The sequence below is a fragment of the Labrys miyagiensis genome (assembly GCF_030160835.1).
GTDB classification, from domain to species: domain Bacteria; phylum Pseudomonadota; class Alphaproteobacteria; order Rhizobiales; family Labraceae; genus Labrys; species Labrys miyagiensis.
The window spans coordinates 114,184-229,526 of sequence record NZ_BSPC01000024.1 but is presented as its reverse complement, the minus strand read 5'-3'; the positions used below and the strand labels follow the sequence as shown (position 1 = coordinate 229,526).

94 protein-coding genes (2 of these 94 only partly in view) are annotated in these 115,343 nt (G+C 64.8%); 41 read left to right on the top strand and 53 right to left on the bottom strand.

The window, feature by feature from the left end:
* The 5 genes from QQL24_RS14255 to QQL24_RS14235 form a co-directional block, all read left to right on the top strand.
* Positions 1–640, top strand: partial view of a LacI family DNA-binding transcriptional regulator gene (locus QQL24_RS14255; protein ID WP_284312850.1) — the 3' portion only. 455 nt of this gene lie to the left of the window's left edge; only the last 640 of its 1,095 coding nucleotides appear in the window; the start codon falls outside the window, past its left edge; its stop codon occupies positions 638–640.
* Between the two features lie 96 nt (positions 641–736).
* On the top strand, positions 737–1,696 hold the full coding sequence (locus QQL24_RS14250; protein ID WP_284312849.1) for an ABC transporter substrate-binding protein: 960 nt from the start codon (positions 737–739) through the stop codon (positions 1,694–1,696).
* A gap of 198 nt (positions 1,697–1,894) precedes the next feature.
* Positions 1,895–3,370: a mannitol dehydrogenase family protein gene (locus QQL24_RS14245; protein ID WP_284312848.1), complete on the top strand. Its 1,476-nt coding sequence runs from the start codon at positions 1,895–1,897 to the stop codon at positions 3,368–3,370.
* A gap of 44 nt (positions 3,371–3,414) precedes the next feature.
* A complete protein-coding gene (locus tag QQL24_RS14240; RefSeq protein WP_284312847.1) occupies positions 3,415–4,956 on the top strand; it encodes a sugar ABC transporter ATP-binding protein in 1,542 nt (513 codons plus the stop codon).
* Between the two features lie 48 nt (positions 4,957–5,004).
* The gene (locus QQL24_RS14235; protein ID WP_284312846.1) at positions 5,005–6,033 is read left to right on the top strand and encodes an ABC transporter permease subunit; all 1,029 of its coding nucleotides are present in this window, start codon (positions 5,005–5,007) and stop codon (positions 6,031–6,033) included.
* Positions 6,034–6,111: 78 nt separating this feature from the next.
* Here the strand turns inward: QQL24_RS14235 and QQL24_RS14230 are convergent, their stop codons facing one another.
* On the bottom strand, positions 6,112–7,134 hold the full coding sequence (locus QQL24_RS14230) for a sterol desaturase family protein (RefSeq protein WP_284312845.1): 1,023 nt from the start codon (positions 7,132–7,134) through the stop codon (positions 6,112–6,114).
* Between the two features lie 183 nt (positions 7,135–7,317).
* Here QQL24_RS14230 and QQL24_RS14225 point away from each other — a divergent pair, with 183 nt between their 5' ends.
* Positions 7,318–8,154, top strand: a complete 837-nt coding sequence (locus tag QQL24_RS14225; RefSeq protein WP_284312844.1) for a glucose 1-dehydrogenase — start codon at positions 7,318–7,320, stop codon at positions 8,152–8,154.
* Here the strand turns inward: QQL24_RS14225 and QQL24_RS14220 are convergent.
* Entirely contained in the window at positions 8,151–9,596 is a 1,446-nt protein-coding gene (locus QQL24_RS14220) for an MDR family MFS transporter (protein ID WP_284312843.1), read from the bottom strand. The genes QQL24_RS14225 and QQL24_RS14220 overlap by 4 nt on opposite strands.
* A 407-nt stretch (positions 9,597–10,003) precedes the next feature.
* Between QQL24_RS14220 and QQL24_RS14215 the strand changes: the two genes are divergently transcribed.
* From QQL24_RS14215 to QQL24_RS14205, 3 genes are all read left to right on the top strand, one after another.
* Positions 10,004–11,125 (top strand): trypsin-like serine peptidase, encoded by a 1,122-nt coding sequence (locus tag QQL24_RS14215; RefSeq protein WP_284312842.1) that lies wholly within the window; start codon positions 10,004–10,006, stop codon positions 11,123–11,125.
* 2 nt (positions 11,126–11,127) lie between these two features.
* Positions 11,128–12,477, top strand: coding sequence for a hypothetical protein (locus QQL24_RS14210; RefSeq protein ID WP_284312841.1), 1,350 nt, complete (start codon positions 11,128–11,130; stop codon positions 12,475–12,477).
* A gap of 72 nt (positions 12,478–12,549) precedes the next feature.
* Positions 12,550–14,559 carry a hypothetical protein gene (locus tag QQL24_RS14205; protein WP_284312840.1) on the top strand — a complete coding sequence of 670 codons (2,010 nt, stop codon included), beginning with the start codon at positions 12,550–12,552 and terminating at the stop codon, positions 14,557–14,559.
* 82 nt (positions 14,560–14,641) lie between these two features.
* Here QQL24_RS14205 and QQL24_RS14200 read toward each other — a convergent pair whose 3' ends face one another.
* Together QQL24_RS14200 and mutS are read right to left on the bottom strand one after the other, a co-directional pair.
* A complete protein-coding gene (locus tag QQL24_RS14200) occupies positions 14,642–17,413 on the bottom strand; it encodes a [protein-PII] uridylyltransferase (protein ID WP_284312839.1) in 2,772 nt (923 codons plus the stop codon).
* 144 nt (positions 17,414–17,557) lie between these two features.
* Positions 17,558–20,266 carry a DNA mismatch repair protein MutS gene (gene mutS, locus QQL24_RS14195; RefSeq protein WP_284312838.1) on the bottom strand — a complete coding sequence of 903 codons (2,709 nt, stop codon included), beginning with the start codon at positions 20,264–20,266 and terminating at the stop codon, positions 17,558–17,560.
* Between the two features lie 255 nt (positions 20,267–20,521).
* Here mutS and yghX point away from each other — a divergent pair, with 255 nt between their 5' ends.
* The 4 genes from yghX (at position 20,522) to aidB (ending at position 24,725) form a co-directional block, all read left to right on the top strand.
* Positions 20,522–21,412, top strand: a complete 891-nt coding sequence (yghX, locus tag QQL24_RS14190) for a YghX family hydrolase (RefSeq protein WP_284312837.1) — start codon at positions 20,522–20,524, stop codon at positions 21,410–21,412.
* 329 nt (positions 21,413–21,741) lie between these two features.
* Positions 21,742–22,563: an NAD(+) synthase gene (gene nadE / locus QQL24_RS14185; RefSeq protein ID WP_284312836.1), complete on the top strand. Its 822-nt coding sequence runs from the start codon at positions 21,742–21,744 to the stop codon at positions 22,561–22,563.
* A gap of 129 nt (positions 22,564–22,692) precedes the next feature.
* Positions 22,693–23,853 carry a radical SAM family heme chaperone HemW gene (gene hemW / locus QQL24_RS14180; protein ID WP_284312835.1) on the top strand — a complete coding sequence of 387 codons (1,161 nt, stop codon included), beginning with the start codon at positions 22,693–22,695 and terminating at the stop codon, positions 23,851–23,853.
* A gap of 44 nt (positions 23,854–23,897) precedes the next feature.
* Positions 23,898–24,725, top strand: a complete 828-nt coding sequence (gene aidB / locus QQL24_RS14175) for an AidB family quorum-quenching N-acyl homoserine lactonase (protein ID WP_284312834.1) — start codon at positions 23,898–23,900, stop codon at positions 24,723–24,725.
* Between the two features lie 103 nt (positions 24,726–24,828).
* Here the strand turns inward: aidB and QQL24_RS14170 are convergent, their stop codons facing one another.
* Positions 24,829–25,578 (bottom strand): AcvB/VirJ family lysyl-phosphatidylglycerol hydrolase, encoded by a 750-nt coding sequence (locus QQL24_RS14170; RefSeq protein WP_284312833.1) that lies wholly within the window; start codon positions 25,576–25,578, stop codon positions 24,829–24,831.
* A 71-nt stretch (positions 25,579–25,649) separates the two neighbouring features.
* On the bottom strand, positions 25,650–26,066 hold the full coding sequence (locus QQL24_RS14165; protein ID WP_284312832.1) for a hypothetical protein: 417 nt from the start codon (positions 26,064–26,066) through the stop codon (positions 25,650–25,652).
* A gap of 195 nt (positions 26,067–26,261) precedes the next feature.
* Between QQL24_RS14165 and QQL24_RS14160 the strand changes: the two genes are divergently transcribed.
* Positions 26,262–26,630 (top strand): GFA family protein, encoded by a 369-nt coding sequence (locus QQL24_RS14160; RefSeq protein WP_284312831.1) that lies wholly within the window; start codon positions 26,262–26,264, stop codon positions 26,628–26,630.
* Positions 26,631–26,966: 336 nt separating this feature from the next.
* Here the strand turns inward: QQL24_RS14160 and QQL24_RS14155 are convergent, their stop codons facing one another.
* On the bottom strand, positions 26,967–27,290 hold the full coding sequence (locus QQL24_RS14155) for a putative quinol monooxygenase (RefSeq protein WP_284312830.1): 324 nt from the start codon (positions 27,288–27,290) through the stop codon (positions 26,967–26,969).
* 130 nt (positions 27,291–27,420) lie between these two features.
* On the opposite strand from QQL24_RS14155, the gene QQL24_RS14150 reads away from it, so the two are divergent.
* Complete coding sequence (locus QQL24_RS14150; protein WP_284312829.1) at positions 27,421–28,245, top strand: alpha/beta fold hydrolase; 825 nt, start codon at positions 27,421–27,423, stop codon at positions 28,243–28,245.
* Positions 28,246–28,376: 131 nt separating this feature from the next.
* Here the strand turns inward: QQL24_RS14150 and QQL24_RS14145 are convergent, their stop codons facing one another.
* On the bottom strand, positions 28,377–29,078 hold the full coding sequence (locus QQL24_RS14145; protein WP_284312828.1) for a hypothetical protein: 702 nt from the start codon (positions 29,076–29,078) through the stop codon (positions 28,377–28,379).
* Between the two features lie 97 nt (positions 29,079–29,175).
* The gene (locus tag QQL24_RS14140) at positions 29,176–29,604 is read right to left on the bottom strand and encodes an organic hydroperoxide resistance protein (protein ID WP_284312826.1); all 429 of its coding nucleotides are present in this window, start codon (positions 29,602–29,604) and stop codon (positions 29,176–29,178) included.
* Positions 29,605–29,892: 288 nt separating this feature from the next.
* Between QQL24_RS14140 and QQL24_RS14135 the strand changes: the two genes are divergently transcribed.
* Positions 29,893–30,351, top strand: a complete 459-nt coding sequence (locus QQL24_RS14135; protein ID WP_284312824.1) for a MarR family winged helix-turn-helix transcriptional regulator — start codon at positions 29,893–29,895, stop codon at positions 30,349–30,351.
* 124 nt (positions 30,352–30,475) lie between these two features.
* On the opposite strand, the gene lhpI is transcribed toward QQL24_RS14135, so the two are convergent.
* From lhpI to QQL24_RS14110, 5 genes are all read right to left on the bottom strand, one after another.
* Positions 30,476–31,423 (bottom strand): bifunctional Delta(1)-pyrroline-2-carboxylate/Delta(1)-piperideine-2-carboxylate reductase, encoded by a 948-nt coding sequence (gene lhpI, locus QQL24_RS14130; RefSeq protein ID WP_284312822.1) that lies wholly within the window; start codon positions 31,421–31,423, stop codon positions 30,476–30,478.
* A gap of 227 nt (positions 31,424–31,650) precedes the next feature.
* Positions 31,651–32,016, bottom strand: a complete 366-nt coding sequence (locus QQL24_RS14125) for a LapA family protein (protein ID WP_284312821.1) — start codon at positions 32,014–32,016, stop codon at positions 31,651–31,653.
* Between the two features lie 47 nt (positions 32,017–32,063).
* A complete protein-coding gene (gene ihfB / locus QQL24_RS14120) occupies positions 32,064–32,357 on the bottom strand; it encodes an integration host factor subunit beta (protein ID WP_284312820.1) in 294 nt (97 codons plus the stop codon).
* A 141-nt stretch (positions 32,358–32,498) separates the two neighbouring features.
* Positions 32,499–33,455: a signal peptide peptidase SppA gene (gene sppA, locus QQL24_RS14115; RefSeq protein ID WP_284312819.1), complete on the bottom strand. Its 957-nt coding sequence runs from the start codon at positions 33,453–33,455 to the stop codon at positions 32,499–32,501.
* A gap of 191 nt (positions 33,456–33,646) precedes the next feature.
* A complete protein-coding gene (locus tag QQL24_RS14110) occupies positions 33,647–34,429 on the bottom strand; it encodes a helix-turn-helix transcriptional regulator (RefSeq protein WP_284312817.1) in 783 nt (260 codons plus the stop codon).
* Between the two features lie 159 nt (positions 34,430–34,588).
* Here QQL24_RS14110 and QQL24_RS14105 point away from each other — a divergent pair, with 159 nt between their 5' ends.
* The gene (locus QQL24_RS14105; RefSeq protein ID WP_284312816.1) at positions 34,589–35,356 is read left to right on the top strand and encodes a class I SAM-dependent methyltransferase; all 768 of its coding nucleotides are present in this window, start codon (positions 34,589–34,591) and stop codon (positions 35,354–35,356) included.
* 521 nt (positions 35,357–35,877) lie between these two features.
* The gene (gene typA, locus QQL24_RS14100) at positions 35,878–37,701 is read left to right on the top strand and encodes a translational GTPase TypA (RefSeq protein ID WP_284312815.1); all 1,824 of its coding nucleotides are present in this window, start codon (positions 35,878–35,880) and stop codon (positions 37,699–37,701) included.
* A 111-nt stretch (positions 37,702–37,812) separates the two neighbouring features.
* On the opposite strand, the gene QQL24_RS14095 is transcribed toward typA, so the two are convergent.
* The 5 genes from QQL24_RS14095 to epmA form a co-directional block, all read right to left on the bottom strand.
* Positions 37,813–38,583 (bottom strand): molybdopterin-dependent oxidoreductase, encoded by a 771-nt coding sequence (locus QQL24_RS14095; protein ID WP_284312814.1) that lies wholly within the window; start codon positions 38,581–38,583, stop codon positions 37,813–37,815.
* Positions 38,584–38,735: 152 nt separating this feature from the next.
* Entirely contained in the window at positions 38,736–39,326 is a 591-nt protein-coding gene (locus tag QQL24_RS14090; protein WP_284312813.1) for a cytochrome b/b6 domain-containing protein, read from the bottom strand.
* Between the two features lie 143 nt (positions 39,327–39,469).
* Positions 39,470–40,021, bottom strand: a complete 552-nt coding sequence (locus tag QQL24_RS14085) for a fasciclin domain-containing protein (RefSeq protein WP_284312812.1) — start codon at positions 40,019–40,021, stop codon at positions 39,470–39,472.
* Between the two features lie 340 nt (positions 40,022–40,361).
* Positions 40,362–40,619, bottom strand: a complete 258-nt coding sequence (locus QQL24_RS14080; protein ID WP_284312811.1) for a GCG_CRPN prefix-to-repeats domain-containing protein — start codon at positions 40,617–40,619, stop codon at positions 40,362–40,364.
* Between the two features lie 211 nt (positions 40,620–40,830).
* On the bottom strand, positions 40,831–41,874 hold the full coding sequence (gene epmA, locus QQL24_RS14075) for an EF-P lysine aminoacylase EpmA (protein ID WP_284312810.1): 1,044 nt from the start codon (positions 41,872–41,874) through the stop codon (positions 40,831–40,833).
* Positions 41,875–42,111: 237 nt separating this feature from the next.
* Between epmA and QQL24_RS14070 the strand changes: the two genes are divergently transcribed.
* Positions 42,112–42,849, top strand: a complete 738-nt coding sequence (locus QQL24_RS14070; RefSeq protein ID WP_284312809.1) for a M48 family metallopeptidase — start codon at positions 42,112–42,114, stop codon at positions 42,847–42,849.
* A 300-nt stretch (positions 42,850–43,149) separates the two neighbouring features.
* Here the strand turns inward: QQL24_RS14070 and QQL24_RS14065 are convergent, their stop codons facing one another.
* Positions 43,150–44,037 carry a dihydrodipicolinate synthase family protein gene (locus QQL24_RS14065; protein ID WP_284312808.1) on the bottom strand — a complete coding sequence of 296 codons (888 nt, stop codon included), beginning with the start codon at positions 44,035–44,037 and terminating at the stop codon, positions 43,150–43,152.
* A 228-nt stretch (positions 44,038–44,265) separates the two neighbouring features.
* Here QQL24_RS14065 and QQL24_RS14060 point away from each other — a divergent pair, with 228 nt between their 5' ends.
* Positions 44,266–45,285, top strand: a complete 1,020-nt coding sequence (locus QQL24_RS14060) for an aldo/keto reductase (protein WP_284312807.1) — start codon at positions 44,266–44,268, stop codon at positions 45,283–45,285.
* A 73-nt stretch (positions 45,286–45,358) separates the two neighbouring features.
* Here the strand turns inward: QQL24_RS14060 and QQL24_RS14055 are convergent, their stop codons facing one another.
* The 6 genes from QQL24_RS14055 to treY form a co-directional block, all read right to left on the bottom strand.
* Entirely contained in the window at positions 45,359–46,300 is a 942-nt protein-coding gene (locus QQL24_RS14055; protein WP_284312805.1) for a Gfo/Idh/MocA family protein, read from the bottom strand.
* A gap of 114 nt (positions 46,301–46,414) precedes the next feature.
* The gene (gene argS, locus QQL24_RS14050; protein WP_284312804.1) at positions 46,415–48,136 is read right to left on the bottom strand and encodes an arginine--tRNA ligase; all 1,722 of its coding nucleotides are present in this window, start codon (positions 48,134–48,136) and stop codon (positions 46,415–46,417) included.
* Positions 48,137–48,308: 172 nt separating this feature from the next.
* On the bottom strand, positions 48,309–48,614 hold the full coding sequence (locus QQL24_RS14045; protein ID WP_284312802.1) for a DUF2934 domain-containing protein: 306 nt from the start codon (positions 48,612–48,614) through the stop codon (positions 48,309–48,311).
* A gap of 192 nt (positions 48,615–48,806) precedes the next feature.
* On the bottom strand, positions 48,807–49,046 hold the full coding sequence (locus QQL24_RS14040; RefSeq protein WP_284312801.1) for a hypothetical protein: 240 nt from the start codon (positions 49,044–49,046) through the stop codon (positions 48,807–48,809).
* Between the two features lie 120 nt (positions 49,047–49,166).
* The gene (treZ, locus tag QQL24_RS14035) at positions 49,167–50,957 is read right to left on the bottom strand and encodes a malto-oligosyltrehalose trehalohydrolase (RefSeq protein WP_284312800.1); all 1,791 of its coding nucleotides are present in this window, start codon (positions 50,955–50,957) and stop codon (positions 49,167–49,169) included.
* Positions 50,954–53,653 carry a malto-oligosyltrehalose synthase gene (treY, locus tag QQL24_RS14030; RefSeq protein ID WP_284312799.1) on the bottom strand — a complete coding sequence of 900 codons (2,700 nt, stop codon included), beginning with the start codon at positions 53,651–53,653 and terminating at the stop codon, positions 50,954–50,956. The genes treZ and treY overlap by 4 nt, the downstream gene beginning before the upstream one ends.
* 363 nt (positions 53,654–54,016) lie before the next feature.
* On the opposite strand from treY, the gene QQL24_RS14025 reads away from it, so the two are divergent.
* From QQL24_RS14025 to QQL24_RS14015, 3 genes are all read left to right on the top strand, one after another.
* Complete coding sequence (locus QQL24_RS14025) at positions 54,017–54,223, top strand: CsbD family protein (protein ID WP_284312798.1); 207 nt, start codon at positions 54,017–54,019, stop codon at positions 54,221–54,223.
* Between the two features lie 250 nt (positions 54,224–54,473).
* Positions 54,474–56,459 (top strand): response regulator, encoded by a 1,986-nt coding sequence (locus QQL24_RS14020; protein ID WP_284312797.1) that lies wholly within the window; start codon positions 54,474–54,476, stop codon positions 56,457–56,459.
* Between the two features lie 481 nt (positions 56,460–56,940).
* On the top strand, positions 56,941–57,066 hold the full coding sequence (locus QQL24_RS14015; RefSeq protein WP_284312796.1) for a hypothetical protein: 126 nt from the start codon (positions 56,941–56,943) through the stop codon (positions 57,064–57,066).
* 497 nt (positions 57,067–57,563) lie between these two features.
* On the opposite strand, the gene QQL24_RS14010 is transcribed toward QQL24_RS14015, so the two are convergent.
* The 8 genes from QQL24_RS14010 to QQL24_RS13975 all read right to left on the bottom strand — a co-directional run bounded on the left by QQL24_RS14010 (position 57,564) and on the right by QQL24_RS13975 (position 62,230).
* Positions 57,564–57,701 carry a hypothetical protein gene (locus QQL24_RS14010; protein ID WP_284312795.1) on the bottom strand — a complete coding sequence of 46 codons (138 nt, stop codon included), beginning with the start codon at positions 57,699–57,701 and terminating at the stop codon, positions 57,564–57,566.
* A gap of 225 nt (positions 57,702–57,926) precedes the next feature.
* Positions 57,927–58,205: a hypothetical protein gene (locus tag QQL24_RS14005; protein ID WP_284312794.1), complete on the bottom strand. Its 279-nt coding sequence runs from the start codon at positions 58,203–58,205 to the stop codon at positions 57,927–57,929.
* Between the two features lie 35 nt (positions 58,206–58,240).
* Positions 58,241–58,441: a hypothetical protein gene (locus tag QQL24_RS14000; protein ID WP_284312792.1), complete on the bottom strand. Its 201-nt coding sequence runs from the start codon at positions 58,439–58,441 to the stop codon at positions 58,241–58,243.
* Between the two features lie 11 nt (positions 58,442–58,452).
* Positions 58,453–58,662, bottom strand: a complete 210-nt coding sequence (locus QQL24_RS13995) for a hypothetical protein (RefSeq protein ID WP_284312791.1) — start codon at positions 58,660–58,662, stop codon at positions 58,453–58,455.
* Positions 58,663–58,688: 26 nt separating this feature from the next.
* Entirely contained in the window at positions 58,689–59,522 is an 834-nt protein-coding gene (locus QQL24_RS13990; protein ID WP_284312790.1) for a transglutaminase-like domain-containing protein, read from the bottom strand.
* Positions 59,523–59,710: 188 nt separating this feature from the next.
* Complete coding sequence (locus QQL24_RS13985) at positions 59,711–61,471, bottom strand: sensor histidine kinase (RefSeq protein ID WP_284312789.1); 1,761 nt, start codon at positions 61,469–61,471, stop codon at positions 59,711–59,713.
* Positions 61,468–62,028: a sigma-70 family RNA polymerase sigma factor gene (locus QQL24_RS13980; protein WP_284312787.1), complete on the bottom strand. Its 561-nt coding sequence runs from the start codon at positions 62,026–62,028 to the stop codon at positions 61,468–61,470. The genes QQL24_RS13985 and QQL24_RS13980 overlap by 4 nt, the downstream gene beginning before the upstream one ends.
* A complete protein-coding gene (locus tag QQL24_RS13975; protein ID WP_284312786.1) occupies positions 62,015–62,230 on the bottom strand; it encodes a NepR family anti-sigma factor in 216 nt (71 codons plus the stop codon). The genes QQL24_RS13980 and QQL24_RS13975 overlap by 14 nt, the downstream gene beginning before the upstream one ends.
* Positions 62,231–62,425: 195 nt before the next feature.
* Between QQL24_RS13975 and QQL24_RS13970 the strand changes: the two genes are divergently transcribed.
* Positions 62,426–63,220 (top strand): response regulator, encoded by a 795-nt coding sequence (locus tag QQL24_RS13970; RefSeq protein ID WP_284312785.1) that lies wholly within the window; start codon positions 62,426–62,428, stop codon positions 63,218–63,220.
* Between the two features lie 181 nt (positions 63,221–63,401).
* Here QQL24_RS13970 and QQL24_RS13965 read toward each other — a convergent pair whose 3' ends face one another.
* The 3 genes from QQL24_RS13965 to glgX form a co-directional block, all read right to left on the bottom strand.
* On the bottom strand, positions 63,402–63,779 hold the full coding sequence (locus QQL24_RS13965; RefSeq protein WP_284312783.1) for a response regulator: 378 nt from the start codon (positions 63,777–63,779) through the stop codon (positions 63,402–63,404).
* A gap of 290 nt (positions 63,780–64,069) precedes the next feature.
* A complete protein-coding gene (locus QQL24_RS13960) occupies positions 64,070–64,465 on the bottom strand; it encodes a response regulator (protein WP_284312782.1) in 396 nt (131 codons plus the stop codon).
* Between the two features lie 222 nt (positions 64,466–64,687).
* Positions 64,688–66,805, bottom strand: a complete 2,118-nt coding sequence (gene glgX, locus QQL24_RS13955; protein WP_284312781.1) for a glycogen debranching protein GlgX — start codon at positions 66,803–66,805, stop codon at positions 64,688–64,690.
* Between the two features lie 433 nt (positions 66,806–67,238).
* On the opposite strand from glgX, the gene QQL24_RS13950 reads away from it, so the two are divergent.
* The gene (locus QQL24_RS13950) at positions 67,239–69,134 is read left to right on the top strand and encodes a glycoside hydrolase family 15 protein (protein ID WP_284312779.1); all 1,896 of its coding nucleotides are present in this window, start codon (positions 67,239–67,241) and stop codon (positions 69,132–69,134) included.
* A 72-nt stretch (positions 69,135–69,206) separates the two neighbouring features.
* Here the strand turns inward: QQL24_RS13950 and QQL24_RS13945 are convergent, their stop codons facing one another.
* Complete coding sequence (locus tag QQL24_RS13945) at positions 69,207–69,677, bottom strand: DUF992 domain-containing protein (protein ID WP_348536453.1); 471 nt, start codon at positions 69,675–69,677, stop codon at positions 69,207–69,209.
* A 181-nt stretch (positions 69,678–69,858) separates the two neighbouring features.
* Between QQL24_RS13945 and QQL24_RS13940 the strand changes: the two genes are divergently transcribed.
* Positions 69,859–70,953, top strand: coding sequence for an AI-2E family transporter (locus QQL24_RS13940; RefSeq protein WP_284312778.1), 1,095 nt, complete (start codon positions 69,859–69,861; stop codon positions 70,951–70,953).
* Positions 70,954–71,091: 138 nt separating this feature from the next.
* Here QQL24_RS13940 and puuE read toward each other — a convergent pair whose 3' ends face one another.
* The 3 genes from puuE to QQL24_RS13925 all read right to left on the bottom strand — a co-directional run bounded on the left by puuE (position 71,092) and on the right by QQL24_RS13925 (position 74,036).
* Positions 71,092–72,534 (bottom strand): allantoinase PuuE, encoded by a 1,443-nt coding sequence (gene puuE / locus QQL24_RS13935; protein ID WP_284312777.1) that lies wholly within the window; start codon positions 72,532–72,534, stop codon positions 71,092–71,094.
* A 3-nt stretch (positions 72,535–72,537) separates the two neighbouring features.
* The gene (uraH, locus tag QQL24_RS13930; RefSeq protein ID WP_284312776.1) at positions 72,538–72,891 is read right to left on the bottom strand and encodes a hydroxyisourate hydrolase; all 354 of its coding nucleotides are present in this window, start codon (positions 72,889–72,891) and stop codon (positions 72,538–72,540) included.
* Between the two features lie 191 nt (positions 72,892–73,082).
* Complete coding sequence (locus QQL24_RS13925; protein WP_284312775.1) at positions 73,083–74,036, bottom strand: LysR family transcriptional regulator; 954 nt, start codon at positions 74,034–74,036, stop codon at positions 73,083–73,085.
* Between the two features lie 217 nt (positions 74,037–74,253).
* Here QQL24_RS13925 and QQL24_RS13920 point away from each other — a divergent pair, with 217 nt between their 5' ends.
* Positions 74,254–75,525, top strand: coding sequence for a urate hydroxylase PuuD (locus QQL24_RS13920; protein WP_284312774.1), 1,272 nt, complete (start codon positions 74,254–74,256; stop codon positions 75,523–75,525).
* Positions 75,526–75,831: 306 nt separating this feature from the next.
* Here the strand turns inward: QQL24_RS13920 and QQL24_RS13915 are convergent, their stop codons facing one another.
* The 6 genes from QQL24_RS13915 to gcl form a co-directional block, all read right to left on the bottom strand.
* A complete protein-coding gene (locus QQL24_RS13915; RefSeq protein WP_284312773.1) occupies positions 75,832–77,055 on the bottom strand; it encodes a M20/M25/M40 family metallo-hydrolase in 1,224 nt (407 codons plus the stop codon).
* Between the two features lie 11 nt (positions 77,056–77,066).
* Positions 77,067–78,335, bottom strand: a complete 1,269-nt coding sequence (locus tag QQL24_RS13910) for an allantoate amidohydrolase (protein WP_284312772.1) — start codon at positions 78,333–78,335, stop codon at positions 77,067–77,069.
* Complete coding sequence (locus QQL24_RS13905; protein ID WP_284312770.1) at positions 78,332–79,609, bottom strand: glycerate kinase type-2 family protein; 1,278 nt, start codon at positions 79,607–79,609, stop codon at positions 78,332–78,334. The genes QQL24_RS13910 and QQL24_RS13905 overlap by 4 nt, the downstream gene beginning before the upstream one ends.
* A 79-nt stretch (positions 79,610–79,688) precedes the next feature.
* A complete protein-coding gene (gene glxR / locus QQL24_RS13900) occupies positions 79,689–80,585 on the bottom strand; it encodes a 2-hydroxy-3-oxopropionate reductase (protein WP_284312900.1) in 897 nt (298 codons plus the stop codon).
* Positions 80,586–80,611: 26 nt separating this feature from the next.
* Positions 80,612–81,394: a hydroxypyruvate isomerase gene (hyi, locus tag QQL24_RS13895; RefSeq protein WP_284312769.1), complete on the bottom strand. Its 783-nt coding sequence runs from the start codon at positions 81,392–81,394 to the stop codon at positions 80,612–80,614.
* A gap of 222 nt (positions 81,395–81,616) precedes the next feature.
* Positions 81,617–83,392 (bottom strand): glyoxylate carboligase, encoded by a 1,776-nt coding sequence (gene gcl / locus QQL24_RS13890; protein ID WP_284312767.1) that lies wholly within the window; start codon positions 83,390–83,392, stop codon positions 81,617–81,619.
* Between the two features lie 138 nt (positions 83,393–83,530).
* Between gcl and QQL24_RS13885 the strand changes: the two genes are divergently transcribed.
* Entirely contained in the window at positions 83,531–84,424 is an 894-nt protein-coding gene (locus QQL24_RS13885; RefSeq protein WP_284312765.1) for a LysR substrate-binding domain-containing protein, read from the top strand.
* 78 nt (positions 84,425–84,502) lie between these two features.
* Here the strand turns inward: QQL24_RS13885 and guaD are convergent, their stop codons facing one another.
* Complete coding sequence (guaD, locus tag QQL24_RS13880; RefSeq protein WP_284312764.1) at positions 84,503–85,837, bottom strand: guanine deaminase; 1,335 nt, start codon at positions 85,835–85,837, stop codon at positions 84,503–84,505.
* 462 nt (positions 85,838–86,299) lie between these two features.
* Between guaD and xdhA the strand changes: the two genes are divergently transcribed.
* From xdhA to QQL24_RS13855, 5 genes are all read left to right on the top strand, one after another.
* Entirely contained in the window at positions 86,300–87,784 is a 1,485-nt protein-coding gene (xdhA, locus tag QQL24_RS13875; protein ID WP_431310684.1) for a xanthine dehydrogenase small subunit, read from the top strand.
* Positions 87,777–90,146, top strand: coding sequence for a xanthine dehydrogenase molybdopterin binding subunit (xdhB, locus tag QQL24_RS13870; protein WP_284312762.1), 2,370 nt, complete (start codon positions 87,777–87,779; stop codon positions 90,144–90,146). The genes xdhA and xdhB overlap by 8 nt, the downstream gene beginning before the upstream one ends.
* Positions 90,139–91,032, top strand: a complete 894-nt coding sequence (gene xdhC, locus QQL24_RS13865; protein WP_284312760.1) for a xanthine dehydrogenase accessory protein XdhC — start codon at positions 90,139–90,141, stop codon at positions 91,030–91,032. Before xdhB ends, xdhC begins: the two co-directional genes overlap by 8 nt.
* 134 nt (positions 91,033–91,166) lie before the next feature.
* Complete coding sequence (locus QQL24_RS13860) at positions 91,167–93,122, top strand: solute carrier family 23 protein (protein ID WP_284312758.1); 1,956 nt, start codon at positions 91,167–91,169, stop codon at positions 93,120–93,122.
* A gap of 180 nt (positions 93,123–93,302) precedes the next feature.
* Positions 93,303–93,635 (top strand): hypothetical protein, encoded by a 333-nt coding sequence (locus QQL24_RS13855; RefSeq protein WP_284312757.1) that lies wholly within the window; start codon positions 93,303–93,305, stop codon positions 93,633–93,635.
* A 47-nt stretch (positions 93,636–93,682) separates the two neighbouring features.
* Here QQL24_RS13855 and QQL24_RS13850 read toward each other — a convergent pair whose 3' ends face one another.
* Positions 93,683–98,335 (bottom strand): GMC oxidoreductase, encoded by a 4,653-nt coding sequence (locus QQL24_RS13850; protein WP_284312756.1) that lies wholly within the window; start codon positions 98,333–98,335, stop codon positions 93,683–93,685.
* 23 nt (positions 98,336–98,358) lie between these two features.
* Positions 98,359–101,388 carry a hypothetical protein gene (locus QQL24_RS13845; protein WP_284312755.1) on the bottom strand — a complete coding sequence of 1,010 codons (3,030 nt, stop codon included), beginning with the start codon at positions 101,386–101,388 and terminating at the stop codon, positions 98,359–98,361.
* Positions 101,389–102,136: 748 nt separating this feature from the next.
* On the opposite strand from QQL24_RS13845, the gene ligD reads away from it, so the two are divergent.
* Together ligD and ku are read left to right on the top strand one after the other, a co-directional pair.
* Positions 102,137–104,770, top strand: a complete 2,634-nt coding sequence (gene ligD, locus QQL24_RS13840; RefSeq protein WP_284312752.1) for a DNA ligase D — start codon at positions 102,137–102,139, stop codon at positions 104,768–104,770.
* A gap of 171 nt (positions 104,771–104,941) precedes the next feature.
* A complete protein-coding gene (ku, locus tag QQL24_RS13835; protein WP_284312751.1) occupies positions 104,942–105,727 on the top strand; it encodes a non-homologous end joining protein Ku in 786 nt (261 codons plus the stop codon).
* A gap of 89 nt (positions 105,728–105,816) precedes the next feature.
* Here ku and QQL24_RS13830 read toward each other — a convergent pair whose 3' ends face one another.
* A complete protein-coding gene (locus tag QQL24_RS13830; RefSeq protein ID WP_284312750.1) occupies positions 105,817–107,517 on the bottom strand; it encodes an amidohydrolase in 1,701 nt (566 codons plus the stop codon).
* A 41-nt stretch (positions 107,518–107,558) separates the two neighbouring features.
* Complete coding sequence (locus tag QQL24_RS13825) at positions 107,559–108,461, bottom strand: LysR family transcriptional regulator (protein ID WP_284312749.1); 903 nt, start codon at positions 108,459–108,461, stop codon at positions 107,559–107,561.
* 132 nt (positions 108,462–108,593) lie between these two features.
* Between QQL24_RS13825 and QQL24_RS13820 the strand changes: the two genes are divergently transcribed.
* From QQL24_RS13820 to QQL24_RS13805, 4 genes are all read left to right on the top strand, one after another.
* Positions 108,594–109,319: an SDR family NAD(P)-dependent oxidoreductase gene (locus QQL24_RS13820; protein WP_284312748.1), complete on the top strand. Its 726-nt coding sequence runs from the start codon at positions 108,594–108,596 to the stop codon at positions 109,317–109,319.
* The gene (locus QQL24_RS13815; RefSeq protein WP_284312747.1) at positions 109,313–109,801 is read left to right on the top strand and encodes a RidA family protein; all 489 of its coding nucleotides are present in this window, start codon (positions 109,313–109,315) and stop codon (positions 109,799–109,801) included. The genes QQL24_RS13820 and QQL24_RS13815 overlap by 7 nt, the downstream gene beginning before the upstream one ends.
* 176 nt (positions 109,802–109,977) lie before the next feature.
* Positions 109,978–110,859, top strand: coding sequence for an alpha/beta fold hydrolase (locus tag QQL24_RS13810; RefSeq protein WP_284312746.1), 882 nt, complete (start codon positions 109,978–109,980; stop codon positions 110,857–110,859).
* A 109-nt stretch (positions 110,860–110,968) separates the two neighbouring features.
* Complete coding sequence (locus tag QQL24_RS13805) at positions 110,969–111,832, top strand: alpha/beta fold hydrolase (RefSeq protein ID WP_284312745.1); 864 nt, start codon at positions 110,969–110,971, stop codon at positions 111,830–111,832.
* Positions 111,833–111,849: 17 nt separating this feature from the next.
* On the opposite strand, the gene QQL24_RS13800 is transcribed toward QQL24_RS13805, so the two are convergent.
* A complete protein-coding gene (locus QQL24_RS13800) occupies positions 111,850–113,025 on the bottom strand; it encodes a LysR family transcriptional regulator (RefSeq protein WP_284312744.1) in 1,176 nt (391 codons plus the stop codon).
* A 319-nt stretch (positions 113,026–113,344) separates the two neighbouring features.
* Here QQL24_RS13800 and ertD point away from each other — a divergent pair, with 319 nt between their 5' ends.
* Positions 113,345–114,715 (top strand): hydantoin-5-propionate amidohydrolase, encoded by a 1,371-nt coding sequence (gene ertD, locus QQL24_RS13795; RefSeq protein WP_284312743.1) that lies wholly within the window; start codon positions 113,345–113,347, stop codon positions 114,713–114,715.
* A 2-nt stretch (positions 114,716–114,717) separates the two neighbouring features.
* Positions 114,718–115,343: the start of an aromatic amino acid lyase gene (locus QQL24_RS13790; protein ID WP_284312742.1), read on the top strand. Its footprint extends 874 nt past the window's final position; only the first 626 of its 1,500 coding nucleotides appear in the window; it begins with the start codon at positions 114,718–114,720; the stop codon falls past the right edge of the window.

Here is a 115,343-nt window from a genome sequence, read left to right as displayed (position 1 = left end):
CGTCGGCGAACTCTCGAGCCGCCTCGTCCTGCTCGACCGCCGCATCACCGACATGCCGGCGAGCACGGTGACCACCGATGACCGCAGCGGCGCGCGCGATGCCGTTGAACTCTTCATCGCCCGCGGCCACACCCGCATAGGCCTCCTGGTTTCCACCGTCGCCGTCCGTTCCCACGGCACGACCCTGCCCCGCCGGGCTGTCTCCACCGTGCGCGACCGTGTCGCCGGGGCAAGAGAGGCGCTGCGCGAAGCCGGTCTGGAACTGCCCAACGCCTGGGTGCGCTACACCCGCAATGACCTGCCAACCGTCACGCAGGCGGCGCTCTCCATCCTCGGCATGGAGCCACGCCCGACCGCGATCCTGGCGACCTGCGAGGAAATGGCGGTCGGCGCCATGGCCGCCTGCCGCGAGCTCGGCCTCACGATCGGCAAGGATATCGCCCTGATCAGCTTCGATGAATCGCCCTGGTCACGGGTCCTGACCCCGGCCATCTCCGTGGTGCAGCGCCCGATCTACGAGATGGGCAGGGCAGCCGTCACCACGCTGGTCCGGCAGATCCGGGGCGGGGTCGCGCCGCAGGCGATCGAATTGCCGACCGTGCTGGTGGACCGCGAGTCGGTTTTCGATCTCACCGGATAGGCCTTTGCCGTTGACAACCCCGCGACAATCGGGGACAAAGTTTAAAGTGGGACGTGTAAAAAAACATGAGATCGATCTCACAAAAGGGAGGTTACCATGAAGACCATCAAGCATCTTGCTGCCGTGGCTCTGACGGGCACGGCCATTGCCCTGGCCGCTGGCGGCGCGGGCCTCGCCAAGGACGTGAAATCGGTCGGGATTTCCGTGGGTTCGATGGGCAATCCCGGCTTCGTGATCATCGCCAACACGGCGACGCAGCTGATCAAGAAGGCCAATCCCAACGCCCAGGTCACCGCTGTCGGCTATGACTACGACCTCGGCAAGCAGTTCAACCAGATCGACAATTTCATCGCCGCCGGCGTCGACTTCATCCTCCTGAACCCCGGCGATCCCAAGGCGATCACGCCTGCCATCAAGAAGGCACAGGCCGCCGGCATCCCGGTCATCGCCTTCGACACCGTGGCCGACGGAGCGGACGCCGCCATCACCACCGACAATGTCATGGCCGGTCGCATCTCCTGCCAGTACATCGCCGACAAGCTGAGCGGCAAAGGCAACGTCATCATCGAGAACGGCCCGCAGGTCTCGGCCGTCGTCGACCGCGTGGTCGGCTGCAAGGAAGTTTTCGCCAAATATCCCGACCTCAAGGTCCTCTCGGACGATCAGGACGGCAAGGGCTCGCGTGACGGGGGCCTCGCGGCGGCCCAGGGCTACCTGACCCGCTTCCCGAAGATCGGCGCCATCTTCACCATCAACGATCCGCAGGCCATCGGCACGGCGCTCGCCGCCAAGCAGGCGGGCCGCGGCGAATTCTTCATCACGTCCGTGGACGGTTCGCCCGATATCGAGGCGGCGCTGAAGGATCCCGGCCTCGACATGATCAAGGCCTCGGCCAGCCAGGACTTCTACGCCATTCCCAAGACAGCCGTTGAGATCGGTCTCAATCTCATCAACGGCAAGAAGCCCGAGAAGGCGCTGATCCTGATCCCCTCCGCCCTCGTGACGCGCGAAAACGTCAACGAATACAAGGGCTGGAACTCCAAGCACGACGACTGAGCCAAAGCGTTTTGCGATTTGCCGGACTCGCTTTCTCCCGCACGGGAGAAGGCGCTCCCAAAGAGGGGTGGGGGCCTGGATATGGCAGCGTGACACATCGATCGGTGGGCGACCTTCCGGATGTGACAGCCGCACGTTCCCAGCTAGGCCCTCATCCCTCTGCCGGGGAGGACCGGCCCCTAAAGGAAAGCCCAACCCGTGACCGCGCTTCGCAGCGAGACCCTGGCCTTCTTCGGGCCCAACGTCACCAAACCGACCTATGACCGCAGCCGCCTGCAACCGGGTATCGTGCATCTCGGCGTCGGCAATTTTCATCGCGTCCACCAGGCGCTAGTGGTCGAGACCTGCCTGCACCATCCCGGCCATGAGACTTGGGCGATCTCGGGCGTCGGCCTGCTCGACAGCGCATCGTCACGGGCGAAAGCCGAAGCCTATCGTCGCCAGGACAATCTCTACACCGTCACCGAGCTGACCTCGCCGACGCCCAGGCAGACGCAGATCGTCGGCGCCATGGTCGAATATCTCCACGCTCCGGCCGATCCCGAAGCTGTGCTCCGGCGCCTTGCCGATCCCCTCACACGCATCGTCTCGCTCACCATCACCGAGGGTGGCTACAATATCGACGAGGTCACCGGCGAGTTCCGCCTCGACACGCCGGATGTCGCCAGCGACCTTGCCGGCCAACCACCGAGGACTGCCTTCGGCTATATCGTTGCCGGCCTCGCGCGCCGCCGCGCCGCCGGCCTGCCGCCCTTCACGGTGATGTCCTGCGACAATCTCCAGCGCAATGGCGATACCAGCCGCAAGGCGGTGCTGGGCTTTGCCCGCGCCTATGATCCCGGCCTCGCCGCCTGGATCGAGGTGAATGGCGCCTTCCCCAACTCGATGGTCGACCGCATCGCCCCCCACGTGTCGGAGGAAGACCGCAAGCGCATCGTTGCCGCCACCGGTGTCGATGATCTCCTCGCCGCCACTTGCGAGACCTATACCAAATGGGTGGTCGAGGACCGTTTCAGCGCCGGCCGTCCACAATTGGAGCTTGGCGACGTGGTGTTCAGCGACCAGGTCGGCGCCTATGTCGCGGTGAAGGGCCGGCTCTCCAACGCCGCCCATATGCTGATGTGCTATCCCTCGCTGCTGATGGGCGCGCGCTTCGTCGACGAAGGCATGCGCGATGCACGCATTCCCCGCCTCCTCCGGAATTTCTGGGACCTCGATTCCCGCCGTCTCGTCGAGCCGCCCGCGGGATATGACGTCGAAGGTTTCACCGACAAGGTGATCGAGCGCTTCGCCAACCCCGCCATCAAGGACACGCTCTTGCGCGTGGCGGGCGACGGCGCTTCCAAGATCAATGTCTTCCACGGCAGGACCATCGGCGAGCTCATCGCCCGCAAGGCCGATCTGACGCGCGAGGCCTTCCTGATCGCCTGCTTCGCGCGCTATCTCGGCGGCGTCGACGACAAGGGCGTGTCCTATGAGATCTTCGAGCCGCAGATCGGCGCGGAGGACTGGCAGAAGCTGCGCGCCGGCGGCCCGATGGCGGTGCTCGACATCACCGCTTTCCGCGGCCTCGGCCTGAGGGAGAGCCCGGCCTTCGCCGAGATTTACCAGTCCCTGTCGAAACTATTGGCAGAACGGGGAACTGCTGCGACACTGGACGCAATTATGGTCTGACCAATCGAACTCGCCGGCAAGAGCGGATGGGAAGGGAGAGGTGGATGAACGCTGCGGACACGCACCCTTTTCTAGAAATGCGCAATGTTTCCAAGACGTTCGGCCGGGTGCAGGCTCTCAGGAACGTCTCCCTTGACGTTCGGCTGGGCGAGATCCATGCCCTGATGGGGGAGAACGGCGCCGGCAAGTCGACCCTGATGAAGATCCTCTCGGGCGCCTATGTGCCGGACGAGGGCTCGGAGATCCTGATCGATGGGCAGAAAGTGGCGATCAATGGCCCAATGGCCGCCAAGCAGCTCGGCATCGCCATCATCTACCAGGAGCTGGCGCTCTCGCCGAACCTCACCGTCGCCGAGAATATCTATCTCGGCCGAGAGCGAAGCAAGGCCGGCTTCGTCGACCGCGGCGCCATGAATGCCGGTATCGAGGGCTTGCTGCAGCGGCTCGGAGCCACCTTCACGGCCCGCGACAGGGTCCAGGATCTGTCGATCGCCGAGCGGCAGCTGGTCGAGATTGCCCGCGCCGTGCATGCCCACTCGCGCGTGCTGATCATGGACGAGCCCACCACCACCCTGTCCGAGCGCGAAACCGAGCGCCTGTTCGCTCTGGTGCGGCAGTTGCGCGGCGAGGGGCTCGCCATCGTCTATATCAGCCACCGCATGAAGGAGGTCTACGAGCTTTCCGACCGTGTCTCCGTGCTGCGCGACGGCACCTATGTCGGCACGCTCGACCATGCCGACATCACCCCCGCCGCCGTCGTGCGCATGATGGTCGGGCGCGACCTCTCCTCCTTCTACAAGAAGGAGCATGACGCCCATCAATGCCGCGGCCGTACCATCCTCTCCGTCAAGGACATCCGCGATGGCGGGCGCATCCAGCCCTGCTCCTTCGAGATCCACGAGGGCGAAGTGCTCGGCATTGCCGGCCTGGTCGGCGCCGGCCGCACCGAGCTCGCCCGCCTCGTCTACGGCGCCGATCCCAAGGTGTCGGGTACCGTGAGCGTCGATGGCAAGGAGGTTCACATCAAGACCCCGCTCGATGCCCTCGACGCGGGCATCGCCTATCTCACCGAGGACCGCAAGCTGCTCGGCCTGATGCTCGACATGACGGTCTCCGAGAACATCAATCTGGGTGTGATCGCCCGGGACTCCCTGCCCGGCGGCCTGCTCAATCTCGGCAGGGCGAAGAAGCGCGCTCTGGCGGCGATCCAGGCCACCGGCATCCGCACGCCGACCCCCGATGCAACGGTCGGGGGCCTCTCCGGCGGCAACCAGCAGAAGGTGCTGCTCTCCCGCCTGCTCGAGACCAAGCCGCGCGTGCTGATCCTCGACGAGCCGACGCGCGGCGTCGATATCGGCGCCAAGTCGGAAATCTACCGCCTGATCGACAAGCTCGCGCGCGAAGGCGTCGGCGTCGCCGTGATCTCCTCCGAACTGCCGGAGATCGTCGGCATCTGCGACCGCGTGGTGGTGATGCGCGAAGGCCATATCGCCGGCGAACTCGGCGGCACCCCCGGGGCGCAGCCGATCAGCCAGGAGAACATCATGGCCATCGCCACCTCGGCGGCGAGCAGGGAAGCAGCTTGAGGCCGGCTCGATAGCCGGGCGACAACCAGTACCAGACAGGACAGTGCGATGACCTCAACCAACACGTCCGCCACGGACGCCCAGCGCCGCAAGGTCGTTCTTGCCGGTACCCTCCGGGCGCTCGGCATGCTGCCGGCCCTCCTCCTGATCGCGATCCTCTTCCAACTGCTCTCGGCCTATGTCGAAACGGGCGGCCTGTCATGGAGCGCGGGCCGCTTCATGTCCTGGAACAACCTGTCGATCGTGGCCCAGCAGGCCTCGATCAACACGGTGCTCGCCGCCGGCATGACCTTCGTGATCCTCACGGGCGGCATCGACCTCTCGGTCGGCGCGGTGCTGGCCGCCGCGGCCATGGTGGCGCTGATCGTCTCGCTCATCCCCAATTGGGGCATGATGGGCCTGGTCGCCGCTCTGGTGACAGGTGGCATCCTCGGCCTGATCAATGGTGCGCTGATCGCCTTCCTGCGCCTGCCGCCCTTCATCGTCACGCTCGGCTCGATGACCGCGGTGCGCGGCCTCGCCCGCCTGCTCGGCGAGGACAAGACGATCTTCAACGCCAGCCTGCCCTTCGACTTCATCGGCAACGGCTCGCTGTTCGGCATCCCCTGGCTGATGGTGATTGCTTGCGCCACCGTGATCATCTCCTGGCTGATCCTGCGGCGCACCGTGCTGGGCGTGCGCATCTATGCCGTCGGCGGCAATGCCGAGGCGGCGCGCCTGTCGGGCATCAAGGTCTGGTTCATCCTGCTGTTCGTCTATGGCATGTCGGGCCTGTGCGCCGGCCTCGGCGGTGCGATGTCGGCGGCCCGCCTCTACGCCGCCAACGGCCTGCAGCTCGGCCTCACCTATGAGCTCGACGCCATCACCGCCGTCATTCTCGGCGGCACCTCCTTCGTGGGCGGCGTCGGCTCGATCTGGGGCACGCTGATCGGCGCCCTCATCATCGCCGTGCTCTCCAACGGCCTGGTGCTGATCGGCATTTCCGACATCTGGCAATATATCATCAAGGGCCTGGTGATCATCGGCGCCGTGGCGCTGGATCGGATCAGGATGTCGAGCGGCGCAACGCGGACGTAAGGGTGTGCCGACCTGCAGGTCGGCAATTCTTTCTCAAAGGGTACCGTTTCCGTGCCGATCTGGAGATCGGCACACCAATCACCCCTTCTTCGCCCTCTTCGCAGCCTGCTTTGCCGCCCGCTCCATGAAGCGCTTGTCCATGCGCTCCTGCGCCTCGGGCGAACCGTCGTGGAAGGTGCCCAGCCATTTGTCGATCGGGATGGCGCCGTCCGTGTAATTGCACTCGAAATATTTGTGGTGGAGGTAGTGCTCATAGGCGTGGGTATCGATGGCCGAGCGCTCGCCCACCACGATCTTGTCGAAGCCGACATGGCCCTGCGCCGGCACCAGGCCGAGATGCTGGAGATGGAAGATGGCGTGGAAGGGGTGCGAAGGCACGATCCAATGGATGAACACGCCCGAGAAATAGAGCAGGTGCTCGACCGGATGCATGGCGAGCCCCGACCAGGGCCCCGGATTGACATTGTTGTGGTGCAGCTTGTGCACTGAATGATAGAGCGGCGGCCAGTGGATCATCCGGTGCACGAGATAGAAATGCACCTCCCGGAAGAAGGGGATCAGCAGCAGGATCACCGTGCAATAGACCGGATGCTCGGCAAAGCTGACATAGGGGATATAGCCATTGGCGAAGGCCCAGAGTGTCAGCACCTCATAGGCCGTCCAGATTGGCACGCCGCTACCCAGCGTCCAGATCATGTTGTCTACCGTCTGGTTGCCGAACAGGAAGACGGGATTGCCGGTCGAGGGCCATTTGGTATTGTATTTGAAGGCGGTGCCTTGCCTGCGCAGCCAATAGAGCCTGAGATGGAAGGCGCCAAACACTGCCAGCACGATCAGGGCGTTGCGAATGAGAAGGAAGAGGATCCAGCCCGGCGCAAAGCTCTTCATCTCGGCCATCGGCGGCGTCAGATAGAGCCAGAAAACCAGGCTCAGCGCGGCGTAGCCGAGATTCCAGGGCAGGATGTAGCCGGGATAGCCGAAGAACCAGCGCAGGAAGCGCCTGGGCTGGGCGGGCCAGACGAAGACGGGCGGATATTCCAGGAATTTGAGAGGCTTCCAGTCCCCGCGCTTGTCGCGCTTGCCATAGAGCGTGTCATCCATCCCTGTGATCCCGGAGTCTGTCGCCAACGTCCTTGCAAGGCAGGTTATCGCGCAAGGAGTGGAGAATACAGGGTGTTGTCGCACCCTCTCCGGAGGAGCGCGCCCCACAGCCCATTTCTGGTAAGCTCGAAGCCGCGCCGTCTGCATTTCCGATGGCTGGCATGGAGCACAGGGGAGGCAGCCATGGGCCGATTGAGCGGGAAAGTTGCCGTCATCACGGGCGCCGCGAGCGGTATCGGACTCGCCACGGCGGAGCTGTTCGTCGAGGAGGGCGCCCGCCTCGTCATCGCCGACCTGCAGGACGGCAAGGGCGAGAAGCTGGCCGAGCGGCTCGGGCCCGCGGTGGACTATCGCCATGCCGACGTTACCCGCGAGGACGACATCGCCGCCCTCATCGCGCATGCCATCCATCGGCACGGCCAGCTCGACGTGCTGTTCAACAATGCCGGCGCGGCCACCCCCGGTGGCTCGATCGCCGACATCTCAGCCGCCGATTTCGACACCGGCCTGGCCGTCTTGCTGCGAAGCGTCTTCCTGGGCATGAAACATGCCGCCCCGGTGATGCGGGCGCGCAAGAGCGGCTCCATCCTCTCTACCGCCTCGATCGCGGGCGTCGGCGCCGGGCACGCCTCCCATATCTACAGTACGGCAAAGGCAGCGGTGATCCACCTCACCAGGGTGGTGGCCAACGAGCTTGGCGAGGACAATATCCGCGTCAATTGCCTCTGCCCGGGCGGGACGGCAACGCCGCTCTTCGGCCGGGCGGTCGGCCTGGATATCGAAGCGGCCGACCGCAGCGTCGAGCTGATGAAGACGGTGCTCGCCCCCAACCAGCCGATCCCACGGGCGGGCCTGCCGGAGGACGTCGCCCAGGCCGCGCTCTGGCTTGCCAGTGACGAGGCGAGTTTCGTCACTGGCCAGGCCATCGCCATCGATGGCGGGCTGACCCTCGGCCGTCGCTGGTCGGCCGCCATGGCAGGCTGGACCCAGCTGGGGTCTGCGCTCGACGCCCTGCGCTAGAGGCGCGACTTGCGCTTGTGCTGGCTGACCTCGGCACCATCCTCCGGGTGCAGGAAGAAGAAGCCCGGCAATGAGAGGAGGGGGATGATCGCCATCAGGAGGAAGACCTCGTGGAAATGCTCGGGTGTCAGCGCCGAGCCGTCCCAGGTGACGATGCCGAGGAACATGGCGCCGAGCGACACGCCGAAGCTGACGCTGAGCTGCTGCAGCACACCGCCGAGGCTGGTGGCGCTGCTGAGCTGGGCCGAGGGCATGTCGGCATAGGACAAGGTGTTCGAGGTCATGAACTGCGAGGCGCGCGCCAGGCCGAACAGGAAGACATAACCGGTGATCAGGAGGCGCGGCGTATCGGCCTGCATCAGCGCAAAGCCAGCAACCAGGGCCGAGCCGACGACGGCGCTCCAGAACAGCACGGGACCGAAACCAAACAGGCGCAGCATGTGCTTGGAGACCGGCCTCACCAGGAGCGAACTCAGGGCGCTGACGAAGGTGATCGAGCCCGATTCGATAGCGCTCATGCCGAAACCCACTTGCAGCATCAGCGGCAGCACGAAGGGCACGCCGTTCAAGCCCACACGGCAGATGCCGCCGGCCAGCGTGCCGACGCTGAAGGATCGCAGGCGAAAGAGCGTGAGATCGACGGCGGGATCGGGCACACGCCGCGCATACCAGCCGAAGGCGAAGAGCAGCAGCACGGAGGCCACGAGCACCGCGACAACCCAGGGAATGGCAATCATCGGCCGGCCAACATTCTCGATGCCGAACTGAAGGAGGGCACACGCGGCGCCGACGATCAGGAAGCCGAGAAAGTCGAATTTGACGTCGCGGCTGCCATGGATGTCGCCGACATAGCGCAGCGCCAGGATGATGCCGAGCACGCCGAAGGGCAGGTTGACATAGAAGATCCAGCGCCAGGACAGATAATGGGTGAGGAGACCACCAAGCAGCGGCCCGATCACCGGGCCGATGATGGCGGGCAGCGTCATATAGGTCATGGCGGTGACGAGTTCCTTGCGCGGGAAGCTGCGCAACAGGATCAGCCGGCCGACCGGCGTCATCATCGCCCCGCCCAGGCCCTGCAGGACGCGCATCGCCAGCAGCATCTCGAAATTCTGGGCGATGCCGCAGAAGGCGGAGCTCACCGTGAAGATGGAGAGCGCCAGCACGAAGATCTGCCGTGCGCCGAAGCGGTCGGCGAACCAGCCGCTGACCGGGATGAAAACGGCCAGCGCCAGCACATAGGCGGTGATGGCGAGGTTGAGCCGCACGGGTGTGGTGTCGAGGCCGCCGGCCATCTGGGGAATGGCGGTGGCGATGATGGTGGAATCGAGCTGTTCCATCAGGAAAGCGATGCCGACCACCAGCGGAATCAGCAATCTCAGACGGGAATCGCGCTGGACGGCGAATTCCTCTTCCCCGGGCATGGCGTCGACGGATGGCATGCCCGGGATTTAGACGAACGACCTGAAGCCAACAACCTACCAATGCGTGAAATTGCTCCTCATGCAGCCAGCCGTCGGGTCCATGGCATGCCACGCTGCCGGCCAGAAGGAAATCCTCCCAGATTCACGCTGTTTTCACGCAGAAATTCTATGATATAATTGAAATCTATATTTGCTATCTTGGTAATGCTGTAAGGAACGGTCTGCGGCACAATCATATTTGACGCTCATTGGCGGACTGCACGACATGGCGCGCGAGCCCGAAAGCGCGGCGTGGCGGAAACTGGTAGAGATTTCTGCTGCGAAGACACTGCGAATTCATCCGATTCCGCCGCGGATCAGTTGCCCGAGGCTTTGAGCTGGTTGCCGTCGCAGCCGTCTGACGTTGGGAAATGGAGGGGACCGGCGTGCAGGAACTCACGGGGGAGCAGATATCCCAGCTTTCGAGGGCGTTGACGAGGACGGTCAATCTCAACGACCTCAAGGACTTCGTCTATATAGCGACAGGCGATCAGCTGGATGTCTATTGGGCCAATATCGCCAATCCGCTGATGGTTGTCCTGCGCGACCTCCTGACCCGCCTCGAGCAGGAAGGGCAGACCGTTCCCTTCCTGAAAACCGTCTATGCCAAGCGCCCGCACCGGCAGGATATCCGCGACTTCATTGCCGCCCTGGCCCCGGAAGCTGCTGTCGACACCCTGGCGAGCCCCGTGGATTTCGTCGTGCAGGACGGCGCTAACCGCAGCACGCAGCCTGTGGCCGAAAGACTGGCCCCGGGCCTGCAGCGCAACATCAAGCCTCATTTGCACCTGCTTGACCTGCGCCTCTGGTCTGCCGGCCTTACGGAGGCGAGCCGGCGGGTCTGCCGCATCGATATTGCCGGCAGCCCGGCCGGCACCGGCTTCCTGGTCGGCCCCGCAGCCGTGCTGACGAACTGGCACGTTATCGAAAAACCCATTGCCGAGGGCAAGCAGGCATCCATCTCCTGCCGGTTCGACTATGCTCGCCAGACCGACGGCTCGTTCGATCCTGGGGTGGAGATCGCGCTTGGGGAAGGCGGCCTCCTGCACCACCGCCCCTATGCGCCGGCGGAAGTCTCGAGCACGCCCGACCAACCGCCGCCGCTTGCCACCGAGCTCGACTTCGCCCTGCTGCGCCTCGCCAAATCCGCCGGCAGCGAGCGTGGCTGGTTCGCCCTGCCCGAGCGCGACGAAGCCTTGCCGGAAAAGGCGCCCCTGATGATCGTGCAGCACCCGCATGGCGGCCCGATCAAGCTGGCGATCGACACGGAGGCCGTGTTGCCGACGCCCGGCGCACCGGAGCGACCGCGCCTGCGCTACGCCACCAACACCGATCCCGGCTCGTCCGGTTCGCCTTGCCTCGACATGGACTGGCAGCTTCTCGCCCTGCACCACTTCGGCGACCCGGCCTGGAGCGAGCCGAAGTTCAACCAGGGCATCCCTGCCGGCCGCATCAGGGCGGATCTCGTCGCCAACGGCCATAGCGACAGCCTCTCCGCCGGAGGCTGAACATGCCCGACCCCGCCCTGCCCTCCGAAAGCATCATCGCCCTGGCCAATGGCGTCGGCGATCTGTGCACCTTCCGGGAGCTCGGCGACCTCACGCTGGTGTGCAACGACGAGCCGATCACCGGCATTTCCTTCGAGCAGCAACCTCAGCGCGACATTGCTCGCGACTGCATCGATTGGGCGGTGAAGACCGGCATCCTCACCAATTTCATCGCCTGCGTGCTGTATTCCAAAAGCAAGGATCCCGGCTTTCCTCCCTTCCAGGCTTTGGTGAAGACCGTGCTTCCCGGCGCGCTCGATGCCGCGCCCAGCGTCCAGCCCCAGGTCTACGCCGTGGTCTCCGGCATCAGCCACCTGGAGGAACTGATGAAGAGGGACGAGGTGCGCGGCCAGCTCGCGGCCTCGCGCGACAAGCTGACGTCGATTACCCAGAGCATCAACCTTCTGGTGATCTACAAGACCCTCCACGACACGCTGCATCGCCTGCAGACCACGCAGACCCGCACGTTGCTGCAGGCGGCGCTCACCTCCGTCGATGACCAGATCAGTTCGGAAATGATCGCCGCCTATATTGGCGCCACCAACCGCGCCGTCACGGACATACGCGGCCTGATCACCGTTCCCGAGAAAGCCATGCTCCTGAACGGCTTCGACCAATCCTGGATCGATATCCTCAAGCAGTCGGCCAGCAAGTGCCAGGACGGCCTGGACAACGGTCTGCCGGCCCGCATCCGCATTGCCTTGCGCAGCATCGCCATCATTCTCAGCGAGCAGTCGCCACTCCTCAACAAATACATCTTCAATTCGGCCAACCGCCTGCCGTTCGCCGATCTCGCGGCCGCCCTTGGCAGCGTCAGTGGGCTCGACAAGCTCTATGCGGGCGCACTCGACCCGGCAATCGCCGCCATCACAGAACTGCGCAAGAACCTCATCGACCGGGTGACGGCCCATGACCGCCTGCAGACGGTCGAGCAGAACCTTTCCATCCTTGCCGAATGTCTCGACGATTCCGCCGATCTCATCCTCGGCCAGATGGCGGAGTTGTGGCCGGAAACCCGCAGCTCAGCGCTCAGCACCAACGGCCTCGATCTCGGCCCGGCCACCTATGTCATTGACCGCAAGGACAGCGACCGTGTCGACGGATGCCTTCTCGACATCGAGCGCATGCAATCCGACCCCGCACTCGCCGCCAAGGTGCCGGACCAGGTCAAGGCACTGAAGAGGGCGTTCTTCATCTTCCAGAGCAAGGTTGGCTCGCATTTCTTCGAGGTAGACAGCAAGTTGAAATCGGATTTCGACAGCACCGCGCAAATCAGCAACCGTCTCCAGGCCGTTGTGGGGGCCTTGCCATGAAGAAGCTATGGGGGCGGATCCGCTCCTTTGACGCATTTGCCCCTGCCAGCCACGAAGCGGAGGCTCGCCGCCATGGATGACCCGGCCCTCCCCTATACCGGCCTCACTGCCCTGCGCGCGGAGCATCTCGCCCTGCTGCGCGAATGGCGTGCAAGCGAGGGGCGGAACAGGGACACTGTTTCCTCCTTCCGGCGAAGGGTCGTCGCGACGGGCGCTGTACTGGAACAGGAGGACGACCGCAGAGCGGTGCAGGACATCCTCGAATATTGGAGCGCCCAGCTCCTCGCCTCTTCAGAGAGCGAAGCTTTTCCGGATCTCGATCTCGAGCTCGCGCCCTTCGCACCCGGGGCCAGCCTGCCAGAGCAGGCAGCACCCAGCCCTCCCGCTCCGCTCCCGCCGCGCTCATCGCCAGCCCCGGCACAACAGCCGCCCTCCCCCGCCAGGGCCAGCAGGCGCCGGAGGACGCGCCTTAGGCGGTGGCTGTTCTGGATCCTGGTATTGGCCGCCTGTTTTGTCATGACCGCCCTCTGGCTGGGTTCACGATATCGCGCTCCCCTGCCCGGATCCGATGTCGGGGGCGATAAAGGCTACGACAGCCTCCAGAGCATGATCGCCAGCAACGGGCTGATCGTGGCCGCTCTGTTTGGCCTGGTTGTGCTCGCGGCCCTCGCCTTCCCCTGGCGCGCCTCGGTGTCCAAGCGCGCCTTGAAGAGCGCCGGCGGCCCCGAGACCATCAACCCGCGCGAACAGATCCGTCTCAGCGCCCTTGCCCGGCAGTGGCGCGAATCGGATTATCTTTCAGGCTATCTGCTCACGGGCGTCGCGCTGGAGGAGGCCTCCGGTTATCGCCGCAAAGATCCCGAAATCGAGGAACTCGTCGCCGCCAGCGAAGCATCCCAGCGCCGTACGCTGTTCATCCAGCGCGGCTTCTTCGCGGTCTCCTTCCTGCTGATCCTGCTGGCCGCCGCGGCGAGCTACCTCATCAAGGAAACCGAAGCCAGCCGTCGGGCGGCCGTTGTGGCAATGCGCGCCCGCCAGCATGCCGAGAGCCAGACGGCCGATGCCCGCATCCGGGCCAGAAAGCTCAGCGATCTCCTGAACCTGGCAGTCCAGGACCAGGTGGACAGCAGCCGCCGCATGAAGGACCTTCAGGCTGAGCTCGACCGTATGAAAGCTTTGCTGGCCGATGCCCGGAATACACTCGATGCCGTCAGTGCCACCCCTCCCCAGGCGGATCACCAAAAGACCGCCGTCGAGCTGGCGGCGACGCTGACGCAAGCGCTCAACCGCTACGACAGTTACGCCCCCCCTCCTGCGCCGGCCACCCTGACGGCGGGACAGCAATTGTTGGTGAGTACCGTCCTGATCGACTCACCGGACGAGACGCAGCGCGACAACGCGGTGCGGCAGCTCAAGGATGGCTTCCAGGGCACGGCTCTACCGACTACCGACCAGGTCCGAATCTGCGACACCATGGTGGGCATGCTCATGCATCCCTCGGTCGACGGACTGACGCAGACCGGTCTCGCCAATCTGCTCGAAGTGCTGGCCGCGGTCCCGCCTGGCAAATGGGCTCGGCCCGAATGGATCGATGCGCGCGCCGGCGCCCGCCGCGCCTCAGCCTGGCTGCTGAATCCGCCGGCTGAACCCGTCCCGCCGGCCAAGGCAGGGAAGGAAGCGTCCCCCGTGATCGTGAAGAACGCCGTCGATGGCGGGGCGCGCCTGACCCTGGCCGCGCAGAAGCTGTTCGCCGAACTCAAGCACAATATCGGACTCGAACCCCCGCCCGGCCAGTCCGTCTTCCTGCAATTCGCCACCATGTCGCCCGACGAGGCGGCGGCCGTTGGAAAGGCCATGACGGTGCTGGGTTGGCGCGTTCAGGGCACGGAAAGCGCCGACAGCGCAAAGGGCATTGACGAGGTGCGCTACGGCTCGCCGGAAGACGCCGGCACGGCTGCCCTGCTGGTCGGCGACCTCAGGAAATACGGCCTCTCCCGGATGAAGCTTGCGCCGATGAACCTCACCATCAAGGCGGGCACCCTGGAGATCTGGCTCGACGGCGGAACGGGCAAGGACCAATGAACAGCGTTTGCCCGGCAGGCTGCGGGCGTCGCGCCCGTCCTCATGAAGTCGGTGTCCATGGGAGGGCGGACACCCTCGTTCCCTACTTCCCCTCCGGCCTGAACGCCTCCAGCAGGCTGCTGCGGATGCTGTCCTGGCGCTCGGAGGAGATGATCTTCGCGCCGGTCAGGTCGGTGACGTAGAACACGTCCACCGCCTTTTCGCCAAAGGTCGCGATATGGGCCGAGGCGATGTTGAGGTTGAGCTGCGAGAGCGCGGTTGTGAGGTCGTAGAGGAGGCCCGGACGGTCGAGGCCGGAGACCTCCACCACCGTGTGACGGTTCGACCATTCATTGTCCACCACCACGTCGGGCGCCACCTGGAAGGCCTTGTGGCGCGGCTTGACCGAGATGGCGCTGCGCTTGGCCACGGCATCCGGCAGGCGGATGGTACCCTGCAGGGCCTGTTCCATCGCCTTGGCGATGCGCCCGGCGCGGCGCAGTTCGTCCTCGTCGCGGGGGAATTCGCGGGAGACGAAGATGGTGTCGAGCGCCAGGCCGTCCGTGGTGGTGTTGATCTGGGCGTCGACGATATTGGCGCCCGAGGCGGCGCAGGCCCCCGTGATGATCGAGAGGAGGCGCGGGTGGTCGGGCGCCAGGATCGTCAGCTCGGTCACGCCCCGGAAGGCATCGGTATCGACCTCCGTGCCCAGGCTCTCGCCGCGCTCCAGCACGGAGCGCACGAAGCGGGCATGGCGCAGGCGCCGCGGCAGGTCCACCCTCAGCCAATAGGGCGCGTAATGCTTGGCGATATAGGCCTCGATCTCCTCGCCGGTCCAGTCCGTCATGCCGGCGCGCAGCTCCTCCTGCGACAGGCGCACGCTGGCGCGGCGATCGGCATTGGAATGGCCGCCGGCGAGCACCAGTTCGGTCTCCCAGAACAGCGAGCGCAGCAACTGGCCCTTCCAGCCGTTCCACACGCCGGGGCCGACCGCGCGGATATCGGCGACTGTCAGGATGAGCAGCAGCTTCAAGCGCTCCAGCGTCTGCACGGCGCCGGCGAAGGTCTCGATGGTCTTGCGGTCAGACAGGTCGCGGGACTGCGCCGTCATCGACATTACCAGATGCTGCTCGATCAGCCAGGAAACCGTATCGGTCTGCGCCGGCGACAGGCCGAAGCGCGGCCCGAGCTTCTTGGCGATCCTGGCGCCGGCGATCGAGTGGTCCTCCGGCCGCCCCTTGGCGATGTCGTGCAGGAAGGTCGCGACATAGAGTGCCGTGCGGTTCTGGATCGTCGGCATGATCTCGTTGGAGAGCGGGTGCTCGTCAGCCCCGTCGCCACGGTCGATGTCGGCAAGCTCGCCCACCGAGCGCAGGAGATGCTCATCCACCGTGTAGCGGTGATACATGTTGAACTGCATCATCGCCACGACCTTGCCGAAATCCGGGATGAAGCGGCCGAGCACGCCGGTTTCGTTCATGCGGCGGAGCACGGTTTCCGGTGCGTTGCGCGAGGTGAGGATCTCGAGGAAGAGGCGGTTGGCCTCCTTGTTCTCGCGCAAACCCGCGTTGACCAGCTTGAGCGAGCGGGTGACGAGACGCATCGCGTCCGGATGGAAGGCGAGGCTGTGCAGGTCGGCGAGATGGAACAGGCGGATCAGGTTGACAGGGTCGTGGGCGAACACCTCGTCATTGGCGACGTTGAGCCGACCGGTCTCGATGACGAAATCCTTGGTGCCGGTGAGCGCCTGGCGCTGCGAGCGGCGAAAGGGCGCGATGAAGCGGTCCAGCATCGCCTTGGGCTTGGCCTGGCGCTCCTCCAGCGCGGCGCAGACGATGGCGGTGAGATCGCCGACATCCTTGGCCACCAGGAAGTAGTGCTTCATGAAGCGCTCGACGCCGCGCAGGCCCCCGCGATCGGCATAACCCAGGAAGCTTGCGATCTCGCGCTGCAAGTCGAAGGTCAGCCGATCGTCCGGGCGCCTGGTGAGGAAATGGATGGCGCAGCGCGTCGCCCAGAGGAAATCCTCGGCCAGGACGAACTGGCGATATTCCCGCCGCGTGAACAGGCCGGCCTCGACCAGAGCGGCAGAATCATGCACGCGATAGACATATTTGGCGATCCAGTAGAGCGTGTTGAGATCGCGCAGGCCCCCCTTGCCTTCCTTGACATTGGGCTCGACGCGGTAGCGCGAATTGCCGGCCTTGACCACGCGGTCGTCGCGCTCGGCGAGCTTGGCGGCGACGAATTCGGCGGCCGTCGACTGCACCAGTTCCTTGTCGAAGCGCGTGGCGAGGACCTGGGCGAGCGCCATGTCGCCGAGGATCGGCCGCGCCTCCAGGATGGTGGTGCGAATGGTCATGTCGGTGCGCGCGAGGCGTAGGCACTCGTCGATCGAGCGCGTGGCGTGGCCGACTTTCTGGCCGAGGTCCCAGAGCACGTAGAGAATCGCCTCGGTGACGCTCTCGCCCCAGGCCGTCTGCTTGGCCGGCAGCAGGAACAGCAGGTCGATATCCGAACCGGGCGCCAGCGTGCCGCGGCCATAGCCGCCGACTGCGACGATGGCCATGCGCTCGCTGGCGCTGGGGTTGTGCGAGGTATAGACGTAGCGCGTCACATAGGCATAGGTGGCGCGGATGATCTCGTCTTCCAGCCAGGACAGGCGCTGGGCGCAGGCCGTGCCGAGCCGGTCCTCCTGGAACCATTGACAGACCTTCTCGCGCCCATCCTTCAGCACCAATTTGAGCAGGCTGACCACGGCCTGGCGCAGGGCATCGGCATGGCCCTCATGCTCAAGGGCCAGCGCATCGATCTCGGCTTCGAGCGCCATGCGGTCGATGACGAGATTGAATTCGCGGTCGGGCTTGTCGAGCATGGGGGGTCCTGGGAACACTCCTGGGAGCGCGGACGTCTCGTCCGCTCTTGAACCTCGCCGCTACAGAACCAGGCGCGACGGCGGCGGCGCACGAGGTCCTGCTTGGTGGAGGTTCAAGAGTGGACGAGACGTCCGCGCTCCCAGTCACCTCTTCTTGTCCGTATCTCGTTTGGCTTTCAAGGAAAACAAGGCGTCGAGCGCCTGGCGCGGCGTCATATCATTGGGATCGAGTGCATCGAGTGCCTCGCCGAGTTCGTCCTTCTGCTTCACCGCCGCTTGCGGCGCCGGGCGCGGTGCGGCGGCGAAGAGCGGCAGGTCGTCGACGAGCTTGGCGGTGGGTGCCTGGCGGTCGGTGGCCTCGAGCTGCGCCAGCACGGTGCGGGCGCGCTCCACCACCGCCGCCGGCATGCCGGCGAGCTTGGCGACCTGGATGCCGTAGGAGCGGTCGGCGGCGCCCGGCACCACCTCATGCAGGAAGACGACGTCGCCATGCCATTCGGTGACGCGCATGGTGGCGTTGGCAAGGCGCGGCAGCTTCTTCGTCAGCTGGGTGAGCTCGTGATAATGCGTGGCGAACAGCGCCCGGCAGCGATTGACGGCGGAGAGGTTCTCGATTGCCGCCCAGGCGATGGAGAGGCCGTCGAAGGTGGCGGTGCCGCGGCCAATCTCGTCGAGGATGACGAGGGCATGCGGGCCGGCCTGGTTGAGGATCGCCGCCGTCTCCACCATCTCGACCATGAAGGTCGAGCGGCCGCGGGCAAGATCGTCCGCCGCGCCGACGCGCGAGAACAAGGCGTCCACGGCGCCTATATGGGCTTTCCTCGCCGGCACGAAGGAGCCGATCTGCGCGAGCACGGCGATGAGAGCGTTCTGGCGCAGGAAGGTCGACTTACCGGCCATGTTCGGACCGGTCAGCAGCCAGATCGCACCCGACTTCTCGCCCGTCAGATCGCAATCATTGGCGACGAAGGGCTTGCCCTCGCGCTTGAGCGCCTGTTCCACCACCGGGTGGCGGCCGCCCTCGATGGCGAAGGCGAGCGAGGCGTCGACCAGCGGGCGGGCATAGTTCTCCTCGTCCGCCAGCACGGCGAGCGCCACGATGACATCGAGCAGCGCCAGCGCCTCGGTGGCGGCGCGGATGGCGGCTCCGTCGGCGAGCAGGGCCTGCGCAAGATCGGCGAACACCTGCAGCTCCACCGCCAGCGCGCGGTCGGCCGCCGAAGCGATGCGCGATTCCAGGGTCGAGAGCTCGGCGGTGGAAAAACGCATGGCGCCAGCCATGGTCTGGCGGTGCACATAGGTCTCGCGCAGCCCCGGCTGCAGGAAGGCCTCGCCCGCCTGCTGCGGCACCTCGACGAAATAGCCGATCATGTTGTTGTGCTTGATCTTGAGCTGGCGGACCTCGCTCTCTTCGGCATAGCGCGCCTGCAGCCCGGCGATGACGCGCCGGCTCTCGTCGCGCAGGGCTCGGGTCTCGTCGAGCTCGGCGCTGAAGCCTGTTCGCACGAAGCCACCGTCGCGCTTGAGCAGCGGCAGGTCTTCCTGCAAGGCGGCCGTAAGGCGCGGTGCCAGGCTCTGGTCGGGCCGCGCAAGCGCCGTGAGGATCGCGGCGACGACGGGCGGCAGATCGGTCTGGCGCTGCAGCAGGCCCTCCAGCAAGGCGATTCCGGCAAGCCCCTCGCGCAGGGCGGCGAGATCGCGCGGGCCGGCGCGGTCGAGAGCGAGGCGCGCCATGGAGCGGGCGATGTCGGGCGCCGATTTCAGCCGCGTGCGGATCTGGCCGCGCAGCAGGGCCTGCTCGGCGAAGAAGGCCACCGCATCCTGCCGGGGCATGATCGCCTCAGGCCTCACCAGCGGACTCGCCAGCCATTGCGCCAGCAGGCGCCCGCCGCCGGCCGTCACCGTGCGGTCGATAGCGTCGAACAGCGAGCCCGAGCGCTCGCCGCTGGTGGTGCGCAGCAATTCGAGATTGGTGCGCGTCGCCGCATCGATGGCCATATGGGCGCTGGCGCCATCGCGCCGGAGCGGATCGAGCGCCGGCTTCTGGCCGACCTGCGTGCGCAGGATATAGGTGACGAGCCCGGAAGCGGCGACCAGCTCGGCGCGCGAGAAGGTGCCGAAACCGTCGATGGTGCCGACGTTGTAGAAGGCGGCAAGGCGCCGCTCGGCCTGCGCCCCGTCGAAGACGTCGCGGCCGACCGGCGTCACCGCCGCGCGCGTCTCGCGCCAGAGGGAGCCAAGCTCGCCGTCCTCATATACGCTCTCGGCCAGCACGATCTCGGAGGGGTCGAGCCGGGCGATTTCGGCGGCCAGGCCCGGCGCATCGGCTTCCGACACGCCGAACTCGCCGGTGGAGATGTCGGTGAAGGCAAGGCCGAAACGCGCCTCGTGGTCGGAGATGCGCAGCCGCGCCACTGCCAGCAGGAGGTTGGCGCGCGTCGGCTCGAGCAGCGTCTCCTCGGTGATGGTGCCTGGCGTGACCAGGCGCACCACGCCGCGCTTCACCACCGATTTCGAGCCGCGCTTCTTGGCCTCGGCCGGATCCTCCATCTGCTCGCAGACGGCGACGCGATGGCCATAGGCGATCAGACGCTGCAGATATTCATCCGCCCGCACCACCGGCACGCCGCACATGGCGATGTCCTCGCCCTGGTGCTTGCCGCGCTTGGTGAGCACGATGCCGAGCGTCTTGGAGGCGACCTCGGCATCCTCGAAGAACAATTCATAGAAATCGCCCATGCGATAGAACAGCAGGGCATTGGGATGGCCTGCCTTGATCTCGAGATATTGCGCCATCATCGGCGTGACGTTCTGGGCGTCCGCCGGTTCGAGCTTCTGGGGCGAAGTGGTCATGGCGGGACGGTAGCAGAAGGCGGGAGGCGAGGCACGATTCGCGGGGGATGGGGCTGTGGATAGCGATAGCAAAAAGGGCGCGACCTGAGCCTCCCCCACGAAGCTGGGGGTATCGCGTCGCACCTCGTCCTTGTTGGTCGCGCCCTGCCAACTTCGCCCTCCAACCTCTCTAATTTGTCATCTTCCCCTTCCTAGACCCCTCCGCCTTCTCGCGCCTATGATCCTCCCAGGGAGAACGCAGAAGGACGCCGAGCCATGAACCGTCTCACCGCGAAGGATTTTCCTCAGGAACTGCTCGAACTCTATGATTTCTATGCCCATGGCCGCATCACCAAGCGCGAGTTCCTCGACCGTGCGGCCAAATACGCCGTCGGCGGCCTGACGGCGGCGGCGATCCTCGCCTCGATGAGCCCCAACTACGCGCTGGCCCAGCAGGTCGAGTTCACCGATCCCGACATCGTGCCCGAATACATCACCTACCCCTCGCCCAACGGCAACGGCACGGTGCGCGCCTATCGGGTCAAGCCCGCCAAGGCGACCGGCAAGGTCGGCGGCGTGGTGGTCGTGCACGAGAACCGTGGCCTCAACCCCTATATCGAGGATGTCGCCCGCCGCCTGGCCAAGGCGGGTTTCGTGGCGCTGGCGCCCGACGGCCTCACCTCCGTCGGCGGCTATCCCGGCAATGACGAGAAGGGAATGGCGCTGCAGAAGAGCGTCGATCCCGTCAAGCTGATGAACGATTTCTTCGCCGCGGTGGAGTTCCAGATGGCGTCAAGCGATGTCAATGGCAAGGTCGGCATCGTCGGCTTCTGCTATGGCGGCGGCGTCTGCAACGCCGCGGCCGTCGCCTATCCCGAACTCGCCGCGGCGGTGCCCTTCTATGGCCGGCAGCCGAAAGCCGAGGATGTGCCACGCATCAACGCCCCGCTCCTCCTTCATTATGCCGGCCTCGACAAGGGCATCACCGATGGCTGGCCGGCCTATGAGGCGGCCCTGAAGGCCAACAACAAGGTCTATGAGGCCTATATCTATCCAAACGTCAATCACGGCTTCCACAATGATTCGACGCCGCGCTACGACGAGGCGGCGGCCAAGCTCGCCTGGGAGCGCACGATCACCTGGTTCAACCGCTATCTGGCTGGGTAGACGTTGGGGGGCGGGTCTTCAGAGCCTGACCGGAAAGTCGACGGAACCTCGACTTTTTGTCATTGCCGGGCTTGTCCCGGCAATCCAGGGAAGCGCAAACGTCGGAAAGGCGGAGTCTGGATACCCGGGACAAGCCCGGGTATGACAAAATCTACGCCTCCCTCGGCTTCTTAACAACTTTTGAGTCAGACTCTGAAGACCCGCCCCCCGGGTGCGCCATGCCGGCATCTACCGTTGCGCGCCACGCAGGTCCATTGACATCATCCGTTTCCACTGCTCCCTAACGCCACGATCGGCTCGCGTAGGCACCTGGAAAGGCGGGAACAGGCATGGATCAGCACATCACCTCGGACATGAGCGTTTCCGCCGTTTTCGACGCAGCTTCGGAAGCCGAGCGGCGAATCGCCTTTCTTGCCGGCTACCTGAAGGCTTCGGGCTGTCGCGCTTATGTGCTCGGCATCAGCGGCGGCGTCGATTCGATGACCGCCGGTCTGCTGGCCCAGGCCGCCGTCGAGCGGCTGCGCGGCGAGAGCTACGAAGCGCGGTTCATCGCCATGCGCCTGCCCTATGGCGTGCAGGCCGATGAAAGCGATGCGCAGGCCTCCATTGCCACCATCCGCCCGGACCGCGTGGCGACCGTCAACATCAAGCCGGCGACCGATGCGATGATGGCCGAGCTCATGCGCGATGCCGGCGACCTCTTCGAACTGGACCGCGCGGATTTCCATCTCGGCAACATCAAGGCGCGCCAACGCATGATCGCCCAATACGGCCTCGCGGGCGCCGTTCGCGGCCTCGTCATCGGCACCGACCATGCCGCCGAGGCGGTGATGGGCTTCTTCACCAAATTCGGCGACGGCGCGGCCGACATCCTGCCGCTTTCAGGTCTCAACAAGCGCCGGGTGCGGGCGGTCGCCGGCCATCTCGGCGCGCCAAAGGAGCTCGTCTTCAAGGTGCCGACGGCCGATCTCGAATCCAACGCGCCGCTGAAGCCGGACGAGGATGTCTATGGCGTCAGCTATGAGGAGATCGACGATTTCCTCGAAGGCAGGACGATCACGCCGGCCGCCCGCGAGCGCATCCTGGCGACCCACCGCGCCACCATGCACAAGCGCGCCTTGCCGGTGACGCCGGACGATTTCGAAGGGTGATCCGGGTGCACGGGCATCTTGCCCGTTCTTGGAAACGATACGCCCGAGGTCAAGGGAAGAACGGGCAAGATGCCCGTGCACCCGGACGTCGCCATTGACGCCGCCCCCTCGCGGTGCCACTTGAGCGCCATGACCTCCTCCCCCCAAGAGCCCGGCTTCGGCGTCTATGTGCATTGGCCGTTCTGCCTGGCCAAATGCCCCTATTGCGACTTCAACTCCCACGTCCGCCAGAGCGGCGTCGACCAGGCCGGCTATCTCGATGCCTATCGCCGCGAGATCGCTTATATGGCCGCCATCGCGCCGGGGCGGACCGTCGACTCGATCTTCTTCGGCGGCGGCACGCCCTCGCTGATGGAGCCCGCGACAGTCGGCGCCATTCTCGATGCCATCGGCGGGGCCTGGACGATAGCCCCCAATGTCGAGATCTCGCTCGAGGCCAATCCCACCAGCGTCGACGCCACGCGCTTCGCCGGCTATCGCGCCGCGGGCGTCAACCGCGTCTCGCTCGGCGTCCAGGCCATGAACGATGCCGACCTCAAGCGTCTCGGCCGCATGCATTCGGTGGCGGAGGCCATGGCGGCGGTCGAGATCGCGGCGAAGAGCTTCGAGCGCTATTCCTTCGACCTCATCTATGCCCGGCCGGACCAGCAGCCCAATGACTGGCAGCGCGAGCTCGACGAGGCGATCGACCGGGCGGCCGAGCATCTGTCGCTCTACCAGCTCACCATCGAGCCCGATACGATGTATGAGCGCCTGGTGGCGGCAGGCAAGCTGATCCCGATGCCGGACGAGGAGGCCCGCGTGCTGTTCGACATCACGCGCGAGACCTGCGAAAAGCGCGGCCTGCCGGCCTATGAGATCTCGAACCACGCCCGGCCCGGCGCCGAGTGCCGGCACAATCTCGTCTATTGGCGCTATGGCGAATATGCCGGCATCGGCCCCGGCGCGCATGGCCGCCTCATCGACGCGAGCGGCCGGCGCCGCGCGCTCTCGACCGAACGCAATCCGGAGAAATGGCTGGCCGGCGTCAGGGCAGACGGCCATGGCCTCATCGACGACCAGACCCTCACAGCGGATGAGCAGGGCGACGAGATGCTGCTAATGGGCCTGCGCCTCGCCGAGGGCATCGACCTCACCCGCCTTGCCCGCCTGCGCGGGCGCGGCGTTTCCGAGGGTGCTCTCGCAACTCTCGATGCCAGCGGCATGATTGAGCGCGACGGTTCGCATATCCGCGTCACCCGCGCGGGCTTTCCCCTGCTCGATGCTGTCATCGGCGAGCTCGCAGCCTGAGTGGAGCGGCGCGCCTTCGACGGCAACAACACCGGATCTCCCCGATGACCGCTACTTCCGCCCGCTTCGGCTCCTATGAATTCACGGTTCTTCGTGACGGCATCTTCGAGACTCCGAAGGAGATGCTCGCCCATCTCGACGGAGAGGCCGCGCGAGAGAGAGTGCTCGCGGCCTGGCCAGGCGAGAAGGTAGCGTTCGACGTCAATTGCTTCCTGTTGCGGGGGCCTGACGGCCTTACTCTTATCGATGCCGGTACCGGCACGGCCTGGGGCCCAAGCCTTGGCAAGGCGCGGCAGGCCCTGCGCGATCTCGGCATCGAGCCTGCCGCGATCGACCGCGTGCTCCTCACCCATCTCCATGGCGACCATGCGCTCGGCCTGTTCCAGGATGGCGGGGCCTGGCTGCCGCAAGCGCAGATCCTGGTGCCCGAGGCCGAGCTTGCCTTCTTCACCGACGAGACGGCCAAGGCCTCGCTGCCAGAATCCCGCCAAGGCGCCTTCAAGACCGCCGCCGGCCTGCTCGATCTCTATCGTGGCCGGCTGAGCACGATCGGCTCCGGTCCCGTGCCCGGCGTGACCGATATCGAGGCGGTGCCGTTGCCGGGCCACACGCTCGGGCAGATGGGTTATCGCCTCGGCAGCGGCCCGGACGCACTGCTGATATGGGCCGACGCGTTGCATCTCATCGACGTGCAGACCGCCGATCCGAGGGCCGCCCTCAACTTCGACCTCGACGCGCACATGGCAGGACGCACGCGCCTCGCCATGCTGGAGCAAGCCGCGATGGAGGGCTGGCTGGTGACCGGCAGCCATGTCAGAGGCCTCGGCCGCATCACGCGCAAGGACGGAGCCTTCGCCTTCACGCCCGTCTGACCCTAGAGCGAAGCGCGTTCAAGCGTGAACGCTTCTTTGCTCTAACTCTTTGTTTCGACGCGTCTTTGCGATTCTTGCCGATTCCGTCAAATCGCAAAACGCTTTATCGCGCCGTGCGCAACCGCCTCAGGATCGCCTCCGCCACGGCCGCGTAATCGCCGTCGAAATCATGGCCGCCGGGGCGCGGCACCCGCGTGGCGCGATCGAGCACCGGCAGACCGCAGGCCTCGCCATCCGCGACGCCATGAATGCAGAGCACCTTGTGCTTGGGCAGGTCCCTGACGGCGGTTTCAACCGGCACGTCGTCGGGTGCTGGAAAGTCCAGCATCTCCCAGATCGAGATGCTGAAATTGGCGGCCGGCTGCAGGCCGATCAGGGCAATGAGCTCGGTCCGACGCCGGGTCTGCTCCGGCAGGTGCTTCCAGGCGAAGGGCAGGGCGTCGGCTCCAAAGGAATAACCGGCCAGCACGAAACGGGGGGCATGCCAGGCCCGGCCGTAAAAGCCGAGGATGCGCTGCAGATCCGCGGCAAGCTTCCCCGGCGTGCTGCCGGAAAAGAAATAACGACGGGAATCGAGGCCGATCACGCTGACGCCGGCCTGGTTGGCGCGAGCAGCCACCGTTTCCTCGAGATCACCCCAGCCGGTGTCGCCCGAGAGCAGCAGCATGAGCGTACCATCGGGCCTGGCAGCCTTGTGGAGCTCCAGCGGCAAGCCGAACGGATCCTCCTCGGCATGGCCTGCGACGGGCGCGAACAGAGCGAAGGCGAGGAAGAGGATGGCGAGGAGCGCAGGGAGAGCACGGGCCTTGGTGGCTCGACCTCCAGGTCGACCCTCTTGGAAACGCCGTTCCAACCGAAAAAACCAGGGCCGATCTGGAGATCGGCCCACCGGCGCGCGCCCTTCACCCGGGTCTGCGAAATCCCTCACGAGGCAAGCGCCGCGGCCCAGGGCTCGATCAGCCCGGCATGGAGAGAAGCGCTGAACACGCCCTTGTCGATCGAACCGATGGTCTCCTCGTCGAAATCGACCTCGATATCCAAGGAATGGCTGAGCGAAAGCTGGCGCAGATACTCGATCAGCGCCATGGCCGCTTCGAAGTCGCGCTTCTCCGCCTCAATGGCGCTGCCGGCGATGGCCGCCCGCACCTTGAATTCGACGGCGCATTTGACGACGTCATCCGCCTCGTCCTCGAGGTATTTGTAGGCATCCGGCTGGCCGAACGGCCACGTCATGCCATCGGCGAATTCCTCGACGTCGTCGAGGAGTTCGTCGGCGGCATCCTCGTCGGCCAGTCCGAAGAGATGAAAGGTCAGGGAGTGGATCTTGCGGGCGGCGCTCATGATAATCTCATCTAGCGCGTCTTACCTTCAGGTCGAATCACCAAGAATCGCAAAATGCTTTTGATGCCAATGCGCTAACTTGGAAATCCGCTCCTACCTGGACGCATCTTTGCTTTAGACGCCACTGCTGACAGGCAGATGTCAGCAGCAGCGGACTATGAAAGGCCTACCCCGAAGCACGGAAAGGAACAAGCCATGGCTCTCAAGGGCAGCTGCCATTGCGGCGGCACGCGGTTCGAAGTGGATGCGGCGCCGGAGACGGTGACGCGCTGCACCTGCTCCTTCTGTTCCAAGCGCGGCTCGCTCTGGGCCTATTACACGCCGGAGCAATTCCGCCTGACCTCCCCGCCGGAAGCGATCGCGACCTATCGCTGGAACTCGAAGACGATCCAGCACCATTTCTGCGCCACCTGCGGCTGCGGCACTTTCACCGAGACGCCAGACTGGTCGAAAGGCGAGCCCGATTTCGAGCACCCCAAGATCAGCATCAATGCCCGCCTGTTCGACGATTTCGAGCTCGAGGCCGTGCCGGTGACAGTGATCGACGGGAAGAACTTGTGGTGAGACAGGAAAGGGATGTTTTGCCTTGTACCGGAGCCTTCTTTCGGTGCGGCGAGATGAGACATCCGAGGACGACGCGCGCCTTCAAAGTCCCCTCGCCCCGTCCTTACGGGGAGAGGATGGAGGTGAGGGGCTACGCAGCATTGGAAGAATTATTCTCATAAATAAATCAATAAGATATGATGGAGGTGACGATCGCTGCGAGCTACAGAACGCCAATCACAGAACCCTGCGCCGCCCCTCACCTCCATCCTCTCCCCGTAAGAACGGGGCGAGGGAGCGCAATCGGCTCGCCTCGTCCTGAAATGGCTCATCTCGCCCAACCGAAGAGTCTGTGCCTCAGGCCGAAGCATAACGCTCCTGCCCATCCACCCGCAGCGGCGTCCACATCGAGATGTCGCGCGGGGCGGTGAGCAGGTCCGGCAGCGCTTCGTGCCAGGCCGCACGATAGGGGCGATGCAGTTGCACATCGAGCACCTCCTGGTGGTCGGCCCAGGTCTCGTGCAGCAGGAAGCGGCAGCGGTCGGCCGGGTCGGCATGCAGGGTGGCATTCATGAAGCTTGACTCGTGGCGCATGGCGTCGAGCACGCCAGTCAGCAGGCCAAGAAAGCGCTCGCGCTGGTCCGGCCTGACGCTGAATCCGATCACATAGGTCACGCTCATCTCATTCCTCCATCCGATTGCCATGCGGACGAGGGTAGGAAACGGGGCCGCAAACGCGATTACCTCGCACGTAATCGCTTCGGTCCGCGGCAAGCGGCATCCTCACCTCATCGCAAGCAAGGAGGATCCGATGACCGCACCATTCATAGAAATCGCCGACGGCCACCAGCTTTTCATCCGCGACTGGGGCAAGGGGGCACCCGTGCTGTTCCTGGCCGGCTGGGGCATGGATTCCACCTGCTGGGGCGCCACGATGGCCGCGCTCAACACACGGGGCCTGCGCACCATCGCCTATGACCGGCGCGGCCATGGCCGCTCCACCGATCCCGGCCGCATCGACTTCGACCTGATCGCCGACGACCTCGCTACCGTGATCGAAAAGCTCGACCTCCATGATGTCACCGTCGTCGCCCATTCGAGCGCGGCGGGCGAAGTGCTGCGCTATGTCAGCCGTCACGGCCCTTCACGCCTCGCCCATATCGTCATGGTCGGCGGCCAGGGGCCGTGCCTGGTAGCGGGGCCCGACAATCCCTACGGATTGCCGCGTGAGGCGCTCGAACAGGTCATGGCCAGCCTGCATGACGATCTTCCCGCCTGGCTCGAAGCCAATGCCGAGCCCTTCGCCCCCGGTGCCAGCCGCACTGTCATCGACGGGCTGCTCGCCATGATCCTGAACGGCTCGCGGCGCGTGCTGCTCGACCTCCAGCGCGCCATCGTCGAGGCGGACTTCCGGGCCGAGGCGGCGGCGCTCCGGCTGCCGGTCACCCTCATCCATGGCGACCGTGACGCCTCCGCCCCGCTCGACCTGACCGGCCGGCGCTATGCGGCGCTGATCCCGGGCGCGGAGCTGGTTGTTTATGAAGGCGTGGCGCATGGCGTGATGGTCACCCATCCGCACAGGCTGGCGGCGGATATCGCTCGGGTTGTGACGGGAGCAGTGGCGAAGGCGGCGTAGCCTGGGACCGCTGGCTTTCCAGCCGGCACCTTGAACATGGCATCGTGAGGAAAGGGCGCTTGCCGTGACGGCGGCGCCCTTTCTTACGAAGTCAACGGTTCCAGAGCCGGCTGGAAAGCCGGCGGTCCCGGCTAGATCTTCGGCTGTGCGCAGCCCGCCGGCAGCGCCGCATTGCCGAGCCAGATCTCGAAGGTGTTGGGGCGTGAATCCTGCGCCCCGCTCCAGCTGGTCGAGAGGTCCTTGGTGGTGAGTTGCAGGCCTACCGTCGAGAACAACTCGGTGAGGGATTCGGCCCGCTTGCGGTCGGCGATCTTGAAGTATCGCAGCTCGTTCGCCTCGCCCGACCATTTCACCGGGATCACCGAGGGAAAGGTGATGCCGGCCTTGTCGCTGTCCTTCAGCTCATCGAGCAGGATGCCGGGGCAGGCCCGCTGCCCGTCATTGAGGACATGCACGAAGATGCGGCTCGGCAGGCGCGCCGTTGCCTCCTGATAGGCGTCCTTCACCGAGCCGTTGGCGAGCGAGGCCTTCTGGATGGCGTTCTCCAGAAGGGGCAGCAGGTCGCGGTCGGAGGAGGAATTGGCATAGTCGAGCTGGGCGGTAATGAATTCCACCGGCACCTTGTCGTTCTTCAAGAGATATTCGAACATGGCGATGCCGTATTTGCGCTTCTCGGGCGCGGCATCCGTCATCATGTCGATCATGGTGCGCAGGTCGGTGAGATTCTGCTGCCAGCGCGTGTAATACCAGCCGATACCAGCCACCGTGAGCGGGATCAGGGCTGTCGACACCAGTTGAGGCAGGATTTCGCGCCAGGGGCGAGGGAGAGACATGGCGGCACTCTTCAAGCGAATCGCCGCCACTATGCCCCGCGGGGGAAGGCAGCGCCAATCCGGTTGAATTGGCGCCGTCCTGATCGCGGATCGCCGCTCAGACCACGCTGAGGCGAACGTCGAGGTTCTTGCGGGTGGCTTCCGAATACGGGCAGACGATATGGGCCTTGGCGACGAGGTCCTCGGCTGCGGCCTTGTCGATGCCCGGCAGAGAGACGGCGAGCGCCACATCAAGGCCAAAGCCCGTGCCGTCGTCGCGAGGGCCGATGCCGACCGTGGCCGTCACCGTGGCGTCAGCCGGCAGCGTTACCTTCTCCTTGCCGGCCACGAAGCGCAGGGCGCCCATGAAGCAGGCGGAATAGCCGGTGGCGAACAGTTGCTCGGGATTGGTGCCGGGATTACCGGAGCCACCCAATTCCTTGGGCAGCGACAGGGTGACGGAGAAATTGCCGTCGAGCGTGCCGGCATGGCCGCCATCACGGCCATGGAAATCGGACTTGGCGGCTGTGGTGTAAAGGACTTTCATCGAAACCTCCTTAAGGATTTGACACGGCCTATATCGCACAGGTTTATATCGTGTGCGATATTTATTTTTGCACAGAAAAGTTTGCACGGATGGTTCCGCGACTCTGTCGTATGCGATAAGATTTCAACGATATGGAAAAGTTGGCCTTTTGTTCGAAGATGCCGCTTGCACCATAAGGAGTGTTTTACGAGTCTGACGGAACCGCCAGGAATCGCAAGACGCTCCGAAACAACGTGCTAGAGCCGGATTAGGTCCCAGCCTTAACGCGTTTTGCTCAAGGAGGTCGCGATGGAATCCGCTCCACTGCTGCTGGAAAACCAGCTCTGCTTTGCCCTCTACGCCGCCAACAATGCCTTTGGCCGCTCCTACAAGCCGCTGCTCGACCCGCTCGGGCTGACCTACCCGCAATATCTCGTGATGCTCTGCCTGTGGGAGAAGGATGGGCTCAAGGTGGGCGAGATCGGCGCCCGGCTCTTCCTGGAGACCAATACGCTCACCCCCCTCCTGAAGCGACTGGAGGCCGCCGGTCTGGTGCGGCGCCAGCGCGACAGCAAGGACGAGCGCCAGGTGCGCATCAGTCTCACCGCAGCCGGCCGCGCGCTGCGCGAGAAGGCCGTGGCCGTGCCCTCGCAGATCGGCGCCGCCACCGGCCTGGAGACAGGGCAGGCCGGATCGCTGAAGGATTGGCTCGACTGGCTGCGCGAGGCGCTCGACGCCAATCATAGGAAGGAAGAGAAGGCAGGGTAGGCTTCGGACCCCTTGGGATCGCAGGCATCTCTGCCTGCTCTTGGAAACGTGGTGCTTGCAGGAAGAGAAGAGCAGGCTATCGCCACAACTATGGTTGTGGCTGAGATGCCTGCTATCCCAGGGATTATCCCGCCTTCTTCCACACCAGGATCGCCGCCGCCAGATCCTCCAGCGCGCTGCCGATCGACTTGAACAGCGTCACCGCCTCGGCGCTGCTCCGCCCCTTGTGCCGGCCATGGGCAAGGTCGGCCAGGGTGGCGCGGATGTCGTCCCGCCCGATCAGGCCCGCACGGATGGCGACGGCGATGTCGCCGCCCTCGGTCAGCGCGCTTGGCGTATCGATGAAGAGTTCGGCCCGGCGAACGGCCTCGTCATCGGCTTCCCGCATCTGCAGGTTGAAGGCGCCAACGAGATCGAGATGCGTGCCCGGCTTCAGCCAGCCCCCCTTCACCAGCGGCAGGTTCGATAGCGTTGCGCAAGAGACGATGTCGGCGCCGCGCACCGCCTTTTCGAGATCGGGCTCGTAGCGCACCGGCAGGCCCCGCTGCGACAGATCGGCCGCGACCTGTTCGGCCCGCTCGGCGCGGTGGTTCCAGATCGTGACCTCGCGGATCGGCCTCTGGCTGGCATGGGCCTCGATCAGGAAGGGCGCCAGCGCGCCGGCGCCGATCATGGCGAGAGTCGCGGCATCCGCCCGCGCGAGAAAGGTGGCGGCAAGCGCCGAAGCGGCCGCCGTGCGCCAATGGGTGAGCCGCGTGCCGTCGATCGCCGCCAGCGGCGCGCCTGTCTCACCGGACATCAGCACATAGGTGCCGAGCACAGCCGGCATGCCGCGCGCGCCATTGGCCGGAAAGACGTTGACGAGCTTGGTGCCAAGAAAGGCGCCGGGACCGGGCGCATCGCCGGTCCAGGACGGCATGATCAGCCCGGTGGCGGCGGAGGCGCCGTGGCCGATCTCCAGATGCTGGCGGGGCGGCGTGACGAAATCGGAGGCGAAAGCCTCCCTGAGCGCCTCGACCAGTTCGGGGAAGGTCAGAAGGGCATCGATCTCGTCAGCGGTGATGACGCGCATGGGCGCTCCGGGATGATAAGGGTGACAGAGTCGGACTGAAAATTCGTGAGCTCGCTGAAGGAATCGCAGATTTTGTCATACCCGGGCTTGTCCCGAGCACCCAGCCGCCCCCTATCACGTGTTCGCGCTTGCCTGGATTGCCGGGACGAGCCCGGCAATGACAAAAGTCGAGATTCCGACGCTCTTTCGGTCAGGCTTGCGCGAGAACTGTAATGCCAGGAGCGCCCTCAGAAGGGCACGCTCGAGGGCAGCATCGTCTGGCCTTCGCGGCTGTCGCCGCTATTGGCCTGGCTGCGCAAGCGGTCGATCTCGCTGCGATGGCGCTCGACCTCGCCCTGCGCCACGCGGGCAGCGCGGCGGAAGCGGCCTTGCTTGAACCAGACGGTGAGGCCACCGAGAATCATGCCGACCAGCAACACGCCGAACAGCACCAGGAACATCGGCAGATGGAGAGTGCTCTCGGCACTGCCCGGCCGGGTCGGGTCATAGGAGAGGTCCACGCCCTGCGCGATCCACTGCTTGTTCGCCAAGGCGAAACCCGCGACGACCGCCAGGGCCAGGATCAGGATGAGATAATAGAAAGCGCGTTTCATGGCCTGCTACCAGTTCAGCTGTCTCGCGGTCGAACTCGTCGCCACGCTTATACCTTGGCCGGGGTCTTGTTCAGACGCAGCCGCATATCCTTGCCGGTCTTGAAGAACGGCACGAATTTCTCCTCCACCGGCACATGGGCGCCCGTGCGGGGATTGCGACCGATGCGGGCCGGGCGGGCCTTCACTGAGAATGCCCCAAAACCACGCAGTTCCACCCTGTCGCCCTTGGCCATCGCACCGGCGATCTCATCGAGAATGGCGTTGACGATATTCTCGATGTCGCGCTGATAAAGATGCGGATTGGCCTCCGCGATTTTCAGAACCAGTTCGGATTTGATCATTCTTGTTCCCGCCAGTCGCCGGACTTGTTGAATTCTTATTGCTCAGCCCGAATCGCGCCGATCCCTTATGCACCGGCACGCTTCCTGGACCAAGCCGATGACAGTTCACAGAGTCCCGACAGACCGCGGGACATCGACCCCTCAAGGGTGCCAAACCGAGACAAGCCCGTCAAGCGCGCCTGGCTGGGTTTCGGGGGCGGCGCGGATGACATCGCCCAGCGATTTCAGCCCGACGCTGTCGGCGAGCCAGGCCGCGCCCGCCTTGGCGAAGGGGAAGGAGGAACTCACCGAGGGCTTGTCCCAGTCTTCCACCGGCAGGTCCTTGGCCACCGACTTGCTGGTGTTGAGCCAGGTGATGGCGGTGCTCTCGTCGCCCATCTCGTCGATCAGCTTGAGATCGAGCGCCTGCTTGCCGGTGAAGATGCGCCCGTCTGAGACGGCGGCGAGGCCGGCATCGTCATACTTGCGGCGGTCCTTTACGAGATCCTTGAACCAGCCATAGGTATCGTTGACGACCGAAGCCAGCGCCGCCCGCGCCTCCGGGCTGGTCGGCGTCACGCCATCGGGCGCCGCCTTCAGGGGCGAGGACTTCACCGCTTCGACGGTGACGCCGATGGTGTCGAGCAGCTTGGAAACATTGGGATATTGCACCAGCACGCCGATCGAGCCGACGAGCGCGGAGCGCCGCGCCACGATATGGTCGGTGCCGATGGCTGCCATATAGGCGGCCGAGGCGCCGAGCCCGTCGATGACGGCGACTGTCGGCTTCTTGGCCGAGAGCTTGCGCAGTCCGTCATAAAGCGCCTCGCCGCCGGAGGTGGTGCCGCCGGGCGAGTTGATGTCGACGATCACACCAGTCGCAGGCGAGGCGGCGATCTGATCGAACAGCTTCAGATTGGCCGTCTGGTCGCCGACGAAACCATCCAGCTTGATGCGGGCGATATGCGGCGCGCGATGCTGCAAGGCGCTGGTGCCGATCAGGGCGAAATAGGCGACGATCAGCGCAAGGGCGAGGAATAGGAAGGCCAGCACGCGCCAGACGGAAAGCTTGCGGCGCAAAACGCGCCTGTCGACCAGGAGGTCAGTCTCAACGGACATCAGGAATACCTTGAGGGTAGATCGTCGCGAAACTAGCCGAGTGTGGAGGGTGCGGCAAGCGTGGGGGACCGACAAGTCCCTCGCGCCACGGCTGAGCGAGATGAGACGATGCAGAATTGAACGCGAGGGGCTTCGATGCCGCGTCTCTTTCTCAACTGCTTCATCTCGCACAGCCGAGGCGACGGGCTCTCTTACACCAGCATCACGAATTTCAGATCCGGCCGCGTTGTCGGATTGAGCGTGATCTGCTGCAGTTCCACCGGTCCGCGCCTGGGATGGTTGAAGCGCCGGGCGCCGCCTTCGCGGCCGACCACGCTGTGAACGGGCCAGGCCTCGGCGAAGAAAGGGCTCGACGCGATCAGGCTCTGCACCAGCGCCTGCATGGCCGGCTCCTCGAGGTGATGGCCGTAGTCGATGCGGAACTCGGCGATCACCCGTCGCGCCCGTCCCTCCCAGCCGTCGATCAAGAGCTGGGCCGCCGGATGGAGGAAGATGAAATGGAGAAGGTTGCGGTCATTCTCGCCATCGAGCCAGCCGGCGAAGAGCTCGGCCGCCGCGCCGTTCCAGCCGAGTGCGTTCCAGAGGTGATCGAGCACATAGGCTGGGCCTGAGATCGTTTCGAGGGCCACGAGCAAGGCCGAGGGTGCGGCGGGTTCGGCCCCGGCGCTCGCATGCGGATCGCGCTTGCCGGCGAGGTCGAAGAGATAGGCGCGCTCGGCCACCGAGAATTTCAGCACATTGGCGAGCCGGCCCAGCGCATGGGCGGACAAAGAAATGTCGCGCCCCTGCTCCAGCCAGGTATACCATGTCGTCGAGAGGCCCCCGAGCTGGGCGACTTCCTCGCGGCGCAGTCCCGGCGTCCGCCGCCGGGCACCGCCCTGCAGCCCGAACAAAGCGGGGGACAGCCGGGCTCGCTGCGAGCGCAGGAATTCTCCCAGCTGCTGGCGGCGGGCCTGGTCGGTTTCGACGGTCATGGCAGCTTTCATACCAGGATAAAATTGGATCTGGTACCAGTGTATTTGAGAATTTAGAGCTCTTCCAGTGTTGTCGCACCGGTCTCCCAAACGGTCCCGCGTCGATCTCCGGATCGGCGCGGCAACACGGCCTCACATCATAACCTCATGGAGACTGTCATGGCCCGCTCGGCCAATCTGGAAACCCTGGTCGCCCATCAATTCGGCTCGCAGGCGGCAGCTTATGTCGCCAGCCCCGTGCATGCCCAGGGCGAGGATCTCCGGGCCATGCAGGCCGAAGTCGAGGCCGTGAGGCCCGCCGCCGTGCTCGACCTCGGCTGCGGCGGCGGCCATGTCAGCTTCGCCGCCGCGCCCTTTGCCGGCATCGTGACGGCCTATGACCTCTCGGCCGACATGCTGGCCGCCGTCTCAGCGGAAGCCGCCAAGCGGGGCTTGAGCAATATCGTCACGCAGCAAGGCTCGGCCGAGCGCCTGCCTTTCGCCGACTCCAGCTTCGACATGGTGATGAGCCGCTTCAGCGCCCATCATTGGGGCGATGTGCCCGCCGCCCTGCGCGAAGCCTTCCGCGTCGCCAGGCCCGGCGCCACTCTGGTGTTCGCCGACGCCGTCGCGCCCACCGCCGTGGTCAACGACACCTTCCTGCAGAGCTTCGAGATGCTGCGCGACCCGTCCCATGTGCGCGACTATTCGGTGGCCGAGTGGCAGGCGATGCTCGCCAGCGCCGGCTTCAGCGTCAAGGATATGCAGATGCGGCGGCTCCACATCGATTTCACCTCCTGGATCGCCCGCATGCGCACACCGCCTGTGTTCGTCGAGGCCATCCACGCCCTGCAGGCGGCCGTATCCGAGGAGGTGCGGGCCTATTTCGAGATCGAGGAGGACGGCTCCTTCACCTTCGACACGGCGGTGTTCGTGGCCCGCCGATAAGACTGCGCTCCTCCCGTGGTGGACATGGGAGGAGACCATGACCTTGCCAAGGGGTGGCTGCAAATGCGGCGCCATCAATTCATTGTCTATGACGCTTCCTGCTCAGGCCTTCCCGGCGCCCCGCATGAACGGACTTTTGCCTCGGTGAATGCGGTGGTCCGGCGCCTGCCATTGGCTTGAAACCGAGATGGCATGATCGCAAGATCACGTCGATCTGATGCACCACCTTCAACCACACGACTTATGACACCATGAGCGAGGCCGTCTTCCGCGATGCGGTCGCCGAAGCCGAGAAGGTCGCGCCTTGCGCCATCGGCCAGAGCCTTTCCGGGTACACGGGCATCTTGCCCGTTCTTGAATCGCCATGCCCATGGGATGAGAAAGAACGGGCAGGATGCCCGTGCACCCGGAAGCCATTGCCGCCACACCCTGACCTGTGATATTGCGGCGCAAAATCCGAACAGACATCTCGCAAAGCGCCAGCCGGAAGCGGTTAGCTGGCGCAGGAACCCGGTTTTACCATGCAACTTCGCAATATCGCCATCATCGCACACGTCGACCATGGCAAGACCACCCTCGTCGACCAGCTGCTGCGCCAGTCCGGAGCCTTCCGCGACAACCAGCGCGTGGCCGAGCGCGTGATGGATTCGAACGACCTCGAAAAGGAACGCGGCATCACCATCCTGGCCAAGGCGACGTCGATCGTCTGGAAGGATACCCGCATCAACATCGTCGACACCCCCGGCCACGCCGATTTCGGCGGCGAGGTCGAGCGCATCCTCAACATGGTCGACGGCGCCATCGTGCTGGTCGACGCCGCCGAAGGCCCGATGCCGCAGACCAAGTTCGTCGTCTCGAAGGCGCTGAAGATCGGCCTCAAGCCCATCGTCGCCATCAACAAGGTCGACAAGCCCGACGCCCGCCCCGGCGAGGTCGTCAACGAAGTCTTCGATCTCTTCGCCGCGCTCGACGCCACCGACGACCAGCTCGACTTCCCCATCCTCTATGGTTCGTCCAAGCAGGGCTGGATGGCGCTTGCCGCCGATGGCCCGCAGGACCAGGGCATGGCGCCGCTGTTCGATCTCGTCCTCCAGCACGTCAAGCAGCCGACCGTCGAACCCGGCCCCTTCCGCATGCTCGGCACCATCCTGGAAGCCAATCCCTATCTCGGCCGCATCATCACCGGCCGCATTTCCTCCGGCGTGCTCAAGGCCAACATGCCGGTCAAGGCCATCGGCGTCGACGGCACCGTGGTCGAGCAGGGCCGCGTCTCCAAGGTTCTCGCCTTCCGCGGCATCGAGCGCCAGCCGGTGGAAGAGGCCGAGGCGGGCGACATCGTCGCCATCGCAGGCCTGACGCTTGGCACCGTGGCCGATACGTTCTGCGCGCTTGAGGTCACCCAGGGCATCGTCGCCCAGCCGATCGATCCGCCGACGGTGTCGATGACCTTCACGGTCAATGACTCCCCGCTCGCCGGCACCGAAGGCGACAAGGTCACCAGCCGCGTCATCCGCGACCGCCTGCTCAAGGAAGCCGAGGGCAATGTCGCATTGAAGATCGAGGAATCGGCCGACAAGGACTCGTTCATCGTCTCCGGTCGCGGCGAATTGCAGCTCGCCATCCTGATCGAGGTGATGCGCCGCGAGGGCTTCGAGCTCGGCGTCTCGCGTCCGCGCGTCGTCTTCCAGAAGGATGCCGACGGCAACATCCTCGAGCCGATCGAGGAAGTGGTGATCGACGTCGACGAGGAATTCTCGGGCGTGGTCGTGCAGAAGATGTCGGAGCGCAAGTCCGACATGATCGAGATGCGCCCCTCCGGCGGCAACCGCCAGCGCCTGGTGTTCTACGCGCCGACGCGCGGCCTGATCGGCTACCAGGGCGAATTGCTCACCGACACGCGCGGCACCGCCGTGATGAACCGCCTGTTCCATGAATATGCGCCGTTCAAGGGCGAAGTGGCCGGCCGCCGCAACGGCGTGCTGATCTCGACCGACGCCGGCGAGGCCGTGGCCTATGCGCTGTGGAACCTGGAAGATCGCGGCCCGATGATGATCGAGCCCGGCTGGAAGGTCTATCAGGGCATGATCGTCGGCGAGCATACGCGCGAGAACGACCTCGAGGTCAATGTGCTCAAGGGCAAGAAGCTCACCAACGTCCGCGCCTCCGGCAAGGACGAGGCCGTGCGCCTGACGCCCCCGATCAAGATGACGCTGGAGAAGTCGATCGCCTGGATCCAGGACGACGAACTCCTCGAAGTGACGCCGAAGTCGATCCGCCTGCGCAAGGTCTATCTCGACCCCAACGAGCGCAAGAGGCACGACCGTTCCAAGGAAGCGGCGGCGTAAGACTGGGAGCGCGGACATCACAGCGACATGCTTGCATGTCGCGATGTCCGCATCTTCCCCTCCTTCAGACGCGGCGTTTCCAAGATGCGGACAAGATGTCCGCGCTCCCCGTTACAACCCGCTGAACCAATTATAGCCCTGGTCTTCCCAGAAGCCGCCAGGATAGTCGTTGGTCACCCAGAGCTCGTTGACATGCTTGGGGTTCTTGAAGCCGAGCTTGGTTGGCACGCGCACTTTGATCGGGAAGCCATATTTGCGCGGCAGGGTCTTGCCAGCGAATTTCGTGACGATCAGCGTTTGGGCATGCAGGGCGGTCGGCATGTCCAGGCTGGTGACATAGCGATCCTCGCAGCGGAAGCCGACATAGCGGGCCGACAGATCGGCGCCGACGAGACGCAGGAAATCGGCCAGCGGCGGGCCGCTCCATTCGCCGATGGCGCTCCAGCCCTCGATGCAGACATGGCGGGTGATCTGCGAGCGCGTGGGCAGGGCGTCGAGGCGATCGAGTGTCCAGGCGGACTTGTCGGCCACCAGGCCGCCGACGGCGAGCTGCCAGTCAGCCACGTCGACCTCGGGCGCGTCCTCCTCGCCATAAAAGGCGTTGAAGGGGAAGGGATCGGTGATCTCGGCACGGCTGAATTCCGGCGCCAGGCGGTCGGGACTGAACAGGCGCGCCTGCACCCAGTCGTTATAGGCCGAGACCGTGCGCAGCAGGACCTCCGCCGACGAGCTGTCGGTGACGGAGCAGCCGGTGAGCGCCACCAGCGAACCGAGCCCGGCCATCTGGCGTAGGAAGAGACGGCGCGAGGGGGCGGGGAGGAGCTTGCCCGCGTCCTTGAGGAGAAGGCCGGTGTCGATACCGGAGATGGGGCGTTTGAGCATGGGGATCTCCTGTTCCCGGGTGTCTCCCGGGTGCGCGGACGTCACAGCGACATGCTCGCATGTCGCGACGTCCGCATCCTGGACACACTGCTGTTGGGGGACGGGAAGAGGCGGACGAGACGTCCGCGCACCCGGGACGGCGGTCCCAGGCATCAGCGCCCCGTGACCATCGCGCGGATCGTCCTCGGCACCAGCAAGGCCATAGCGACATGGATAAGGATGGAGCCGACGATCCCCGCCATGGCCAGGAAGTGCACGAGCCGCGCCCCCTGGAAGCCGCCGAACAAAGCCGTCAGCCCCTGCAATTGCACCGGCTTCCAGATGGCGAGGCCGGACAGCATGATGAGACCGATCAGCCCGAGCACACCGGCATAGAGCAGCTTCTGCACCGCGTTGTAGTGAGAGGGATCGGCATGGGCGAGCCGGCCGCGCAGCGCGCTCGCAACATCGGCGAGGATCTCGCGCGGGCGGATCGGCCAGAGCTTGCGGCGATAGCGCCCGGAGAGCAGGCCGTAGCCGATGAGGACCGTGAAATTCAGGGCCAGCACCCACATGGCGGCGAAGTGCCAGAGCAGCGCGCCGCCAAGCCAGCCGCCCAGCGTGAGAGCCTCGGGAAAGCGGAAGGGCAGGATGGGCGAGGCATTGTAGATCTGCCAGCCGCTGGCGATCATCACCATCACCGTGGCCGCATTGGTCCAGTGGGTGATGCGCACGAGAAGGGGATGGATGGCGGGTGCGGCCATGGCGATGACCTCGCGGTGTTGGTGCGTTGCGCGGTGGACGGGACGCGGCGTTTCTGATGCCCTGTTCTGGCCACACCCCCTCCGACCCGGCTTCGCCGGGCCACCTCCCCCAGCTTCGTGGGGGAGGCCTGGGTGCGGTGCCCTTACGGCATCAGCACCTTGTCGATGGAATGGATAACGCCGTTCGACTGGATCACGTCATAGATGGTGATGTCGGCGGTGCCGCCCTTGGCATCGGTGATGGTGATGTTGTTGGGGCCGTTCAGCATCGCGGTGAGATCCTCGCCGGCCAGCGTCTTGAGTTCGGCCTTGCCGCCGCCCTGCTGCACCATCTTCTTGAGCGTCACGAAGGTGAGCTTGCCGGGCACGACATGGTAGGTGAGGATCTTGGTGAGCGTGGCCTTGTTCTCAGGCTTCAGCAAGGTATCAACCGTGCCGGCAGGCAAAGCGGCGAAGGCGGCGTTGACGGGCGCGAAGACCGTGAAGGGGCCCTTGCCCTGCAGGGCATCGACCAGGCCGGCTTCCTTGACGGCGGCGACCAGCGTGGTGTGATCGGCCGAATTGACGGCGTTCTGTACGATGTTCTTGTTTGAATACATCGCCGCGCCGCCGACCATCACATCGGCGTAGGCAATATTCGCAGCGAACAGCGAGCCCACCAGGCTGGTGGCGAGCAGCAGTGATTTCATAGACATCGGGTTCTCCTTTGGACGAAGGCAAGCCTTCTCTATCGCCGAAGAAGATATTCTCCGGCCTTTACATCATCTGACTTTCGGGGATCATCACGCTTGACCAGGTTGAACAATGTGCGTGACGGTCGATGTCTATACGGAGCAGATCCGTCATCGGTTCTCTGACGCCGCAATTTTTTTCTCACGGCTTCGTGAGCGGCCGGCCAGATTCTGCCATGCCCATAAAAAAACCGCCGACCTTTCGGCCGGCGGGTGAAATGGAGTCTCTCGCGGATCAAGTCTCGTGCCGCGTCAACGGCATGAGCGGACCTTCGCAGGCGGGTTTGTCGAGATTGTGGCGCGCCTACCAGCGGTGCCAGCGATAATTATAATGCGGCCGTCCGTACCAGCCGTAATATCGCGGATACCCGTAATAGACGCGCTGATCGGGGACGCAGCGCCCCCAATAATTGGGGTGCCAGCCAAAGCCGCAGCCCCAGCGTATATCCTGCACCAGGCCGGCGCCGTCGGCGGTCTTGGGTGCCAGGGGCATGGCCGAGGATGCCGATACGCTGGCCGTCAGCGCACCCAGAGCGAGTGCCGCAGCAAGGACGAGTTTCATTGCCTTCACTCCGAAAAATCGGCGGCCCACACGCCGCCGGGCGATATGATCGCCAGGAACCCGACCCAGCCCGATCATCCTGTCCGAGCGGACGGGCGGATTCAGTGCCGTGTGGCACAGGGCGTTTTGGGGGGCGGGTCTTCAGACCCGGCTATCTCGTTGCGTGCAGGCGAAGTGGCGGGTCTGAAGACCCGCCCCCCAATTTGGGGTCCTACGATACCGGGGTCCAGATCACCTGCTCGATGCGGCTGGCGCCGGTGGCCAGCATGGCGAGGCGGTCGAGCCCGAGGGCGATGCCGCTCGCCTCGGGCATGATGGCGAGCGCGGCGAGGAACTCCTCGTCGATCGGGTAGCGCTCGCCATAGATGCGCTGCTTTTCGTCCATCTCCGCCTCGAAGCGGCGGCGCTGTTCGACGGGATCGGTCAGCTCGCCGAACGCATTGGCGAGCTCGACACCGCAGGCATAGAGCTCGAAGCGCTCCGAAACCCGGGGATCATGAGCCGTGCGGCGGGCCAGCGCAGCCTCGACGCTGGGATATTCATAGAGGATGGTTGCCTGCCCCTGCCCCAGATGCGGCTCGATCGTCTGCACCAGCACGCCAGAATAGATGTCGGACCAGGTGTCGTCCTCGGCAACCCGCACCCCCGCGGCTTGGGCGGCGGCGGCGAGCGCGTCACGGTCGCTGGCACCGTCGGTATCGAGGGTGGCGAGCAGGTCGATGCCGGCGAAACGCTCGAAAGCCTCGGCGACGCTGAGCCGCTCGGGCTCGGCGAAAGGGTCCGTCTCCACGCCGCGCCAGGAGAAGCGCCGGCGCTGTCCCGTTTCGGCGGCAAGCGCCAGGAGGCGGGCGCAATCGGCCATCAGCGCCTGGTAGGGCTCGCCGGCCCGATACCATTCCAGCATGGTGAATTCGGGGTGGTGGGTGCCCGTGCGCTCGCGGTTTCGGAAGACCTTGGCGAAGGTGAAGATGCGCTGCTCCCCGGCCGCCAGCAGCTTCTTGCAGGCGAATTCCGGAGAGGTATGCAGATAGCGCCGATGGACGGAGAGATCGGCATCGACGAGGTCGGTGGCGAAGGCATGCAGATGCGTCTCGTTGCCGGGCGAGACCTGCAGGATGGCGGTCTCGACCTCGGTGAAGTCCCTTACGGCGAAGAAGGCGCGCAGGCCCTCCAGCAGCCGGCTGCGGCCGAGAAGGAAGGGGCGGCGGTCCTGGTGGGCGAGGGGATGCCACCAGGGGCTGGGGCCGGGGGTCATGGCGGCATCCCTGATCGTTGCATTGGTAAGGGCGGCGCGTCATTCCGGCCGCAGCGAAGCGAAGAGCCGGAATCTATGAACACGACCTTGGCAGGGTGGTATTCATAGATTCCGGGTCTCCTTTCAGTCGCCCGGAATGACGCGCCGTGTCTACCTTCGAATGCCTCTTGCTGATCGCCCCTACCATGCCCACCTTCCCGATCCGGGTTATGATGCAGCCTGGACCCTGATTCGAGCATGATTTCGCTGTTCCGACGCACGCTGCCGCCCGAGCCTGCCCATATCGAGGTCAGGATTGGGACGACCACCTATCCGGTCGCCGTGAGGCGGCTGGCTTCGGCGCGCCGCTACACGCTGAGGGTGCGCACGGCGCAGCGCGATATCGTGCTCTCCATGCCGGCGCGCGGGAGCCTGGCTACCGCCAAGGCCTTTGCCGACAAGCATGCCGGCTGGATCGCGCTGAAGCTCGCCAAGCTCGCGCAGGACGTCACCTTCATGCCCGGCGCCCTGGTGCCCTTTCGCGACGTGCCCCACCGCATCGAGCACCGGGCCGAAGGGCGGGGCACGGTGAAGCAGGAAGCGGGCAGCCCGCCGGTGCTGGCCGTGCATGGCGACATCAAGCATCTGCCGCGCCGCCTGACCGACTGGCTGAAGAAACAGGCGCTGAAGGAGCTGCAGGCGGCCGTGACGCGCCACACCCAGGCGCTCGGGGTCAAGCATGGGCCGGTGAGCGTCAAGGACACCGCCAGCCGCTGGGGCTCCTGCTCCTCCACGGGCGCACTCGCCTTCTCCTGGCGCCTGATCCTGGCCCCGCCCTTCGTGCTCGACTATCTCGCAGCCCATGAGGTCTCGCACCTGAAGGAGATGAACCACTCCCCCCGCTTCTGGCGCCTCTGCCGCCAGCTCTGCCCGCGCACCGAAGAAGCCAAGGCCTGGCTGAAGGCACATGGCGCGGGGCTGCACAGGTATGGGTGAGGGCTTCCTCACGCCAGATGGAACACGCGCTTCATAATCTGGCGAAGGCGCTGGAAGCCTCCCCCACGAAGCTGGGGGAGGTGTCGCGACGAAGTCGTGACGGAGGGGGTGTGGTCAGAATAAAACACGGGAAACGTCAATCTGAGGTCACGTTCCGAGTGCCTCACTCCGCCCACACCCCCTCCGACCTCACTTCGTTCGTCCCAGCGCACACAAAGTGTGCGCGATACCCCCAGCTTCGTGAGGGAGGCTTTGCGTTGCGCCTCGTTCTGGAATTCCTGAAGACCTTCCCTCCAAATCTCAAAACACCAGCGGCCCCAACTCCCCGGCAAAGCGGCGCACCCAGGCTTCGCCCCGGGCGGTGAGTGGATCGGAGGGAATTCGCCGTCCGCTCGGCACCAGCCCCAGCCGCAGCGCCGCCAGGAGCTTGCCGTGCAGCACCAGATGTTCGATGCCCTGCATGGCGAAGGCGACAAAGGGCAGGAGGTGGCGGTAGAGCGCCTCGGCCTCGACGTCATTGCCGGAGCGCATGGCGCGCTCGACCCCGCATTGCAGGTCGATCAGCTCGATGCCCGGGATCATGCCGTCGACCCCCGCCCGGTAATTGTCGGTGAGTTCCAGCCCGGCGCGGCCGTTGAACACCGCCATGCGCCGGTCGAGCACGTCGATGAGGTGGCCGACCGCCAGCGCGCTCGCCTCCGCCTTCACGATGCTGACATTGGGATGGGCGTCGTTGAGTTCCACCAGCTCCGCCGGGGACAGGCCGACGCCGAGGAACTCAGGCGCGTTCTGGATGCCGATGGGAGCATCGACCGCCTCGGCCACGGCGCCGAAATAGCGGATGAGCTCGCGCGAGGAGATCGGCGGGCGCGGCGGCTGCAGGATCAGCCAGCCGGCGCCGGCGGCACGCGCCGCCCGGGCGCTCTCGATTGTCTCGGTGAGATTCGGCTCGCCGACAGTCACGACAAGCGGGGCGCGGCCGGCGAGATCGGCATGGGTCCATTCGATCAAGGCCCGCTTTTCGGCGCGGGTGAGCTTGTTGGCCTCGGTGGCGAGACCCAGAATGGCGACGCCGGCGGAACCGGCCCTCAGCGCTGCCTCGATCTGGCGCGTGAGAGCGCTGCGCCGGAGCGCGCCCGCCTCATCGAAGAAGGCGTAGAGCATCGGATAGGTGCCGCTCGGCGTCACACTGCCTTCCCTCCCTCATGATCCGTTCAGATCGGAGGAAATGCCCGCGAAAACGGTACTTTCCATCACTCCCCGTCACAGCGATCACGGCCGCTTCTTGCTTGTTCTGTCAGTGCCCAAAAACCTTGTCAAACGAATTTTGGTCTGACAATTTAGGCTTCTGCGCCTGCTAAGATCCTGCAGCAAAACCCAAAAATCGTTTGAGAAAAATCCCTTGGGGAGGAATGAATGCCGAAGGAATTCGAGCGCCGCCGCGTCGGCAAGACCTCGCTGACCGTGCCGACTTTCGGCTACGGTTCGGCGCATCTGGGCGAACTCTACAACCTCGTCACGGAAGAAGAGTCCAGGGCCACCATCGACGCGGCCTGGAATGCCGGCGTGCGTCTCTACGACACCGCCCCCTGGTATGGCCTCGGCCTCGCCGAGCATCGGCTCGGCTACAGCCTCCGGCAGCGGCCGCGCGACGAATACCAGCTCATCACCAAGGTCGGCCGCATCCTGGAGCGGCCCTTCGATCCACCGACCTTCAAGTCTCAGATGTGGCTGGGCGGCATGAAGTTCCAGCACCGCTACGATTACAGCTATGACGGCATCATGCGCTCCTACGAGCAGTCCATGATGCGGCTCGGCATGAATACCATCGACGCGCTGGCCATCCACGACCTCGACGCCGCCTATCAGGGACCGGATTTCGACTATCGCAAGAAGGATCTCGTGCACTCGGGCATCAAGGCGCTCGAGGAATTGAAGAAGCGCGGCGAGATCAAGGCCATCGGCATGGGCATCAACACGAAGGAGGCGCTGGAGACGGTGGCGCCCCTGGTGGACCTCGATTTCGTGCTGGTCGCCATGCCCTACACGCTGCTCGACCAGGGCCCGCTGCATACCGGCATGGCCGACTGCGTGAAGCGCGGCGTCAGCGTGATCATCGGCTCGCCGCTCGCCTCCGGCATCCTCGCCACGGGCTCGGGCAGCACCTCGAAATATGGCTATGCCAATGCACCGGAGGAGATCCAGAAGAAGGTGCGCGACATCGAGGAAATCTGCCGGGCGCATGACGTGAAGCTGCCGGCGGCGGCGCTGCAATTCGTGCTGGCCCATCCGGCCGTGGTCTCGGAGATCCCCGGTGCGGTGAAGCCGAGTGAGGTGGAGGCGAATGTCGCCTCGCACCACGCGCCGATCCCGAAGGGGTTCTGGGCGGATCTAAAGGCGAAAGGGTTGATCGACAGGGATGCGCCGACGCCGTGAGGGGGAAGGGCGCGGCGCCAGCCTCCCCCACAAAGCTGGGGGAGGCTTCACGTTGCGCCCTACGTCCCTTGTCTCACCACTCGAACGCTTCCACCACCTCGCGCTTGCCCACCACCATCGCATCCGCCACCAGATGGAACGGCGCCACGTCCACCGCGCTTTCGCCTCCGTCCAGCAGTCCGGCGAAGCGCTCATAGATGCCTTCATACTCGGCCATCGGCTCGGACACGGTCATCACCCCGTTGACCGCCAGCTTCGAGCCGCCGTCGATCAGCGTGAGCGTGGTGCCGTCTTCGGTCTTGATCTCGATTGTCCAGGTCTGGTCGCCCGTCTGGCGCCAGTCGAACTCGGCCGTCAGCGAAGCGCGCGGCACTCCGGCGCTGGAGGAGAAGGTGAGCGAGGCGGCGATCGGCGTGTCGCGGTTGGCGGGATAGGCGAGTGTCGCCGCCGTCACGAAGAAGGGTTCCGGCGCGATCTCGGTGAGGATGGAGAGCGCGTTGATGCCGGGATCGAACACGCCGAAGCCGCCTGGCTGCCAGATCCATTCCTGGCCGGGATGCCAGCGCCTCACATCCTCCTTCCAGGTGATGGCAAGGGAAGCGATCTTCTTGCCTGCAAGGCGCTTCTTCGCCTCCGCCACGCCCTTGTTGTATTGCGAATGCCAGGTGGCGAAGAGCACGCAGCGCCGGGCCGCGGCCTGACGCTGCAGATCGGCCAGTTCGCTCACCGTCGGCGCCGGCGGCTTTTCGAGCAGGACGTTCATGCCGGCATTGAGCGCCTCCAGCGCCACGGCATGGCGCACCGCAGGCGGGGTGCAGATCGCCACGGCATCGAGGTCGGGCATGGCGGCATAGAGTTCGGCCGGCGTGCGGAAAGTCGGCACGCCGGGCTGCTCGATGCCGCGCTGGCTGACCAGGGCAGCGAGGCGGAAGGCCGGGTTCTTGGCAATGACGGGCAGATGCTGGTCGATGGCAATCTTGCCCACGCCGACGATCGCGATGGAATGCTGGCTCATGCGTCTCCGCCCTGTCCTATTTGTCTGTCAAATACAGCGTTCAGCTATCAGCAATTCGTCGCGTCGGGAAGGGGCTCTTCCGGGTGCACGGGCATCCTGCCCGTGCATCGGAACTTACATCTTCTCCGGCACGTCGATACCAAGCAGCCAGAGGCCCTTGGCCAGCACGGCGCGGGCGAGGCCGCACAGGGCAAGACGGGAGGCCCGCTGCACGTCGGTATCGGCATTCAGCACATGGCAGGCGTCGTAGAAGCGGCTGAAGCTCTGGGCAACGCCGAAGATGTAGTCGGCGACCTCGTTGGGCGCGAGGTTGCGGGCGGCAGAAGCCACCACTTCGGGCAGGCGGGCGCATTCCAGCACCAGGGCGCGCTCCGTCGGCTCGGTGAGGACGATCGCACCCGGATGGATCTGGCTCAGCTCAGCCTCGTTCAGGATCGAGCCGATGCGCACGCAGGCATATTGCACATAGGGGCCGGTCTTGCCCTCGAAGGTCACCATGCGGTCGGCGTCGAAGATGTAGCCGGAGATGCGGTAGGAGGAGAGGTCGGTGAACTTCACCGCCGCCAGGCCCACCTGCCTGGCGAGTTGCTCGCGGTCGAGCGAGGGATCATCGCCGCGCAGCCGCTCCCCGGCCTTTTCGATGGCCTCGCCGAGCAGGTCCTTGAGCTGGGCGACGCCGCCCTCGCGTGTCTTGTAGGGCTTGCCGTCGGCGCCGTTCACCGTGCCGAAGCCGGCATGAACAAGCTCGACACCCGGAGCGATGTCCGCCTTCTCCGCCGCGCGGAAAACCTGGCGGAAATGCAGTTCCTGGCGCTGGTCGACGACATAGACGATGCGCCTGGGATCCTGGTCGCGCACGCGCGCCACGATGGTGGCGAGGTCAGTGGTGGCATAGAGCGCCGCCCCGTCCGACTTCTGCAGGAGGAGCGGCGGCAGTGGCTTGGCCTCGCCGGGCGTCGCGACATCGATGATGAGGGCGCCCTGGTCCTCCACGGCCACGCCCTTGGCGACCATGTCGGCGATCATGCCGGGGATCAGCGGCTGCACATCGCTCTCGCCGAGGAAGAGATCGAAATGGGTGCCGAGTAGGTCGATATCCTCGCGCTGGGCCTTGAGCGAGATGTCGCGCAGCGCCTGCCAGATCGCCGTGGCGTCGGGATCGCCGGCCTGCAGGGCGGCGGTGGCGGCGCGGGCGAGTTCCATGCGGGCGGGATCGGCCTTGGAGGCGGCGGCGGCTTCCGGATAGAGGCGCTGCAGATCTTCCATGGTCAGCGCCGGCGTGGCGCCGAGCGGCAAATCGGGCCAGCGCAGGCGGATCTCGGAGATGAGCTGGCCCATCTGCAGGCCCCAATCGCCGAGATGGATGTCGGAGACGGTGTGGAGGCCCTGGGCGTCGAGGATGCGCCGCAGACTCTCGCCGATCACCAGCGCCCTGAGATGCCCGACATGCAGCGGCTTGGCGACGTTCGGCCCGCCATAATCGAGCACCACCGTATCAGGCGGGAGCTGGACGATATTGAGGTCCGATGATGCCGCCTGTTCGGAAGCGCACTGGGCCAGGAAATCGTCGGCGATGCGCAGGTTGAGGAAGCCGGGGCCGGCCACCGAGACGTCCTTGAACGCCGGGTTCTTCCTCAGCTCCACGGCGATCGCCTCGGCGAGCTCGCGCGGATTGCGCTTCATGCCCTTGGCAAGCGGCATGGCGCCGTTGCACTGCAGATCGGCGAGATCGGGCAGAGTGGAGCGGGTGGCGCGGGCGGTTTCGGTGGGCAGTCCGCAGGCAGAAAAGGCGATCGCCAGGGCGTCATCGACGAGGCGGTTCAAAGAGGCAGACATGCGGACGCTTTCCATCAGTTAGGTCAGCGTTCGCAGTAAGCAGCTTGCCGGCTCCAGGCAAGCTTTTCGGGTGATTTTTGCTACGGAGTGGCGGTCTCCGACCGCCAGTCTGGAAAAGGGGTTTGTGCGAAGAGAGTAGATGGCGGTCGGAGACCGCCACTCCAGAAGCACCTCAGAACCGCCCGCCCACGATCTTTATCGGGCGTCCCGGATCGATATAGGGGCCAGAGCCGGCATGCTCCTCGCCCTTGTGACTGAGATCGGGCACTTCGCGGAGATTGTCGAGCGCGGCAACGGCGTCGATGATGTCGTTGCCCTCGGGATTCTCCGGCACCAGCGTAAACTCGGCGGTATTCTCCTGTATCACCAGCTCGCGGGCCATGTCCCAGTGCAGAAGCTCGCGGCCCTCGGGGCAGCCTTCCAGCTCCCATAATTCGCGGGCCTTGTCGCGGATCTTCTGAGTGAGGTTTTGCGTCATCAACTTCTCTCCCGGTCTGGGGTGGTAAGAGAAAACGCCCGGAACCTCGAAGGGTTCCCTCCCAGGGCGTCTCGAAACCGCCGACGCATGGCGGCTGTCATATCCGTGCTATCCCTTGATCCCTAAGGCAAATTGCGTCCGGGCAGAAGCGGATTTTCAAGCTAGCGCATTGGCGTCAAATCGCAAAACGCTTTAGCTGAAATCCGGGATTCTCACCTTCGCCCTGGCGCCAAGGCGCGCCTTGTGGCCGATGAAATGCGCGGTCTTCTGGAAATCCATGCGTGCCATTGCCGGTGACATGCCGCAACTCACCGCGATGCGTTCAGCTTCACGATGCAGGTCGAGGGAACCGCCCTCCAGGACGGCTCTTGCAATCAGCGCTTCGACTTTTTCGGCATAAAGCTGGGGGCGCAGCGGCAGATGCTTCGGCATCGGTCTCTCCTGAGGATGAAGGCAAAGAAACGACTCGGCGAAAACGCTACGCAGCCTCACCACCAAACATGGCGGAGATGGTTCGGTTCCGTGCCCAAAGCATAATTTTTTGATGACAGTTCATGGCCTGAGGGTCCAGACCACCGTCCAGGGCGCGAGGGCTGCTCCGACCTTGTGCCCCTCGATCCAGACGGGCCGGCCTTCGACCACCTCATCCAGCAGCCTGGGCGTGGCGCTGAGGTTGAGAGCGACGGTCAGGACCGTGCCGCTCTCCCCCTCCCACCGCACCTCTACCACCCCCTGCTCGCCCACCTTATAGCGCCCGCCCTGCACGAAATCCGGAATCAGCGGCACGATCTTGCTGACCCGCACGGCCAGGATGCGCCGATACCAGGCCAGCATGTCGGCATGGGGCGCATCCTCGCGCTCGCGCCAGCGCAGCTTGGCCGACTGGAAGGTCTGCTCGCTCCCCGGATCGGGGATCGTCGCGCGGGCTTCGGGCTTGGCATATTCGGGGAAGCGCGAGAACTCGTTGCGGCGCCCTTCCCGCACCTTCTCGGCCAGCTCGGCGTCGACGTCGCAGAAGAAGGTGAACGGCGTCGAGGCCGCCCACTCCTCGCCCTGGAACAGCATGGGGATCTGCGGCGCCAGAAGGTAGATCGCCGCCGCCGCCCTGACTGCCGCAAGCGGATGATTGTGATGGATACGGTCCCCGGTGGCGCGGTTGCCCACCTGGTCATGATTCTGCAGGAAGGCAATGAAGGAATCCGGCGGCAGATGGGCCGAAGCCTCGCCGCGCGGACGCCCGCGATAGGGCATCCTTTCCCCCTGGAAGGCAAAGCCCTCCGCGAGCGCCCGCCCCAGCAGGCGTGGGCGATTGGTATAATCGCCGTAATAGGCCGAGTTCTCTCCGGTCACGGCGACATGCAGGACATGATGCATGTCGTCGTTCCATTGCGCGGTGAAGCCCACCGCTTCGCCCTCGCGCCGGGTGAGCCAGCCCGCCGAATTCTCCTCATTCTCCAGGACGAGATGGATGGGCCGGTCGGCAGCGACGGTGCTCACGGCTGTGCGGATTTCATCGAGGAGATGGAATTCGCTGGAGTCGCGGATCTCGTGCACGGCGTCGAAGCGCAATCCGTCGAAGCGGAATTCCTCCAGCCAGTAGAGCACATTCTCGATCACGAAGGCCCTGACCTCGGCGGAGCCTTCGTCATCGTAATTGACGGCGGCGCCCCAGGGCGTTTCATGCCGCTCTGTAAAGACGGGCGCGTAGAGCGGCTGGTAATTCCCCTCCGAGCCATAATGGTTGTAGACGACATCCAGCATCACCGAGAGGCCGAGGCCGTGTGCCGTGTCGATGAAGCCTTTCAGGTCCTCCGGCCTCCCATAGGCGGCATCCGGCGCGAAGGGCAGCACGCCGTCATAGCCCCAGTTGCGGCGGCCCGGGAAATCGGCCACCGGCATGAGCTGGATGGCCGTGACGCCGAGCTCCGCGAGATCCTCGAGCCGGCGGGCCGCACTGGCGAAGGTGCCTTCCGGCGTGAAGGTACCGACATGCAGTTCATAGAGCACCGTCTCGTGCCAGGGCCGCCCCCGCCACGCCGTGTTGCGCCAGCGATAAGCCGCGGGATCGACCAGTTCGCTCGGACCGTGCACATCCGCGGGCTGGAAGCGGCTGGCGGGATCGGGCACGGCCTGGCCGTTTTCCAGCACGAAACAGTAGCGGCAGCCGAAGCCGGCCGTCGTCTCCAGGCTGTGCCAGCCGCCATGGCTCTGCATGGGCAGCGTTGTTCCGTCGAACTGCAGGCGCACCGAGCGCTGCTTCGGGGCCCAGAAGCGGAACACGACCCTGCCGTCGCGGACGAAGGGCCCGAAGTGCGGAGTGCGATGGACGGGAAGTTCCATCATCGCCGCGATCTCCGGACAGCAGTGGGATGTACCGGCATCAGCACGGCGGCAGGCAGATCCGCGAGCAGCATGGCAACGTCGATCCCCTCGGTCCCCGCCGTGATCTGGCGTCCGGACAGTATGTCGCAATAAAGGGGGCGCCGCGAGGGCAGCGGCAACAGGCCGCCGGCCGCGCCGCGGCTGGGAAAGCGCGCCGCCGCCACGATGATCGAGCCCTCGCCATGCTGGCGTGAGAACGCGATGAGGCGCTCGTCCTCCAGCTCGATCGGCTGGTACTCGCCTTCGGCGAAGAGCGCAGCGTGTTCCCGGCGCAGGGCCAGGAGCTTGGCGGTGGCGGCGAGCTTGGCGCTGCCATCCGCAAGGTCGCAGGCGGCGATCGGCTGCCCGGCCCCGCCGAGCCGGCTGCTGCGCCAGACCCAGTCGACCGGGCGGCGATTGTCGGGATCGACCAGGCTGAGGTCGAAGCCTTCGGCGCCCTGATAGAGGTCGGGCACGCCGGGCACGGTGAATTTCAGCACGGTCTGCACCAGGCTGTTGGCGGCGCCGAGCGGCAGGATGCGCTCCTGGAAGGCCGTGAAATCCGCGAGGAACGCCTGATTGGCGAAGGCCCCGGCGATGAAGGCGCGTAGCCCCACCTCGTAATCCTCGTCGGGCGCGGCCCAGTTGGTGTGGACCTTGGCCTCGCGCACCGATTTCAGCATGGCGGCCTGGATGCGCTCCTCGAAACCCTCCAGTGACCCGGACTCGAGCGGCCAGGCGCCGACCAGCAACTGGCAGAACAGGAAGATGTCGTTGCTGTCGGGCATTGCCGCGCTGCTGCCCAGCATCCCCTGCCAGCGGAGCACGGCCTCGGCGAAATCAGGGGCGATCTCGCTCAGCACCGCGAGCCGGGCCCGGCAGTCCTCACCGCGCTTGGTGTCGTGCGTCGAGGTGCCGAGCATGGCGCCCGCATGGCGAGCGCGATTGGCGGCGTGGAAGGCCGCGACGCTGCTGCCGAGCCGTCCGGGATGGCCGCCGACCTCATTGGCCGCCACGAAGCGGTTGTAGCGGTAGAAGGCCGTGTCCTCCACGCCCTTGGCCATCACCGGGCCGGTATATTGCTGGAACTTCATCGCAAAGCGCAGCACATCCTGGCGGCTGAAGCCGCTGCCCGGTTTGGCGACCGCCTCGCAGCTCAGCACGGAGAACAGGAAATCGAACACGGACCGATCGATGCCGCTCCCCGTGCGGCGCGCGCGGGCCACGGCATGGCCCAGCTCTACGAGATCCGTCTTGCTGGCGCCGGCCGGGTCGACATAGGTGCGGTAGACCCGGAAGCCCGCCACGATCTCCCGCAGGGCGCGCTGCAGCACGTTGCGGGTGAAATCGGCGGTGCGTGGATTGGAGCGGGCGATACGGGCCGCCTCGCGCGCCAGGCCGCCGAGCTCGCTTGCCATCTCATCTTCCATGATGGCGAGCTTGCACTCGCGCATGATGGCATCGAAGGTGCGGCTTTCGCCGCTGAAGCGGCGATAGAGCTCGCTCAGGCGCGGTTCGCCGGCCTGGTCGATCAGGAGATGGGTGAGCAGGTTGGCGAATTCGTAGCCGGTGGTGCCATCCACCTGCCAGTCCTCGCGCAGTTCTTCGCCGGGGCCGAGGATCTTCTCGACCACGAGATAAATCGGCTGCGGCGCCTTTTCGCGCAGGCGCAGGCAATAGGTCCTGGGATCGAGCAGCCCGTCGATATGGTCGATGCGCAGGCCATCGAGCGTGCCCTGCCCGATCAGTTCGAAGACGAGGCGATGGGCGTGATCGAACAGTTCCTCATGCTCGATGCGCAGGCCTGCGAGGTCGGAGATGTTGAAGAAGCGGCGATAATTGATGTCGTCGGCGGCGACGCGGAAGAAGGCCACACGCCAATGCTGGTCGGCGATCAGCCGGTCGAGCCGCAGCCAGCTTTCGACATCGCCTGCTTTGCCGGCAAAGCGAGCCACGCCCTGCGCGACGGCGGTCGCTGCCTGCGCATCCTCGGCCACCAGCGCCGCGAGCTGCGCCTTGAGCTCGCGTACACGGCGCTGCTCGTGGGGGCGGAAGCCGGCAAGATGCGAGAAGGCGTCGCCCAGCTTCTCGAGCTCGGCATGAGCGCCGCCGAGGATGCGGACGTAATGGCCGGGATAGACGGGCAGCTTGTGGACGCCATGCGCCCACACCGCCAGCTCGCCGGCCGCCTCGTCGAAGCGCAGTTCCAGGCCACCATCGGCAAGCACCGCGCCATACTGGCCGCCGAGCACGGGAATGAGCACCTTGCCGGCCAGATGCGGGCCTTCGGGCTGCCAGTCGATATCGAACCAGCCGGCATAGTCCGAGGCCGGCCCCCATTCGAGCATGTCGAGCCAGAAGGGGTTGTCGGCCCCGCCGACCCCCATGTGATTGGGCACGAAATCGAGGATGAGGCCGAGCCCGTGGCTGCGGAAAGCCTCGCTCATGCGGGCGAAATCCTCGGACGTTCCGAGTTCGGGATTGAGGGCGTCATGGTCGACGATGTCATAGCCATGCGTGCTGCCCGGCCGCGCCTTGAGGAATGGCGAGGCATAGACGTGGCTGACGCCCAGTTGCGCCAGATAGGGCGCGAGCGCGCCGGCATCGGTGAAGGTGAAGCGGGAGTTCAACTGCAGGCGGTATGTCGCCCGCGGAATCGGGCTCTCGGCTGTTGCCATGAGGCGTCCTTGTCGGATCCAGTCGGAGGAAAACCAGCGGAGCGGCGAAAGGTTGCCTCGTGCCACAGAAGCGGCCCGAGCACCCAGATGCCGTCCACCGGCCAGGACGTTTGCTAAAGCGTTTTGCGATTTAACGGAATCGGCAGGAATCGCAAAGACGCGTCGAAACAGAGAGTCAGAGCAAGGCAGTGTTTACGCTTAAATGCGCTTTGCTCTAGTATACCGATACCAGCCCGGTAATGCCAAAAAGGTCGAAGTCGCGCTGCTCCTTCGATCCCGCACTGCGGAAAATCCCTGCTCCACTGCCGGAACCTTATCCGCGACCGGACGTTTTCCCGACATCCCACCATCAAGGAGATTCCCATGGATTGGAACCGTGTCGAAGGCAATTGGAAGCAGGTCAAGGGCAAGGTGAAGGAGCAATGGGGCAAGCTCACCGAAGATGACCTCGATGTCGTCGAAGGCAAGCAGGACCAGCTCGAAGGCAAGATCCAGGAACGCTATGGCATCGCCAAGGACAAGGCGAAGGCGGAAGTGGAGAGCTGGTATAGCCGCCAGCAATGGCACTGAGGCCGGCCCGATCGATGGGTCTGGCCGGCAATGCCGGTGAGCCTCAATCTTATCCCCGGATGCGACGGCGCATCCGGGGTTTCGTTTGGGAAGACCGGCCTTTCCAGCGGTCCCGATTTCGGGAATAATGACTCACTGTGTAATGCCCGTGGTGTGGATAGTCCCCAAGGTGACTTGGTCCTGCTTGCGGAACGGAGCGGTATGCACCGACCTTCCCAGGCACCTGCGGCTCAGCTGATGGTGCATCGCGATGCCCCGCCGCACGAATCTCATTCTCAACGCCGATGGTAACGGGGCCGCGCGCCACGCCAAGAGTCGGGCCCTCGGCCGCGCTGCGGAATTCGAGGTGATCGAGGCGGCATCCGGCTTCGAAACCCTGGTGCTCGTCAAGGAAAGGCGGCCCACCTTGGTGCTGCTCGACGTCAAGCTGCCCGACATGAGCGGTTTCGATGTCTGCCGCATCATCAAGCAGGATTACCCTGAGACGCTGGTCGTGCAGACCTCCGCCTCTTTCGTCTCGGGGCGTGACCGCACGCGTGGCCTGGAGGCGGGCGCTGACTCCTATCTGGCGCAGCCCTGCGAACCGGCCGAGCTGGTTGCCTCCGTGCGGGCACTGCTGCGGATCCGTGCGGCGGAGATGGCGCTGCGCGAGAGCGAAGCCAATTTCCGCACCCTGGCCGAGAACATCCCGACCCTGTGCTGGATGGCCGCCGCCCATGGTGGCATCTACTGGTACAACAAGCGCTGGTATGATTATACGGGCCGTACGCAAGAACAGATGAGGGGCTGGGGCTGGCGCTCCGTGCATGACCGCACGGTGCTGCCCGCCGTGATCAGGCGCTGGCGCAAGTCGCTGAAGACAGGCACGGCCTTCGAGATGGTGTTTCCCCTGCGCGGCAAGGACGGCCTGTTCAGGCCCTTCCTCACCCGCGTCGCACCGGTGACGGATGACAGCGGCCGCATCATCCGCTGGCTCGGCACCAACACCGACATCTCCAAGCAGACCGAGGTCGAGAACAAGCTGCGCGACCTCAACGAGACGTTGGAGCAGCGCGTCCAGAGCGAGGTCGCCGCCCGTGTGGCGGCCGAGAACAGCCTGCACCAACTGCACAAGGTGGAGGCGCTCGGCCAGCTTACCGGCGGCATCGCGCATGACTTCAACAACATGCTGGCGGTGATCATCGGTGGGCTGACCCTGCTCAAGCGCAAGCTGGCGCGCGGGCAGACGGATGTCGACCGCTATATCGACGGCGCGCTGGACGGCGCCGAACGAGCGGCCGCCCTCACCCGGCGCCTGCTCGGCTTTTCGCGCCAGCAGCCGCTGACGGTGGAGCCGGTGAGCGCCGACGCCATGATCCACGACATGACCGACCTCCTGTCGCGCACCTTGGGCGAGCACATCCACATCGCCACGGTGCTTGCGCCCGACAGCTGGGTAGTGGAGACAGACAGGAGCCAGCTCGAAAACGCCCTGCTCAACATGTCCGTCAATGCGCGCGACGCCATGCCCGATGGCGGCGAGCTGCGCATCGAGACTGCCAATGTGATGCTGCCGCGGCGCCTGGCGCAGGAGTTCGGCATACCCGCCGGTCCTTATCTCAGCGTCGCCGTCACGGATACCGGCACCGGCATGTCGGACGAAGTTGCCGCCCGCGCCTTCGATCCCTTCTTCACCACCAAGGGAGTCGGCAAGGGCACGGGGCTCGGGCTCAGCCAGGTCTTCGGCTTCGTGCGGCAGACGGGCGGGCATGTCACCATCGACACCGCACTCGGCAGCGGCACCACCATCCGCCTCTATCTGCCACGCTCAGAGAGGGTCGAGAGCCAGAAGCCCGAGTTGCGCACTCCGCTTGCGACAGTCCCCGGCCAGTCTCATGAAACCGTGCTGGTTGTGGAGGACGAGGACAGGGTGCGGGCCATGGCGGTGGGGGCGCTGCAGGGCCTCGGCTACAATGTCGTCGAGGCCGCCTCCGCCAGCGAAGCCCTCGATGTCGTCTCGGCCGGGCAGCCGATCACCCTGCTCTTCACCGATCTCGTCATGCCGGAAATGAACGGCGGCGAACTCGCCTCCCTCGCCCTTGCGCGGGTGCCGAACCTCAAGGTGCTCTTCACCACCGGCTACGCACCCGACGAGAACGGAGACGTGCAGGTCAAGGGAGCCGACAGCCGGCCGCTGCACAAGCCCTACTCGCTGGAGCAGCTATCGCGGCGGGTCAGGGCCGCGATCGATGGCTGAAGTTTTGGAACGCCTGAGGGGCGTTGAAAAAGAAGTGAATCGGCAAGCCGGTGTTCAGGGAGTAGAAGAGGCGCGCCGCCTGAAGCGCTTATTATGGTCATCCCGGACGCGATGCGGCATGCAATGCCGCTTCGCAGATCCGGGATCGCGAAAAGCGCCTTCTCTTCGCGCGATCCCCGGACCAAGCAATTGTTTGGTCTGTCTGCATCGCACCATTGCGTGGCGCAGTGCGCACGGGATGACCATAAAGGCCTTCACCTGATTTCTCTGGACAAACATAGAACGACTATTGACTTTCGTTCGTTGCCGTGTTTTATTCCCTAACGGAATGAGGCGTCAGCGGCCGGCGTCTGTACAACCCGGCCCCGAACGCCTCCATCCACCCCGACAGCCTGTCCAAGCGGGTAGGCGTATGGCGGTCCTGCTTCTTTCGAAGCCGGCCTCCAGGGGTGACGAGCGGGACAGACGGGATCGGCACCCCATGGAAGTGCCCTGTGATCCCTGGACGGAGCGTGACGGGCTTGAGCCCGGCAACGCCTTCGTCCCACGTCCCGCCGATGCGGTGAAGACGGCTCATGCCACTGTCCGGCCAGGACTGCAGCGCTGAGCCCCTTCACCGAGCCGGCTGGCTCAGGTTCGGATGGTCCGTGCCATCCGCTCCCGGCTCGCCTCCGCCTTCATAAGGCGGAAAAAACAGGTGGTCTTGCGCGCCTTGTCAGCGTGCCGGGCAGCCGGAACGGGGCGATGGCGGCCTGCACCGACAGTGCGGCCTGCATCTTCCATGATCATGCCTTCACGGCTGCCCCGCAGCCGCCATCGCCCGGTCTCCTCATCAACCCAGCCGGAAAGGGCGTGGGAACGAGAGCGTTTGCGCGTTGTGGTGGGAAAGCAGCGGAGGCAAGAGAGTCTGACGCCTGGGGATCGTTGAGAAATCAGTGCTTGAAGCACGACGCGGGATCTTCCCAGGGGGGAAGGGAAATCGGCAGCGTCGTGCTTGAAGCACTTATTTTTTAACAATCCCCAAAGGTACAAAAAAGGGAGGAACACCGGCTCCTCCCTCGACTACTCTATGGATGAATGGATGATGTGCGGCGGGAGCGAAGCTCAACCGCGAGGCGGCAGCCGCCGGGAACGCCTGGCGATAACCCTGACGCGGGCAAGTTCTCGGGTCCGCGTCGCGTAGACGGTGCACAGGCCAAGGGCCAGCAAGGTCGAGAAGATGGCAAGCAGGTCATTCGTCATGTCACGTACCCCTGATATTCCTTCAAATCAGTATCGTTTGCCGGATAGATAACGCGCCAATCGGCACTAAGTTCAGTTACAATTTCCTAAGAATTCGAAAATGCCCTTGTTCTTCCCCTAGAGCAAAGCGCGTCTACACGCAACCGCCCATTGCTCTAACCCCCTGTTTTGACGCGTCTTTGCGATTCTGGCAGGTTCCGTCAAATCGCAAAACGCTACAGGGAATCATGCATTTGCCATCAGCAGCACCAGCAAAAGCAGGATGAGAACCACGGCGCCCGGCTTCCAGTCGAGCCCCTTGATTGCCGCTCCCACAATCGCCGCCACGATAGAGGCGCCGATGCCGAGGGCTGCTGTAAACCACATATGCGCAGTCCCGCCGATAGCAAGGCCGACGGCATGGGAAAGCAACATAAAAATGACGATCAGCGTCAGTCGCAGAAAGTCTTCATAGAAATGCTTGTGGGTTGAGAAATCGTCCGAGGGCTTGATTGTCTTTGCCATGACAGCCTCCCTGAGCGGTTGGGATTGTGTTCCTTCTACTCCTCCCGGTCCGGTTGCGGATCGGGAGGTTGCGGCTCCTCCTGCGGCGAGCCGGGCGGAATGCCCGGTGGCTCGCCCGGCGAGATGGTGTCGGGTGTCGGCGCCGGTATTCCGACCGGCGGCACGGGCTGCGGCACCTCGAGGGGGGTCGGCGATTCGAGGGGACCAGGTGCAGGCCCTTGGGGTTCGGTCGGCATCGGCGCTTCCCCTATTTACGCTTATCGGGCTGCCCCTCGGCACTCGTCGAAACGAGGGGCGCCTTCCGATCGGCCCGCGCCGCCGGCCGTTCGGAAGCGTGCCCGTGGTTTGGGGCACGGGTGAGGGAAACAGGATCGCTCGCCGGAAAACTCTCGGCCAGGGACCTGTCGAGCGCCTTGTCGAGTTCCTTGTCGGCGCGCTTGCCAGGTTTCGTGGACATGGATGCGTCCTCCGCAAAGGCGGGGCCTATTCAGCCGCAACCGCGTAGTTGAAATCGGGAACTTCCTCGGTGGTCACCTCGAAACGGCGCAGGATATGCGGGCCGAAGGATTGCAGCATCGGGATATCCATGGCGTCGCGCCCGCGCGCCACCAGGATGCGGCCGATGCGCGGCACATTGTGGCGGGCATCGAACGTGTACCAGCGCCCGCCGAGATAGGCTTCGAACCAGGCATTGAAATCCATCGGCGCCGGATCAGGCGGCACGCCGATATCGCCGAGATAGCCGTTGCAGTAGCGCGCGGGAATGTTGAGGCAGCGGCAGAGCGTGACGGCCAGATGGGTGAAATCCCGGCACACGCCCACGCATTCCTCGAAGGTCTCCATCGCCGTACGGGTGGCGCGGGCAGTCTCGTAGCCGAAGGTCACGCGGTCGTGCACGAAGTCGCAGATGGCCTGTACCTTGGCCCATCCCCCCTCGATGCCACCGAATTTCCACCAGGCGAAGGGGGCGAGCAGGTCCGTCTCGCAATAGCGGCTGGCCAGCAGAAAGGGCAGCGTATCGGTGGGCAGGGCGGCCACGGGCACCAGCGGTGCGTCCGGCGCCGAGACATCCGGTTGGCCACTATCGGCGATGACGCCATGGCAGGACAATTGCGTCACGCCGGCTCCTATCGCGATGCGGCGGCAGCGATTGCCATAGGGATCGGTGAAGCCGTCGACCCTTGCCGGGCCGCTCACCAGAAAGGGATGTTCGAAGACGATATCGCGCCGGCGAGCCGCCTCGACATCGAGCGCGGTCAGGAGCGTGGTGGGCTGGGCCGTCTCGATCTCGATGGTATAGCCATAGCGGATATGCATGGTCGAACTCCGGATGACGGGGCTGGGGCAGCCTTTCATGAGGGCTTTTGAAGCGGCAGCCGGCTGAATTCAGCTCCGACGCCGCATTTCATGGCAGGAGAACAGCCATATTTGCGGAAAGTTCCCGGGAATCTGCCGGAAAGCCATCACATCCGGCGGGAAATCCGCCGCGAGGCGGAAGGCGGCCCCTACTTTGCCGCCGGCGCGAGGGCGAGTTGCGGCTCCACTTCGCCGTTCGCCTCCGCGGTGTCGGTCCTGGCGTTCAGCCCCCAGGCGCCGAGATGCGTGCTGTCGCGCGGCGTGGTCTCGGTCGCTTCCAACTGCATCACCAGCCCGGCCAGGATGCGCGATTGCGGCGGCTGGCGCACCGCCCTGTCCGCCACGAACTCGAATTCAAACCGGCCCTGCTCGCGATCGGTGATGCCGATACGCAGATGGAGAGCCGCCCCCTCATGGAGGATGGCCGAGGCCCGGTCGACGATCAGAAGTCCGAGCGGGATGGCGCGGTCGACGGGCAAGGCGATATCCGTCTGGCCCCTGATGCCGATCTCCTGGCCAGGCCGGCACAGCAGCCTCGCCACCGCGGCGATGACGTCGCGCAGGAAGGGATCGATGGCGACAGGCCGCATCGCCCCTTCCGCCAGGGCGCCGCGATAGGCTGCCGACAGCACGTGCACGCGGCATTCGGCCTCGCACAGGGCCATGCGTGCGTCGCCGCTGTAGGAATTCTTGGACAGGCCGATATAGCTCTGCACCACCTGCAGATTGTTCTTCACCCGGTGGTGCAGTTCACGCGTCAAGGCGTGGTTGGCGGCGAGCGCGTCCTGGAGGTGGTGCTCGCGGCTCTCCTGTTCCCCCACCATATCGTTGAAGGCCACCACGACATTGCGGATGTCGCTGGGCATGGCCTCGCTGAGCGCCACGCGGCCCCAGCCCGAGACGCGCCGGGCGCGCGAGGCCGATTCGATGCCCTTCAGCCATTGCACGAGGTGGCGGTTCATCACGCGGACAAACACCGCCAGCAGCAGGACCAGCGCCAGCAGGGGCGCCAGCAGGAGGAAGACGAATTGCGAGCGCGCGGCCTGGAGATCCTTGTCGCGGAAACTCGAAATGACGAAGAGGTCGCGATCGCCGACCGGCAAGGCGTAATAGATCCGGCGCTCGCCCGCGCTACTGACGGCGGACCAGTGTCGCCGCGGGAGGGGAAAAGCGCCATCGGGCGGCAACCACCCCCGGTCCGTCGCCGCACGGCCGCGCGCAAACACGATCTCGTCCTGGGCCGTCGACAGTGCGGTGATGAAATCGGGATCGCTTTCTCCCAGATTGAAGACGCGGTCGAGGGCTTCGGGCGCGACGACGAGCAGGGCCTCCCAGTCCTGGCGCGCGCCGTCCGGCCCGGCAGCATCAGCCCTTTCCCGGGCATAGACGATCAGCTTCCGCTTGCCGGCCATGATCATCGAATCATATCGCCCCTCGACGGGGGCCAGAACCGCCTTGGACCTGGCGAGGTTCTTGCTGGCCTGCACGGCGAGCACCGACGACAACTCGGCCTGTGTCAGCGACGGATCGCTGGAGACGAGGCAGGATTGGCCGCCGGGGCCCAGGATCAGGAGGGCCTGGTAGCCGTCGAGACCGCGCACACTCGCATTGCCGGCCGTCTGGCAGGACGTTTCGCTGGTGCGGGCGATACCTTCCCTGGCCGAGACGATCAGGCCCCGCAAGACGCCGACATACCAGATGCGCATGCGGATGGCGAAATTGCCGGCCGTCTCCGACTGCCGCGCCGCGATGGCATTGACGGCACCCCGATAGGTCACCACCGCGGTGGCCACGGTGATGGCCCCGATGGGAATGGCGATGATCAGGAAGAAGGCGACTAGCCTCGCCTGCACCGTGTCGAAGGCGAGGCGGGGCCACCGGAGGGGCGAGGCGCCGGGCGGATCGCTCACGGCAGGGAAGACTCGCTGCCGGACACCCGCAAGGCCGCCAGCATCTTGGCATCGGGGCCGGTCTCCTCGACACCGCTGGTCGAGAGCATCTCGGCAAGCCTAGTGCGGGCGCGGTTGACGCGGCTCTTGATCGTGCCGAGCGCCACGCCGCAGATCTCCGCCGCCTCCTCGTAGGAGATGCCGGTGGCGCCGACCATGATCAGCGCCTCGCGCTGCTCCTCAGGCAATTGGGCCAGGGCGGCCTGGAAATCGGCAATCTCCAGGTGCCCTTCCTGGTTGCCATGCACCGCCAGGCGCTGGGCATAGGTGCCCTCGCTGTCCTGCACCTCGCGCGAACGCTTGCGATAGAGCGAATAGTAGATGTTGCGCAGGATAGTGAAAAGCCAAGCCCGCATATTGGTGCCGGGTTCGAACTTGTCGGCATTGGCCCACGCCTTCAGGAGCGTGTCCTGCACGAGGTCATCGGCCAGGGTAATCGATCCAGAGAGCGAAGCGGCGAAGGCTCGCAGGCTCGGGATGTGCGCGATCAGCCCGTCCTTGAAGCTATCGCCGCTCATCGCTCTTGTCCTCCGCAGCTTTCCTCTCCTGATCCTCGAGCTGGGCGAGGAGCATCAGAAACCTGTCTGGAACGGGAGCCCGAACAATCGACTCGTAATGCGCTTGCAGGGAGCGTGCAACAAACTCTTGGATCTGCGGATCAAGCTCGGGGGCTACGACCACATCCGTCGAATCCTCGGCCGGCTCTTTCGTCTTGGACATCGCAACCCCTGTGAAGCGGCCCTGGGCCACGCTAGATAAACGTCCGGCGTTACTGTTCCCGCTTCACGAGACCCTGCAATGCCACCTCTCGAAACGCAGCGGACATAGAATCGTTCCACTGCTTTGAAAAAATAAATAGATTGTCAGATCGGCTTTTTGCGTGCTCGTTTCTTACTATGCTAAGGAGCCAAATTCATGTCGATCGCAGCTGAAATAGCGCCTCAACTGCCTTATCTACGGCGGTTCTCCCGTGCCCTGAGCGGGACCCAGGCGAGCGGCGACGCCTATGTGATCGGTACGCTCGAAGCCCTGGTGGAAGACCCCGCCTCCTTTCCGCGGGATATCCCGGCAAGGCTCGCCCTCTACCAGGTCTTCCTGAGATTGTGGTCGTCCATGGCCGTGAACATGGAAGCCGTTACCTCGACAGTCGAGGACGATAGCCCTGAGCAGCGCCTCGAGCGCCTTGCGCCACGCTCACGGCTGGCCTTCCTGCTCACCACCATGGAGGGGTTCTCCGCCGACGAGGCCGCCACGATCATGCGCGTCGACGAAGCGGAAGTGGCTTCGCTGGTTGCAGAAGCAACCCATGACATCGCCCAGCAGATCGCCACCGATGTGCTGATCATCGAGGACGAGCCGATCATCGCGCTCGACCTCCAGTCGATCGTCGAGGAGCTCGGCCATTCCGTTGCTGGCGTGGCGCGCACCCACAAGGAAGCGCTGGCGTTGGTCGCTGCCCACAGTCCCGGCCTGGTGCTGGCCGATATCCAGCTCGCCGACGGCAGTTCGGGTCTCAATGCCGTGAATGATATCTTGACGACGGTCGATCTGCCGGTGATTTTCATCACCGCCTATCCTGAAAGGCTGTTGACCGGCCAGCAGCCCGAGCCCACCTTCCTCATTACCAAGCCCTTCCGGCCCGAGGCCGTGAAGGCGACCATCAGCCAGGCCCTGTTCTTCAACAAGCGCGCCAAGCGCAAAGCAGCCTGACTTTTCAAAGTGTTTTGCGATTTGACGGAATCGCAAAGACGCGTCGAGATAAAGAGTGAGAGCAAAGCGCGTTTACGCCTAAGCGCGCTTTGCTCTAGGAAGCGCAACCAAGGAAAAGAAGAAGGGCAGGATCCCAATCCGGGGATCCTGCCCTTTCGTTTGGTAAACCACACAGTCTCGCTCAGGCCGCTCGTTCGGCAAGCCCGCGCACCTGGCTCACCAGGTAATCGGGATCGAAGGGCTTGCTCACCAACAGGCAGTCGAAATAGAGCTGGTGCCTCTCGGGCAGGCCGAAGCCGGAGACGAACATGATCTCTAGACTCGGCCAGCGTTCGCGTGCCTTCAGCGCCAGGTCATAGCCGTTCATCGGGCCGGGCATGCGCACATCGGTAATGAGCACCTTTACATCCCGGTTGGTGGCGAGAATATCGAGGGCCGCTTCGGCCCGGGCCGCCTGCAGCACGTCAAAGCCGGCTTCTTCGAGAATATCCGCTGTGATAGCCCTGACATCATTGTCGTCATCGACAAGGACGACTTTAGGCTCAGCTTGCGCGTCCATCGAAATAACCCTTTCATAGCTGCGTTCGGTGGGCTCTGCGAAGCTCGGCGCTTTCACGGCAACATCCTCTCACTCGTCCAGACTCAGCCGACGCCATATTGGGGTCGGCAACTCCTCTTGCCCGAACGCCCCACACTGCCTTTTGTTCCCCGCGGAAGGAGCATTTGACGAACCTGCCATCCAGACGGACAAAGTCTTGTTCTTGCTGGACCTTTCAATACGCCGGACCGAGGAGGACCTTCGGGAACGCAGGGCTCTCGAAGATCTTCCGTCGGCAGAACGGGCTGTGGCTACACGGTGCCTTTTTCGAGCGGCTGGGCCATCATGGCGATGATCTTCGCCTCGAACGTGCCCATATCGAACGGCTTCGCCATCACTTCGTGCGAGCCATCTCGATCGAGCTCAGGGGACTGCTCGTTTTCATAGCCGGTGAGAAACAGGATCTTGAGGGCGGGGCGAGCGTCGCGGGCCAGACGAGCAAGATCCCATCCGCTCATCCCCGGCAATCCGATATCCGTAACCATCAGGTCGATCGTCTGCTCGCCTTGTAATATTGGCAGCGCAGTATTGGCATCCTTGGCCTCTAGCGTAGAATAACCAAGATCATTGAGGATGTCGACGACAAGCATCTGAACCATATGCTCATCCTCGATGACAAGAATTGTCTTTCTATCGTTGTCCGCCATGAATCAAACCTCATTCTTGGTGGATGACAGATGCAAAACGCACAAAATGATTGCTTTGTTCAAAAATAACGCTTGCCCCTTTGTTGCGAACCTCGAGAAACGGATATTCGCGATCCGCTAGCACGAACCTGGCCGCGCCGATTATGCAGAAGAAATCGCGACTTAACGGCGCCATTCTAGGACGGGCACACCCTTGCTGTCTCGCCGTCAAAAAAGACAGGCTCAGTCCACCCGTTCGAACAAGACCAGGGAACGGCCCTGCAGATCGTAGTTCTCACCGATACCGATATCCGCTTCCGGCAGGCCCGGATCGTCGGTGGCGATCAGCCGCTTCCAGGCCGAGCCATCATAGCAGGGCGGCAGCTTGAACGGCACGGGATCGTGATGGGCATTGAGCAATATGAGTAAGGTGGCGTCGGAGCCGCGCTTGCGGATGCCGCTCGCCTGGGCGCGGCCGTCCAGGATCATGCCGAAGCAGGAAAGCTCGTCCGGGTCATCCCAATTGGCCTGCATCATCTCCTCGCCGCTGTGATGGATCCAGGTCACCTCGCGCACGTCGATGGCTTCGTTGGTGCGTTCGCCGATGAGGAAGCGCGAACGGCGTAGGATCGGGTATTTCCGGCGCAACTGGGTGAGGCGGTGCACGAAATCGACGAGGCCTCGGTTCTGCGCGGCGACCTCCCAATCCACCCAGCTGATCTCGCTGTCCTGGCAATAGGCATTGTTGTTGCCCTGCTGGGTGCGCCCGAACTCGTCGCCGGCCAGGATCATCGGCGTGCCCTGGGAGAGCAGCAGCAAGGCCAGCATGTTGCGCTGCTGGCGTTCGCGCAGCGCATTGATGCCGGCATCATCGGTCGGCCCCTCGGCGCCGCAATTCCAGGAGCGGTTGTCGGAACTGCCGTCGCGGTTGTCCTCGCCATTGGCCTCATTGTGGCGATCATTGTAGGAGACGAGATCGCGTAGGGTGAAGCCGTCATGGGCGGTGAGGAAGTTCACCGAGGACCAGGGCTTGCGGCCGCGATGATCGAACGTGTCGGGCGAGCCGCACAGCCGCGGCGCCAGGGCAGCCGGCCGGGCCTCGCCGCGCCAGAAGTCGCGCGCGGTGTCGCGATAGATGTCGTTCCATTCGGCCCAGCCCGGCGTGAAACCGCCGACCTGATAGCCGCCGGGGCCGACGTCCCAGGGCTCGGCAATCAGCTTGACGTTCTCCAGCACCGGATCCTGGCCCACCGCCTTGAGGAAGCCGCTGTCGGGACTGAAGCCGTCCAGCTCGCGCGCCAGGATGGTGCCGAGATCGAAGCGGAAGCCGTCGACATGCATCTCGTTCACCCAGTAGCGCAGGCTGTCGGTTACCATCTGGATGACACGCGGATGGCTGAGATTGACGGTGTTCCCGGTGCCGGTGTCGTTGATGTAGTAGCGCTTCTGCTCCGGCATCAGCCGGTAGAAGGACGCATTGTCGATGCCCTTGAAGGATAGCGTCGGGCCCAGCTCGTTGCCCTCGGCCGTGTGGTTGTAGACGACGTCGAGAATGACCTCGAGCCCGGCATCGTGGAAGCGCGCCACCATCTGCTTGAACTCGGCCAGCACATTGGTCGGATCCGCGGCATAGCGTGGATCGGGCGCGAAAAAGCCGATGGAATTGTAGCCCCAGTAATTCCTGAGGCCGCGGTTGAGCAGATAGTCGTCATCCACGAAGGTGTGGACGGGCAGGAGCTCGACCGTGGTCACGCCGAGCGCCCTTATATGCTCGAGCGACTGGATCGAGGCGAGACCGGCATAGGTGCCCTGCAGGCGTTCGGCGATGTCGGGATGGCGCTTGGTGAAGCCCTTCACATGCGTTTCGTAGATGATGGTCTGGTCCCAGGGCACCAGCGAACGGTTGCCCGGCCAGTCGAAGCGCGAGTCCACCACCATGCATTTGGGCACGAAGCGTGCGCTGTCACGCTTGTCGAAGGAGAGATCCCCCTTGCCCAGCGTGTAGCCGAATACGGCCGGGTCCCATTTCAGCGTGCCGAACAGCGAGCGGGCATAGGGGTCGAGCAGAAGCTTGTGGGGATTGAAGCGATGGCCGGCCTGCGGCTCATAGGGCCCGTGCACACGGTAGCCATAGAGCATGCCGGGGCTGACATCAGGCAGATAGCCGTGCCAGATCTCGTCGGTGAATTCAGGCAGTTCGATGCGCTCGACCTCATGCTCGCCGCTGGAATCGAACAGGCAGACCTCGACCTTGGTGGCATTGGCCGAAAACAGCGCGAAATTCGTGCCTGACCCGTCCCATGTCGCCCCGCGCGGATAGGGGTGGCCTTCACGGATTCTCGTCCTGCTCAGATAGGTCATGCGGCGGTCCTTCATGCGGGGGTACCGACTCAAATGCTGCGCTCTCCGAATGGTTCCAGGCGCTGCAACAGTTTGCTGCACTGCAGCGTACACCCCCGGCTTTGCATTTTCCAACCTTAATTGAACACACAAAGGCAGCGGAACCTTGGCGGGGCTCATGTGTTGAGATGACAACTCGATGACCATGTCGAACAACCAACCCCGAGAGTAGGGAGGAACTATCATGGGACGTTCTGTTTTGCTCTGGCTCCTTGGTGTGCCGATTCCAGTGATCATTCTTCTTTATTTGTTCTGGCACTGACCCTGCGAAAGAACTGTGAAAGATCATCCCACATCTTCAAAGCCGAAGATCTTGCCTTTCTCCGTGCACCGTGATGAAGGCAATGTCCCGCGCCTGGGAGACTCCGCGTCGGCCATGGCGCCGAGCCGGTCGATGAGACAAGGCCAGGGCCATGCTCCGGAGGGGCGCGACCAGCAAAGGTCGCCACGCGGTGATGGAGCCGCGCTGAGAATCGAGGATTACGGCCTTATCGGGGATTGCCGTACGGCTGCCCTGGTCGGGCGCAATGGCTCGGTGGATTGGCTCTGCTGGCCTCGTTTCGACAGTGCCGCTTGCCTCGCCGCCCTGCTGGGCACGCCCGAGCATGGACGCTGGACGATCGCGCCCGCCGATCCGGCCTACCGCGTCGGCCGCTCCTATCGCGGCGACACCATGATCCTGGAGACCACCTTCGAGACAGAGGGCGGCTCCTTTATGGTCACCGACTTCATGCCGATCGGCGAAGATCGATCCTCGCTGGTGCGCATCGTCGAGGGGCTGAAAGGCACGCCCTCCATCCGTATGGAGCTGCTGTTGCGCTTCGACTACGGTTCTTCCGTGCCCTGGGTGACCCAGTTGCCCGAAAAGGGCGGCATCGTCGCCATCGCCGGTCCGAACCTCGTGGTCCTGCGCTCGCCGATGCCGCTGCATGGCGAACACCTTGCCACAGTGGCGGAATTCATGGTCGAGCCCGGCGAGCGTGTGCCCTTCGTGCTGAGCTACGGGCCCTCGCACCTTCGGCCCCCGATCCCTCTCGATGCCGGGCAAGCCCTCGCCGACACCGAAAAGTTCTGGCTCGACTGGGCCGGGCGCTGCCGGGTGGATGGTCGCCAGGGCGCGGCGCTCCTGCGCTCGCTGCTCACCCTGAAGGCCCTCACCTTCAGCGAGACGGGCGGCATGGTCGCCGCGCCCACCACCTCGCTGCCGGAGCTGATCGGGGGCGAGCGCAACTGGGACTACCGTTTCTGCTGGCTGCGGGACGCCGCGCTCACGCTGGTGGCCCTGTTGGCCGCCGGCTATCAAGAGGAGGCTTCGGCCTGGCGCAACTGGCTGCACCGCTCCGTCGCGGGCAGCCCGGAAGACCTGCAGATCATGTATGGCCTTGCCGGCGAGCGTCGCCTCACCGAGCTTGAGATCCCCTGGCTGCCCGGCTATCGCGACTCCCGGCCGGTGCGCATCGGCAACGCCGCCTCGGTGCAGCTCCAGCTCGACGTCTGGGGCGAATTGGTGGACGCGCTGCACCTGGCCCGCGAAGGCGGCCTCGATGCCTCCACCGACGCCTGGGACATCCAGCGCGCCGCCGTCGAACATCTGGAGGGCATCTGGCAGGCGCCGGATGACGGCATCTGGGAAATCCGCGGCGCGCGCCGTCACTTCACCCATTCCAAGATCATGGCCTGGGTCGCCTTCGACCGCTCGATCCGCGATGCCGAAAAATATGGCTTCGAAGCGCCGCTCGAGCGCTGGCGCGTCATTCGCGGCGAGATCCATGCCCTGGTCTGCGAGCTTGGCTTCGACAAGAGCATCGGCAGCTTCACCCAGACGTTCGGCTGCCGGGAGCTCGACGCCAGCCTTTTGCTGATCCCGGAAGTCGGCTTCCTGCCGATCGAGGATCCGCGCGTTGCCGGCACCATCGCGGCGGTCGAGCGGGAACTGGTGGTGGACGGTTTCGTCCGCCGCTACCATACGCGCACCCGCGCCGACGGGCTGCAGCCGGGCGAAGGCGTGTTTCTCGCCTGCAGCTTCTGGCTGGTGGATGCCTGGCAGCGCCAGGGCCGCGAAAAGGAAGCCCATGCGCTGATCGAGCGGCTGCTTGCGCTGCGCAACGATCTCGGCCTGCTGAGCGAGGAATATGACACCGAGCGCGGCGAGCAGACCGGCAATTTCCCGCAGGCCTTCTCGCATCTCAGCCTGGTGCGCTCGGCGCTGAGCCTGCACCTCCAGATGCCCGCCCGCCATCTGTTCAGCAAGGCGGGTGCCCCGGGGCGGGGTCCCGGGACACCGTCATAGCCAATTCAAGGCCCGCGATGTGCCGATCTCAAGTCCGGCACACCCTTTCTTGGGAATGAGAGGCTGCGACCCTCAGCGGCCAGCAGCCAGGTCCAGCGAAGCCACGCCGGCGGCCAGGTCGACGCCTTGTTGGGCCTGAGCCGAGAAAGGCTGCAGGGTAAAGGAGCGGTCGAAGCCGCCGACCAGCGCATTGGCGCCGCCGCCCACGCCCACCGTCGCCGAAGCGCCCACGCCGACATAGCTGCCGGCCAACGCGCCGCGCGGGCGGCCCTGGCTCGGCGCGAACACGCCCCAGACCAGCGTGCCGCGGTCGGTCTTGCCGATGTCGAGGCCGAATTTGCGGATGGTGCCATTATAGCGTTCGGAATAGCCCCGATTGGAGCGGAAGACGCAGCTCATCTGCTTGGACGAGGTGACGATCAGGCCCAGGCCGCCAGAGACGCTGCAGCGCAGGACCCCGACGCGGGCATTGGCGGAGGCCGGTGAGGCCGAAGCGGCAAACGCCGCGAGCGCCGCGCAGCCAAGAGCAACGGGAATACGCATGGTCCATCCTTTCATGAAATCGATGAGAAGTACCTGGTCGTGAACCGGTCGGGCCGCGATAGGTTCCGGCGATGCCCCGCGGAACCTTGTCCGGATGCGCACGTTTGACGTCGTGGGTTGGCCAGTTTCACTCAAAGCGCGTATGACAGGCGCATCTCACGGACGGCGCGCGGGGGCCTTGATGGAAGATCGTATCCTTTCCAAACCGGCATTGGCGACCGAGCCCCTGGTGAGCGATCCCGCCGAAGCCACCAGGGAGGACACGCCCTCCCACGTCGATCCCCGTACCGTCATCCAGGCCTGCCTGCTGGCGCTGGCGCTGCTGACCATGGCCTATGTCGCCTCCGACATTCTCCTGCCGCTGGTCCTCGCCTTCGTCCTGAAGCTGCTGTTCCAGCCAGCGATGCGCCAGCTCGACCGCATCTCGGTGCCGCGCGGCCTCGCCGCACTCTTGGTGATCCTCGCCTTTTTCGGCCTGATCGTCGGGCTCGGCGCCGCGGTGGCCGACCCGGCGAGTGGGTGGGCCGGGCGCCTGCCCGAGGGCCTGCCCCGGCTCCAGGAGAAGCTGCATTTCCTCTCAAGACCGATCCAGACCTTCCAGAGCTTCATGCATGAGATGGGGACGAGCGGCGATCCCGGCATCGACTTCCTCGGCACCCTCTTCCGCGGCACGCAGCATTTCGCCAGCGGCTTCTTCGAGACGATCCTGATCCTGTTCTTCCTGTTGATGTCGGGCGACACCTTCCTTCGCCGCACCGTGGAGATCCTGCCGCGCTTCAGCGACAAGCGCCAGGCGGTCGAGCTCTCGCAGCAGATCGAGCACAACATCTCGATCTATCTGGTCACCATCACCTTGATGAACACGCTCGTCGGCATCGCCACCGCCTTGATGATGTGGGCGACCGGCCTCGGCGATCCCATCCTGTGGGGCGTGTTGGCCTTCATCCTCAATTATGTGCCGATCATGGGCCCGGTCGCAGGCGTCGCCATCTTCACCTTCGCCGGCTTGCTCAGTATCGAAGGCACGCTGGCGGCCTTCATGCCGGCCGGAGCCTATCTCCTGATCCACCTGATCGAAGGCGAGATCGTCACGCCGATGCTGCTGGCCAGGCGCTTCACGCTCAATCCCGTGCTGGTCATCCTGTCGCTGATCTTCTGGTTCTGGGCCTGGGGCGTGGCCGGCGCCATCCTGGCCGTGCCGATGCTCGCCATCTTCAAGATCGTCTGCGACGGCATCAAGCCGCTGAACCCGATCGGGCATTTTCTGGAGGCGTAACGGGGCGGGCCTTCGGGTCGACACGGAAGCGCCACGACGCCGAGAAGGGCACCTTTGGTGTGCCGGTCTTCAGACCGGCAACTTGCCACACAAGTCCAGGGCATGCCGGTCTGAAGACCGGCACACCGAATTGGCCCCCTACGGCAGCATATCTCTCAACCGCAGCCGTGCGATTTCCCCGATCTGCTTCAGCGCCTCGGCGAATTCCTGGTCGCGGTCGTTCTGCAGCCGGCGTTCGAAGCCCGCCACGATGTCGGCCTTGCTGCGGCCCTTGATCGCCATGATGAACAGGAAGCCGAACTTCGCCTTGTAGGCGTCGTTGAGCTCGGTGAAGCGGGCGAGTTCGGCCGGGGTGAGCTTGTCGAGACCGGCGGAAGCCTGCTCGGCGGTGGAGTCCTCCGTCAGCATCTTGGCCTGCGCGAGACGCCCGGCGAGGTCGGGATGGGCCATGATCAGGGCAAGCTTGTCCTCGTCCGGGGCCGCCGCCAGCACCGCCGCCAAGGCGGCATGCAGGCCCTCGGCCGTATCCTCCGCCGGGCCAAGGCCCTTGTCAAAGGCGCCCTCGGCGATCCAGGGCGAATGCTCGTAGACGCCGCCAAAGCGCTCGACGAACAGGGCCCGCGGCATATGAGTGGGCCGGTAACCGCCCTGCGGCGGATGATGGCGAATCCAGTGCCGGGCAATGTCGAGGCGTGTGGCGAACCAGACGCCCTCATGGCCTTGCGCGTAATCGAGGAAGCGCGCCAGCGCCGCCGCCCGCCCCGGCCGGCCGACGAGGCGGCAATGCAGGCCGATGGAGAGCATGGCCGGGCGCTCGGCGCCCTCCGTGTAGAGAGTGTCGAAGCTATCCTTTAGATAGGCGAAGAACTGATCGCCGCTGTTGAAGCCCTGCGTCGTGGCAAAGCGCATATCGTTGGCATCGAGCGTATAGGGCACGATGAGATGCGGCCCTTGTGGACCTTCCACCCAATAGGGCAGCTCGTCGGCATAGGAATCAGCCGAATAGAGAAAGCCGCTGTCTTCCATGACGAGCTTGAGCGTATGGTCGGAGTTGCGGCCCTGGTAGAAGCCGAGAGGGCGCTGCCCCGTGACCTGCTTGTGCAGGCGGATGGCCGCGGTGATGTGGTCGCGCTCGTCCTCCTCGCTGAAATCGTGATAGTCGATCCATTTCAAGCCGTGGCTGGCGATCTCCCAGCCGGCGTCCTGCATGGCCGTAACAGCCCGCGGATTGCGCGCCATGGCCGTGGCGATACCGAAGACGGTGACCGGGATCCTGCGTTCCGTGAACAGGCGATGCAGGCGCCAGAAGCCGACGCGCGAGCCATATTCATAGATCGATTCCATGTTCATGTTGCGCTGGCCGGGCCAGGGCAGGGCATTGACGATCTCGGACAGAAAGGCCTCCGAGCCGGCATCGCCGTGCAGCACGCAATTCTCCCCGCCTTCCTCGTAGTTCACCACGAATTGCAGGCAGATGCGGGCCTTGTCCGGCCAGGCGGCGTGCGGGGGCTTGCCGGCATAGCCGACGAGATCGCGGTCATAGGCGGCATCGGTGGCCGCGGCGATTGTCCTGGGGCTCATCGCTCATGAACCGCGATAGGTGGAATAGGCAAAGGGCGAGCAGACCAGGGGCACATGGTAGTGGCCGTCCTTGTCGGAGAGGGTGACGCGGATCGGCACGACGTCCAGGAAGTCGCCGGCGCTGGCAACGTCCTTGCCGCGGAAATAGGCACCGATGTGAAAGATCAGCTCGTAGACACCGGGAATAAAGGCCTCGCCCGCCATCAGGGGCTGGTCGGTGCGCCCGTCGGCATTGGTCGTCACGGTGACGACCGGAATCCGGCCGCCGGATGCCTCCAGGCGCTGGAGTTCGATGGTGACGCCAGCAGCCGGTTTGCCTCGGCTGATATCGAGAACATGCGTGGAAAGCCTGCCCATTTCGCTTCATCCCTGTCGGTTTCGGTTCACCTGCAGCAAAGCGCGCTCAAGCGGAAGCGCCGCCTTGCTCTCGCAAAAGGTTTTGGTGACGATAGCGAATTCTCAGCCGGCTATTTCCAAATATTTTGCGAAGATGTTTCGATGTGAAGGGCTCTTCTGTCGAAGCCCGTTCTGCTGCTTGATAGGTTCCATCAGGCCTCGCCCTCGGGCAACGGATTCGGGCCTGACGGCAAGGGGCCGAGCCGCGCGAGCTCGGCGGCGATATAGCGCCGGCCACGCTCCACGAGCAGGTCGGCAAAGGCCTTCACCTTGAGCGGTACGAGATTTCGCGTCGGATAGAGCACCGCCAGCGTGGCAGGCGGCGGCGGATTGGCGGTCAAAACGGGGACGAGACGACCTTGGGCAAGCGCATCGGCGATTTCGAACACAGGTTTGAGCACGATACCGTGGCCATCGAGGGCCCAGTTGGTGAGCACGTCGCCGTCATCGGCGTCGAGCGAACCCTTGATCGGCACGCTGATCTCCTCGCCGTCCTGGCTCAGCGGCCAGCGGAATTCGCGCGAGCCGGGGAAGCGCAGGAGCAGGCACTGATGATTGGCCAGGTCCGCTGGCGTCATCGGCATGCCAGCGCGCTCGATATAGTTGGGTGCGGCACAAAGCACGCGCTCGGCATCGGCGATCTTGCGCATGATCATCGAAGAATCGGCATAGGTTACGAATTGAAGCGCGAGATCGCAGGATTCGGCGATGATATCGAGCCGGCGCTCAGAGAGGCGAAGCTGCACGTCGATCTGGGGATGCTTCTCGCGATAGGCCGCCGCCGCGCTGGCCACCAGGCGCCGGCCGAGACCGAGCGGTGCGGCCACGCGGATCGAACCCAGCGGCATGGCGCCGAGTTCACCGATATTGGCCTCGGCCATGTCGATGGCATGCAGGGCGTCGATGACATGGTCGTAAAAGATCCGGCCCTGTTCCGTGAGGCCCATGTTCCGGGTCGTACGGTTGAACAGGCGGCAGCCCAGATGCGTCTCCAGGGCCTGGATGCGCTGGCTGATCACATTGGCGGAGACGCGCATGCGCCGGCCGGCTTCTGAGAAGCTGCCGGCTTCGACGGCGCGTGCGAAGGAACGGAAATTTTCAAGCATGGCAGGCAGTTCCTTGGGGCCTGTTAGAGAACAGAGAGGACGAGCGAATGGGGCAGCCAGCCCTCTTCGACGCGCCTGGCACTAGATCTGGCGGGATTCTTGCCTGTCCGTTTGAGCGGCAGGCGGCTCTTGCACAGTTGGGGAACAACCAGGCACCAGGCCATCCACCGCGAAGCGGCGGGCCCAAGGTGCCGAAACGAACGGGAGAACGGTACCAATGTTGATGACCCTGTATGAGTGGGGCAGTTTGCTCCTGCGCTGGACCCATGTCATTACGGGCATAGCGTGGATCGGCTCCTCGTTTTACTTCATGCATCTGGACGCCAGCATTCGCCGCACGCCGGACATTCCGGAAGGCAAGGGGGGCGAGGCCTGGGAGGTGCATGGCGGCGGCTTTTATCAGGTGCGCAAATACCTGGTTGCGCCGGACTTCCTGCCGGAGGAGCTCACCTGGCACAAATGGCAGTCCTATTCGACCTGGCTTAGCGGCTTCTGCCTGCTGCTCTGGGTCTACTATGCCCAGTCGAGCCTGTTGCTGATCGATCCGAGCGTGCGCGAATTGTCGCCGCTGGCCGCCTTCTGCATCGGCATCGGCGGCCTCGCCATCGGCTGGCTGTTCTACGATTATCTCTGCAAGTCGCCGATCGGCAAGGATGACACCAGGCTGGCCGCCATCGGCTTCGCGTTCGTGGTGTTCATGGCCTGGTTCTTCCAGCAGATGTTCTCGGCCCGCGGCGCCTTCATCCACACCGGCGCGCTGATGGCGACGATGATGTCGGCCAATGTGTTCTTCGTCATCATCCCCAACCAGCATAAGGTGATCGCCGCCCTCAAGGCCGGGCAGGAACCCGATCCCGCGCTCGGCAAGGCGGCCAAGCAGCGTTCGGCGCACAACAACTACCTGACCCTGCCCGTGCTGTTCCTGATGCTGTCCAACCATTATCCACTCACCTATTCGAGCCCCTATGCCTTCGTGGTGGTGGGCGCCATCCTGATCGCCGGCGCGCTGATCCGTGTGTTCTACAACGAGCGCCACGCCGGCCGTGGCGACAAATGGTGGACCTGGGTGGTTGCGGCCCTGCTGGTCTGGGGCGCCATCTCGCTCAGCGCCTATTCCTCGCCGGCCTTCCGCGATGCCTTCGACCTCGGCGCGCTGGAAGCCCCCAAGACCACGGATACGGTGCTCGCCAGCACCGTGCCTCCCCAGGTCAGCGACGTGCTTACGCGCCGCTGCACCGTCTGCCACGCCACCACGCCGGTCTGGCAGGGCATCAACACGCCACCGAAGGGTATCCTGCTCGACACCCCCACCAATGTCGCCCGCAACGCCCATGAAGTGCTGATCCAGGCCGTGATGACCCACGCCATGCCGCCCAACAACGTGACGGAGATGACGATGGACGAGCGGCACGTCCTCAGGGACTGGCTGCTGAAAGGTGAGGGCAAGACGGCGGGAGCTGATGGCGCGGTGAAGGTTGCGGTACGTTAGCTTGAAGAGCACCGCGCGAAAGCCTCCCCCACGAAGCTGGGGGAGGTGGCCGAACGAAGTGAGGTCGGAGGGGGTGTGGCCAGGATAAAGCAAGGGAAGCGAAATCTTAGCTTGGCGGTTCCCTCGCCCTTTTCTGCCCACACCCCCTCCGTCACGACTTCGTCGCGACACCTCCCCCAGCTTCGTGGGGGAGGCTTGGCGTAGCGCCCTATTCTGAGACGCCGAGCCCGTCGGCGGCCCACCTCCCCCAGCTTCGTGGGGGAGGCTTTCGCGTTGCGCCCTTATGCTGCCCCCCCGCCCCATCGCTTACCCCAAGACATCCGCGAGCGCGCAGGCCACCACTTCGGTCGCCTTGTAGAGGTCCGGCAGAAAGAGCCGTTCATCCGCCCGATGGGCGTTGGCTTCCTCGATGGTGCGAGGACCCGCGCCGTAGAGCACGATCGGGATGTTCTTGGCCGCATAGTGCCGGGCATCGGTGTAGAGCGGCACGCCATTCGTCGTGACAGGCACGCCCATCACCTGGCTTGCCTCGCGGCACAGCGCCTCCGACAGGCGCTCGGAACCCGGCAGCGGGGTCAGCGGCTCGGCCAGGAGAATGCGACGCACTTCCACCTTGGCGGCGGGCGTCGCTTGGGCGGCGCCCTCGATCACCCGGCGCAGTTCTGCTTCCACGGCATCGCCCTTCTCCTCGGGCACCATGCGGCGGTCGAGGCGGAAGGTGACGCGGTCGGGTACGACATTGGTGTTGATGCCGCCATGGATCAGGCCGACGGTGAGCTGCGGCGCGCCGATGCCCGGCACAGCCGAGACACGTGTCGCCAGCGAGGCGCGCCAGGTGTAGAGCGCACCGAGAATGTTGGTGGCAGCCTCCAGCGCGTCGACGCCGGTCCAGGGCTTGGCCGCATGGGCCGAGCGGCCATTGACCTCGACTTCGAGATGCAGGCAGCCATTATGGGCATTGACGACGGCATAGGAGAAGCCGGCCGCGAGAGCGAGATCCGGCTTGGTCAGGCCCTCGGAGAGTAGCCAGGCCGGGCCGATCTCGCCGCCCGCTTCCTCGTCATAGGTCAGGTGCAGTTCCACCGTGCCCTTGAGTGGCTTGCCGAGCTGCTCCAGCGCCAGCAGCGCGAAGCCATAGGTGGCGAAGTCGGACTTCGACACGGCGACGCCGCGGCCATACATCCAGCCATCGACGATCTCGGCGCCATAGGGGTTGTGCGTCCAGCCTTCGCCGGGAGGCACCACGTCGCCATGGGCGTTGAGGGCGATCACCGGCCCGTCACCGAAACGCTTGCGCACGATCAGGTTGGTGGCCGAGATCATGCCGTGCTCGCGCACCAGCGCCTCCGGCACGACGTGGCGCTCGACCGTGAAGCCGAGGCCCTCGAACATGCGGGCGGCGCGCTCGGCATGGGCGGCGCAGTCGCCGGCCGGGTTGTCCGAAGGCACGCGCACGAGTTCGGCCAGGAATTCGGTCTGGCGCGACCGCTCTGCCTCGAGATGGGTCCGGATGCTGTCTTTGATGGTCATGTCAGTCTCGTTCAGGCTGCAAGCTTGGAAAGGGAAGAGGGCAGGCGGTTGAGGAAGCCGATGAGAACATCCACGGCAACCCCGACATCGTCGGTGCGCACCGCCTCGGCGGGATTATGGCTGATGCCCCCCCGGCAGCGCACGAACAGCATGGCGATCGGGCACAGGCTCACCATGGCAAGGCCGTCATGGCCGGCGCCGGAGGAGAGCAGGCGTTCGGGCAGGCCAATGCCGCCAAGCGCCGCCGCGAATTCGCGGATCAGCCCGGGATCGCAGCGCGCCGCCGGCTCCTCATAGGTCTTGGCGAGCGCGACCTTGACATTGCGGCGCGCGGCGATGGCCTCGAAGCGAGTCGTCAGTCCGGCAATGGCGGCAAGGCGATGGCTGTCGTCGGGGCTGCGGATATCGATGGTGAAATGCGCGCTGCCGGGGATGACGTTGACGGCGCCGGGCTTGAGCTCGCAATTGCCTACGGTGGCGACGAGATCGTCGGATGCCGCCGCCGTGCTCTCGATGGCGAGGATCATCTCGGCCGCCGCCGCGCCGGCATCCTGGCGCAGGCCCATCGGCACGGTACCGGCATGGCCGGCCTTGCCCTCGACCTCCACCTTGAAACGGCTGGCGCCGTTGATGGCGGTGACCACGCCGACCGGCAGGTCCTCTGCCTCCAGCACCGGCCCCTGTTCGATATGGACCTCGACATAAGCCAGCGTCTTGCTGCGGTCCCGGCCGAGATGGGCAACGCCGTCGGGATTGCAACCGAAATCGAGCAAGGCCTGGCGCAGGCTGATGCCGGCCTTGTCGACCGCGTCGAGATTGGCCGGTTCGAAGGTACCCGCAAGCGAGCGCGAGCCGGTGAGCGTCACGGGAAAGCGCACGCCCTCTTCGTCGCCGAAGGCAGCGATCTCGATGGCGAAATCGAGCACGGCGCCGGCCGCATGGAGCGCTGCCACCGCCTCGATGGCGACGACGACGCCGAGATTGCCGTCATAGCGCCCGGCATTGCGCACGGTATCGATGTGGGAGCCCAATATCAGCACCGGCGCATCCGGCTGATGGCCCGGATAGTGGCCCACAAGCGTGCCGGCATCGTCGACCTCGGTCGACATGCCAGCCTCTTCCATCCAGCCGCGCACCAGCACGATCGCCCGGCTGTGTTCCGGGGTGAGATAAAGCCGGGTCAATGCGCCGAGCTCGCTGGTACAGGTGGCAAGCTCGTCGAGCCGCTTCATCACACGCGTGCCAGCCGGCGTGCCGGGCCTTTCAAGAGACCGTCTCATGACAGTCGAACTCCTTCGGGCAACACCAGTACAGCCCTGAAATCATTGACATTGGTCAGGGTCGGACCGGTGACGATCTGGTCCCCGATCATACGGAAAAACGTGTGGGCGTCGTTGTTGTCGAGGCTGGCGACCGGGTCGATTCCGGCCTCGCGGGCGCGCCTGAGGCTGCAGGGCGCGATCACCGCGCCGGCCGCCTCCTCGGCGCCGTCGATGCCGTCGGTATCGCCGGCAAGCGCATGGATGCCGGGCTGACCGCCGAGCTTGACGGCGAGCGAGAGCAGGAACTCGACATTGCGCCCGCCCTTGCCGTTGCCGCGCAGAGTCACCGTGGTCTCGCCGCCGGATATCAGCACGCAGGGCGAAGGAAATGGCTGGCCGTGCACGGCGACGTGACGCGCCATGCCGGCCATGACGATGCCGACGTCGCGCGCCTCCCCCTCCAGCGCATCACCCAGAATGATGGGAGTGATGCCGGCCTTGCGGGCGATGTCGGCCGCCGCCAGCAACGATCGCTGGGGTGAGGCGATGAGATGGGCCTCGCTGCGCGCCAGCCTGGGATCGCCGGGCTTGGGTGTCTCCTCCAGCGCCGCCCGCAGATGCGAAACGATCGGCTGGGGGCCGTCGATGCCGTAGCGGGCCAACACGGCCCGGGCATCGGCGAAGGTGGTGGGATCGGCGACCGTCGGGCCTGAGGCGATGGCGGCGAGGTCATCGCCCGGCACGTCGGAGATCACCAGGCTGACGACGCGGGCCGGATGGGCCATGGCTGCGAGCTGCCCGCCCTTGATGCCCGAGATGTGCTTGCGCACGCAGTTGATCTCGTCGATCGGCGCGCCGCAGCGCAGCAGAGCCTTGTTGATGGCCTGTTTGTCGGACAGCAACAGCCCGCCCGCCGGCAAGCTGAGCAGCGCCGAACCGCCACCCGAGATCAGGGCAATGACGAGGTCGTCCTTGCCGGCCCCATCCATCATCGCCATCATCCGCGCCGCGGCCTTGACGCCGTTGAGATCGGGCACGGGATGGCCGGCCTCGATCACTTTCACCTGCCGGCAGGGCACGCCATGGCCGTAGCGCGTTACGACAATGCCCTGCAGCGGGCCAGGCCAGACATCCTCCAGGGCCTTGGCCATGGCCGCGGCCGCCTTGCCGGCCCCGACCACAAAGGTGCGCCCCTTTGGCGGCCTCGGCAGGAAGGCGGGTATGCAGCTTGCCGGCGTCGCCGCAGCGACGGCCGCCTGGAACATGGATTGCAGCAGCGCCCGTTCTGGCATGGGCGGACCTTTCGTGAGTTGCAGCAATGAACGCACAAGAAGCGGCGCATGGACGCGACGCCGGGGTCTACCTTCGCCCTTAGCCCTTCACGGGAGCGCCGATCTCGTGATTGGCCATCAGCTCCAGCGCCTTGACCATGCCGGAATGGTCCCAGGCGGCACCGCCATGGGCGACGCAGGCGTTGAAGAGTTCCTGCGCCGTGGCGGTGTTGGGCAGGCTGACACCGAGCTGGCGGGCGCTGTTGAGGGCGAGGTTGAGGTCCTTCTGATGCAGGGCGATGCGGAAGCCCGGCTCGAAGGTGCGCTTGACCATGCGCTCGCCATGCACCTCGAGGATACGGGAGGCCGCAAAGCCGCCCATCAGGGCCTGGCGCACGCGGGCCGGATCGGCCCCGGCGCGGGAGGCGAACAGCAAGGCCTCGCCCACCGCCTCGATGGTCAGCGCCACGATGATCTGGTTGGCGACCTTGGTGGTCTGGCCATCGCCATTGCCACCCACCAGCGTGATGTTCTTGCCCATCTTCTCGAACAGGGGCTTGGCCTTCTCGAAGGCAGCCTCGGGGCCGCCGACCATGATGGTGAGCGAGGCGGCCTTGGCGCCGACCTCGCCGCCGGAGACCGGGGCGTCAAGATAGTCGCAGCCGAGTTCGTTGATGCGCTTGGCGAATTTCTTGGTCTCGACCGGCGCGATCGAGCTCATGTCGACCACGATCTTGCCGGCGCTCAGGCCCGAGGCAATGCCGTCCTTGCCGAACAGGGCGCTTTCGACATCCGGGGTATCGGGCACCATGGTGATGACGAGGTCCGCCTTCCTGGCGACCTCGGCGGGGGTGGCGCAGGCGGTGCCGCCCGCCTTGGTCAGGGCCTCGGGCACCCCGCCCAGGGAGTTGAGGAAGAGGGTATGGCCGGCCGCGATGAGATGTCCCGCCATCGGGGAGCCCATGATGCCAAGTCCGACAAAGCCGATATTCATGATGAGGATCCTGTCTGGAGAAGAAGAGTTCAGATGAGCGCGGCCTCGCGGAACCAGCCGAGGCCGGCCTGCGTGTCGCCCTTGGGCTTGTATTCGCAGCCGATCCAGCCGGCGTAGCCGAGCTGGTCGAGGTGACGGTAGAGGAAGGGGTAGTTGATCTCGCCGGTGCCCGGCTCGTTGCGGCCGGGATTGTCGGCAAGCTGGACATGCCAGATCTGCGGCAGGAAGCGCTCGATGGTGCGGGCGAGATCTCCTTCCATGATCTGCATGTGGTAGATGTCGTATTGCAGGCCGATATTGTCCGAGCCGGCCTCCGCGATCAGCTCCGCGGCCTGCCGGGTATTGGTGAGGAAGAAGCCGGGAATGTCGCGGACATTGATCGCCTCGATCACCAGGCGGATGCCGGCGCGTTTCAGCTCGGTTGCCGCGTAGCGAATATTGGCGACGAATGTCTCCTTCGCCTCGGCCGGATCGACGGCGGACGGCGCAATGCCGGCGAGGCAGTTGATCAGGGTGCAGTCGAGCGCCCTGGCATAGTCGATCGCCTGGGCGACGCCCTCGCGAAATTCGTCGCGCCGGCTGGGCAGGCAGGCAATGCCGCGCTCCCCGCCCGCCCAGTCGCCGGCCGGCAGATTGTGCAGCACCTGGCTGAGCTTATGCCTGCGCAGGGCGCCGACGAGTTCTTCCTTCGCATAGGGATAGGGAAACAGGTATTCGACGGCCGTGAAACCGTTGCGGGCCGCCGCCTCGAAGCGCTCCATGAAGGGCACTTCGTTGAACAGCATGGTGAGATTGGCGCAAAAGCGCGGCATGGCTGAGTGTCCTGTGGTGTTTCGGTCTTGCAAATCACGGGGAGGGCGGCGTGGCCCCTCACCTCAATCCTCTCCCCGCAAGCGGGGCGAGGGGACTTCGAAGGCGCGGCTCAGATTGAGTGGTGGTCATCTCGCGCGACGGTTGCCGCCCCCCTCGCCCCGTTTACGGGGAGAGGGTAAGGGTGAGGGGCTGCGCAACGCCTGCCGATTTGATGGCCCCCCTCAATCCAGCAAGGCGATCGCTGTCGGTGCGTCCTGGGCGTCCTGCGCCAGGTCCTCGAACTCGGTGACCTTGTCGAGGTCGGTGCCCATGGCGACATTGGTGACACGTTCGAGGATGACCTCGACCACCACCGGCACGCGCAGATGCGCCGCCATCTTCTTGGCCTCCTCGAAGGTGCCGAGGAGCTTTTCCGGATCGGTGACCCGCAGCGCCCGGCAACCAAGACCCTCCACCACCTTCACATGGTCGACGCCATAGACGCCCAGTTCCGGCGCGTTGATGTTCTCGAAGGAGAGCTGGACTTGGAAGTCCATGTTGAAGCCGCGCTGCGACTGGCGGATCAGGCCGAGATAAGCGTTGTTCACCAGTACATGCACATAGGGCAGGTTGAACTGCGCCCCGACCGCCAGCTCCTCGATCAGGAACTGGAAGTCGTAGTCGCCCGAGATCGCCACCACCGAGGCGCCGCGATCCGCCGCGCAAACACCGAGCGCCGCCGGCAGCGTCCAGCCAAGCGGCCCGGCCTGGCCGCAATTGATCCAGCCACGCGGCTTGTAGACATGCAGGAACTGCGCGGCCGCGATCTGCGACAGGCCGATGGTCGAGACATAGGTGGTGTCGCGGCCGAAGGCGCGGTTCATCTCCTCATAGACGCGCTGGGGCTTGATCGGCGTCTCCGTGAAGTGCGTCCGCCGCAGCATGGTGCGCTTGCGCTCGCGGCATTCCTCGAGCCAGGCGGAGCGATCCTTCAGCGCGCCCTTGGCCTTCAACTCGCGGGCGGCCTCGATGAAGACATCCAGCGCCAGGCCGGCATCCGAGGCGATGCCGTAATCGGGCGCGAAGACACGGCCGATCTGCGTGGGCTCGATGTCGACATGCACGAATTTGCGGCCCTTGGTATAGGTCTCCACCGTGCCCGTGTGGCGATTGGCCCAGCGGTTGCCGATGCCGAGCACGAAGTCGGAGGCGAGCATCGTGGCATTGCCGTAGCGATGGCTGGTCTGCAGGCCGGCCATGCCGACCATCAGGGGATGGTCGTCGGGAATGGTGCCCCAGCCCATCAGCGTCGGCACGACGGGGACGCCAAGGAGCTCGGCGAAGGTGACGAGCTTGCTGGAGGCATCGGCATTGATGATGCCTCCGCCGGCCACGATCAGGGGCTTCTCGGCGGCCTGCAGCAGGGCCATGGCCTTGTCGATCTGGGCGCGCGTCGCCTTCGGCCTGTGCACCGGCAAGGGCTCATAGGTTTCCGGATCGAACTCGATCTCGGTCGTCTGCACATCGAAAGGCAGGTCGATCAGTACAGGGCCGGGGCGGCCGGAGCGCATCAGATGATAGGCCTGCTGGAAGGTGCCGGGCACCTGCGCCGGCTCCATCACGGTCACCGCCCACTTGCACACCGGCTTGGCGATGGCGGCGATGTCGACGGCCTGGAAGTCCTCCTTGTGCAGCCTGGCGCGGGGCGCCTGGCCGGTGATGCACAGGATCGGGATGGAATCGGCGCTGGCCGAATAAAGCCCGGTGATCATGTCGGTGCCGGCCGGGCCGGAGGTGCCGATGCACACGCCGATATTGCCTGCCTTGGCGCGGGTGAAGCCCTCCGCCATGTGGGAAGCCGCCTCGACATGGCGCGCGAGCACATGCTTGATCTGGTTGCGGGGGCGCAACGCCGCATAGAGCGGGTTGATGGCCGCTCCCGGCACGCCGAAGGCACAGGTCGCGCCTTCCTTTTCCATGATGTGCACTGCTGCTTCGGCCGCGGTCATGCGCGCCATCGGCGTTCTCCTTGCATCGGGTTCCTGAGCCGGACGGCATGCTCCGTCCTTCGATGCCTAAGGATTGCGCAGGCGCATCAATTAGTCCAATATATGGTTCGGTATAATCAATATGTGAAAGCTATAGATAGGCCCGCCATGGAGCTTCGCCATCTGCGCTATTTCATTGCCCTGGCAGAAGAATTGAGCTTCACGGCCGCCGCCCAGAGGCTGCATATCTCGCAACCGCCCTTGAGCCAGCAGATTCGCGATCTTGAACATGAATTGGGCACGGTGCTGTTTTTGCGCACAAGCCGGAAGGTGATGCTCACCGAGGCGGGCACGGCTTTCCTGGCTCACGCCCGCAGCATCATGGCGAGCGCCGAGCTGGCGGCGACGCAGGTGAAAGCCATCGGCCAGGGCATGACGGGCGCCCTCAACGTTGCCGCGACCGGCTCGATGCTGCTCGGCCCGCTGGCGGCCCTGATGGCCGAATATCAGCGTCGCTTCCCCGCCATCGTCATCGGCCTGCACGAGATGGCGCCCGATGCCCAGCTCACAGCGCTTCTGACCCGCGCCGTCGATGTCAGCTTCCTGCGCCTGCCACCGGCGGATGCCGAGCTGACGCGCGAAACGGCCTGGCGCGAGCCGGTGGGCGTGTTCCTGCCGGCAGGCCACCGCCTCGCCGGACGCGGCGCCATCGCCCTTTCGGAACTGAGCGAGGACGGCCACGTCTTCCTGCGCCTGCGCGATTCGACCTTCGCGGACTATCTGCGCAAATGCTGCATCGAGGCCGGCTTCATGCCGCGCATCACCCAGCAGGTGATCGAAGCCTATTCCCTCACCAGCCTGGTCGCAGCCGGCTTCGGCGTCGCCCTTGCCCCACGCAGCGTGAGCGCCCTGTCGCGCCCCGAGGTCATCTACCGCGACCTCGTGCCCCCTGCCCCCGCCGCCGATGTCAGCATGGTCTACGCGCGCGACCAGAGCCCGGTGCTGACACGTTTCCTCTCCTTCGCCCGCCGCTTCCTGGCGGAATGGCGGGCGAAGCAGTAGGCCGGCCCTTGGTCTCAAGCCTTGACGGCCCTTGAGCGTTTCATCTCGCCCAACCGCAGTGTTCAGCGGAGGAGGCTTTCAGGCGCCCCGCTGCCTCGGCTTCTTCTTCTCGCCCATCACATAGGTCTCCTCCACGGCCCGGTCGTCGCCCATGGTGACCAGGATGAAGAGTTCCTCGGCGAGCGTCGTCACCGTCTCCATGCGATGCGCCATGGCGGGGGTGGCGCGGGCATCGAGCACCACGGCGTCGCATTCATGGCCTGGCTCGAAGCTGCCGATCAGATGATCGAGGCCGATGGCGATGGCGTTGCCGCGGGTCATGGCGTGGAAGAGTGCGAAGGCATCGAGGCGGTGCCCAAGCAATTGCTGCACCTTGTAGGCCTCGTTCATGGTCTGCAGCATGGAATAGGAGGTGCCGCCGCCAATATCGGTGGCGACGCCGATGCGTACCGGGCGCTTGGGATCGCGCGTCGCCTGCCAGTCGAACAAGCCGGAGCCGAGGAAGAGGTTCGAGGTCGGGCAATGCACCGCCACGGCGTCGGCATCCGCATAGCGCTGGCGCTCGCTCTCGCTGAGATGGATCGAATGGCCCATCAGCGATTTCCGGCCGAGCAGGCCGTATTTCTCATAGATGGCGGTGTAGTCGGTGCAATCGGGATAGAGCCGCTTGGCGGTGGCGACTTCCTCCAGGTTCTCCGAGATATGGGTCTGCACCAGGCAATCGGAGTGCTCGCGTGACAGAGTGCCCGCTGCTTCCAACTGCTCGGGCGTTGAGGTGATGGCAAAGCGCGGGGCGATGGCATAGAGCTGGCGGCCGCGGCCGTGCCAGCGTCCGAGCAGCGCCTTGCTCTCCTCATAGCCCGAACGCGGCGTGTCGGTGAGGGCATCCGGGGCGTAGCGGTCCATCATCACCTTGCCGGCGGCCATGCGAGTGTTGCGGCGCTCGGACTCGGCGAAGAAGGCCTCGGCCGAGGTCGCATGCACCGAGCAGAAGGCAACCGCCGTGGTGGTGCCGTTCGACAGAAGCTCGTCGAAGAAGAAGGCCGCGCCACGCGCCGCATGGGCGGGATCGCCGTATTTCTGCTCCTCGACGAAGGTGTAGGTGTTGAGCCAGTCGAGCAGTTGTGCGGCCCAGGAGGCGACGACCTGCGTCTGGGGCATATGGATGTGCGGATCGATGAAGCCGGGCACGATCAGCTTGCCGGCATGGTCTTGGATCTTCGCCGCGGCCGGCAGTTGCGGGCGCAGTGCCGCCGTCTCGCCGACAGCGACGATCCGGCCTGCCTCCAGCACCAGCAGGCCGTCCTCGATATGGCGCACCGCTGCCTCACCCTGCTCCTCGGGGCGGCCGACAAACCAGAGCAAACGCCCGCGCAGGGCGGTATCGGCACGCGAAAGATCCTTCACCGTCAAGATGTTACGTCCTTCTGACTGGAGCGCAGCAAGCCCGGAGGGGCCGTTTCCGGGAGCCATCTCGGCACGAGACACCCCCGATCATGAAGCGCACCATAACCGCTTCATTGTCAGCGCATTGTCACATTTTATGTGGAAGTCCTTCATATCACGCGCCTCTACCGGCACGGGCGAGGTGGGTGGATTATGGTCTCAACAAAGAGGCCAACATTAAGCCCAACAAGAACAACAACTTCGGGGGAAATCGCCGGCAAGGGAGGCCGACCCGATCCCCCCACACATACCGATCCCATTGCGATCGGCCGGGCCATCAGCCCCCAGGCATGTTCGCCATCAGGAACATGCCGTGTTCACCGAGCAAGGCGCGCGAATGCTGCCGGCTCGTCTCAGTGCCTTCATCGACTGTGCCTTGAGGACTCGACGCTGGGAATCCGGCTGTCTCGCCTCGCCCTAACCTCATGGATGATCATGCGCCGGACCATCAAATTCCTCCTCAATGACCGAATGCAGACGCTGGAAGGGTTCGACCCGACCTTGACCCTGCTCGACTGGCTTCGCAACGAATGCCGGCTGACGGGCACCAAGGAAGGCTGCGCCGAGGGCGATTGCGGCGCCTGCTCCGTGCTGGTGGGCCGGCTGCGCAATGGCGAGCTGCGCTATGAGGCGATCAATGCCTGCATCCGCTTCGTCGCCATGCTGGATGGCTGCCATGTCGTGACGGTCGAGCATCTGAAGAAGCGCTCGGGCGGCCTTCATCCGGTCCAGCAGGCCATGGTCGAGCTGCATGGTTCGCAATGCGGCTTCTGCACGCCCGGCATCGTGATGTCCCTCACCGCGCTCTGGCTCGGCCATGATACAGCGCCGTCACGCGAGCGCATCGAGGAGGCGCTTGCCGGCAATCTCTGCCGCTGCACGGGCTACGGCCCGATCGTCGCCGCCCTCGGCCGCGCCTATGAGATCGAGGCCCCCAGCGCCGACCGCCTGGCGGTCGAGCGCGCCGATGTCGCCCGCAAGCTCGGCCTCATTGCCGACCGGCAGGTGGTCGAGATCAGCGACGGCGAACGCACCTTGTTCGCCCCCGCCACGTCAGACCAGCTCGCCGACCTCGTCGCCAGCCATCCCGACGCCACTATCGTGGCCGGCGCCACCGATGTCGGGCTGTGGATCACCAAGATGCTGATGCGCCCGGCCAAGGTCATCGCGCTCGGCCGCGTCAGCGAACTCGATCGCATCGAGGACAAGGGCGACCGCCTTGTGATCGGGGCGCTCGCCTCGCTGCGCGATGCCCGTGAGGCGCTCGGTGCCCTCGATCCGCAGATCGACGAGATGCTGCGCCGCTTCGGCAGCGAGCAGGTGCGCAATGCCGGCACCGTCGGCGGCAATGTCGCCAATGGCTCGCCCATCGGCGACACGCCGCCCCTCCTCATCGCACTCGACGCCAGTGTGACGCTGCGCCGGGGCACCGAACGGCGCACCGTGCCGCTGGAGAAGTTCTTCATCGCCTACAAGAAACAGGACCGCCAGCCGGGCGACTTCGTCGAGGAGATCAGCGTGCCCAAGCCCAAGCCCGGCGCGCTGCTGCATGTCTCCAAGATCTCCAAGCGCTTCGACGAGGACATCTCCTCCGTCTGCGGCGTCTTCCGCCTCGAGCGCGATGCCGGCGGCAAGGTCACCGAGGCGGTGCTCGCCTTCGGCGGCATGGCGGCAACGCCCAAGCGCGCCGCCGCCGCCGAAGCCGCCCTTCTCGGCAAGGTCTTCGACCGCGCCAGCGCCGAAGCCGCGGCTGAGGCTCTGGCCACCGATTTCACCCCCCTCGACGACTGGCGGGCCAGCGCACGCTACCGCGCCACCGTCGCCGCCAATCTGATCCGCCGTTTCCAGGCCGAGACCGCCGCCGGTGCCGTGCACCGGGTGGCCGGCATCCTGCAGAGTGACGCCCATGCATAAGCCCATCTTTGCCTTGAACCGCGACAGCATCACCGGCGGCGTCTACCAGTCGACGCGCCATGATTCCGGCCACAAGCATGTGGCGGGCGAAGCGTTCTATATCGACGACATGCCCGAGCCCGCCGGCCTGCTCCATGCCGCGCTCGGCCTGTCGCATTGCGCCCATGGCCTGATCACCGGGATGGATCTCTCCGCCGTAACCACCAGCCCCGGCGTCGAGGCCGTGCTGACGGTGGACGACATCCCCGGTGTCAACGATGTCAGCCCCTCCAACCACCATGACGACCCGATCTTCCCCGAGAAGCGGGTGATGTTCTACGGCCAGCCGCTGTTCGCGGTGATCGCCCGCACCCGCAACGAGGCGCGCCTCGCCGCCGCCAAGGCCAAGATCACCTATCAGCAAGAGCCGCCCGTACTCACCATCGCCGAGGCACGCAAGGCGGGCATGGACTATGTGGCCGAGCCGATGTCGCTCAACCGCGGTGATGTCGAGACGGCGATGGCCGCTTCGCCCCACCGCATCAAACGGTCAATGAATCTCGGCGGCCAGGAGCATTTCTACCTGGAGAGCCATATCGCCCTCGCGATCCCCGGCGAGGATGGCGACATCACGCTCTATTCCTCCACCCAGCATCCCAGCGAGATCCAGCATTCGGTCGCCCATGTGCTCGGCGTACCCTCCAATGCCGTCACCGTCGAGATCCGCCGCATGGGCGGCGCCTTTGGCGGCAAGGAGACTCAGGGCAACATCTTCGCCGCCATCGCGGCTCTCGGTGCGCGCAAGACCGGCCAGGCCGTCAAGCTGCGCCCCGACCGCGACGACGACATGGTCGCCACCGGCAAGCGTCATGATTTCGTGATCGACTACGAAGTCGGCTTCGATGACGAAGGGCATATCCTCGCCGTCGATATCGTCTTCGCGGCACGATGCGGTTTCTCGGCCGATCTCTCCGGCCCCGTGACCGACCGCGCCCTCTTCCATGCCGACAACGCCTATTTCTACCCGCATGTGCGCCTCAACGCCCAGCCCTGGCGCACCCACACCGTGTCGAACACCGCCTTCCGCGGCTTTGGCGGCCCGCAAGGCGTGATCGGCGCAGAGCGCATGATCGAGGAGATCGCCTACGCTCTCGGCAAGGATCCCTTGGAGATCCGCAAGCTGAACTTCTATGGCGAGAAGGGCAATCTCACGCCCTATCACCAGACAGTGGAAAGCGATCTCTCGGCCGAGATCATCGCCAAGCTCGAGGCCTCCTGCGACTACCAGGCCCGCCGCGCCGCCATCCGCGAGGAGAATGCGCGCGAGAATGCAAAGGGTGGCCTCTTCCGGCGCGGCATCGCGCTGACGCCGGTCAAGTTCGGCATCTCCTTCACCAACTCCTGGCAGAACCAGGCAGGCGCGCTGGTGAACGTCTACGCCGATGGCTCGGTGAGCGTAAACCATGGCGGCACCGAGATGGGCCAGGGCCTCTACATCAAGGTTGCCCAGGTGGTGGCGCAGGCCTTCCAGATCGACCTCGACATGGTGAAGATCACGCCGACCACCACGGCCAAGATCCCCAATACGTCGCCCACCGCCGCCTCCTCCGGCACCGACCTCAACGGCATGGCCGCCCTCAACGCCTGCAACAACATCAAGGAACGCCTGGTCGCCTTCGCCTGCGACAAGTTCCAGGTGCCCGAGGACCAGATCGAGTTCCTGCCCGGGCGTGTGCGGGTGGGCAATCGCGAAATCGAGTGGCCCGACTTCGTCAAGGAAGCCTATAGCAACCGCATCCATCTCTCCTCGTCCGGCTTTTATCGCACGCCCGATATCCATTGGGACCGCAAGGCCGGCCGCGGGCGCGCCTTCTATTATTATTCCTACGGCGCTGCGGCCTCCGAGGTCACTGTCGATACGCTCACCGGCGAATACCGGGTGGAGCGCGTCGACATCCTGCACGACGTCGGCGCCTCGCTGAACCCGGCCATCGATATCGGCCAGATCGAAGGCGGCTTCGTGCAGGGCATGGGCTGGCTTACCACCGAGGAATTGTGGTGGGACGCCAAGGGGCGCCTGCGCACCCATGCGCCCTCCACCTACAAGATCCCGGTCGCTTCGGACCGGCCGCGCATCTTCAACATCGAGCTGTTGAACAAGCCCAACCACATGCCCTCGATCCACCGTTCGAAGGCGGTGGGCGAGCCGCCGCTGGTGCTGCCGATCTCGGTGCTGCACGCCCTGTCGGACGCGGTGGCAAGCGTCGCCGACTACAAGATCTTCCCCAATCTCGATGCGCCCGCCACGCCGGAGCGCGTGCTGTTCGCCATCGAGGCCTTGCGCGCGAAAGCACAGGACCAGGAAGGACATGGCCATGGTTGACCTCGAAATCGGCGCCCTGCTCGCTCGGACGGAAGCGGATGGCCGGCATGCCGTGCTGGTGGAAATCGCCTCGGCGCTCGGCTCGACCCCGCGCGGCTGCGATGCCCTGATGCTGGTGACGGAAAGCGAGATGGCCGGCACCATCGGCGGCGGCCATCTCGAATTCCACGCCATCGACGTGGCGCGCTCCATGCTCGCCGAGGGCAAGGACACCAAGGCCGGCCTCGCTGCCCAGAGCATGGACCTGCCGCTCGGCCCGATGATGGGCCAGTGCTGCGGCGGCCATGTCACGCTGCGCTTCGAGCCGGTGACGATCAGGGTCGCCGCCTGGCTCGGCGACCACGAGGCTGCCTTGATGGAGGCGCGCCCGCCCATCCTGGTCTTCGGCCTCGGCCATACCGGCCGGGCGCTCGCCACCATGCTTTCGCTGCTGCCCTTCGCCGTCACTTTGGTCGACGACCGCGAGGACATGCTCGCCGGTTTGCCGGAGAACTGCCGCATCCGCCATCTCGAGGATCCGGCGGAAGCAATCGCTGACGCACCAGCGGGCGCGGCCTATGTCATCCTCACCCACAGCCACGCGCTCGACTACCGCCTCACCGAGGCCGCCCTGGAGCGGCGCGATGCCGCCTATGTCGGCATGATCGGCTCGCGCACCAAGCGCAAGCGTTTCGAGGCGCAGTTCCTGCGCAATTCCGGCACCAACGCCATGCTCGCCGACCTTACCTGCCCGATCGGGGGCGCCGATGTCGATGACAAGCGCCCGGAGATCATCGCCAGCCTCACGGCCGCCGAGCTGATCCGCTGCTTTGCCCAGAGGGCGGCGCGCCTGCAGCGGACAGGCCGGTCCCAGTTTGCCGACGCCACCACAGCCAGAGCGGGGTGACGCCGGACAGATCAAGCTCAGACCACCAGAGGAAACACCCGCGTGGCAGACCCGCGCCCGCATCCATCCAACCGATCCATCAGCCTGCTCGAGCAAAGGGCGATGCGAGATCCACCGAATAAGGGGGACGTTTGATGACTACGCTTGCAAATACCAACAAGGCCGCCAGCGCGGCCAATGGCACGACGGCCAGAATACATCCCGTCGACGAGGTCCTGCCGCTGCCCAAGCTCGCGGCCTATGGCTTCCAGCATGTGCTCGCCTTCTACGCCGGCGCCGTGCTGGTGCCGATCATCGTGGCTGGGGCCCTCAAGCTCAGCCCCGAACAGCTGATCCATCTGATCAATGCCGACCTCTTCACCTGCGGCATCGCCTCGATCATCCAGTCTGTCGGCTTCTGGAAGATCGGCGTGCGCCTGCCGCTGCTGCAGGGCGTCACCTTCACCGCCGTCTCACCAATGATCGCCATCGGCCTTGCCGCGGGCGGCGGCACGCCGGGCCTGCTCTCGATCTATGGATCGGTGCTGGTCGCGGGTCTGTTCACCTTCGCGGTGGCCTCCTACTTCGCCAAGCTGGTGCGCTTCTTTCCGCCCGTGGTCACCGGCTCGGTGATCCTGATCATCGGCGTCGCCCTGCTGCCGGTTGCCGCCGCCGACATCGTCGAGAGTCCCATGGGCCCGATGGCGATGCAAAGCCCCGTTCTGCTCTCCAATCTTGCCTATGCCCTCGGCACACTTGCCATCATCGTCGGCATCCAGCGCTTCTTTACGGGCTTCATGCAGACGGTCGCGGTGCTGCTTGGTCTGGTGATCGGCACAGCCGTCGCCTTTCTGCTCGGCAAGGCGACTTTCCCCGATGTCGGCACCGCCGGCTGGGTCGGTTACACAATGCCGTTCTATTTCGGCCTGCCGACTTTCTCGATCACCGCCATCCTCTCGATGATCGTCGTGATGATCATCACCATGGTGGAGACCACAGGCGACGTTTACGCCACCGGCGAGATCGTCAAGAAACGCATTACCTCGGATGATATCGGCCGCGCCATCCGCGCCGACGGCCTCGCCACCTTCATCGGCGGCGTGCTGAACTCCTTCCCCTATACCTGCTTTGCCGAAAATGTCGGTCTGGTTCGCCTCACCCAAGTCAAGAGCCGCTGGGTGATCGTTGCGGCCGGTGTGATCATGATCATCCTCGGCTCGCTGCCCAAAGCTGCGGCCATCGTCGCCGGCATTCCCCTTCCAGTGTTGGGCGGCGCGGCGCTCGCCATGTTCGCCACCGTGGCCGTGGTGGGCATTCAGACCCTCAGCCGCGTGGATTTCAACAACCACAACAACATCGTGGTGGTTGCAACCAGCGTGGGCCTTGGCATGCTGGTGACGTCGCAGCCTTTCGTCGGCAGCGCCTTCCCGGAATGGGCGCAGATCATCTTCGGCTCGGGCATCACGCTCGGCGCCCTCTCGGCGATCGTGCTCAACATCGTCTTCAACCATATCGGTGCCGGGCATGGCGTTGCCGTCGCCGGCAGGCCAGGCGGCAAGCTCGTCACCCTGGCGGACGTGAATGCGATGTCTCAGGCCGAATTCGGCGCCACCTTCGGCGGCCTGGTCGAGAAATCGCCCTGGGTGCTGGAACGCGCCTATGCGATGAAGCCCTTCGCGGACACCCTCGCCCTGCGCTCGGCCTTCCATGACGCCCTGCTCACCGGCACGCCCGACCAGCAGCTGCAGCTCATGAACTCCTTCGCCGATCTCGGCAGCGAGGCGGAAGCGGGCTCCTCCTATATGCAGGATCACGTCCATGCCGGCCTCGATGTCCTCGATCACGACGAGCGCAACGATGTGCACGATCTCGCGGTGGCCTATCGCAAGCAGTTCGGTTTTCCGCTGATCGTCTGCGCTCCCGAAGTCGAGCGATATGAGCGGGTGCTGGAGACCGGCTGGTCGCGCATGGCGAACTCACCGGCTGTCGAGCGGGCCGCCGGCCTGATCGAGATCGCCAAGATCGCCAACCACCGCTTCGACAAACTGGTGGCCAACGCCAACCCGATCGCCTCGGCCCAAGTGCCGCAATTCGTCGAGCGGCCGGCCTGATCCATAGACGCCAAGCAAAGGAGCCCGGCGCAGTCCTCGCGCCGGGTTTTTCATTACGATTATGTGACAGTTTTGTGACAAACAACACCTAAACTACGCCCGATGAAGGTGTTGTTTATGACAAAGCCGTGACGCATGGTCTGCGCGATTCTTGCCAAATCCTATATAGAGGACAGACTCGTGGGCGATGCGAAGAAAAAGATTTACGAATATCTGATTGAAGGAGCGACATCCGGACTGACTGACGACGCGCTATACAGCTTCATTATCAAGAAAGTGCCGAAGGCCAACAGCAAGCGCATTGTGCGTGCCGGTTTCCTGGCGCTCAGCGACCCATCCTTGACTGACCGCACCATTCTGAACGTCATCTATGCCCTTGCCATCAAGCATCGCCTTGCTGGAGACGCCTTTGAGGAAGAGGCTGACAGCGGCGATAGCTCCACGGAAATGGCCGAGACTTCTGCTTCCAAGACCGAAGGCGCCACCGCCACCGGGAAGAAGCGGAAGAAGTAGGCAGGCCACCCCGCGCCTGGGGTGGCACCGGCTATGATGGGGCCGAACTATCTGCCAAAGAGCGACCGTGCGGCGTTTTCGCCGAGCGACCTGTAGCTCTCCCATTGATCGTCGCCGAAGAACTGGTCGATGGTGCTCTCATTGGGAAAATCCGGATGAGTCACGGCATAATTCGTGACATCGGCCGGCACGGCCGGCGCCAGATTGGCTTTGACGAGCAGAAGCCAGCTCACCTTCTCCGAGTCATCCTCGTATGTAATCCGTGCCAACGCCCCCACGACGGACCCGTTGCGCTTGGTCTGGTCAAGCCGGCCCAGCCTCTCAGGATGGATGATCAGGGCCGTGATCCAATTCGGGATGGCTGTGCCGAACACGCGCCATGAAATCGCGGCTCCCGGAGCTGGCTGGGGATCGAGCCAGTCGATTCTTGCATTGAAATCGAGCCGAACCTGCCGCTCCAGGATCGAGAGGTCGTCGAACCGGTAATCCCTATCCTGGCCCGCATCCACGGCGACGATAAAGGGCAATCTGCGGCGAATGAGTTCATAGAGGCCGGTGTTGTCGAAATGCCCGCCGTCGCTCAGATACCAGCGTCTTGCCGACGGCCCTTCGAAATAGTCGCGCCATTCCTCGAGAATCATGGCTTGTGTGGCGAAGATGACCGAGGGCAGCGACTTGATGCGCCGCCACAGGTTCGGCGGATAGCGGCTCGGCCGCCTGGAGGCGGGGATTCCGCTGTTCCACCAATAGCCCAGCCGGAAATTGAACAGGCCGAGCAGAAGCGATTTCGGCAGCGAGCCGGTGCGTCCGGCCCCCGTCGACAGCGATGCGGCCGATATGGCAATCCAGCGGCCCAGGCTGAGCTGCTCGACCGATGCCGTCTCACTGTCGGTTCTCGCGAGGACGTGGAAGGCGTTCGGATCCGGCGCAACGGGCAGGGCGCGCACCTCGGCCCATTGGCCGGACGGGTCTGCGTTGCGCTCCCAGAGCGCGTGATATTGCCGGCCCACGCTCAACCCCACCGGTCCGACGCACATCGGCAGGCCCTTGTTCTGCCGAAGCTGGCGGCCGGAGATATGGTCGACCGTCTGATTGACGCAGACACTGACCAGATGCAGCGGTCCACCGCTTTTCTCGGGATGATAATTGCCGAACGACTGATCATCGTCCTCGTCCGGCACCTGGACCGGGACGGGGCTGGTGGCTCCCACCGGATGCACACGCCGGTCGTTCGAGGCGCCGAGGAAGGTGCGGGCCAGTTGCTGGGTGAGTTGCTGCTGGAGCGACGACAGGTTCACGAAATTGATCGCGCGGCCGAAGGCGACCGAGCAGCCTAGAGCCGCGGCGACCGCCCAGATGCCGATCCCGTGCCCTGCATCGATGGCCGCATGTGCGATCGCGTCGATGGCGAAGAACAACGCCGTCGCCAGCACGAATACCACGACGGCGAGCAGGGCCTTCCCGGCCATGGCACGCAGTGGCGACACGGGCGGAGCGTCCTTGGGCAACAGGATCATCGCAACCCTGCGGGCAAAAGGCAGAAACGAGGTGACCGCAAGCAGCAGGCCGCCAATCATGGGCGCGATCGAGATGCTGAACGCCGTACGGGCGAATGTATCGATCAGCACGAAAGCGATGGCGGCGGCGAGCAGGAACAGGAAACTGCCGAGCGTACGCGCCAAGCGGTTGCGATAGAGCGTCGCCAGGCCCACCGCCCTGTCCTGCTGCTGACGCCCCCACCCGCTGCTTCGCGTCCACGCCGCCTTGACGATCGGTTGCTCCGATGGCGTGCCCCAGCGGACCGCCTCCTGCCACAACCAGGCCAGCACGAGGATGCCGATGACCAGCAGCCCCCACCAGCCGAGACCCGCAACGCTCACGGCCGTGATCGCCGCGATCAACAGGGCGCTCCAGGCCAGCAGGCCCAGAGGCGCATATTGCGATCTTCGCCGTCCCGAGGGGGTCAGCCAATAACCGATGCACAAGGGCAGCACGCCCAGCGCCAGCACCGCCGCCGGTATCCACCACCACGGCGAGAGCGGGACACCCCAGATCGTCCAGCTCCCGGGAACCGCGGGCAAGGCGCAGTCCGCGATCAGCCGCAGGCCGCCGAGCACACCGAAGAACAGCAGGCCGATACAGAAGAAGACCGAAACGAGATTGCGGATCAGCACGGCCAAGCTCGTTTCAAGGTCGGACAATCCGGCGCCAGCCAGATAATCGGCATGGCGACGCAGCCACCAGATCTCCGGCGCATTCACATCCTTGAGGATCGCCTCGACCTTCGCGAACTTGTCGCCGCCATAGCATTTCAGGCGGGTGAACAACCGTCCGAGGAAGGCACCGGCAAAGCCGCCGCCCGATACCGTGGACATGAAATCGATCCGCCGCAGCATTCCGGTGGCGGCCAGGCCCTGCAGAACGCCGAGCGAATAGGTCGCGCTGCGGATGCCGCCGCCCGACAGCGCCAGGCCGATACAGTCCTCGGGCAATGTGGTTGCAGGCTCCGTCGGTGGGTTCGGGCTTGGTTTGACCACTTCGCGACGGGCCTGGATGGCTGCGCTTTCGCGGCACTCGACCTTGCTGGGATAGGCCTTCGAGTCTGCGAGGATCACGTCTGCTGCCTTCTCCGCTATCATGAAAGTCGGCACCACGATGAAATAGCCGGGAATCCGCGGAAACACCGACGCGTCGACCACCCTCAGGCCGCGGACGCCGTGGACACGGAACGCGCTGTCGACGACCGCTCTATTGTCCGTGAGGTTTGCGACGTCCTCTTGCCAGCGGTCTGCGCCAATCTTGCAGGTGCCGCAGGCATGATGGCCCCACGCCTCGTCTTCGATCCATTCGCGCAGGGCGCGGGAGTCATTCCCCTTCTTGGGGCCGGGTTGGATCTCTTCCGCAATACCCTTGATCTCGCCATTGATCTCGCGCAGCCGTTTGATCACATCGGCGATCGCCTCGCGATCGTTGATCCCTTTCTCGGGCGATTCAGAGAAGGAGTGGAAGTTGATTTCAGGCACATCCAGCGCGTTGGCTGTCCTGAGGGTCACCGTGCCGAGATTGTTGTCCGTATAGGCCTTGAGAACGACCCAGCTCCAGAATTTGCGCTCATCCTCGCCAGCTCCAATGGTGCGCTTCAGCAATTGCTGGGACCAGCCATGATAATAGCCGCGAAAGGCAGCCGGCACGCCGAGAACAAGGTGATCGGGATTCGGCAGGTTCTGGTTGCGGCTGGACGACACCAGCAATGCCAGGGCGGAACCATTGATGGTGTAGAGGCCGGTTCTGTCCCTCAGCCACTGCGCACGGTGCGGGTCATTCTTGTCTCCCGGAATGAAGGTGGCGCCCTTCAGAGTGGCGAACTCCTTGTGCATCTTGGTGATGACGCTGACCTCGTAGCGATCCTGGAGATTGCGGCCGACGCCAGGCAGATTGATCGGGGCCGCTATCTTGTGGCCCCTCGCGTTCCGAAGGCTGCGGATACCCAGGCTCTGCAGTTGCCCGACATCTCCGATTCCGCTCAGCATGAGCAGTTGTGGCGAGTTGAAGGCGCCACCGCTCACGATCACCTCGCGCCGGGCGAAGTATTGCTCGGTGCCCTGTGAGATTGCCGAACCGCTCTTGGGACTTGCCCTGTAGAGATGCGCGCCACGTAGGACCTCGACGCCAATGGCCCTTGGCGAGGCCCGATCCTTGTCCCGATCAAAGACGAGGCGTGTCGCATGTGCGCCGGTCAGAAGCACCAAGCGGTCGGGATGCATGCCTCTGACCTTGAGAAGCCATTCGCGCAGGCCGGAACGCTCGCTGCCATCCGTGCCGATTGGGATCAGGCACAGGCGGGCGCGGTATTCCAGGAAGCGGGCATAGTTGGCCCGGACATTCGGATCCAAAAACTGCACGATCTGCCAGCGGACAAGCGCACGCCACAGAATCCGGCGCTCGACCTTGCTCTTCAATGATGCCCACAGCACATCCCAAAGCAGCCTGAGCAGGATGAAATCGCGCCGCGCGATGCCGACGATCACCAGCGGATCGATAAAACTCGTCGGCTGCCATCCCCTGGAGCCATGGCCGTTCGGATCAAGCTGAAAGCGCGGAGCGATCAAGGTCGCAAGCCACTGGACCAGCCACAGGATCCCGCCGAGCAGGCGCCCAAAAAATCCCTTGTAGACCTGGTAGTAGAGGCAGCGCTCAAGGCGTGGGAAATAGCCTTGCATCGTCTCGGAGCGCCAGGAATCATCACCCGTCAGATCCGCGAGGCTGTCCCAGTCCGAGTCGTTCGGACGAACGAAGACCATGGCGTGATGACATGTGCAGCCGCCCAAGGCCGCGGCACGCGGATAGAAGATACCGCCCTTCCCCCCACTTTGTGCCGGATCGTCCCGCAAACAATATTTGGTGCTTCGCTTCTGCCTCTCATCATCCTCGTATTGGCGGACGGAGAAAGCCCAACTGGTCACTGGATCTTCTGTTGCGGCGGCATTGTAGATAGGGACCCTGTGAGCTTCCGAGTGCTCGTTATCGCTGATCGGATCGACGCCCGCCTCGATGACCAGCACGCGCTGGCCGCCGAGCGCCAGCCGCGCCGCCAGCGGGCCACCGCCGGCGCCGGACCCGACGACGATATAGTCGAAGGGCGTCGTATCCGGGTTCTGCGCCTGCTGCAGGCTCTGCGCCACTTGTTCCGCTTGCCTCATTCCCCGCCCCTACCTGCCCCGGTTCAAAGAGTCTTCAGAAAGGCCTTGAGATCTTTCTTGTCGTCGTCGGTCAGGGACTCGGCGAACCAATGGCCGCGATCGAGCACGAAATCGGGGCACTTGCTCGCGCGCATCAGCGGAATCGCCGCTTCCTTGCTGAATGCCCACCACGCCCTGTCGTCGGTCAGGCCTTTTTTGTTGATGCGTAATATGCCCCGCGTTATCCCGAACGCCGCCTCGGCAAGGTCTCCCGTCGATGCCGCAGGATTGACGTTCATCAGCAGGCTGATGGGCGTGCCTTTCGGGATGGGGCCGACCCTGAGATCGCCCTCTTCTCCCTCAATGAAGTAATGCACGTGCCAACCGGCCACGGCGGTCAGCACGAGGAAGGCGAAAACGACGATCCGGCCTGGCCAAACTCCCTGCAGGAAGGTCCACAGGAGAAGGGCGCCCAGGGCTGCCACGATCGGAATAAGCCACAATGCGTGGTAGATCGCGCCGATCCCCGACAGATAGAGGAACGCGCCGCTGGCAAAGGCTGATAGCGCCAGCAGGAATCCCCCATGGCGGCCCCGCGCTACGAAAAGCAGCAAGATCAGAGCCAGCCCAAGACCGACCCACAGATACCAGGACAGGAAGGAGACCCAGCACGAGCCGATGATGCCCTCGAAGAGCGGCCGGATGAACCGCGCAGGAAAGGCGATCCAGCTCGTCTGCGTTGTCCGGTAGATGAAGCCCGGGTCACCTCCGGTCAGCTCCTTGTCGGCCCGCAGGTCTCCCGCATGCGGATACTCGCCGTTGCTGCGCCTGCTGTTCCAAAGCAGCTTGTCGATACCGTCGTCGAAGGCCTGGAGCCGCCCATTGATGGACGGATCGCCCGTGAAGCGGCCGAGCGAATTGTCGTGCAAATAAGGCCCGGTCGCCCACAGGCTGATCAGTGAGGGCGGTCGGTAATATCCCGGACCTCCGCCTGGCGGGGTGTAGGAATCATTGTTCCCCCAACTGTCCACGGGCTTGCCGGAGAACGGGTTGTAAAAGCGTATCTCGCCGACCGCGGGAAGGTGTTTGTAGGTCTCGGACGAGAAATTGTCCCACACCTGGCCACGCATGCCGTTGGTGGAGACGGCCCGGGCGCTGTTGGTGCCTACGAGGGTCACCGGCACCCTTATGTCCGTCGACAGGAAGTTGTCCTTGAAGAAGGAGGCGCCTGATGCCGTTGATAGATCGGCCTTTTTCTTGATCTGATCGACATAATCCACGTAGGGCTGGCTGCGAACGAACCCTTCCCAGTCGGCAAAATCCATTGGCAGCGTCAGGGTGGGGGGTGAGACTCTGTCGGTCGGCTGCCCCTGCTGCCAGTTTGGGGCGAATTTCAGCCTGAAATTGTCGGGTTGCTTGCTGGAGTGGCAGATCGCGCAGTTCGCCAGGAACACGTCGCGGCCACGCGTTGCCTTGTCGTGCTCCGCATCGATGATCGGCTTGCCTTCCCTGGTGTCCGCAAGATGCATCGGCTGGGTGACGGTGGCGCCGGTCTCAGCGTTTCGAAAAGTGAAGAAGGAAACGAGGTAGGGGATCCGGTATTTGTCGCCAGTGCGCCAATAGACGGAGTCCTTCAGCGCGGAGGCAATCGAGAACGGGCTCTGCGGACGGAAACCGATGAGGGTGTTCTGGACCCTTCTCCACTCTTCCGAATAGGCGCCGATATTGAGGTAGACCCGCGACAGCGAGCCGAACAGGCCGACACTGTCGGCGCCGTCCACGATAGCGCGCGGCACGTGGCGCGGATTGGCGTCGAGACCGTCGACCCCCCGATTGGGGATCAGAAGATTGGCGGGCCCCTGCCATTCCGGCTTGTTCTCGTCGGCTCGTTTCAAGCGTGCGGGGACATCGAAGATGGCGATGATCGAATTGGGGTTGTCGATATGATCCGTGCTGACCATCGAGGGGTCGACGGTACCGGGTTGCTGGCTTGCCAGATATTGATGGAGAAGACTGTCTGGCCGGGTGAGATTGCCGAAAGTGGCGTTCGCCCGCCAATACTGGTTCCCGATCGTGCTGGAAAGGTTCTCCCAACCTGGCTTCTCGGGATCGGCGGGCGGATTGAGCGGATGCGGCGAAACATGGCAGAAGGCACAGGACATGCTGACACGGAAGGGCCGCACCAGCTTCGGATCGGCATTGATCTTGGGATCGCCATAATAGGCGCCTCCCGTTTTCTCGACCCGTTCGTTCCAGTAATTGCGTGCGGCCTCCGCATCCTTCGTATCGCCGAAGAAATTGGGATTTGGCATCAGCCGCAAGCCGAGAACCCCGCTTAGATAGCCGTAGACGATTGGATTCAGCCCGTCCCTTGGTAATTGACTGACCACGCGCTTGTAGAGTTCCGCGTCACCGGGTTTGAAGGGGGCACAGCCCTCTGACGAGCCGTTTTGCGGCAGAGAGGTTATGGCCGGCTGGCCGAAGAGAACTTGATTGTCGTCGACCTGGTCGATGTAAAGGCCGAGGATGGTCTTGCCGGGGTCGTACTGGGCCTTCATGCCAGGCTGGTTGATCAGGCCCTTCTCCGCGAAACGCCGGTCGCGCCGCCGGGAATCGACGAGGATGAGAAAATCGTCCACCCCATAGCCGTGCTGCGCGACCCAATCCCAGAAAGCCTCGTTGCCTTCGCCCCACAGCATCCAGGTGTTCTTGCCGCGTATCGCATTGTGGGCTTCCTCAGAGATCGCGCCATGCTCGACGTAGCTGAAGGGCTGCGGCACGCCATTGGGGCCGGCGATCATGTCGACATTTTCAAAGACGTTACGCTGTTCGGCCGGGAAACAACCCTCTCCCCGCTTGCCGACTGGCGTACCGGCTTCGGTCATTCCGCCCTGGGCTTCGTCGAGCGGCGCATTGGGGTCGACTGCGTCGGGTCGTATGCCCGGACTCGCCCGCGACAGCGGCTGAATCGAGGCCGAAGGAAAATCGACTGGCTCCGCCATCGCGGCGGGTAGCGTCGCGGCCAGCCAGAAGAACAGGAATAAAACCGTCCCAGCAATTCTCAAGGGGGGCATGTCGCGTCCCTCGCCCATCAACAAGAACAGCACTCCTCGCCAAGACTGGAGGTCCTGGTGAATTATTCGCGATGACCAGACGCGGGGCTCGCGCCTGGCAACAGGTTCCGATGGCGCAATCCAGGTAAGAGGCTGCTTGAATGCCTTGCTACCTATACGCTATCATCAATAGTAAAGATGATCAATGGCAATTAACACGAGTTACAATATCCAGAAGAATTTCGATGTGGCCACACAACAATCAATACTCTGCTTTTATACGTGGCACTTTTCTTGAGCGCCAAAAGCAGATTACGATACAGGTACTTCAATACCTGTATGTATCGATGAGATCTTAGAGAACCTAAGGTAAATCCTGAATGACGGACTTACCATTACGTCCTCGGCTAGAGCGTTTTGTGTTTTGACGGAATCGGCAAAACGCAAAGACGCGTCGGAAAACAAAGAGTTAGAGTAAAGCTGCGTTTCTACCCAAACGCGCTTTGCTCTAAGGTATTGGCTGTCGCTGCATAGGCCGCAAAATCCCCCTTTGCAGACCCAGGACCAATCCCTGAGCCCGGCGTTTCTTGCTCGACGGAGATGAAGCGCTGCCTCGCTTCTTCGGCACCAAAGACCCTGTGACCTCACGGAGCAGGCCGGCTCGGTTATGGTGGGTCAGGCCCCCCGACCTTCGACCCACATCCAACCAGCTCACGGCCGGAACACCCGCTTCCCTCCTACGTTATCCCCTCTCGGGAGGTACCAGCCCATGGCGATGCACGATCTGCGCCCTTACCATTCCAAGCGCGATTTCTCCGTGACACGGGAACCTGCGGGCGATTCCGCTGTCGCCGCCTCCAACCAGTTGCGCTTCGTCATCCAGAAGCACGACGCCACGAGGCTGCATTATGATCTCCGCCTGGAGCTTGGCGGCGTCTTCAAATCCTGGGCGGTGACCAGGGGACCTTCGCTCGATCCTGCCGACAAGCGCCTTGCCGTGGAGGTCGAGGACCACCCGCTCGACTATGGTGATTTCGAAGGCACCATTCCCAAGGGCCAGTATGGCGGCGGCACGGTGCTGCTGTGGGACCGCGGCACCTGGACGCCGGAGGGACGCAAATCGCCGGAAGAGGCCCTGGCCGGGGGCGACCTCAAATTCACCCTGCACGGCGAGAAATTGCAGGGCAGCTGGGTGCTGGTGCGCATGAAGCATGACCGCGAAGGTGACCGCACGCGCACCAACTGGCTGCTGATCAAGCATCACGACGAGGCCGCCGTCGCCGGAAAAGGCGAGGCTATCCTCAAGAAGGACAAGTCCGTGGCCTCCGGCCGCTCCATGTCCGCTATCGCCGCCGGCACGGGCCGCGCTCCGACGCCCTTCATGACCCGCGGCCTGGATGGAGCGGCGAACGCCGTCTGGGATTCCAGGCAAGGGCTGGCGGCGGACAAACGCAAGGCCAAGGGCAAGCCGCCCGAAAAGGCGAGGACAGTCTCGCAAATTCCCGATTTCGTGTCTCCCGAGCTCTGCCAGGTGGTCGAACGCCCGCCTTCGGGCGAGGGCTGGATCCATGAGATCAAGTTCGACGGCTATCGCATCCAGCTGCGCAAGGCCGGCGGCACCGTGAGCCTGCGCACCCGCAAGGGCCTCGACTGGACCAGGCGTTTCGCCGCCCTCGCCAAGGCCACCGAGCCCCTGCCCGACTGCCTGATCGACGGCGAGGTGGTGGCGCTCGACAGCCATGGCATACCCAGTTTTGCGGCCCTGCAGGCGGCCTTGTCGGAGGAACGGAGCGAAGATCTCGTCTTCTTCGCCTTTGACCTCCTGTTCGAGGGACAGGAGGACCTGCGTGCCCTGCCCCTGGCGGAGCGCAAGGAGCGCCTCCATGCCCTCCTCGCCGATCACGACGCCGATCCCGCCCTGCGCTTCGTCGAACATTTCGAGACGGGGGGCGATGCCATCCTGAACTCGGCCTGCAAGCTCTCGCTGGAGGGCATCGTCTCCAAGCGCCTCGACGCGCCCTACCACTCCGGACGCCATGGCGACTGGACCAAGGCGAAATGCCGGGCCGGCCATGAGGTGGTGGTGGGCGGCTGGGCGACGACCGACGGCAAGTTCCGCTCGCTTCTCGTCGGCATCCATAGCGGCAGGCATTTCGTCTATGTCGGGCGCGTCGGTAGCGGCTACGGAGCCAAGGCCGTAACCAGCCTGATGCCGAAGCTGAAGCCGCTCGAGACGAAGGCTTCGCCCTTTACCGGCGTCGGCGCGCCTCGCCATGCGCCCGGTGTGCACTGGACAAAACCCGAGCTGGTTGCTGAAATCGAATTCGCCGGCTGGACCGGCGACGGCATGGTGCGCCAGGCGGCCTTCAAGGGCCTGCGCGAGGACAAGCCGGCCGACGAAGTGGAGGCGGAAAAACCGGTGCCACCGGAAAAGGCGGATCTAGCGGAGGCGGATATATCAGTGACGTCGAAGCCAGCAAGCAAGACCAGCAAGCCCGTTATCGCCGGCGTGGCGATCTCCCATCCCGACAAGGCGCTCTGGCCGGATGCCGGAGACGGCACGCCCGTGACCAAGGAAGACCTTGCCCGTTATTTCGAGGCGGTCGGCGGCTGGATGATGCCGCATCTCAAGGGACGGCCATGCTCGATCGTGCGGGCGCCCGACGGCATCGAAGGCGAGACCTTCTTCCAGCGCCACGCCATGCCCGGCACCTCCAACCTGCTCGAGCTGGTGAAGGTCGAAGGCGACAAGAAGGCCTATCTCCAGGTCGACCGCGCGGAAGGGTTGATCGCGCTCGCCCAGATCGGCGCGCTGGAGCTGCATCCCTGGAACTGCCGGCCCGGTGAGCCGGAGGTGCCGGGGCGGCTGATCTTCGACTTCGACCCCGGCCCCGACGTGCCCTTCGCCACCGTGGTCGACGCCGCGCGCGAACTGCGCGAGCGCCTCGATGCGCTCGGGCTCGTCGGCTTCTGCAAGACCACCGGCGGCAAGGGCCTGCATGTGGTGACGCCTCTGGCCAAGCCGGCCCGCAAGGCGCTCGGCTGGGACGAGGCCAAGGCCTTCGCGCGCGAGGTCTGCGCCCAGATGGCCGCGAACTCGCCGGAGCGCTATGTCATCAAGATGGCCAAGGACATCCGCGGCGGCCATATCTTCCTCGATTACCTGCGCAATGACCGCACTGCGACGGCGGTGGCGCCGCTCTCGCCCCGCGCCCGTCCCGGCGCCACCGTCTCGATGCCGCTGACCTGGAACGAGGTGCGCAGCGACCTCGACCCCAAGGCCTTCACACTGCGCGCGGTGCCGGCGCTGATCGCCAAATCGAAGGCCTGGGCAGAATATACCGACAGCGAGAAGCCGCTGGCGGATGCGATCAAGAAGCTGGGAAGCATTGGAGGCCGATAGACGGATGATGAGATCGTTCGCCGGGGAGCGTCATTCCGGCCGTAGCGCAGCGAAGAGCCGGAATCCATGAACATAGCCGCTCAAGGGTAGTGTTCATGGATTCCGGATCTCCCTTCGATCGTCCGGAATGACGCCTGGACCCCTCTTCGTTTGAAACCTGAGAGCACCCCCATGGCCGTGCGCACCTTCTGGAAGGGCTACCTCAAACTCTCGCTGGTGACCTGCGCCGTGGCGATGTCGCCGGCGACCTCCCAGTCCGAGAAGCTGCGCTTCCACACCCTCAACCGCCAGACCGGCAACCGGGTGCAGAGTCGCTATGTCGACGCCGTCACCGGCAAGCCCGTCGCCGAGGAGGACGAGGTCAAGGGCTATCCGCGCGGCGAGGACGACTACGTCATGCTGGAAGACGAGGAGATCGAGGCGGTGGCGCTAGAATCCACCCGCACCATCGATATCCAGACCTTCGTGCCCGAGGATTCGATCGACTGGATCTGGTACGACACTCCGCATTACCTCGTGCCCGACGACAAGGTGGGCGAGGAGGCCTTCACCGTGATCCGCGAGGCGATGCGCGCCTCGAAAGTCGCCGGCATCGCCCGCCTCGTGCTCTATCGCCGCGAGCGGGCAGTGATGCTGGTGCCGCGCGGCAAGGGCATCGTGGTCTGGACTTTGCGCTATGGCGACGAGGTCCGGCGGGAGGACGACTACTTCGCCGGCATTCCGGAGGAAAAGCCCGATCCGGATGCCAGGGATCTCATCGACAGGCTGATCAAGGCCCGCAGCCTTGCCTGGTCGCCCGCGCTGATCAAGGACCCGGTCGAGGACAAGCTCAAGGAAATCATCGCGGCGAAGAAGAAGGGACGGAAGGCGAAAAAGCCGGCGTCGGCACCACCGCCGAGCGAGGGCAATGTTATCAACTTGATAGACGCGCTGCGGAACAGTCTGAAAGGGAAATAGTTCCGGGTGCACGGGCATCCTGCCCGTTCTTCCTCTGCTGCAAAGCGTTCCGTTTCCAAGAACGGGCAGGATGCCCGTGCACCCGGAATTCACGCCTGATGCGTGACAACCCCATCGCAGATCGTCACCAGCGGTCGCAACGCGGCGATCTCCCCATGTGCCACCGCCTCGATATCCCCCGAAAGCACCACGATATCCGCGAGGTAGCCCGGCTTCAGCACGCCCTTGCGGTCCTCCATGAACTCCACGAAGGCGCCCTCGCTGGTATAGGCGGCGAGCGTCTCCTGCAGGCTGAGGCGCTGGTCGGGCATGTCCTCCCGCCAGGGCCTGCGCGTCATGGCGTCGTGGATGCAGCTCAGCGGTGAAAGCGGGGAGACCGGCCAGTCCGTGGCGAAGACGATGCGGGCGCCGGCATCCTTGAGGGTGCGCCAGGCGAAGGCATGGGGCCAGCGCGCCGGGCCGATGCGGCTCAAATAGGGCTCCAAAGGCAGGCCGGCGGAGCCGGGCGGGTGGGTCGGCTGCATGGAGGCGACGGCGCCGAGCTCGGCAAAGCGGGGAATATCGGCTGGATTTACTACCTCGATATGCTCGATGCGGTGGCGGCTGTCGCGCGCGCCATTGGCCCTGCGCGCCGCCTCGTAGCCGTCGAGCACCAGCCGCACGGCGCCATCGCCGATGGCGTGCACGGCGACCTGCAAGCCCAGCCTGTCAGCCTCCACCGCCACTTGTGCGAAATGCTCCGGCGTGAACAAGGGTTCGCCCTTCCAGTCGGGCTGGTCGGCATAATCGTCGACCATCACCGCCGTGCCGGATTCCGTGACACCATCGGCGAAGACCTTGACGAAATCGCTGCGCAGCCGGTCGCCGGTGAAGCGGGCTCGCCAGGCCACCCCCTTCTCCTCGATCATGCCGAGCGGCATGAAGTTCTTCATGTGGAAGGGCATGCGCACGCGCACCGGCAGGCCACGCTCGCGCTCGATCTCCGCGAGGATCTCGAGTTGGTAGAGATTGCCGTCCATCGCCTGCACGCTGGTGATGCCGAGCTCGGCACAATAGGCAAGGCCGCGGCGGATCAGGGCAAGGTCCGAGGCGCGCTCCTCGGCGGTTACATGAGCGGGATCGCCGCCTGTGCCGATGCCGAGATGATCTCGGCCGGCGGTGATGCCCATCTCCGCCACGGGATCGATGGCATTGGCCTCCTTGAGCTCGCCCGTCGCCAGCCCGTCCGCGCCCATGACGATCTCGTTGCCGACGCCGACATCGCGCCCTTCCAGGATGCCGGCCGCCTTCAGCGCCGCGGTGTTGGCCCAGGCCGTGTGACGGTCCGGCGCGAACATCAGGAAGGGCCGGTCGGGCAGAATGGCATCGAGATGGTGGCGGGTGACCTTTTCCGTATCGGACAGGATGGTGTAGTCGGCCGACAAACCCACCAGCAGGCCAAGATCCGGGTTCTGCGCCGCATAGGCGTCGACCGCCTCCTTCAGCGCCGAAAAACCCTTGACGCCGAACAGGGAGAGCTGCGTCAAGCTGACGGAGCCGCCAAAAATATGCATATGCGCTTCGTTGAAACCCGGCAGCACCGTGCCCCCATGGGCATCGATGTGCCTGGTCCCGGGCCCCGCCAGCGCCAGTATCTCGGCCTCGCCGCCGATCGCCACCAGCCGGTTGCCAGCCACCGCCAGCGCCTCCGCCCTCGGCCGCGCCGGGTCCATGGTGAGGATGCGGGCGTTATGGATGACGAGATCGACGCGGTCCGGCATGACGCCCCCTGAAATGGTGATGCCAGTCATAGGGCAGGAGCCTGAGGGTTCAAGTGATTCCTCCCGCCTTCTCACCGCAGCGGCAGCCACAACGGGCTCTTCCAGGCTTTCAGCGCCTCGAGGAACACCTGCAGTTTGGCGGGCATGAAACGCCGCGTGGGATAGACGGCGTGGATGAAGATTTCCGGCGAGGACCATTCGGGCAGGAGGCGCACGAGCTCGCCGCTGGCAATCTGCGCGTCGCAATAGGTCGAGGGCAACAGTCCCACGCCGTGCCCTCTGTAGGTGAAGGCGCTTACGGAGTGATGGTCCCTTGTGGAAATAGGGCCCGAAACGGCTTGCTTGACCGATTTCCTGCCGCTGATCAGATGCCACTCGGCCTCGTTGTTGCGGCCGTTCAGCAGGACGCATTGATGATCGCGCAGCTCTTCAGGTCTGGAGGGCAGGGCGCGGCCCCTAAGATAGTCCGGCGAGGCCACGAGATAGCGAACGCTGCGTCCGATGCGTTGGGCCACGAGGGTTGAATCGCTCAACTCCCCGAAGCGAAGGGCGATATCGACGTTCTCGGCGATCAGGTCGAGGAAGAGATTGGTGACGAACAGGTCGACCTGTATGCGTGGATAGGTCTTCAGGAACGACGACACGAACTCGTAGAACGGCTCTTGCCCCATGATGACCGGCGCGGAGATCTTCAGGAGCCCCTCTGGAACCCTCTGCGCCTGCGTCAAAACTCGTTCGGCATCGTGGAGATGGGCGAGCGGTTCGCTGCATTGATTGAAATAGGCGCGCCCCTGCGCCGTCAGGCTGAGCTTGCGCGTCGTTCTTTGCAGCAGGGTCACGCCGAGCTGCTGCTCCAAAGCGGTCACCTTCCGGCTGACGGTCGAAACAGGCATGCTGAGTGCGTGGGCGGCGCGGCTGAAGCTTTCCAACTGCGCAACCTTCACGAAAACGGCAATGTCGTTCAGATCGGTCATGAGATGATTTTTGCATGCATGCAAAAGAGATTCCAGATCTTTCCATCTAATCGAGGAATGGTACTTCGCTCATATTGCCTTCCGAGCTTGAAGCGCAGCTGTGACGCTGCTCCAACCCAAATGGAGAGTTCCATGCAAGAACGCAAAACGGTCCTGATCACCGGTGCCTCGCAGGGCATCGGTGCGGGCCTCACCAATGCCTTTCTCGAACGGGGCTACAATGTCGTCGCCACGTCGCGGCGGGTCAGCCAGTCCGACGAGATCGAGCAATCCGACCATCTGGCGCGTATCGACGGCGACATTGCCGATGCCGCGACCGCAAAGGCCGTGGCGGAGACGGCGGTCAGCCGGTTCGGTTCGATCGACGCGCTGGTCAACAACGCCGGCATCTTCTTCACCAAGCCTTTCGTCGACTATACGATGGAGGATTACCGCAGGCTCACCGCCACCAACCTCGAAGGCTTCGTGCATTTGACGCAGCTCGCCGTCCGGCAGATGCTCACGCAAAAGAGCGGGGGCAGCATCGTCAGCATCACCACCCCGCTGGTCGATCATCCGATCGCTGGCGTGAACGCTTCGGTCGCCATGCTGACCAAGGGCGGCATCGAGGCCGTCTCGAAGAATATCGCGATGGAATATGCAAAGGAGGGAATCCGCGTGAACACGGTCGCCCCAGGCGTTGTCGATACGCCGCTGCACAAGGACAATCCGAAGGACTTCCTGCGGACACTGTCGCCGATGCACAGCATCTCCAGCGTGCAGGAAATCGTCGATGCGGTGGTGTTCCTGACCGAAGCTCCACACATAACCGGGGAGGTGCTGCACGTCGATGGCGGCGCACATCTGGGCAGATGGTGAGCCGGGGCAACGCGCCTGCCGCAAGCGCGGAAAAGCGGCTGGAAGACAACGGCATCGTGCTTCCTCCTCCTCCGACACCGTTCGGGGCCTATGTCGAAGCCGCGCGGATCGGCAATCTTCTGTTCCTGAGCGGCATGCTGCCGGTCGTCGGCCACGAGCCGCAATTCATTGGGCGCGTCGGCGGCGAGCTCAGCGCCGAGGATGGCCGCAAGGCCGCGGAAATCGCCTGCCTCAGTGGCTTGTCGGCCGCCCGGGCCTATCTAGGCTCGCTCGACCGGATCACCGGCGTCGCCAAGCTGGGCGTCTACATCGCCACCGAGGGCGATTTCCGGGATCATCCAAAGGTCGCCGACGGGGCCTCCGATGTCCTCGTCAAGGTCTTCGGGACTGAAATGCTCTCCGGGCGCATCGTGCTCGGCCTTGCGAGCTTGCCGCTTGGCATGCCGGTCGAAGTCGAACTCATTTTCGAGATCGCACCGTAGGGCAAAGCGCGTTCACATGTAAACGCCCACTACTCTAACTCCCTGTTTTAACGCGTCCTTGCGATTCTTGCCGATTCCGTCAAATCGCAAGACGCTTTAGCGGAGGCTTGCCGGGCGGTTCGCCGCCGCGCAGCGGGCCGCCAATCCCCCCAACCAGAATCATCTGGAGTACACGGATGAGCAAGCATGCCCACGCAGATGGGATTTATCCCTTCCCGGCTGTGATGCAGACGCGGACGATCGAAACCAACGGTGCATCCATTCACGTACGCGTCGGGGGGCAAGGTCCAGCGGTCGTCATGCTGCACGGCTTCGGCACAACGGGCGACATGTGGGGTCATCTGGCGACCGCACTCATTGAAGACCACATGGTTGTCGCACCCGACCTGCGTGGGTTGGGCCTCTCGTCAAAGCCTGATGGCGGCTACGACAAGAAGAATCAGGCGGCGGACGTGGTGGGCGTCCTGGACGCCCTGGGTGTGCGTACGGCTGAATTGGTGACGCACGACATCGGCATCATGGTCGGCTTCGCAGTTGCCGCCGCCTACCCCGAGCGCGTGAACCGATGGGTGGCGATCGATGCGCCGCTGCCCGGCGTCGGGCCCTGGGATCAGATCAAACAGGATCCGGCCATGTGGCACTTTGGCTTCGGTGGTCAGGACATGGAGCGCCTGGTCGCCGGCCGCGAGCGTATCTATCTCGACCGCTTCTGGAACGAACTTTCCCGGGACCCGAGGCGGTTTGATGAAGCGAAGCGCCAGCATTATGCGACGCTCTATGCGCAACCTGGCGCCATGCGAGCGAGCTTTGCCCAGTTCCTGGCGTTCAGCCAGGATGCGGCCGACAACAGGGCGTTCCTTGCGCAGGGCAAGCTTCAGATGCCGGTCTTGGCCTTCGGGGGCGAAGCGACTTTCGGCCCCATGATCGGCGCGGTGATCCGGTGTGTCGCCGATAACGTCGAAGATGCGATCATCCCGGATTGCGGGCACTGGATCACGGAAGAGCAGCCACAGGCGACGACAGACCTGGTCGTTGACTTCCTGCATCGCCGTTCGTGAGCTGGCTAGCGTCGCGTAATGACGCCGATATCGACCGGGCGCCCTGGCATCCTTGGGTTTGGCGGGCGCCCGGCCTATCTTTCATGCGATCGACCCGCAGGAGGATGCCGTGAAATATCCCATCCATTACCGGACTGTCGATATCGACGGTCTGTCGATCTTCTATCGCGAGGCCGGTCCGCACGGCGCGCCTACCCTGCTGCTCCTGCATGGCCTGCCGTCCTCGTCGCGGATGTTCGAATCCCTGTTCCAGCGCCTGTCGGACCGCTACCACCTCGTCGCACCCGATTACCCCGGCTTCGGGCACAGCGACGCGCCTGATCCGAAGGCTTTCGCCTATACGTTCGACCACATCGCCGAGATCGTCGATCGCTTCGCCGTCAAGCTCGGCCTTGTCAGCTACAGCCTCTACATGCAGGACTATGGCGGGCCGGTCGGCTTTCGCCTCGCTTTGGCGCATCCGGAGCGGATCGAGACCCTGATCATTCAGAACGCGGTGGCGCATAATGAGGGCCTGGGCAAGAACTGGGTAACGCGGCGGGCGTTCTGGGCCGATCGTGCCAGCCATGAGGCGGCGTTGCGAACCAATCTCCTGTCGCTGGAGACCACGCGGATCCGCCATGTCGGTAGCGATCCCAAGATCGAGCGCTATGATCCGGATCTATGGACAGACGAATTCGCCTTCCTCAACCGGCCCGGCCAAGGCGAGATCCAGACGGAACTCTTCTACGACTACCGCACCAATGTCGCGTCCTATCCAGCCTGGCAGGCGTGGATGCGGGAGAAACAGCCCCGCCTGCTGGTGGTCTGGGGCAAATATGATCTCTCCTTCGAGATATCGGAGCCCGAGGCCTACAAGCGCGATGTTCCTTCCGCCGAGGTCCATATCCTGGATGGCGGCCACTTCGCCCTGGACACGGCCGCCGACGAGATTGCCGGGCTGATGGACGCCTTCCTGCGGAAATCCGCCTGACGCCGCCGGCTTTCAGCTCAGGCCAGCCCTGCGGCGATGGCCGCCGCGACGTGCCTCGCTCTGTCCGTCTTCGGCCACGCCAAATGGAAGGCGAGGCGAGGTGCATCCGGCAGAGGCAGGAGGCCGATCTCCCTGTCGAGCGAGGCGATGGCATCGCGCGGCATCACAGAGAGATAGCCATGCTCCAGCATCAGGTTGACGATGATCGGCAACGCATCGACTTCGACCTGCTGGCGGCCGGCCGGTCCGGTGCGGACCAGCAGGGGATCGAGCACCTCCCGGATGCGCTGCCGCAGGCCGCTGCGCAGGCTCGGCACCGCAATGAGATGGGTCTCCAGCAGGGCTTCAAGGCTGACGCCGGATGCGAGCGCCGCTTTCGGACCGGCCAGGACGAGTTCGGAGGAGAACAGCTCGCGGCTCTCGAAGCGCCTGTGCTGCATGGGCGTGTCCATCAGGGCAATATCGAAGCGTCCGGCCCTCAGGCCCGCCATCAGGTCCTCGGCGGTGGTGGCGCTGACAAGAAGATCGTGCGCGACCCTGTCGCGTCGCCATGCTGCCACCAGGCGGGCGAGGCGAGCGGCGAGGCGGCTTTCATGGCCGATCGGGATGATGGTGCCGAGCCGGATGGTTCGCGTGGCGCGGGCGAAGCGCCGCTGGGCCGTGGCGGTGAGGCCGGCGACTTCCTCGACCAGGACCTGGGCGATCTCGCTGAGGCGCAGCCCCTCCGCCGTAAGCTCGCAGCCCGTGCCCGTCCGCTGCAACAGGCGGCAGCCGAGCAAGGTTTCGAGCCGGGCCATCTGCCGCGACAAATGTGGCTGTCCGAGCCCGAGCGCCTGGGCGGCGCGGCGGATGCTGCCGCTGCCGACCACGGCATTGAAATGGGCGAGCGCGGCAATCGGGATGGCATGATGGGCAGCCCAGTGCCGCACCGCCTGCGCCGGTGCGCCACCCAGCGCGGCAAGAGAAGCGAGGCTGTCGAGCAGGCCGGCCGAGGAGCCCGCCAGGGTCTCGCCGGCCAGAGTGAGTGCGAAGGTGCCCTCAGTCCGAAGCGCCAGCGGCATGGCGAGCTCCCGTTCGAAACGCTCGAAGGCATCGGTGACGCTGGCCGGCGCCCGTCCCAGCAGCCGGCCGACGCCGCGGATGGAGCCTTCCTGCAGCACGGTGAGGGCGATGGCGAGGGTAGCGGTGTCCATGAAAGTGCCAGGCAGAATCCGGAAGCATAGGCCGTTCGGCTTTTGGCATATCCCGCGGGGCGGCAGCGCACAATAAGGTCCTGGCGGGGAGCAGGGCTCCGAATTCGGGTTAGCGAGGGCGCGGAAACGTCATTCCGGGTGACTGTATCCTCACAAGCTTTTGCTTGTGAGTGGAGACCAGGATTCCATGACCACCATCCTATGAGGACTGTGTTCATGGATTCCGGCTTTCCGCTTCGCTTCAGCCGGAATGACGAACCCAGCCGTCCCCACCCTCGTTAACGCGAATTCTGAGTCCTGCGGTACGGAGGAACTGTCGATGGCCGATTTCGACCTCGCGCTTGCCGGCACGGTGATTCTACCCGACCGCATCATCGAGCGCGGCTTCGTCGCCGTCGCCGATGGCAGGATCGCGCTGGTGGGCGAGGGGGAGCCGCCGGCCGCCCGCGACAGCCATCGCCTGCCACGGGCGTTGATCCTGCCTGGCGCCATCGATGCGCAGGTGCATTCGCTGTCCCAGCGCGGCCAGGAGGATTTCCAGTGGTCGACGCGCTCGGCCGCGGCCGGCGGGGTGACCACCATCGTCGACATGCCCTATGACGAGGGCCATGTGGTCTCCTCCGCCCAGGCGGTGCGCGAGAAGGCCGCCCATGGCGAGGCCACCGCCCGTGTCGACTTCGCGCTCTATGGCACGGTCGATCCCACCGAGGGCGCGCAGCGCATCGGCGAAATGGTCGAGGCAGGCGTCGCCGCCTTCAAATTCTCGACTTTCGGCACCCATCCCACCCGCTTTCCCCGCATCCCACCGGCGATGCTGATGGACTGTTTCGCCGCCATCGCGCCGCATGGGTTGACCGCCGGCGTGCACAATGAGGATCACGAGACGGTCGAGGCCTATATGGCGCGCACCAAAGCCGCCGGCATCACCGATTGGCGCGCCCATGGCATGTCGCGCCCGCCGATCGCCGAGCTTCTCGCCATGCACACCATCTATGAGATCGGCGCTGCCACCGGCTGCCCGGCCCATGTCGTGCATTGCACGCTCGGGCGCGGCTACGACATCGCCGCCGCCTACCGGGCACAGGGCTTTGCCGCGACCATCGAGGCCTGCATCCATTATCTCGTATTGGACGAGGAGAACGATGTGCGTCGCCTTGGCGGCAAGGCCAAGATCAATCCGCCGATCCGCCGGCGCACCGAGGTCGAGGCCCTCTGGCGGCATGTAGCCGAGAGCAATGTCACGCTGGTCTCCACGGATCACGTCAGCTGGTCGGAGGATCGCAAGTCGAATCCCGACATGCTCGCCAATGCCTCCGGCGTGCCGGGGCTGGAGGTGATGGTGCCGCTCTTCGTCGCCGGCGCCCTGAAGCGGGGCATTCCGTTGACCATGGCGGCACAACTGATGGCCGCAAACCCGGCGCAGCATTTCCGCATCGCCGACACCAAGGGCGCGCTCACGTCGGGCCGCGACGCCGACATTACCGTGCTGACGCCCGAGCCCTACCGCTATGATGCAGCGGCGAGCGGGCACAATGTCGTGGGCTGGAGCCCCTATAACGGGCTTGAAATCCCCTGGCGGGTCAGCGGAACCTATCGGCGCGGCGAGCTCGTCTTCGATGGCACGAAGGTACTCGCCGAGCCAGGGAGCGGACGTTTCATCCAGCCGCTTCAGACCAAAGCGCAGGAGTGACCATGCTGTCCCGCCCCACCATTGCCCTCGGCGAGGCACCACTCAGCCTGGACGATGTCACCGCCATCGCCCACCGGCGGGCCGGGGTCGAGCTTTCGCCCGAGGGTCGGGCAGCGGTGCTGCGGGCTCGTGCCGTGGTCGACCGCCTGGTGGACCAGGGCATTCCGGCCTATGGCATCACCACGGGCGTCGGCAGCCAGAAGGACTTCGGCGTCAACCGCGAGGCCATCGCCCGCTACAACACTCTGATGATCACCGCCCACGCCACCATCGCGCCCGGGCCGAACGCTTCGGCGGAGGTGATCAGGGCGGCACTGGCGATCCAGCTCGCCCTCTTTGCCAAGGGACGCTCGGGCGTGCGGCTCGAACTCGTCGAAAGCCTGCTCGCCCGCCTCCAGGCGGATGACCTGCCGGCCGCGAGATCCGGCTCTTCGGTCGGCGCCTCCGACATCGTGGCGATGAGCCAGCTTGCCGTGCCCCTCATCGGCAAGCAGGGCGTGGCGCCCGGCGGCAGCGGGCCAGCGCCGCTCGACGGGCTCGCCGCCAAGGAGGCGATCTCGCTGCTCAACTCCAACAGCCTGATGCTGGCGGAGGCGACGCTGGCGCTCGCGGAAGTCCGAGCCCTGCT

Coding starts and splice junctions, on each gene's coding strand:
- QQL24_RS14250 (WP_284312849.1), top strand. CDS start 737: ATGAAGACCATCAAGCATCTTGCTGCCGTGGCTCTGACGGGCACGGCC.
- QQL24_RS14240 (WP_284312847.1), top strand. CDS start 3,415: ATGAACGCTGCGGACACGCACCCTTTTCTAGAAATGCGCAATGTTTCC.
- QQL24_RS14235 (WP_284312846.1), top strand. CDS start 5,005: ATGACCTCAACCAACACGTCCGCCACGGACGCCCAGCGCCGCAAGGTC.
- QQL24_RS14230 (WP_284312845.1), bottom strand. CDS start 7,134: ATGGATGACACGCTCTATGGCAAGCGCGACAAGCGCGGGGACTGGAAG.
- QQL24_RS14225 (WP_284312844.1), top strand. CDS start 7,318: ATGGGCCGATTGAGCGGGAAAGTTGCCGTCATCACGGGCGCCGCGAGC.
- QQL24_RS14220 (WP_284312843.1), bottom strand. CDS start 9,596: ATGCCATCCGTCGACGCCATGCCCGGGGAAGAGGAATTCGCCGTCCAG.
- QQL24_RS14210 (WP_284312841.1), top strand. CDS start 11,128: ATGCCCGACCCCGCCCTGCCCTCCGAAAGCATCATCGCCCTGGCCAAT.
- QQL24_RS14205 (WP_284312840.1), top strand. CDS start 12,550: ATGGATGACCCGGCCCTCCCCTATACCGGCCTCACTGCCCTGCGCGCG.
- QQL24_RS14200 (WP_284312839.1), bottom strand. CDS start 17,413: ATGCTCGACAAGCCCGACCGCGAATTCAATCTCGTCATCGACCGCATG.
- mutS (WP_284312838.1), bottom strand. CDS start 20,266: ATGACCACTTCGCCCCAGAAGCTCGAACCGGCGGACGCCCAGAACGTC.
- yghX (WP_284312837.1), top strand. CDS start 20,522: ATGAACCGTCTCACCGCGAAGGATTTTCCTCAGGAACTGCTCGAACTC.
- nadE (WP_284312836.1), top strand. CDS start 21,742: ATGGATCAGCACATCACCTCGGACATGAGCGTTTCCGCCGTTTTCGAC.
- hemW (WP_284312835.1), top strand. CDS start 22,693: ATGACCTCCTCCCCCCAAGAGCCCGGCTTCGGCGTCTATGTGCATTGG.
- aidB (WP_284312834.1), top strand. CDS start 23,898: ATGACCGCTACTTCCGCCCGCTTCGGCTCCTATGAATTCACGGTTCTT.
- QQL24_RS14165 (WP_284312832.1), bottom strand. CDS start 26,066: ATGAGCGCCGCCCGCAAGATCCACTCCCTGACCTTTCATCTCTTCGGA.
- QQL24_RS14160 (WP_284312831.1), top strand. CDS start 26,262: ATGGCTCTCAAGGGCAGCTGCCATTGCGGCGGCACGCGGTTCGAAGTG.
- QQL24_RS14155 (WP_284312830.1), bottom strand. CDS start 27,290: ATGAGCGTGACCTATGTGATCGGATTCAGCGTCAGGCCGGACCAGCGC.
- QQL24_RS14150 (WP_284312829.1), top strand. CDS start 27,421: ATGACCGCACCATTCATAGAAATCGCCGACGGCCACCAGCTTTTCATC.
- QQL24_RS14145 (WP_284312828.1), bottom strand. CDS start 29,078: ATGTCTCTCCCTCGCCCCTGGCGCGAAATCCTGCCTCAACTGGTGTCG.
- QQL24_RS14140 (WP_284312826.1), bottom strand. CDS start 29,604: ATGAAAGTCCTTTACACCACAGCCGCCAAGTCCGATTTCCATGGCCGT.
- QQL24_RS14135 (WP_284312824.1), top strand. CDS start 29,893: ATGGAATCCGCTCCACTGCTGCTGGAAAACCAGCTCTGCTTTGCCCTC.
- lhpI (WP_284312822.1), bottom strand. CDS start 31,423: ATGCGCGTCATCACCGCTGACGAGATCGATGCCCTTCTGACCTTCCCC.
- QQL24_RS14125 (WP_284312821.1), bottom strand. CDS start 32,016: ATGAAACGCGCTTTCTATTATCTCATCCTGATCCTGGCCCTGGCGGTC.
- ihfB (WP_284312820.1), bottom strand. CDS start 32,357: ATGATCAAATCCGAACTGGTTCTGAAAATCGCGGAGGCCAATCCGCAT.
- sppA (WP_284312819.1), bottom strand. CDS start 33,455: ATGTCCGTTGAGACTGACCTCCTGGTCGACAGGCGCGTTTTGCGCCGC.
- QQL24_RS14110 (WP_284312817.1), bottom strand. CDS start 34,429: ATGACCGTCGAAACCGACCAGGCCCGCCGCCAGCAGCTGGGAGAATTC.
- QQL24_RS14105 (WP_284312816.1), top strand. CDS start 34,589: ATGGCCCGCTCGGCCAATCTGGAAACCCTGGTCGCCCATCAATTCGGC.
- typA (WP_284312815.1), top strand. CDS start 35,878: ATGCAACTTCGCAATATCGCCATCATCGCACACGTCGACCATGGCAAG.
- QQL24_RS14095 (WP_284312814.1), bottom strand. CDS start 38,583: ATGCTCAAACGCCCCATCTCCGGTATCGACACCGGCCTTCTCCTCAAG.
- QQL24_RS14090 (WP_284312813.1), bottom strand. CDS start 39,326: ATGGCCGCACCCGCCATCCATCCCCTTCTCGTGCGCATCACCCACTGG.
- QQL24_RS14085 (WP_284312812.1), bottom strand. CDS start 40,021: ATGTCTATGAAATCACTGCTGCTCGCCACCAGCCTGGTGGGCTCGCTG.
- QQL24_RS14080 (WP_284312811.1), bottom strand. CDS start 40,619: ATGAAACTCGTCCTTGCTGCGGCACTCGCTCTGGGTGCGCTGACGGCC.
- epmA (WP_284312810.1), bottom strand. CDS start 41,874: ATGACCCCCGGCCCCAGCCCCTGGTGGCATCCCCTCGCCCACCAGGAC.
- QQL24_RS14070 (WP_284312809.1), top strand. CDS start 42,112: ATGATTTCGCTGTTCCGACGCACGCTGCCGCCCGAGCCTGCCCATATC.
- QQL24_RS14060 (WP_284312807.1), top strand. CDS start 44,266: ATGCCGAAGGAATTCGAGCGCCGCCGCGTCGGCAAGACCTCGCTGACC.
- QQL24_RS14055 (WP_284312805.1), bottom strand. CDS start 46,300: ATGAGCCAGCATTCCATCGCGATCGTCGGCGTGGGCAAGATTGCCATC.
- argS (WP_284312804.1), bottom strand. CDS start 48,136: ATGTCTGCCTCTTTGAACCGCCTCGTCGATGACGCCCTGGCGATCGCC.
- QQL24_RS14045 (WP_284312802.1), bottom strand. CDS start 48,614: ATGACGCAAAACCTCACTCAGAAGATCCGCGACAAGGCCCGCGAATTA.
- QQL24_RS14040 (WP_284312801.1), bottom strand. CDS start 49,046: ATGCCGAAGCATCTGCCGCTGCGCCCCCAGCTTTATGCCGAAAAAGTC.
- treZ (WP_284312800.1), bottom strand. CDS start 50,957: ATGATGGAACTTCCCGTCCATCGCACTCCGCACTTCGGGCCCTTCGTC.
- treY (WP_284312799.1), bottom strand. CDS start 53,653: ATGGCAACAGCCGAGAGCCCGATTCCGCGGGCGACATACCGCCTGCAG.
- QQL24_RS14025 (WP_284312798.1), top strand. CDS start 54,017: ATGGATTGGAACCGTGTCGAAGGCAATTGGAAGCAGGTCAAGGGCAAG.
- QQL24_RS14020 (WP_284312797.1), top strand. CDS start 54,474: ATGCCCCGCCGCACGAATCTCATTCTCAACGCCGATGGTAACGGGGCC.
- QQL24_RS14015 (WP_284312796.1), top strand. CDS start 56,941: ATGGAAGTGCCCTGTGATCCCTGGACGGAGCGTGACGGGCTTGAGCCC.
- QQL24_RS14010 (WP_284312795.1), bottom strand. CDS start 57,701: ATGACGAATGACCTGCTTGCCATCTTCTCGACCTTGCTGGCCCTTGGC.
- QQL24_RS14005 (WP_284312794.1), bottom strand. CDS start 58,205: ATGGCAAAGACAATCAAGCCCTCGGACGATTTCTCAACCCACAAGCAT.
- QQL24_RS14000 (WP_284312792.1), bottom strand. CDS start 58,441: ATGCCGACCGAACCCCAAGGGCCTGCACCTGGTCCCCTCGAATCGCCG.
- QQL24_RS13995 (WP_284312791.1), bottom strand. CDS start 58,662: ATGTCCACGAAACCTGGCAAGCGCGCCGACAAGGAACTCGACAAGGCG.
- QQL24_RS13990 (WP_284312790.1), bottom strand. CDS start 59,522: ATGCATATCCGCTATGGCTATACCATCGAGATCGAGACGGCCCAGCCC.
- QQL24_RS13980 (WP_284312787.1), bottom strand. CDS start 62,028: ATGAGCGGCGATAGCTTCAAGGACGGGCTGATCGCGCACATCCCGAGC.
- QQL24_RS13975 (WP_284312786.1), bottom strand. CDS start 62,230: ATGTCCAAGACGAAAGAGCCGGCCGAGGATTCGACGGATGTGGTCGTA.
- QQL24_RS13970 (WP_284312785.1), top strand. CDS start 62,426: ATGTCGATCGCAGCTGAAATAGCGCCTCAACTGCCTTATCTACGGCGG.
- QQL24_RS13965 (WP_284312783.1), bottom strand. CDS start 63,779: ATGGACGCGCAAGCTGAGCCTAAAGTCGTCCTTGTCGATGACGACAAT.
- QQL24_RS13960 (WP_284312782.1), bottom strand. CDS start 64,465: ATGGCGGACAACGATAGAAAGACAATTCTTGTCATCGAGGATGAGCAT.
- glgX (WP_284312781.1), bottom strand. CDS start 66,805: ATGACCTATCTGAGCAGGACGAGAATCCGTGAAGGCCACCCCTATCCG.
- QQL24_RS13950 (WP_284312779.1), top strand. CDS start 67,239: ATGAGACAAGGCCAGGGCCATGCTCCGGAGGGGCGCGACCAGCAAAGG.
- QQL24_RS13945 (WP_348536453.1), bottom strand. CDS start 69,677: ATGCGTATTCCCGTTGCTCTTGGCTGCGCGGCGCTCGCGGCGTTTGCC.
- QQL24_RS13940 (WP_284312778.1), top strand. CDS start 69,859: ATGGAAGATCGTATCCTTTCCAAACCGGCATTGGCGACCGAGCCCCTG.
- puuE (WP_284312777.1), bottom strand. CDS start 72,534: ATGAGCCCCAGGACAATCGCCGCGGCCACCGATGCCGCCTATGACCGC.
- uraH (WP_284312776.1), bottom strand. CDS start 72,891: ATGGGCAGGCTTTCCACGCATGTTCTCGATATCAGCCGAGGCAAACCG.
- QQL24_RS13925 (WP_284312775.1), bottom strand. CDS start 74,036: ATGCTTGAAAATTTCCGTTCCTTCGCACGCGCCGTCGAAGCCGGCAGC.
- QQL24_RS13920 (WP_284312774.1), top strand. CDS start 74,254: ATGTTGATGACCCTGTATGAGTGGGGCAGTTTGCTCCTGCGCTGGACC.
- QQL24_RS13915 (WP_284312773.1), bottom strand. CDS start 77,055: ATGACCATCAAAGACAGCATCCGGACCCATCTCGAGGCAGAGCGGTCG.
- QQL24_RS13910 (WP_284312772.1), bottom strand. CDS start 78,335: ATGAGACGGTCTCTTGAAAGGCCCGGCACGCCGGCTGGCACGCGTGTG.
- QQL24_RS13905 (WP_284312770.1), bottom strand. CDS start 79,609: ATGCCAGAACGGGCGCTGCTGCAATCCATGTTCCAGGCGGCCGTCGCT.
- hyi (WP_284312769.1), bottom strand. CDS start 81,394: ATGCCGCGCTTTTGCGCCAATCTCACCATGCTGTTCAACGAAGTGCCC.
- gcl (WP_284312767.1), bottom strand. CDS start 83,392: ATGGCGCGCATGACCGCGGCCGAAGCAGCAGTGCACATCATGGAAAAG.
- QQL24_RS13885 (WP_284312765.1), top strand. CDS start 83,531: ATGGAGCTTCGCCATCTGCGCTATTTCATTGCCCTGGCAGAAGAATTG.
- xdhA (WP_431310684.1), top strand. CDS start 86,300: ATGATCATGCGCCGGACCATCAAATTCCTCCTCAATGACCGAATGCAG.
- xdhB (WP_284312762.1), top strand. CDS start 87,777: ATGCATAAGCCCATCTTTGCCTTGAACCGCGACAGCATCACCGGCGGC.
- xdhC (WP_284312760.1), top strand. CDS start 90,139: ATGGTTGACCTCGAAATCGGCGCCCTGCTCGCTCGGACGGAAGCGGAT.
- QQL24_RS13860 (WP_284312758.1), top strand. CDS start 91,167: ATGACTACGCTTGCAAATACCAACAAGGCCGCCAGCGCGGCCAATGGC.
- QQL24_RS13850 (WP_284312756.1), bottom strand. CDS start 98,335: ATGAGGCAAGCGGAACAAGTGGCGCAGAGCCTGCAGCAGGCGCAGAAC.
- QQL24_RS13845 (WP_284312755.1), bottom strand. CDS start 101,388: ATGCCCCCCTTGAGAATTGCTGGGACGGTTTTATTCCTGTTCTTCTGG.
- ligD (WP_284312752.1), top strand. CDS start 102,137: ATGGCGATGCACGATCTGCGCCCTTACCATTCCAAGCGCGATTTCTCC.
- ku (WP_284312751.1), top strand. CDS start 104,942: ATGGCCGTGCGCACCTTCTGGAAGGGCTACCTCAAACTCTCGCTGGTG.
- QQL24_RS13830 (WP_284312750.1), bottom strand. CDS start 107,517: ATGACTGGCATCACCATTTCAGGGGGCGTCATGCCGGACCGCGTCGAT.
- QQL24_RS13825 (WP_284312749.1), bottom strand. CDS start 108,461: ATGACCGATCTGAACGACATTGCCGTTTTCGTGAAGGTTGCGCAGTTG.
- QQL24_RS13820 (WP_284312748.1), top strand. CDS start 108,594: ATGCAAGAACGCAAAACGGTCCTGATCACCGGTGCCTCGCAGGGCATC.
- QQL24_RS13815 (WP_284312747.1), top strand. CDS start 109,313: ATGGTGAGCCGGGGCAACGCGCCTGCCGCAAGCGCGGAAAAGCGGCTG.
- QQL24_RS13810 (WP_284312746.1), top strand. CDS start 109,978: ATGAGCAAGCATGCCCACGCAGATGGGATTTATCCCTTCCCGGCTGTG.
- QQL24_RS13800 (WP_284312744.1), bottom strand. CDS start 113,025: ATGGACACCGCTACCCTCGCCATCGCCCTCACCGTGCTGCAGGAAGGC.
- ertD (WP_284312743.1), top strand. CDS start 113,345: ATGGCCGATTTCGACCTCGCGCTTGCCGGCACGGTGATTCTACCCGAC.